This is a genomic window from Halobellus ordinarius (assembly GCF_031823395.1).
Lineage (GTDB): Archaea > Halobacteriota > Halobacteria > Halobacteriales > Haloferacaceae > Haloquadratum > Haloquadratum ordinarius.
On the sequence record NZ_JAVQKJ010000009.1, the window covers coordinates 55,719 to 167,975 of the forward strand.

Consider the following 112,257-nt stretch of genomic DNA (forward strand, 5'->3'; position numbering starts at 1 on the left):
TCCACCGCGCTGTTGCGCGTTTCCGCGTCCGAGTGTAGGTATTTCATCGTTGTGTTCAAACTGGAGTGTCGAAGTTGCTCGCGGGCGTGATGAGGGCCGACGTGATTTGCCCAATAAGTAGCGACTCCGTGCCGAATGGAGTACCACGTCACGTCCTTGTGTTCGGGTATCGGAACGTCGCCGTTCTCGATGAGCCGAGAGAGCAGGGCGTTACACGACTTCGAGCCGTACTGTGTCGCTTTCTGTGTGAGCCACAACTCATCTCGGTCGTCGTACTTGGTGAGAGACGCGCGCTCATCGAGCCACCGCTCCAAGGTCTTCGCCGTCCGACTCTTGAGCGAGCAGTTCCAGATTGCGTCGTTCTTCGTGGATTCGTCCTTCGGGATGTTCAACTCCTCATCCGCCAAGTTCACCCACGAGACTTTCGCACGTCCGACCTCAATCGGGCGAAGTCCGGTATCCAGCGTGGTCGCCATTATCGAGGGGTACTTCCACGAGTTCGCTTCTTTGAACTCCTCGGGGCCGACCTTCTCTTTCGGGATACCGAGTCGCTGTGAGACGAATATCTTGAGCCGGTCGCGCTCCTCGGGCGATACCGAGTGATAGTTCTTCACCGAGGAGTATTCGAGCGCGGCTTGATACAGCGGCTCGAACGCAGAACGTCGGAGGTAGTCGCGTTCGTCCCCGCCGTTCGACTGTGAGAGTTCTATCTCAACGTCCCACTCGTAGTCCTTCCCACGCGCGTGGTTGTAGAACTTGAACAGCCGCTTAATGTCTTTCGCGTGGTGGAGAACCGTCGAGTCAATCATCCCCTTCGACTGATTCAGCACGCGAATGAACTTGTCTGCGTGGTCGGGCGTGAACGACGTGGTGTACTGATTCTCGTGTTGCCACAGCCAGCGGAACGCAGTTTCAAGTTTGTAGTGGGTTGATTCGAGCGTCGAGTCTGCCAGTCCCTCGCGCTTCTCGGGATGCTTCCCGTAGTGAGCGAGCCACGACAGGAGTTCGTGCTTGAAGTCACGGTAATCGTCCACCATATTCATCCCGAACTCCCCGAGGTCTTCCTCGGAGCGTCGGCTCACAAGTGGGTAGGTGAACTCGTAGTCCTCGGGTGCGGGCGGAATCTCTCCGCTCATCGTGTCTCCACCGCCGAGGTTGTCGAGTGGGTCGGACGGGTTCATAGACCGACCTCCAAACTCGAATCGCTGTACGGCGTGGTGGCGGACGTTATGGTGTCCTGACAACTATGCGAATCGCAAGACGGCGTCGGGGTGCCCGTGTAGTAAAAGGGCGCGTTCTTGAGTGACATTTGTTTCTCTCATAAGAACAGCGTAAAATGGGGAGAGAAACCGTGTAACCCCTGAAAGCCTGAGGGGGGATTTGAACCCCCGGTCTCGTCCTTACCAAGGACGCGCTTTACCGCTAAGCTACCCAGGCACGATGCGGGTACGTACACCCATTTTCCGCCTTCTGCACTCGATTCTACTACACAGCCGTATAAGAATGTGATGAAACCCACCGGGCGTGTCTCACCATAACGTGCCATCAAACAAATCGAGATTGCTTAGCTCCTCTAAGCGCACCGGCTTTCTTGATGTTACCTCAACTCTCGTCCCTATTCACAAGTGAGCCAATGGATAATGAATTATCAAGTAGATGAGCCAATACTGAAGGATTCTGAGTTAGGAAATTGGTCATCTCCTCATTCAGTTCATCTCTGTTTGTTTCAGTGATATTCTGCCCACCAACATACCGAGATAAATATTCACGAATAACACTACTCAAAATGTCACAGGATTCTTCAATTAGCTCTCGACCTTCCAACTCAACCTCTTCCACACTGCCCTCTCCGACGTACTCAACAGTTCTTGAACCAACTTCTTCCCCTCGATGGACTACATCTACTCTTGCATTGTATATTGTATCAAGTAGATTATATACATAAGATGGGTTGTGAGAACCTCTAAGGAGATAGGCCGCTCTTGATGCGAATATCACTCTCTCATTACTATTCACATCCCGCCCAAGAGTGGATTCTGCTGTGATGATGCTATCTATAATTTGGTCGTCAATACGATTACGCTCATAAATCAAATTGAATCTGTGAAGCGGAATTTCAAACTTACCCTCCCTCTGTGCTGACGAAATTAATGCACTATATTCTCCCCAAAATTCCTTAAACTTCTGAGCGTCATCCTCACTAAATTCGATTTTCTCAAACAATCCTCGAATCGGCCCGCTCTTTTGACTTTGACTGTAGGCTGAGTATGTTAGTGGCTCTGGAAGAGAGCGGCAACTATAGGTCACCGTCTGGTCATAGATTCCTGTTCTGTAGAATTTCCAATCGCGTTCTAACTTGTAGCCATCATCAACCCCGAGGTTTCCTTCTGGTTGCACAAGACGTATCGCAGTAACAATACTTTGGGCGATGTCCTGTACTGCACCCGGATGAGCCCCCAACCCGGTAAGGCGAAATCTGATTTTGTGAGAAGGAAATGGGAACCAATGAGACCTCGGCTTATTACTAAAAACACCTCCCAACTCTGCTTCAGTCATTCTGGAAATTTCAAGGTCTTCTATTTTTTCTTCCTCACTGAGGAGATGGTCTGCAATATTCTCCGGCTTATGCGATTTTTTCTTGAAGAACTCGACATTTGTACTAAGCTCTACGCTGTCAAAATCTCCTTCAAAATTCAACAGGGGAATGACGATTTCCGTTTCAAGTTTTTCTTCATATCGCCAATCAAAGAATTCACTGAATGCGCTTTCAAATGCATCCCTTGGTTCACTATATTCGGTAATTGGTTTATCACAGGGGCCAATATACGCGATAACCTTGTTCACGAACTTCGCAATATCTTCAACGTATGCATCGACGATTTCGTCTCTCTTTGTACCATTATCTTCCTCTGGATACGGCAGATATGATACTTCAGAATCGCTTGGAAGGTCGTCTGTGCAAGGTCTGTATCCACGCCCCTCCTCGTATAACCAATTAGCTATGTTAATTATTTCATCTCGGTTTCTTAATTCTCCCAAATCAAATTCAGGCTTCCAGAGTCCTAACCTATCAATATTGTAGTTTGGCTCATCAGGTTCTCTTAGCTCCGAAATCCGGACTGCTCGTTTTTGACGTTGGTCAAGTTCAACAACGCCTACCAATTCCTCAGTTAAGCCTGCCAACCGCTCTCTTAGCTCCTCTTTGGAGGTGGTCATTTCAGATTATTTGACTGATAGTACTGACGACCCTAAAACTTGGCCGAAAACCCACAACAGCCCGTCTAAATAGTTATTTAGTTGTCGAAAGTAACACCCAGTATAAATTTAGAAACCCGGTGCGCAGGAACCGTGTTCTCTCAGTTTACCAGATTTGTTCTACTGCTGAAGACCGAGTCTCGGAGTCTGAGTGCAGGTACTTCATCGTCGTTGTCACACTCTTGTGACGAAGTTGCTCCTTAGCGTGGTGTGGCCCAACGTGATTTGCCCAATGAGTCGCCACTCCGTGCCGAATCGAGTACCACGTCACGTCCTTGTTCTTCGGAATAGGGATGTTCCCCTCCTCGATGAGCCGGTTCAGCAGGTAATTACACGACTTCGAGCTATACTTTGTGGCCTTCTTTGTGAGCCACAGCTCATCCCGACCTTCATACTTGTCGTAAGTCGCGCGCTCATCGAGCCACCGTTCGAGGACGTTCACCGTCCGGTTCTTCAACGTGCAATTCCAGTTCGACTCGTTCTTTGTCGATTCTTCCTTTGGGATGTTCAACTCGTGAGCCTCAATATTCACCCAATCCACCGACGCTCGCCCCACCTCGATGGGCCGAAGCCCGGTATCGAGCGTGACCGCGATTAGCGACGGAACTTTCCACGAGTTTGCTTCGCGGAACTCATCGGGGCCAATTTCTTCTTTTGGAACGCCCTCCAGCCGGGCGAGATAAGTCTTGATGCGGTCGCGCTCCTCGGGCGTCACCGAGTGGTAACTCTTGACTGACCCGTATTCGAGGGCGGCGCTGTATAACTGTTTGAACGCCCCTCGATGCAGGTAGTCACGTTCCTCGCCGGTCGCTTGACTGAGGTCGAGGTCGGGTTCCCACTCCCAATCCGTTCCCTGAGTGCGGTTGTGGTACTTGAAGTACCGCTTGATGACCTTGAGGTGGTGGAGGACGCTGGAATCAATCATCGAGTCGGACATATTCAAGACCCGGATGAATCGGTCTGCCTCCGCCGGAGTGAGTTCCGTCGTATATCGCTCCTCGTAGTCCCACAGCCATCGGAAGACCGTTTCCAGCTTGTAGTGGGTGGATTTCAGCGTGGTATCGGCCAGTCCCTCGCCCTTCTCGGGGTTCTTCCCGTAGGTGGCGAGCCACGTCAGCACCTCTTGTTTGAAATCGCGGTAGTCCTCCGCGACGTTGACACCGAACTTCTCCAAGTCCTCCTTCGTCCGTTTGCTCACGAGAGGAAATGGGAAGTCGATAGGTTCGGGTGCTGGAAGGATGCCCTCATCGTCATCAACATTCGAGGGCAGGTTATCGAGAGGGTCGTCTTGGTAGGTCATTGAAGCCCCCACACCTGAGATAGCCACTCCCCTTGGGTTACACTTGGAGCGTGTGCGCTCTGTCCCTGAGTTACACTCGAAAGCACGATACTGCGGCCTGTTCGTCGCTTAGCGTTTTCGACCATTTGCTTACACCTTTTTTCTCTTTCAGAGAAAGCGCAAAATGGGGTGTAAGGGCCTGAATCCCCCGAAAGGGAACCGCGCGTCCCTAATATCGACCAAGTCCTTACCAAGGACGCGCTTTACCGCTAAGCTACCCAGGCGCGTTTCTCCGTAGCCCGGATTCGTCTTTAGGCGTTTCGATTCACGGCGCCCCGTGTGTCGATCCGGCAGGGCCGAGATCCGGAAACTCATACTGATTACTCTCGTCTCTTCCCGCCGAACGCCGCCAACGGGGGTGGCACTCAGCGGTAAAAGTGAGAGTAATCAGTATCAGGAGTCGGTCGCCGAGGAGGGTACCCGGTCGTCGCCGCCGCCGGCCGACAGCGAGGCGAGCCGTTCCGCAGTGGCCTCCGAGAAGGCGACGTCGGCCGGCTGGAGGCGGCCGTCGACGTCGCAGTCGCGACCCAGTTCGGCCGCGTAGTCCAGAAGCGCCGCGGAGGGCGTCGCGCCGACGGCCGTCATCCCGGCGACGACGGCGAGCGCGAAGACGTCGGCCTCCAGCGTGCGGTCGAGCGAGTCGACGTCCGCGCCTTCCGCGCGGCGGAGCGTCTGGTTCCGCCCGAAGGCGCGGACGACCTCGACGGCGCGGTCCGCGGCGTCGGTCCGGGCGAGCAGATAGAACCCTCGCGAGACGAGGACGTCTGCGGCGAGGACGTCGATGTCGGCGTCGATGTCGCCAGCGACGTCGAGGTCGTCGAGTCGGTCCCACGGTTCGTCGTGGGAGAGCGAGCGGGTGAGCCGGAGGCCCTCGTAGATCAGTTGCACGCCCGCAGCGCGCTCGGCGAGTCCGTCGGTGTCCGTTTCGACGCCGGTTTCGGGTGCACGGGCGCTCACGAGCGCCAGCACGGCCGGCGTCATCGGCGCGTCCGAGAGACGGTCGACCAGCACGTCGCGGAGGCGATCGGGTTCGATGTCCTCGACCGCCTCCCGGGCGGCATCACGGACCTGCACGGCGTCGTCCATCGATGCGTCCTAGCGGCGCGAGGGGCAAAGACCTTTGGAAAACCCCGACTCTCCGACCCCAGCCGTCGGCTTGATACCCGCGGGTCACCAGGGCTACGACGATGGCGACAGACACACCCGACGCCTACGACGACCTCCTCGCGGCGTACCGCCGAGTGGCGAACGTCCGTTCGGCGAGCGGGATCCTCTCGTGGGATCAACAGGTGATGATGCCCGATGACGGAACCCCCGCCCGATCGCAGCAACTCTCGACACTTTCGTCGCTCTCGCACGAACTGCTCGTCGACGACGCGGTGGCCGACGCGCTCGAGGAACTCGACGGAGCGGATCTCACCGACGAACAGGCGGCGGTCGTCCGCGAGATCCAGCGCAAACACGAGCGTGCCGTCGCCGTCCCGGCGGACCTCATCGAAGAGATCTCCGAGACGGCCTCGGAGGCGCTGCCGACGTGGAAGCAAGCGAAGGCCGAGGACGACTTCGAGGCGTTCGCGCCCGCTCTCCGGAAGCACGTCGAACTCAAGCGCGAGTACGCCGAGCACGTCGATCCCGATCGCGACCCCTACGAGGTGCTGTTCGAGGAGTTCGAGCCGTGTCTCTCACTGGAGCGTGCGGAGGCGATTCTCGCGGACCTCCGGGAGACGCTCGTTCCGATGATCGAGAAGATCCGGACCTCGGAGGTCGACCTCGCGACGGACGCGTTCACGTCGCTCGGCGCCTATCCAGCCGACGAGCAGGAGTCGCTCTGCCGGGACGTCCTCTCGGCACTCGGCTACCCCTGGGAGCGCGGCCGCCTCGACACCGCGCCGCACCCCTTCTCGTCGGGGACGACGTTCGACGCCCGCGTGACCACGCGGTTCGACGAGTCCGACCCGCTCGGCTCGCTGCTCTCGACGGTCCACGAGTTCGGACACGCGACGTACACGCTCGGGCTCCCGGACGACGCCTACGGGACCCCGCTCGGCGAGGACCGCGACCTGTCGGTCCACGAGTCCCAGTCGCGGCTCTGGGAGAACCACGTCGGCCGCTCGCAGGCGTTCTGGGAGAGTTTCCTGCCGACGTTCGTCGAGCAGTTCCCGCAGGCTGCCGACGTGACCCCGCGTGAAGCGTACGAGGCCGCAAACCAGGTGTACGAGGACAACCTCGTCCGCGTCGAGGCCGACGAACTCACCTACCACCTGCACATCCTCGTCCGCTTCGAGATCGAGCGCGACCTGATCAGCGGCGACCTCGACGTCGCGGAGGTGCCGGCCGTCTGGAACGACAAATACGAGGAGTACCTCGGCATCCGCCCCGAGACGGACACCGAGGGCTGCCTCCAGGACATCCACTGGAGCCACGGCAACTTCGGGTACTTCCCGACCTACTCGCTGGGCTCGGCGATGGCAGCCCAGCTGTACGCCGCGGCCGACGCGGAGATCGACGACCTCGACGGCGACGTCGCCGCCGGCGAGTTCGACGCGCTGCACGAGTGGCTGACCGAGCACGTCCACCGCCACGGCGCCCGCTACGAGACCAACGAACTCGTCGAGCGGGCGACCGGGGAGCCGTTCACCGCCGACGCCTTTGTCGACTACGTCACCGAGAAGTACGGCGCGCTGTACGATCTCGATTCGGTCTGATACCGAGCGCCGAAACCCCCTCAGAGCCGGCGATTACCCGCCCCTTCGTGCCGTTCTTGCCCACCGATATTCGGCAGTAGAACTAAGTAATGGTAACGCATACCACAGCCCGTATGGCCTCAGCACCGTCCTCCGACGACGCACTGTTCGACCAGTTCCTCGACGACCGCGGACACGAGACGGAGACGGTAGACTGGGAGCGGTCGTATAACAAGAAACAGTGTCCGGAGTGCGGGGCGCTCCACGACTCCGCCGCCGCCGACTGTACCGTCTGCGGCTGGGATCCCCGAGCGTAGCGGCGCCAGTTTTCGGCCCGCTCGACGGACATCCTCGAAACACGTCCTTTATCACCCACAAGCGCGTGAAAACGTTCAATGAGCAACTCGGATGCGTCGGTCACCCGACTGTTCGGTGGCCCCGGTAGCGGGAAGACGACGGCCCTCCTCGATCGGGTCGACGAACTCCTCGAGCGCGACGACGTGACGATCCGCGACATCCTCGTGGTCTCGTACACCCGGGCTGCTGCCGCTGAAGTCCGCGAACGGCTCGCGGAGCGCCGCGACGTCTCGCCGCGCGCGCTGAAGGGTAACGTCGCCACGATGCACGCGAAAGCCTACGAACTGCTGGATCTCTCCCGCGGCGACGTCGTCGGCGAGAGCGACAAAAAGGAGTTCTGTGAGGAGTACGGCATCGAGTTCGAGGACGAGTACAGCGGCGCAGGCCGCCGAACTGCCCGCTCGACGACGATCGGCAACAAGATCATCGCCACGAGCCAGTGGCTCCAGCGGACCCGCCGGGACGTCTCCGATTGGTACGACGTCCCGTTCCAGTGGAACGTCGAGGAAGTCCGGCTCCCGCCTGAGATCGACCCGAACGCCCAGGAGGGCAACAAGTACACTCCGACGTGGCCCTCCGACGACGACCGGATCGACGTCCCGGAGGTCATCCGGGCGTGGCGGGCGTACAAGGGCGAACACGGCCTCGTCGGCTTCGCGGATATGCTCGAACGGGTGCAGGGGCGCTCGCTCGTCCCGCACGTCGACTACCTCGTCATCGACGAGTTCCAGGACATCACGACCCTGCAGTACGAGGTCTACGAGGAGTGGAAACCCCATATGGAGCGGGTCCTCATCGCGGGCGACGACGACCAGGTCGTCTACGCGTGGCAGGGCGCCGACCCCAATCTGCTGCTCGACGCCGAGCGCGACGAGGACATCGTCCTCCCGAACTCCTATCGGCTGCCCTCGAAGGTGCTCAACGTCGTCAACCGCGAAATCCGCCACATCGACAAGCGGCAGGAGAAGGACCTCCGACCGCGCAAGGAGGGCGGCACCGTCGAGGGGATCGACTCCCCGTCGATGCTTGATCTCGCGCGGAACGTCCGCTACACCATCGAGCAGGGCGACGACGACGAGACGATTATGGTCCTGTTCCGGGCCCGCTATCAGCTGTTCCAGTTCATCGACGAGTTCCTCCCGCTTGGGATGCCATTCTCGGCGCTCACCGACCAGCGGATGTGGACTGATCGCCTGACACAGTACGTCCGCGCTATCGAACAACTCGAACGCGAGGAACCGATCGACGGGCTCCAGGCGCGACGACTCGCGGATATGCTGCAGGATTCGGCGTTCGGCGCGAACGACCGCGACGAACTGTTCGACCGCATCGACGAACTCCAGGAGGCGGCGGGCGTCGACGACCTGACGGATCTGGAGGTCGACCCCGACGTGATCTCGGAGTTCGCACCGTTCGCGCCGGACGGCGACGCCGCGGGCGATATGCTCCGGAAGGTGACCTCCTTCCAGCGGAACTCCGTCGAGGCGTACTTCGACGGCGAGTACCGCGGGATGGATCCCAACCGCGTCCGCGTCGGCACCATCCACTCCGCGAAGGGTCGCGAGGCGGACCACGTCTTCGTCGCGACCGACCTCACGGAGAAGGTCGTCGAGCAGATGGCCGCCTCCGTCGAGAACGAGGACGTCCCCGGCGTCGAGGACTTTACCTCCACGACCGATCCGGTGCCGATTCTCACCGACAACGAGCGCCGGGTGTTCTACGTCGGAATGTCCCGCGCCCGCGAGCGGCTCGTCCTCCTCGAAAACCTCGTCAGCGGGGCGCCGACCCTCCCGGTGAGCGTCCTCCTGCACAACGAGATCCGCGACCAGTCGGTCGAGGAGCTGCTGGCGGAGGCCCAGGAGGGCGAAACGCCCGCGCCGGAACCCGACGCGTAACCGGACGGTGGCCCGCGAGGCCTCCGAGTCGGACACGGACTCGGATCCTGAATCGGCAACTGCCCGCGACGACTCGTCAGCCACCGCTTCGCTCCCGGGTCCTGATTCGCTTGCTACCGACCGGTCGTTTCTCGACGACGCGCTCGCGGCCGCCGACGCGGTCGGCTTCGTCGCCGTCGGCGGTCGTTTCGACGCCGACCTCCGGTATCTGACGGGCCTCGATCTGTCGGCGGGGTCGTCTGCGTACGTCCGCACCGCCGGCACCGAGGTCCTCTGTGCGCCGTCCGGACCCGCCGAGCGAGTCGCGGAACGCTTCGACGGTCGGGTCGCGACTGACCGTCTCGGTGACCCCATCGGCGTGCGCGCCGCGGCCGCACTGGACGGGCTGCTCGGCGACGGGGCTGGCGGGACGGTCCTCGTTCCGGCAACGATTCCCCACGACGCGGCCGTCTACCTCGAACGCGCGGGCTACGAGTTGCAGTCGACGACGGCGGTCGAGACCGCGCGGGCGACGAAAGCGCCCGACGAGGTCGCGGCGATCCGAGGCGTTCAGCGCGCGGCCGCCGCCGGACTCCGCCGGGCCGAGCGTGTGCTCGCAGCAGCCGAGAACAGCGAGACCGACGGACAGCGGGACCAACCCTCGCCGCTCCGCCGGGAAGACGAACCGCTCACCGTCGAGCGACTCCGCCGGGCGGTGAATGCCGAACTGGCCGACTACGGCGTTCTGAGCGGGGGGAACACCGAGGTCTCGGTCGGCACCGACGCCAGTCTCGCCGGGCTGACGAGACCCGACGGCGCGACCGGTCCAACCGTCCCCGAGCGGCCGCTCTCCCGTGGTGAACTGATTCGCGTCACTGTCGCCCCGCGCGGACCACACGGGTACCACGGCGCGCTGACGCGGACGCTCGTCGTCGACAGCGACGGCGGGTGGGAGCGCCGCGCGCACGTCGCCGTCGATTCAGCCCTCGACGCCGCGCTCTCGGTCATCGAACCCGGCGCCACGCCCGCGACGGTCGCCCGCGAGGCAGACGCGGAACTCGCGGCCTTCGGTTTCGACCCGACCTCGGGCGCGGAGGACGGCTCGGCCGCCCCGCTCACGTCCGTTTACGGCGTCGGCCTCGAACGACGCGAAGCGCCGACGCTCGACGAGAACACCGACCTCGAAGCGGGGATGGTCGTCGTCGTCGCCCCCGGCGTGTGCGACGCCGAGCGCGGCTGTATCCGACTCGGGGACCTCGTCGTTGTCACCGACGACGGCGGCGACCTGCTCGTGGACGCCTCGCGGTCGTTCGTGCCCCAGAAGTGAATCCGCGTCGGGGACGGCTACGCGTCCTCGTCGTCCTCGGGCGCCTTCACGACGCTGCCGACGACGCGCTCGCCGATCTCCGCCGGGACGTCGCCCGGGGTCGTCAGGTACTGTGGAAGCGCGACCATCCCGACCGCGACCGCCAGCAGGCCGGCCCCGAGCAGCGTCTCGCCCGCGAGTAGCCGCGAGAGCCCGAAGATCCCGACCGGCGCGGCGAAGACGAGCGTCGCGGCCAGCTGGATCGTTCCGGCGATTCCCAGTCGCATTATGCGCTCTCGGCGGCCTCGGAGTAAAAGACTCGCGGTCGGTTCGGGCCGGTTCCGGGACGCTTTTCGGAGCTGCGACCAACTCTACGGTATGTTCACCGGAATCGTCGAGACGACGGGGACGGTCGTCGAGACGACCGCAGACGAGGGGGGCCGCCGGCTCCGGATCGCGCCCGACGTCGGGAGAGCGGCCGAGCCCGGCTCCGGGGGAGCGACGGGCGCCGAAGCGGATGCTGACTCGGACGCCAACGCCTCCGGTGCCGCCGACGCGACGTACGCCGATCTGCACCACGGCCAGTCGATCAGCGTCAGCGGCGTCTGTCTGACCGTCGAGGCGTTCGAGAGGCCGCCCGACCCGTGGTTCGAGGTGTTCCTCGCGGCCGAAACCGTCGAGAAGACGTATCTCGGCTCGGTCGAATCGGGTGACTGCGTGAACCTCGAACGCGCGCTCGCGGCCGACGGCCGGTTCGACGGCCATCTCGTGCAGGGACACGTCGACACGACGACCGAGGTGACCGGAATCGAACGCGTCGGCGACGACTGGGTCTTCGAGTTCGCACTTCCGGCGGATATCGCCCAGTACGTCGTCGGCAAGGGATCGATCGCGCTCGACGGCATCAGCCTCACCGTCGCCGAGCGCGGCGCCAGCGCCTTCGGGGTCGCGATCATCCCGACGACCTACGAGTTGACGACGCTCTCGGAGAAATCAGTCGGCGATCCCGTCCACGTCGAGGTCGACGTCGTCGCGAAGTACGTCGAGCAGATGGTCGCGGGCTACCGCGACGCCGTCGGCGGGAAGTGACCCGCTCACTCGAATTCCGTCAGTTCTGATTCGAGCCGCGAGCCGTCGGCCGGCGGCGCGTGGGCCTCGTGGTAGCTGTCGCGGTACTTCTGGATCTTCCGGACGAGATACAGGCCGAAGATGCCGTCGTAGATCAGCACGTAGATCAGGAACGGTGCCAGTCCCGACAGTCCCGTCACGGCGGCGATGAGCGCCGAGCCGATGCCGACAGTCGAGTTGTACGTGGCGTGGATCAGCGCAGCGATGATGATCCCCTTCACGACGATCGGCCCGCGGTTGCCGGGATTGAACTTCGCGAGCCCCAGGTAGTAGCCGGCGATCGCCGAGTAGATCACGTGTCCCGGGCCCGCAAGCGCGCGGATGGCCGTGATGCCGCCGCCGACGCCGATGAGTTCGGGGCCGAAGCCGAGATCCATCCCGCCGTTGGGGAGCTGTCGGGTGATGTACAGGGCGTTCTCGATCACGGCGAAGCCCAGTCCGGCCATCGCACCGTAGACCGCGCCGTCCAGCACCGCGTCGAAGCGATCGTCCGTGTAGGCGTAGAGCCGCACGGCGAGGAGCTTCACCGTCTCCTCGACCGGCCCGACGACGAGAAGGAAGAAAAACACCATTCCGATCGCCCCCAGCGGCCCGAAGAACGGCCGGAGGACGCTGTTGAGCACGGCCGCGAAGTTCGCTGTCAGGACGCCGAGCAGGAACGTCGCGACGAGCAACGAGAGCGGTTCGTTCGTCGTCACGTCCGTCGAGTAGACGTACGCCGCCAGCCCGATCGCGGGGACCGCCGACAGCGCGGTGAGCAGTCCGATCTCCGGATCCGTCAGCGCCGCCAGTCCACCGATCCCGAGCAGCAAGAGGAACGCGAGAAGCACCACGGCGAGGCGTGTCGAACCGGCGAGGAGGCGCCAGGTGATCGCGGCGGCACGATCGAACCGCGTTCGGACCTCCCACGTCGCGACGTCGTAGAGGTCCATCGAGTCGTCCGCGGCCTCCTCGACCGGATCCCGTCGTTCGCTCATCTGTCGCTTCGTTCGGACCCCGGTGGCTAATGTTTTCGGGCGATACGAAGCCGATTTCCCTGGGGCCGGATCCCTCTCTCCACGACCGAACTGACGGATTAAAAAGCCGGCCGCCCGTATCGACGTCCAGAATGCACTTCGATCAGCGCACGCAGCAGGCCCTCCGGGACGTCGGCCTCTCGCGGGCGGAGATTCGGGAGGCGTCCGACCTCGTCGCAGAGGCGGTCGAGCGCGACGCAGCGCGCCTTCGGGACTTTTTCGACCGCGACGCCGTCCACTCGGATATGGAGATGGCCCACAGCAGCGGGGACATCCACGAACACGACGTCGAGTTCCTCGACCTCTTCACCCACGGGAGCGACCTCCGCGGTTACCTCCGTTTCGGAACCTGGGGCGTCCCGGTCGAGGGCGGCCGGGTGCTCTCGGAGGACGTGGTAGAACTCACGCTCGGACCGACTGTCGATGGCCGGGTCCGGTTCGCCGCCGACGCGGACGACCTCCGATGAGCGCGACGGCCGAGCAGACGCCCCGCCGGGGGGTGGCGCGACAATGAGCGACGCGGCGACTGATCCGGACGACGACCGCGCGGATGCACCCCGTGTCCGCGTCCGTGGGATCTACACGACCGCCGTGACACACCTGCTACGCGACGCCGGGTTCCCGATCGTCCAGGCCTCGGAGCCGATCCGCGAGCGGTTCGACGCGGCGTTCGGCGACGGCGGCCACGACGCGACGGTCGCGACCACGGACGACCGGCAGGGGGTCGGGATCCACGGCGACGACGACGCGGTCGCGGCGGTCGCAGCCGAACTCCGGGACGTCGGGCGCGACACCTTCGCCTGGTCGGATCCGACGCCGCCGGACGCGGTGTTCGAGGCCCGCGTGACCGAAACCCTCGGGGGCGGGGCGATCTGCGACCTCGGCGAGGCGGAGGCCTTCCTCGCGTTCGACGACGCCGAGGGCTACCTGGAGACGGGCGACGTCCGCCGCGTGCAGGTCAGAGAGAGCGCGCCGCCGTGGGCCGACCGGCGCGCGACACTCGGCACCGACATCCGTGTCGACGCCGGCCTCGCGACGCTCGTCCGCGGGCGCGATGGCGTCACGGTCGATACCCGCGACGACGCCGCGGGGCGCGAACTCGCCGGGATGACCGACCTTCTCTCCGTCGAGGTGCCCGACGGCTGGGGAATCGAGTGGTCCCACGCCGCGACGCGGGCCGGGATGGACGCGCTCGAAGCAGCCCTGGAACGGGCCGTCGAGCGCGCTGAGGGCCTCGCTGCGGCACTCGACGACGATGGCGACGTCGAGGCAGACCCCGACACCGCACCGCGTCGCCTCGCCACCCCCGCGACCGGCCGGTGGCTGTGGTTCGGCCGCGAGTCCCGCTTCGCGCTCGACGATGCCCGCCGGTCGGTGACGGCGACGATGTCCGGCCACCACCGGACGAAAGCCGCGAGCGAGGCCGCAAGCGCCGGCGTCGACCTCGCGGAAGCGCTCTGTGGCTCCCTCGGGGACGAGAAGTTCCCCTTCGCGACTGTGACGCGGCAGTTCGGTCCCGTCGAGGGCGACCGCGTCGCGATCCGGCACGGCAAGCCCGACGGGCGAGCGTTCTCGCTTGGCCGCGGCGAGGTCACTGAGTGGGACACGGACGGCACCGTCGCAGTGACGCGGACGATCTCCGGGGGCGGCACCTACGACGCGCTCGGCACCGACCAGGAACCGGGTGACACCGCGCTGACGAAGTTCCGCGAGGGCCGGTGGTGGTATCCGACCGTCTACCGGGGCGAGGGAGGCGACCACAAGGGGACCTACGTCAACATCTGCACCCCGGTCGAGTGCTTCCCCGACGAGATCAGGTACGTCGACCTCCACGTCGACGTGGTGAAGTATCCCGACGGGACGGTCGAGCGCGTCGACGACGACGAACTCGACGCGGCGGTCGAGACCGGCGACGTCCCCGAGGCGGTCGCGGAGAAGGCGCGGGCCGTCGCCACGAGCCTCGTCCGGGCGCTCTCGGAGTAGCGCCGGATCCGCCGGGGGATTCTCGGCTGCGTTCCACCGGGGCGTTCTCGGCTGCGCTCCACCGGGACGAGGTGGGCCGACTCCGCCGACGTGACCGCCGCGACGACCGGCGCTCGACCGCCTCGATTCCGGGACGCGAGCGGAGAACAGCAAGTTTATCAGTCGCTCGCGGCGAATTGCACGCAAGATTACTCTCTAGGAGGTTAATGGTGACACAACAAACACAGCAACCGGAGGTGAACATCGGACTCGTCGGACACGTCGACCACGGGAAGACGACTCTCGTGCAGGCGCTGTCCGGATCGTGGACGGACCAACACTCCGAGGAGATGAAGCGCGGCATCTCCATCCGCCTCGGCTACGCCGACGCGACGTTCCGGAAGGTCCCGGACGTCGACCCGCCGGAGTGCTACACGGTCGAAGAGACCGGTCCCGACGGCGAGGCGACCGAGCCGATCCGGACCGTGTCGTTCGTCGACGCCCCGGGTCACGAGACGCTGATGGCGACGATGCTCTCGGGGGCGGCCATTATGGACGGCGCCGTACTCGTCGTCTCGGCCACCGAGAACGTCCCGCAGGCACAGACCGAAGAACACCTGATGGCGCTGGACATCATCGGGATCGAGAACATCGTCATCGCGCAGAACAAGATCGACCTCGTCGACCGCGAGCGCGCAGTCGAGTCCTACCAGCAGATCGAGGAGTTCGTCGAGGGGACCGTCGCCGAGGACGCGCCGATCGTTCCCGTCAGCGCCCAACAGGAGGTCAACGTCGACCTCCTGATCGACGCTATCGAGCGAGAGATCCCGACGCCCGAGCGCGACGAGACGAAGTCGCCGCGGCTGTTCGCGGCGCGCTCGTTCGACATCAACCGCCCCGGCACCACCTGGGAGGAGCTCGCCGGCGGCGTCGTCGGCGGGTCGGTCGTCCAGGGGAAACTCGCCACGGGCGAGGACCTCGAGATCCGCCCCGGCCGCGAGGTCGAGGAGGGCGGCTCCTCGGAGTGGCAGCCGATCACGACCGAGATCCGCTCGCTGCAGGCCGGCGGGCGCTCCGTCGAGGAGGTCACGCCCGGCGGGCTCTGCGGCGTCGGCACGGGACTGGACCCGAGCCTCACGAAGGGCGACGCCCTCGCCGGCCAGGTCGCGGGCGAACCCGGCACGCTCCCGCCGACGCGCGAGGAGTTCACGATGGACGTCGAACTGCTCGACCGGATCGTCGGCGAGGACGAGGGCTCGGTCGAGGACATTTCGACGGGCGAACCGCTGATGCTCACCGTCGGGACCGCAACGACGGTCGGCGCAGTCACCAGCGCCCGCTCGGGCGAGGCCGAAGTGTCGCTGAAGCGCCCCGTCTGTGCCGAGTCGGGCGCGAAGATCGCGATCAACCGACGCGTCGGCGCGCGCTGGCGACTCATCGGCATCGGCACGCTGCAGTGAGCGAAGCGAGGACGGTCCCGACGCGACCACCCCGCGGTGACCCCCGGACCGGAGAACCGCGGCCCGGAGATCCGTGGACGAGACAGACGCGGAGATGACGACAGTGATACTCGATACAAACGCGCTGATGATGCCGGTCGAACTCGACGTCAGGGTCTTCGAGGAACTCGACCGGCTCCTCGGCCCGGACGTCGACTACGTCGTCCCGCGGTCGGTCGTCGCGGAGTTAGAGAAGCTCGCGGCGGCCGGCAACGGCACGGAGGCGACGGCCGCGAGCGTCGGACGCGACCTCGTCTCCCGCTGTCGGGTCGTCGAGACCGGGCAGTCCTACGCCGACGACGCGGTGGTCGAACTCGCAGAAGGGGAGGGAGGGTACGTCCTCACCAACGACAGGCCGCTCCGCGACCGGTTGCTCGAACGTGGCGTTCGCGTAATCGGTTTAAGGGGTCGAAACACATTGGAGATAACAGAACCATAACGTATGTACAAACGGGTACGACTCAAAGACACAGTTGAGGTACCGCCGCGGCACCTCGCGGACGTGACGCCACAGCGGGTCAAACGGCTCCTGCAGGACAAACTCGAGGGCCGGATGGACGAAGAGGTCGGCAGCGTCGTCTCCGTCGTCGACGTTCACGACATCGGCGAGGGAACGGTGCTGCCGGGCCGCGCCGGGGTGTACTACGAGGCGGAGTTCGACGCCATCACCTTCGACCCCTCGATGCAGGAAGTCGTCGACGGCGAGGTCGTCGAGGTCGTCGAGTTCGGCGCCTTCGTCGGCATCGGGCCGGTCGACGGCCTGCTGCACGTCTCGCAGATCTCGGACGAATACCTCGCCTACGACGGCGAGAACCAGCAGCTCGCGTCGACGGAATCGAACCGGACGCTGAGCGTCGGCGACTCCGTACGCGTCCGGGTCGTCACGAAGAGCATCGACGAGCGCAACCCGCGGGACTCGAAGATCGGCCTCACGGCCAAACAGCCCGGCCTCGGCAAGCACGGCTGGCTGGAGGCCGACCGGCAGGCCAACACCGCCACGACCGAGGCGGAGGGAGGGTAGATGGCCGAGTCCCGTCTCGCCTGCCGGGAGTGTCACTACATCAACCACGGCGACGCGCAGGCGTGTGAGAACTGCGGGTCGAGCAGCCTCACCGAGGACTGGGCGGGCTACGTGGTCATCCCCCACCCCGGGGAGTCCGAAATCGCCGAGGAGATGAACGTGACCGAACCGGGCGGCTACGCGCTGAAAGTCCGCTGAGGGATGCTCACGCTACCCGAGGAACTCCGAAGCGCGTTCAAAGAGCCGTTCGGCACGCTGTACACCGACGCCGAGTCACTGCTGTCGGACGCCGGCCGGCCCATCATCGCCGTCGGCGACGTCGTCACCTACCACCTCCGGGAGGCCGGTCACGCCCCCGCGGTCGCCGTCGTCGACGGCCGGACGAAGCGGGAGGCGGTCGACGCGGAGGTCCGCGAGGCGCTCGCCGAGCCCGAACACCGCCGCGACGTCGAGAACCCACCGGGCGCGCTCTCCGAATCGCTCCTCTCGGCGCTCGCGGCCGCGATCGACGACGACGAGCCCGTCACCATCGTCGTCGACGGCGAGGAGGACCTCGCGGCGCTCCCGGCCGTCCTCACCGCGCCGCTCGGTGCCACCGTCGTCTACGGTCAACCGGACGAGGGGATGGTCGCCATTCCGGTGACCGAGGCGGCGAAGGCCGAGATGCGGTCGCTTCTGGAGCGGATGGACGGCGACGTCGACGAGGCGTTCGACGCCCTCGGCGTCGAAAAGTGAGGCGCGCCGCCGCGATCAATACAAGCGCCCCCGCGGACTGCCTCGCCCGTCGCGCCGAAATCCCGCTTCTATCGCGTCTCACCGCCGATTTCCGCCCTTCGAAATCCTTTTACTCCTTTCGGGTGGATGGTAGGACAACTAACCCATGGAAATCGACATCATCTCCGAGGACGAGAATCCGATGTTACATCGGACCGACGTCCGGTTCGAGATCGTTCACGACGACGCAACGCCCTCGCGGCTCTCCGTGCGCGACAGCCTCGCCGCGAAACTGAACAAAGACTCCGCGGAGGTCGTCGTCCACGGCCTCGACACGAAGTTCGGGATGCGGAAGACCGTCGGCTACGCGAAAGTCTACGACTCGCCGGACTTCGCCCGGGACATCGAGCAGGACTACATGCTCGACCGGAACAAGATCGAGGCCGACGAGGACGCCGAAGCCGAGGCCGAGGCCGAAGAGGCCTGATTCGGTCGCACAGCCACGAGAACACTCTTCTCGATGCGCATCGTCGGAATCGAAGGGACCGCCTGGGCCGCGAGTGCGGCGCTGTACGACACCGACACCGGCGAGGTCGTCATCGAGTCCGACCCCTACGAACCCGACAGCGGCGGCATTCACCCCCGCGAGGCCGCCGAGCATATGGGTTCGGCCATCCCCGAGGTCGTCTCGACGATCCTCGATCGGGCCGCAGCGAGCGCAGCGGATAGCGGAGAGGGAGGGTCCGACGCTGATACTGGCGGCGACGTCGACGCAGACGCCGACCTCGACATCGACGCCGTCGCGTTCTCCCGCGGCCCCGGTCTGGGCCCTTGCCTCCGCATCGTCGGCACCGCGGCGCGGGCGCTCGCGGGGACGCTGTCGGTGCCGCTCGTGGGTGTCAACCACATGGTCGCCCACCTGGAGATCGGCCGCGACCGCTCGGGATTCGACTCGCCGGTCTGTCTGAACGCCTCGGGGGCGAACGCCCACCTGCTCGGCTACCACAACGGCCGCTACCGCGTCCTCGGGGAGACGATGGACACCGGCGTTGGGAATGCAATAGACAAGTTCACGCGGCACCTGGGGTGGTCTCACCCCGGCGGGCCGAAGGTCGAAAAGCGGGCCGCGGACGGCGAGTACTACGACCTCCCGTACGTCGTCAAGGGGATGGACTTCTCCTTCTCGGGGATCACCTCCGCGGCGAAGGAGGCCGTCGACGACGGCGTGCCGGTCGAGGACGTCTGCGCGGGCCTCCAGGAGACGATCTTCGCGATGTTGACAGAGGTCGCCGAGCGCGCGCTGTCGCTGACCGGCACGGACGAGTTGGTCCTCGGCGGCGGCGTCGGGCAGAACGACCGCCTGCGGGCGATGCTCGCGTCGATGTGCGAGCAGCGCGGCGCGGACTTCTACGCCCCCGAACCGCGTTTCCTCCGCGACAACGCCGGGATGATCGCCGTCCTCGGCGCGAAGATGTACGCCGCCGGCGACACGCTCGATATCGCAGACTCCTCTGTCGATCCGAACTTCCGCCCCGACGAGGTTCCGGTCACCTGGCGTGACGACGCGGAATCGGTCGTCAGAGAGCCGACCGCCTCGGGAACGATCCGCGGGGCGGAGGCGACGGTCACGATGGCCGACGACCGCGTGATCAAGCGGCGCGAGCCGAAAGCCTACCGCCACCCGGCGCTTGACGAGCGGCTCCGAGCCGAGCGGACGCGGGCGGAAGCGCGGCTGACGAGCGCTGCCCGCCGGATCGGCGTACCGACGCCCGTCGTCTACGACGTCGACCCCGCCGAGGGGACGCTCGTCTTCGAGCGCGTCGGGACGGCGGATCTCGCGACCGCGCTCTCGGCCGCACGGTGCCGGGCGGTCGGCGGCCACCTCGCGGCGATCCACGACGCCGGCTTCGTCCACGGCGACCCGACCACCCGGAACGTCCGCGTCGGCGCCGAGCGGACGTACCTCGTCGATTTCGGACTCGGGTACCACACCGGACACGTCGAGGACCACGCGATGGACCTCCACGTCTTCAGAGGGAGCGTCGCCGGGACCGCCGCCGACCCCGACCCGCTCCTCGATGCGTTCGAGGCGGGCTACGCCGACGCGGGCGCGGCGGACGTCCTGCGTCGACTCCGCGAGATCGAGGGGCGCGGCCGGTATCAGTGACCGGAGCGCACCCGGCGTCTGATGCCAAAACGATTTATTGCCGCCCGGCGTACCGTTCTGTATGGCAGACAAACCGAAACAGGGCGAGATCCTCGGGATTCCGTACAACTTCGAGCGGCCGTCGATGGGTCGACTGCTCTCGTCGTACTGGCAGCCCGGGAAGGGGATGCTCGTCAAGAAACCGTTCGGCATCGGCTACACGCTCAACCTCGCGAGCTGGCGCTCGTGGGTCGCCCTCGCCGTGGTCGGCGCGCTCCTCTGGCAGGAGCGTGGCGGCGACGACGGCGACGCCGAAGAAGCGGCCGACGAGGACGAGGAAGGCCCCGTCGAAGTCATCGTCGACTGATCGCTGTTCCGCGTCATCGTCGACTGATCGCTGTTCCGCGTCATCGTCGACTGATCGCCGTTCCGCGTCATCGTCGACTGATCGCTGTTCCGCGTCATCGTCGACTGATCGCCGTTCCGCGTCATCGTCGACTGATCGCCGTTCCGCGTCATCGTCGACTGGCCACCGTTCCACGAGTTGCCACGGCGACCGCGGGACAACCGACGATTCTTTCTTTCGACCCGCCCGACCTCGGGGCGAATGCTCAGATACGTCACGACGAACGACGGAAAGGTCCGGGAGGCCCGCGAGTATCTCGACGGCGTCTCACAACTCGACTACGACTACACCGAGGTGCAGGCGACCGAACTCGGCCCGATCGCGGCCCGCGGGGCCCGTGAGGCGTACCGGCACGCCGGCGAGCCGGTCCTCGTCGACGACGCCGGCCTGTTCGTCGAGGGGTTCGACGGCTTCCCCGGCCCCTATTCCTCGTACGTCGAGGAGACGCTCGGAGTCGAGACCGTCGGGCGACTCGTCGCCGCCGAGATCGACGAACCGCGCCGCGCGTCGTTCCGGTGTGTGATGGCCTACTGCGACGGCGCGGCGTTCGCCGCCTCGCCCGATCCGGTCGATCGCGCGGACCGATCAGCGGCCGCCGCAGCGGGCGCGGAGAGATCCAGTGAGGACGCGGCATCGGACGACGGGGCGGAAAGGACCGACGACGCAGAGACGACAGAGGCGGCCGCCGATCCGCTTCCGGTGAAACTCTTCGAAGGCACGGTCAGGGGACGGATCGTCGAACCGCGCGGCGACGGCGGCTTCGGCTACGACCCCATCTTCGAGCACGACGGCCGCACGCTCGCGGAGATGAGTCCCGCCGAGAAGAACGCGATCTCACACCGCGGGCGGGCCTTAGAGAAGTTCGCCGAGTGGTACCCCGAGCGCTCTGAGTGAGTTACTCAGCCCGACAACTGGATTAACCGACTTTCTCACGTCGCGGACTCCGTCACCTCGTAGATCGTCACGTCGCCCGACTGGTGGACGATCTCGATTCCCTCGCCGAACGAAATCGAGCCGTACCGCGCTCGCTCGCTCGGCCCGACCCAGATGTACCGGACCTCGTACTCCTCGAGGAGCGACTCGCGGACCGAGTCGTTGCCGGTGTACATCGCGTCGACATCGCTGACGCGCTCGCTGTAGGCGGTCCCCCCGCGGTACCCGACCTCGTGTTGCCACCCGGCGACGGTCGGCACGCCGGTCAGACTCGAGGCTGGGTTGGCCGCCCAGGAGTACATCACGCGGTCGCGCCCGTCGGTGCCGCCGGCGTAAGAGCGCGTGCCAGGCGCTTCGAGTAGGGTGGGTTGTCCCGGTCGATCGTCGACCCACTCGATCGCCGCCGCCTGCTCGGGGTGGTCGGTCTCGACGAACGCCGTCGCGTCGAGCGTCGGGCCGCCCGCTGGCCGCTGCTCGAAGTGCGATCCGAGCGCGAGCACGCCGTAGACGCTCGTTGCGGCCACCAGTCCGATCACGAGGACGACGGCGACGACCCGCCGCCAGGGGACGGTGGAGGCGGCCGACCGACGTTCGCCCTCCGCACCGGATCCCCACTCGGCGACCAGCGCCGGCAGCGCGGCGCCCATCGCCGTCCCGAGGAACACCCACACCTGCATATACGTCTTGAACACGGTGTTCATCCGACCCGGCCCCGCCTGCTCGTTCACGTAGACCAGTTCTACGAGCGTGATGAGCCCCATCCCGGCGACCACGAGCACCGTCTCGTAGCCGATCGAGCGCTCGACGCGGAGCGCCACCCAGGCGAGCACGAGCAGCGGCACCGAGACCGCGAGCGTCGCGAAGCCGGTCGTATATCCGACGTACCCGGCAGCAATCAGAGCGCCGAGGAGCAAAAGCGGCCGCCGGACGGAGACCCGCGAGAGGAGGAAACCGCCCAGCCCGACGACGAACGCGCCGTGGACAAGAAGCAGAGAGCCGAACCCGCTCCGGAGGTCCGGGCCGAGGAACTCGACCGATCGCTCGCCGCCGCCGATCGCCGCACCGAGGAGAAACGGCGCGGCCAAGAGTCCCGCGACGACTCCCGCGGCTGCGGCGACGAGAAGCGCTCCGCCCACCCGCCCGAGTTCACGCTTCACGGCGACGATAGCGGCGTCCGAGCGGCCGTCTGCCGACGTCTTTCGGTCGGCCACCTGCCCCCTCATCGAGTCCCACCGGGGACGATACCCCGCCGGAAGCAACGTCCAGGGATCGGTCGGCGCGAACGTCGCAGCCAGCCAGCCGAGCGCGAGGACGCTCGGAAAACTCCAGGTGCTCTGGATCGCTTGCCAGGCCGCGAGCAGCGGAATCACGACGAGGAGGAGAACGCGTCGCCGCCGCAGCGCCGCCGCGGGCGTCCGGTAGTACGCATACCCGACCGCGGCAGCCAGAAGAAGCGTCGGCGTCCCCATCATATGCGCGTGGAGGTCGCCGTTCAACCACGCGAAGAGTGGGAACTCGTTGATCGTCCCGGGGATGACGCGGGAGGCGCTCCAGTAGCTGAACGACTCCGCTCCCGCCAGAAGCTGTGCGACGGTGTAGTCCGTCCGCCCCGCGACGTACTCGGCGATCGGCTGCTGGAGCGGCGCGGGCAGTCCGAGTAGCACGAACCGGCCGGCCGTGACGAGGTTGCTCGCGAGGCCGACAAAGAAGACGGCGGTCGCGCCGGCAACGCGCCGGGAGCGGCCCCGCTCGGCGCCGACGGCGCCGGCGAGTTCGAACGCTGCCGAGACGAGCGCGGCATAGAAGCCCGCCAGCGCGAGGTTGTAGGCGAAACGGGGCGGCGTCCCGGTCAGCCACGAGAGGAGCGTCGTCGTCAGGTGCCCGCCGTAGTAGTACTTCACCGGCTCGTTCGCGAACCAGAAGTCATCCGGCGGCAGAACCGGCGACCGCTGGAGCGTCTGCAGGAGGCCGAAGTCGAGGAACTTCTCGCCGCCGCCCGGGTGGACCGCCGGGTCGACGGCACGGATCGCGACGAGAAACAGGAATCCCGCGAGAAACACGAGCGCGGCGTCGGTCGCGGCGTCGCGGTCGAGGTCGACGCCGAGTCGGATCTCACCCCTGCGGAGCGCGGTGAGGTCGAGGGCTGCGAGCACACTGGCTGCGAGTAGCGTCAGGACGCCGGCCGCGAGTGCGATCGGTCCCCACGTCAGCCGACCGACCCAGTAGGCGGGAAGACTGAGCGTGACCAGCGCGGCGGGGACAGCGAGCCCCGCACCCCGCCCCGTCGCCGTCGGCAGGAGGCGAGCGACGAGCGGCAGTCCGAGCGTGAAGAGGGTCGCATAGAGGACCAGCCAGCGGGCGAGGAGGGCGTACTCCATACTCCGTACCGACGGAGTGGGGCGCCCGGACATACGTTTTGTGATGCGCGGGTCGTCACCGGAGTCGTCTCCGCTGCTCCTCCCCGGCGTCGACTTCGCTGCTCGCCGGGTAGCGGTTCGCTTTTCACACAGAAGCCGGTACCTGAGGGTGATGACTCGTTTCGTCGGGATCGTCGTGCCCGCCTACCGGCCCGATCCCGAGCGCCTCGGCGCGTACCTCCGCGCGCTCGACGATCGGCTCGACCCCGCGGTGATCCGTGTCGAACTCGACGCGCCGGAGCCCGGCGTTCGAGACCGCCTCGCAGATCTTCCGGAAACCGTCGAGGTCGCGACGTCCGACGGTCGCCGGGGCAAAGGCGCGGCGATCACCGCCGGATTCGAGGCGATCGCTTCGTCCGTGGAGATCCTCGCGTTCGCCGACGCCGACGGCAGCACGCCCGCGGATTCGCTGGCTGCCGTCGTCGAGGCAGTCGAGTCGGGAACGGCCGACCTCGCCGCCGGCTCCCGCCGCCATCCCGACGCGGACGTCGCCGCCCACCAGACCTTCGCTCGCCGTCGCCTCGGTGACGGCTTCGCGTGGCTCGCGCGCCGCTTCCTCGACGAGCAACTCTACGACTACCAGTGCGGCGCGAAGGCGCTGACCGCCGAGGCGTGGAGTCGCATCCGCTCACATCTCTACGAACCGAGATTCGCGTGGGACATCGAACTCGTCGCCGTCGCCGGTGCGCTCGACTACCGGATCGTGGAGATCCCTGTCCGCTGGGAGGACCGCCCCGGCTCGACGGTCTCGACCGTCGGGACGACGCTGCGGCTCGCGCGGGCGCTCGTTACCGCCCGGCACCGCGCCAAACTGCTCCGGGAGGACCGGATCCACGAACTGCTGGCCGCCCGCCGTTCGAAGGAACCGTCGCTCGTCGAACGCCTCGCCGCCGGGGAGGCGGCAGACGCCGTCGAGGCCGACTGAATGGTTCGGGTTCGCGAGACCGTCGCCGCCCTGGCCTCCGGGGTCCGGTTCGGGAAGTTCGCCTCCGTCGGCGCGGTCGGCGCCGTCTTCGATATGGCTACTACGACCGCACTCATCGTCGGATTCGGCGTCTTAGGCGAATACGCGAAACTCGTCGGCGCGGAAGTCGCGATCGTGGTGATGTTCGCGATCAACGAGCGGTGGACGTTCTCCGAACTCGGTGCTCCCGGGAGGCTGCCGACGCTGAAGCGGTTCCTCCGCTCGAACCTCGTCCGCAGCGGCGGCCTCGCCGTGCAGTTTCTGATCGTCCGGGGGCTCCGCCAGCTCGAGCTCTCGGTCGTCGTCTTCGGGTTCGACCTCTGGCAACTGATTCCCATCCCGATCGCCATCGGCGTGTCGGTCCTCCTGAACTACGTCGCCGAGAGCCTCATCACGTGGCGCGTCACGCGGTCGTGACCCGACGTTGCGGCGGGCCTGAGTCGGGCTGGACGGCGACCGCGACTGCGGGTGAAAGTGCCACACTGCGGGCGAAACACAACCCTTAACCGTGATCCACGGTTTCCTTTCAGTAGCGGGATGGGATAGCCAGGAGATTCCGCCGGGCTCATAACCCGGAGATCGGTAGTTCAAATCTACCTCCCGCTATCCGTCGCGAGATCGACTTTTGATCTGCGCGATGATGTACCGCTGGCGACCCCGATTTTCGAACGTACTACAGACTTGGCTGGTTCTCCCAACAGTTCCGCTTCGCGGAAAAGAACCTAGTAACGAGACGTGTCGCGTCCCGAACCACTTGTTCCCGAGGCGGTTCACCTCCCGCTACTTTTCCTGGATTCACGTCGACGAGACCGACCTCTCTTTCCGCGTTCCCGCCCGTCAGAAGTCGATCCGGCTGCCCGATGAGAGATCCAGCTCCTCGGAGAGTCCCGTCTCGGCCGAGTCCCACTCCTCGTCGGTGAGATACACTCCACCGTCGACGACGGTCACCTCGAAGGTATCGAGCACCGCGCCCTCACAGGGGCCGAAATCGCAGGTACCGCTGTCTTTCGCGAACGACGCGCCGTGTTTCCCGCAGACGATCTCACCGTTCCTGACGAGCGCGCTCGATCCCTTATCGAGCCTGACGTCCCGCCAGTGAGGGCAGTAGTTGGTGTAGGCGACGATAGAGCCGTCGTCGAGGCGGGTGAGAATCCCCTCGGTCGTCTCGAAGCCCCCTTTGGCGGTGAAGACGACCGTCCCGTCGGCGGTGACCTCCTCGGCCGCGACGATGCGGCGTTCCTCGTCCATACCGCGGCTTTGGGCGACAGCGATTCAAGGTGACGGTTTCGGAACGCGGCGTCAGGTATCCGGACCGTCGTTGTCAGCTGAGTCAGCATCCCCGTCTGCGTCACTTCGGTAATACTCCCGCTCGATCCGGGCGTCGAAGACGCGCCCGAAAAGCGTGGTCACCGGCCCCCCGCCGACCGAGATTCCGTCGACCGTCTCGACGGGACGGACTTCCCAGGTGGAGTTCGTCACGAACGCTTCCTCGGCGTTCCGGAGATCGTCGGGCGTGAACGCGCCTTCCCGGACCGGAATCTCCTCCGCCTCGGCGACGTCGAGGACCGCCGCGCGGGTGATTCCCGGCAGGACGGGCCCGTCGAGACTCGGCGTACAGAGCGCGTCGCCGTCGACGAAAAAGAGGTTGCTCGTCGCCCCCTCCGCGAGGTGTCCGTCGCCGTCGAGCATCACTGCCTCGTCGGCGTCCGACACGCGAAGTTCGAGTCGCGCGAGGATCCCGTTGAGATAGTTGTGCGTCTTCGCCCGCGAGGGGAGCGCCTCGTCGGGGATCCGGCGGGTCTTCACCGTCTGGAGCGTCGCGGGCTCGTCCCAGACGGGATCGCCCTCGACGCCGCCGCGGGGGAGCGGGGATGCCTGCACGACGACCGTCGGGTCGATCTCCGGATCGGGCGTCAGTTTCCCCGGCTGAACGCCGCGGGTGATCGAGAGTTTCACCGACGCGTCCGCGAGGTCGTTCGCGGCCAGTGTCTCGTCGACGCGGCGTTTCAGTTCCGCGTTCGAGAGCCCGTGTTCCAGCGCCAGCACCTCGGCGGACCCGGCGAGTCGATCGGCGTGAGCCTCCCACCGGAACACCTCGCCGCCGTAGACCCGAAGCGTCTCGAAGACCGCGTCGCCGTACTGAAATCCCCGATCGCGGACGCTCACGGTCGCCGATGCGGCGGACACGAGTTCGCCGTCGACGTGGTACTGCAGGTCGCTCATCGACAGGTGGCTCCGCGACCTGAAGCGCCGTGACTACGACTCCTCTTGGGCACGGTCGATCCAGCCAGTGATGCGCTTCTCCGAGACGTCGATCTCCGCCGCGAGGTCCCCCGCGTCGGCCGCCGCGAGGTCAGCGACCGTCTCGATGCCGGCGTTGCCGAGCCGTTCGCCGTATGCCGGCCCGATCCCCTTGAGCGTCTCGACTGGCTCCCCGCCGGCTCCGTCCGCTTCGTCGGCTTCCGGCTCCCCGTCGGCTCCGTCCGCTTCGTCGGCTTCCGGCTCCCCCGACTCATCGGACTCGTCGGCCGTCTCTACCGTCTCTTCGTCGTCGGCCGTCTCCGTCGTCCCCGCTGTGTCGTCTGTGCCTGATTCGCCGGCGTCGACCGCTTCTTCGTCGTCCGTCCCCGTCGAGGAGACCACTTCCGCGGGCTCTTTGCCCGCCTCCTCGTCGACGAGGGTTCCCGTGGAGGCGGCGGCGTCGGTCTCGGCCGCGACGGCGTCCGCCTCCGATCCTTCCGCTTCTGCTTCCGCGACGGCGTCCGCCTCCGATCCTTCCGCTTCTGCTTCCGCGACGGCGTCCGCCTCCGATCCTTCCTCGGCGTCCGCCTCGGACTCGTCGGCTGTCGCCGTGTCCGTGCCTTTGATCGCCGACTCCGTCGACGCGTCCGCCGTTTCGCGGTCCTCCTGCGGCTCGTGCTCGACTGACACCTGTCCTTCCGTCTGCGAGGGCTCCGACGGAGCCGAGTTCGACTCCCCCCCACCGCCCAGGAGCGACCGCAACGACGACCGGATCGTCTCGAGTATGCTCATCCTACCGGTGGGTTGTTCGCGGAGTGTTAAAAATGGAACTACGGTCGTCGGGTTCTGGGGCCGCTGTGACCGTGGTCACTCGTCGTCGCTCGTCCCGTCGTCCCCGTCGGCTTCCCCGGCCTCTGTAGCCTCTTGGAGCTGATTTCGGAGTTCCGGCACCGTCCCGGTGAGGTCGCCGACGAGTTCCTCGGCCTCCGCGATCGACGATAACAGCGTTTCGACGGCCTCGATCTCCGCTTCCAGCGAGTCCGGATCGTCGAAGGCGTCGGCTCGCTGGCCGACGATGAACGTCTTTTTGGCCTGCCGGAAGTGCTCTTGGGCGTCGTCGCCGTCCAGTGCCGAGCGCAGCGCGTTGAGGACGCCGAGGACGTTGTCCGCCTCCGCGTCCCACACTGCGTCGGGGCCGGGAAGCTGGTCACGGGCGTCCGCGAGGTGACTCTCGACCTCCTCGCGCATCTCCGCGGCGGCCTCGCCGAACAGGTCGTCGTCTGCGAGCGTACTCTGGGAGCTCATACCGGCAAATTCGGCGCCGGGAAGGTTAAATACACGCCCAAAAGTGAAAGTGAAACCGGGAGTCTTAGGGAGACTCCGGCGGAATCACTCCTCGACGCCGACGAGTTTCATCAGCGGATACCCGTCTTCCATCTCCATCCGCGTCCGGACGGCCACGTCGGCGTACTCGACGCGCATCTCGACGTCGATGAACCGGCCGGTCAGTTCGGTGTAGTCGGCCGACGACGACGCCAGTTCCTCCCTGATGCGCTCGGTCCGGACGTCGACGTCGACGTCGACGCAGTGGGGCTGGTTTTCGATCGCTTCCTCCATCGCGCGAGCGAGGCTCTCCGCGCTCGCCGGGCTGACGGGCGTGCCCGCGAACTGGTGGTACAGCGATCCGAACTTGATCCCGGCCTCGAAGCACGCGTGCTCGGCGTCGGTTGGCATACTCGGATCTGGCTCCCGGACGCAAAGGGCGTATCGGCTTTCGAGCGTCGCTCTCGACGCCACGACCCCGGTCGATGCGAATCGGACGTTTCTTGCCCTCCCTGCACGGATGGCCGTGTGAATGGACGATCCGGTTCTCCTGACAGGGGCGGGCGGTCGCGTCGGGCAGGCCATCCTCCGCCACCTCGGCGACCGCTTCGCGTGGCGGCTGCTCGACCGCGAGCCGCTGCCGGAGACAAAACTCCCCGCGGGCGTCGGTACCGACGACGTGTACATCGCCGACATCACCGACCAGTCGGCGGTCCGCGAGGCGCTCGACGGCTGCCGCGCCGTGATCCATCTCGCTGGCGATCCGCGCCCGGAGGCGCCGTGGGACAGCGTCCTCGCGAACAACATCGACGGGACCCAGACGATGTTCGTCGCGGCCGTCGAAGCGGGCGTCGAGAAGTTCGCCTTCGCCTCCTCCAATCACGCTGTCGGCGCCTACGAGACCGACACCCGGACCCCGGAGCTGTACCGCCCCGAGGACGACTTCCGGCTCGACGGGACCGAACTCCCCCGACCGAGCAACCTCTACGGCGTGAGCAAGGCCGCCGGCGAGACGCTCGGCCGGTACTACCACGACCACCACGACCTCTCGGTGGTCAACGTCCGCATCGGCAACCTCACCGAGGGGCACCCGCCGATCGACTACGAGCGCGGACAGGCGATGTGGCTCTCCTACCGCGACTGTGCCCATCTCTTCGAGCGGTGTCTGCTGGCCGACTACGGCTACGAGATCGTCTACGGCATCTCCGATAACGACCGCAAGTACTACTCGATCGATCGCGCGAAGGAGGTCCTCGGCTACGACCCGCAGGACAACTCCGCGGAGTGGGACGGCGACGAGCACGTCGACGGCGACGACCGGTAAGCAGTTACAACAGTCAGTATCAGTCGTCCCCCCGGCCTCCGCTTCTCTATGAGCGCCCGAACCGGGAGTCTCGACCGGGCCATAGGCGATGGCGTCTCCGTCCTCGACGAAGAGGTGGATTTCCGCGGAGATTGCTGATTTGTACTAAATATTAACTCGAATCTAGAGCAAATCTCAAAAGATTCAAGTAGCTATGGGCCGAAGCTACAATCAAGATGAGTATGAACACAGTACTACTGGCATTCGGCCCGAAAGACGAACAGCGAACCGAGGAACTCCTCGACACGGCGACCTCGATCGTCGACCCCGACGGGACGGTCGTCCTGCTCCACGCCTTCGGTCGAAAACGGTACGAGGAGATCTCGACGAAGCTGAACATCGACGACGACTCGGAGATCACCCCCGACGACGTCGCCCGGCGGACGCGGCCGGTTCGTGAGATGGCGGACCGCCTCGACCGCGTCGGCGTCGACTACGTCGTCCGCGGGGCGCTCGGCCAGGCGAGCGACGCCATCATCCGGGAGAGCGAGACGGCGGACGCCGACCTCCTCGTCGTCGGCGGGCGCAGTCGCTCCGCCACAGGGAAGGCCCTGTTCGGATCGACGGCACAGAAGGTTCTCTTCGAGGCCGACTGCCCGGTGACGTTCGTCAAAGAGCAGTCCGAGACGACGAAGAAGGCCGCCGCTCCCGCGTAATCTCGGAGCGACAGCCCGCTCGGAGTCCGTAATCCGACCGAAAACCGCGTTCTGAACCGTTTTCCCCGGATTACTCGAAGACCCCAGAGACGTCGGCCTCCTCGCTGCGCCGCCGCTCGACGTGCCCGCGGAGCCGTTGGTAGACGATCGACCGCTGATCCCGGTCCGCGGTGAAAGAAAAGAGCATTCCGACGAAACCGCGGGAGCGGCGCTGTGGCGTCCCCTCGGGCGAGTCGGCACCGTGCAACTCCTCTCTGGCATACCGAACCGCGTCGTCGACGACGCTCTCGTCGAACGCTCCGTACGCCGCGGCCAGAAGCGTCGCCGCGCTGGCGACGTTCTCGAAGGACAGGTCCAGCGGCGTCACCGCCTCTCCGTCGTGCCGGAGTGCGAGCGGTCGACGGCGCTCGGCGAACTCCGGATCCGCGGCAAGTCGGCGGAGGTATGCACACACCGCAGCGACATTGACACCGCGGTAGTCGTCGTCGACGGCCCCGAGATACCCCCCGGCGCTCTCTGCGAGTCCGGCCGCACCGTTCCAGTTTCGGCGGCGCGCGTGATAGACTGCCGCCGTGTACTGAATGAGCCCGTGGAGTAGCTGTTCGTCGGGCGTTCCCGCGTCGAGTTCGAGCCACGGCTCCTCCCAGACGTCGTGGGCAGCGTGGTGGTCGCCGGCGTTGAAGACGGCGATGCCGATCCGGAGTGCGTCCCGCACGCCCGGTAGATGTGCCCGGGGCGGCAATACACTGTCGGAGCCGGTGATGAACTTATCCGCGTGCAGTCCGTCCACTAAGGTGAACAGCCGATGATCACACAGCCCAGCTCCCGGCGATCACGATGACCCGAACGCGCGTGACGTGTCTCGACTGCGGCACCGAGTTCGTCCGCCCGACCGGCTACGCAGGGAACTACTGTCCGGACTGCCACGAGGCGTGGGCCACCGAGGAGCGCGCCGTCGACGACGATACCGACGAGAGCGCGGGCCCCCGCCGATTTACCGGGCACACGACCCCCTCGGTTCGGCACCTCGACGACGAGGAGGCGGACGCGCCATCGCGGTACGACGAGGAGTGACGCTTCTCTCCGAAACGGCACACGTCACCCAATGAATCCGCTCCGACCAGTTCACGAGGCAACGACACGACTGACACGGATAATCGGATGAACCGCCGACGATATCTGAAACTGGCCGGGACGCTGGGTGCCTCGTTCGCGGGATGTATCGGTACCGGGTCCGAGGATGGAGGAACGACGACGGCAACGACGTCAGCGACGTCTGAACCGGCTCCGGAAACCGACGCGAAGACGCCGATACACGCGGACTACGAGACCACGGAGGTCCAGGTCCGTTCCCCGGACGGCGAGCTGCTCGGTTCGGTGACAGCCGCAATCGCCGATACCTCGGAACTCCGGTATCTCGGTTTGAGCGACACCGAATCGCTCCCGGAGGATCGCGGAATGCTCTTCATTTACGAATCGGTGGCGGATCGGACGTTCGTGATGCGTGAGATGGATTTCGCCATCGACATCGTCTACGCCGACGACCAGGGACGGATCACCCGCATCCACCACGCGCCGGCGCCCGCACCCGACGAAGACGGCGAGAACCAACGGTATCCCGGCCGCGGCCAGTACGTCCTCGAAGTGGGATACGAGTGGACGAGCGAGCGGGGGATTAGCGAGGGCGACGTGCTGGCGTTCGACCTCGATGGGTGATGACACACGCTACTCAGCCCTGTTTCGGGGCGACTGCCGGCCGGTCATCTCGGTGATGGCCAGTTCGTACCAGACCGGCGTGGTCTCCTCGACGTCCTGAAAGACGGTGAGCGTGGTGACTGTCGCGAATTCGGAGAAGATCTCTACCGCCTCGGTGATCTCGGAAATACGGTCTTCGACCGGCGTGAGTCGCCCGGTGACGACGACGCTCCGCCAGTCGTCGACGTCCTGCCACTCGTAGACGGCGAGGCTCACCGAGTCCGAATCGCCCAGCAGCGCCTGCTTTCGGCTCTCTTCGCCCATCACCAGTTGGAAGATACACCTGTTTTCGAGAAGGTCGTATCCGAACGAGACCGGTAATCCGTACGGCTCCTTACCCGCAAACGAGAGGACGCCGTGTCCCTGACCTTCCAGAAACGCGCCGATTTCCTCGTCTCCCATCCCGACACCATATTCGTCCATTGCAGGAATCAACCTCGTCGGATCCTACGTCTGCCCCAGTCTTATCGTTTTGTAATAACCCGAGTGACAGCCGCTGACGCACTGACAGCCGCGCTGCTCGCGTTCGCTCGCCGCAGTGGACTACTGTCTTCGCTCGCCGCAGTGGACTACTGTCCCGTCATCGAGGTCCGTCGGTCGACGTACAGCAGCGCCACCAGTCCCAGCGTCAGGATCCCGTAGGCAGTCGCTGCGACCAACGCCGCCTCGATGGAGTCGTACTCGCCCGTCCGGAAGATGATGATCTTCCGAACGACGGCGATCACGCCGGTGTAGATCACCAGCCGAACGATCCGTCGGGTGTCGTTCTCCTTGATGTAGGCGACGACGGTCTGGTACACCTCCACGATGATGAGCAAGAGCAGACCGACGTCGATGAACCCGATAACGACGATCGGGTCGGTGATACTCCCTCCGAGCGTCGCTTGCGCGATCTGGAGACCGAGATCGAAGACACCCACGGCGAACAGTAACGCAAAGAGCGCCCCCGCCGCGATTTCGACCACGTTGACGAACCGGTCCATCCGGTGGACGATGGCGTGGAGTCGCGGATGGGACTCCTCCGACAGTAGGTTTGTCGGCTTCTCCGGTTGATCCGTCCCCTCGTCGCTCACGATGTCATCCCCCGTTGCTGCCGCATCGTGTGAGTATTACGGCGTGAGAGTGATAAACACACGTCCGACTTCTGTCGGCTACGGCACGTTCGCTCACATTTCAGGTGGCCGCAAAACCGACGCAGGCGACTCGCTGCGCTCGTCGCGTTGCGTCTCGCAGAAACGTCCTGACGGAGTTCCACGTGAGCAGACGCGAGCGTGGAGCACGTCAGGTCGTGAACAGGGCGAGAGCGAAGCTCTCGCGTGAAACCGGCGACCTCGTCGCCGGTGACGAAGTGAACGTCCTGACGGAGATTTGAACTCACTCGCTCCCGCTGGTCGCTCGCTGCTCAAATCTCCGCGGCGTCCGTTTCCTGCAGCACAGACTCCTCGCTCCGCTCGTCGTGTTGTGCTGCAGAGAAACGTCCTGACGGAGATTTGAACTCCGGTCCCTGGCTCCGCAAGCCAAGAGGATAGTCCACTACCCTATCAGGACTCACTACTCAGTACTGCGGGTCGACTTATGAGGGTTACGATGCGGCGGAAGCACCGTGCCGAAGTAGCACGATCCCGGCCGCGTCCGCGGCCGAGGCTGTGACACAAGGACGCCTTTCACTCTCCGATACGACTTTTGGGTGGTGCGTCGTATTTGATCGTATGCGCCGCCGCACGGTCCTCGCACGTCTCGCTGCCGCCGCCCCGGTCGCACTCGCCGGCTGTACCGGTGGGTCCGGCCCGGGCGGAACGGACACAGCGACGGCGACGCCGGACGAAACCGAGACCCCGGATCGAACGACCGTCACGCCGGGGCTCATCACGGCCAGTCTCCTGCCACGTGAACGGTGTCCGGATCCGGGCGAGGCGACCGTCAGTTTCGGCGGCGACGGGCCGATCTCGCTCGTCGGTTGCGTCGTCGGGAAGAACGGGTGTACCGTGCCACGGCTGGCGGAGACCGATTACGACGCGGACACCGAGGAGATCACGGTCGTCGTCGCGGCGGTCGAAGAGCGCGAGGAGGACGAGGCCTGTACCGAGGCGCTGGTGAACCTCGGCTACGAGGTCGAAATCGAGGTCGACGACACGCCCGTGACGAGCGTCCGGGTCGTCCACGACGATCATCACGAGGATGGTCGACGGACCGTCGTCGACGTGACGAAGTAGCGCCGCCGTACCTTTTTATCGGAGACCGGATCCACATCCTCCGTGGCACGAACCGTAGCGAGAACTGACGGACGGCGACCGGGACGCACGGCCGAAAAGGGGGCCGCAGGTACCGTCGCGGGATGGCTCGACACCACCGACAAGACAACCCTTAAGCAGCGGCCTTCCCTGGCTGTGGATATGCCTGTGGCCGTATCCGCACACACTGGGGGCCCCCGTTTCGGGTCCGCCGACCGTCAACGCGATGGGGGTGTCGCGTAGATGGGTGCGATCGAAGACGTGTACGAGGATCTCGAAACCGACGTCGACTTCGAGGAGTTCGAGGCGGCCGTCGAGGACAAGGTCGAACAGATGGGGGGGCTCGCCGACGAGGAGACGGCGGCGATGCTGCTCGCCCACGAACTCCGCGACGACGAGGTCGAGGGCGTCGCCGACGTCGCGCCGGGGATGGACGAGGTGAAGTTCCTCGCGAAGGTGACGAAAATCGGCGAACTCCGGACGTTCGAGCGCGACGGCGAGGACGAAGACGGCCGGGTCGTCAACGTCGACGTCGCCGACGAGTCCGGCCGAATCCGGATCACGATGTGGGACGAGATGGCCGAGGACGCCTTAGAGCGGCTCGAAGTCGGCCAGAACCTCCGCGTGGCCGGCCGGCCGAAGGAGGGGTACAACGGCGTCGAGGTCGACGTCGACAAGGTCGAACCGGCGCCGGACGCGGAGGTCGACGTCGAGATGCGGGACTCCTACCGGGTCGAGGACCTCGCGCTCGGGCTCTCAGATGTGAACCTGCAGGGGCGCGTCCTCAGCACCGACAGCGTTCGGACGTTCGACCGCGACGACGGCTCCGAGGGCCGCGTCGCGAACCTGACTTTGGGGGACCCGACCGGTCGGATCCGCGTCACGCTCTGGGACGAGAAGGCGGATCTGGCGACGGAGTTCGCCGCCGGCGACTCGGTCGAAGTCGTCGACGGCTACGTCAGAGAGCGCGACGGAACGTTAGAACTCCACGTCGGCAACCGCGGCGCGGTCGAACCGATCGAGGCGGAGATCGAGTACGTCCCCGACACCCGCGACATCGGCTCGCTGGAACTCGGCGAGACCGTCGACATCGCGGGCGGCGTCATCGAGACCGACCCCAAGCGGACGTTCGACCGCGACGACGGCTCCGAGGGGCAGGTCCGGAACGTCCGGATCAAAGACGAGACGGGCGACATCCGGGTCGCCCTCTGGGGCGAGAAGGCCGACGACGACATCGACCTCGCGGACTACGTCGTCGTCACCGACGCCGAGATCCAAGACGGCTGGCAGGACGACCTGGAGGCCTCCGCCGGCTGGCAGTCGACGGTGAGCGTGATGGACGAGACGCCCGAGGACGCCGCCGACACCGAGACGGACGCCGCGCAGTCGACCGGGCTCGGGGCCTTCGGCGACGGCGGGGATGCTGGCGGTGGGGGTGACGCGGACAACGGCGGGACCACCGCGACGGCCGATCCGGAACCGCCCTCGGCGTCGGACGGCACCTCCGGGGGCGGTGCGGCCGCCGCCGTCACCGAGCGGCCGGACGACGAGGAGGTGGAATCCGAAACCTTCACCGGCACCGTCGTCCAGGCGGGCAGCCCGGTCGTCCTCGACGACGGCAGCGAGACGCGCAGCGTCGAGACCGACGAGTCGCTCCGCCTCGGCGAGAAGGTGACGGTCAGTGGCCCCCGCCGCGACGGCACGATCCACGCTGACGAGATCGAACGGACGAAGTAACGGGACTGCACCGAGCCGGCGCGCCCCTGCGGCCGGCAAACGACGCTACGGAAAGGATTATACGCCGGTCGGACACCATATAGCAATAATGAGTGTCGAGTTGCCGTTCGCCCCCGTGGACACTATCATCCGACGGAGAGCCGGCGACCTCCGGGTCAGCGCCGGGGCCGCCGAGGAGCTCGCTCGCCGCGTCCAGGAACACGGCGCGGCGCTCGCCGTCGACGCCGCGGAGCGGGCAGCAGCGGACGGCCGAAAGACGCTGATGGCCGATGACTTCGGCGTTCAGCAGGTCGTGAGCCGCCGGGAACTCGAACTGCCGGTCGCTCCGATCGATCGCATCGCCCGCCTCCGGATCGACGACCGGTACCGCGTCTCGATGGACGCCCGGATCGCCCTCGCGGACATCCTTGAGGACTACGCCGACAACGTCGCGAGCGCGGCCGCGACGCTGGCGCGGCACGCCGACCGGCGAACGATCCAGGCCGAAGACATCCAGACGTACTTCACCCTCTTCGAGTAGCGATGCAGTTCGGCTACAGCGAGACCTGTCTCGCACACGACACGGGCGATCGCCACCCCGAGACGGCCGACCGGCTCCGTGCGATCCGGCGGGCGCTGTCGTCGCGGCACGGCGTCTCCTACGTCGAGGCTGATCCCGTCGACGAGTCGGACGTCGCCGCCGTCCACGACCCCGATTACGTCGCGGAGATCAACGAGTTCTGCGAGGACGGCGGCGGCAACTGGGACCCCGACACGGTCGCCTCCGCGGACACCTGGGACGCCGCACTCGCCTCTGCGGGCCTCTCACAGTGGGCCGCTCGCGCGGCTGTCGAAGGAGCAGACGGCCGCGAGACGCCCTTCGCGCTCGGTCGCCCGCCGGGGCATCACGCCGTCGAGGACGACGCGATGGGCTTTTGCTTCGTCAACAACGCCGCCGTCGCCGCCCGGACGCTCTTGGACGACCCCGAGGCCGACGTCGAGCGCGCGGTCGTCTTCGACTGGGACGTCCACCACGGTAACGGCACGCAGGACATCTTCTACGACCAGGGCGACGTTCTCTACGCGTCGGTCCACGAGAAGGGACTCTACCCCGGCACGGGCGAGATCGACGAGACCGGCACCGGCGACGGCGCGGGGACGACGCTGAACGTCCCGCTCGCGGCGGGTGCCGGCGACGAGGACTACCTCCTGGTCGTCGAGGAGTTGCTCCGTCCCGTCGTCGAAGCGTACGATCCGGACCTGTTCATCGTCAGCGCCGGCTTCGACGCCCATCGGCACGACCCGATCTCCCGGATGCGGGTGTCGACGGAGGGCTATGCCCTCCTGACCGATCGGATCCGCTCGCTCACCGACGACGTCGGCGCGGCGCTCGCGTTCGTCCTCGAGGGCGGGTACGGACTCGATACGCTCTCGGAGGGTGTCGCGACCGTCCACGAGACGTTCGACGGTCGAGAGCCGATGGAGCCCGACGGCGACCCCGAGGACAAGACCGTCGAAATCGCCGAGGACGTCCGGGACGCACACGACATCGGCGGCTGAGCGACGGGGCGGCTGCTGTTCCGATAGTCACTCGATTGCGACGGGCACTCCGGAACTCACGGTTGCGGGTGGAAATACTCCGCCAGCTCCGTGCCGAACTCCTCGCACAGCGTCGCGACGCCCCGGCCGACGAGTACCTCGTAGTCCTCCGACAGTGCGGTCTCGACTCGGGCACCGAGTCCGACTGTGAAGAGTTCTTCCGAGCGGAGGAACTCGACCGCGTCGGTATGCGACCGCTTTCGCTCGACGACGTATCTGTCGCCGTCGATGAACGGGCCGTAGCTTTTGGCTCGCTCGTCGTCATCCCCGTCCTCCGCCCCGGTGGCGTCCGTTTCGCTTTCGTCGCTCATCTGGTCGGCGTACGCTTCGAAGAATCCCTCGGCGTGATCTCTGACGTGGACGGGCGGCCCCTCGTGCCGCTCGATCGCCGGGAGCGTCCGGTGGGCGAGTTCGACGAACAGCACGGCGCGGTCGTCCGCGAAGGTCGCCGCACGAATCGGCCCGAACCCGCGGCGGTCGAGTTCGTCGCGGATGCCGGAGAGCGATTTCCGGAGCTGCGGGTACAGCTGATCCTCGACGATGTCGGGGGCCTCGAAAACGACGGCGACGGGGGTGGTCGCGCGGCGCTCGACGTGAGCCCGAACCTCGGCGGGCGAAAGCGGCTCGAGCTCCCGCGGCTCGAACAACTCCTCCCGCGGGGCCGCGAGGAATTCGCGGGCGTAATGCTGGAACCGGGCCACGTTCGCGGCCGAACAGACCGCCGCGACATTCCGTGTGGGGTCCGTCGGATCGACCATCACGAGCGGATCGTCGTGGGACTTGCTCCCGTGGCCCTCGGGGTCGAATGTCTCCGTCGGGTGCCAGCCTGCGGCCGACTGGAGGAGGGCCTCGAACCCGCCCGTTTCGAGCACGAGCAGTTCGGCGAGATAGCCCGAAAAGCCCTCGGTCCGGAGGTTGCTGCCGTAGGCGCCGATCCCCTTCAGGAACGCCTTGAACACGCGCACCTCGCCGGCCAGGTCGTCGTCGATCCGTTCCCGGAGGTAGGCGTTGTGGTGCGGGGTCCGGTCCACCGCCGACTGGAGTGCTGCGCCGTCGTCGACGTCGTAGCAGGGCACCAGATCGACGTCGAAGCCCTCGAACTTCCCGGCCACGTAGGGGTGCTCGGCGTACTCCTCGTGACCGTCGGGGAGGACCGCGTTGCCGACAGCCAGCCCGTAGCGCTCCAGGGTCTCGCGGTCGAGATCAGCCGGAAACCGGACGAAGAGGTCGATGTCGCGGTCGCCCGCGAGCCACGTCCCGCGGGCGGTCGAGCCGACCTGGATCACGTCCGCCTCGACCGGCAGGTCCGCCAGCTGGGCCTCGATCCGTTCGGTGAGCGACTGGACTGCGGCCCGCATCGCGGCGCGCTCTTCCGCGTCGGGGGTGACGCGCTCGCGGATCCGCGCGATCACCTGGCGTCTCTCGTCGGCGTCGGCCATCGTTGTCACGGCTTCGCGTGGGGCCGGCGAAAGGGTGTCGATGCGTCGGGGACGGGTGCCGGGCGGCATCTCCAGTGGTTCGGCTCGTCTCCGTGCGGTGAAAACGAAAGCCCTATCATACTACCTCGGTGTAGCAACGTGTGCAGGCAGGCTAAGCCGTCGTAGCTCAGGTGGTAGAGCACCTCGCTGTTAACGAGGTGGTCCCAGGTTCGAGCCCTGGCGACGGCGTCGTTTCTTCCGGACGTCGACTCCCGAGTGGCCGGTATCCCGGATTCGCGGCGGCGATCCGGAAAACGGCAACGTCTAAAAGGGAGACCGCGGAACGGTAGAGTGTCGGGCCCTTAGCTCAGTCTGGTCAGAGCGCTCGGCTCATAACCGGGTGGTCGTGGGTTCGAACCCCACAGGGCCCATCAGTTCTGCTGCGAACGAACGTGAGCAGCGAATCGTGTACCGCTGTGGGGTTCGAATCAGAGAGTGCAGCGAACGGAGTGAGTGGAACGACCGTGGTTCGAACCCCACAGGGCCCATCGGAACGTGGGCGATTGCGGCCGAACTGCTGCCGGACCGGAGGTCGCGTCGCCTCGTGCTCGCAGACCTTTCGGGCAGGTGTGGCCGGAACCCCGTCTTTTTGTTTTCCCGAAGCTACCCTCTCGGCCGGTACGAATCTGCAACTCGCGGCAGTCCGGCCGACAGGAATTGTGAAGGCATTGATATGCCTCCGTTCCTACCCGGGAGTATGGGCAGTGATCCGACAGCGGCGGTAATTTTGGCGGCTGGTGCGGGGAGGCGACTCCACCCATTGACCAGACGGCGACCCAAGCCAATGATTCCGGTCGCGAACCGGCCGATACTGGAGTATATCGTCGAATCGGTGGCCGACGCCGGGATCGAAGAGATCGTCTTCGTCGTCGGTTACAAGCGGAATCGCGTTCAGACGTACTTCGGCGACGGCGACGACTGGGGCGTTTCCATCCAGTATGTCGTCCAGGAAAACCAGCTGGGAACAGCACACGCCGTGGCGCAGGCGGAACCACACATCGACTCGTCCTTCGTCGTCCTGAACGGCGACCGAATCATCGACTCGTCAGTCGTGGCCGCCGTCGGAAACGCAGTGGAAAGCGGCCCCGGGGAACACGCGATGGCCGTCACGCGGGTCGACAACCCGCAGTCGTACGCCGTGGTCACGACCGACAACGAACGGATACAGACGATCGTCGAGAAACCACAGCGAGATATCGAATCGGAGTTGATTAACGCCGGGGTGTACGGATTCACGCCCGCGGTCTTTGATGCGATTCGGGAGACCAATCCGTCGAGTAACGGCGAATACGAACTCCCTGATACCCTCACGCGACTGATCGCGACCGACGGCGTGCAGGCGGTTCCGTACAGCGGCCCGTGGCACGACGTCTCTTTCCCCTGGGATCTCCTCCCGATTACCGACCTCGTGCTCGATCGGATCGACAATCAGGATACGGGAACGGTCGCCGCTGGAGCGCAAATCGACGAGCGGAGCGTCCTCGCTGACACAGCGTTCGTCGGCGGGAACGCCGTCATCGGCGCCAACACCACCGTTGGCGAGAACGTCCACATCGAATCGAACGCGACCGTGAAAAACTCCGTTGTGTTCTCGGACGTGTCGATCGAGGCCGGCGCGGTACTCAAAGACTCGATCGTCGGGGAGGGCGCCACTGTCGGTGCAAACACCACCGTTCGCGGGGGGAGGTCCACGATTGCTGTGCGTGGAGAGCTCTACGAGAAGGTCCGACTTGGGGCGGTCGTCGGTGACAACACACAGATCGGCGGCGGCGCGGTGCTGTCACGTGGAACCATCATCGGAAACGAGGCGACGGTCGGAGAAGGGTGTCTGGTAAGCGGTCGAATCGGCGACGGGGAGACGGTCCGGAGGGGGTAGTATGTGTGGGATTATCGGCTACATCGGTGATCGGCCCGCGCTCCCGATTCTCTCGACAGGGCTTGCTAATCTGGAGTATCGCGGGTACGACTCGGCGGGAGTTGCGCTCACCGGCGCGGAACTCTCGGTGTTCAAGAAGTCGGGTGAAGTGAGCGAACTGCAGGGGATCCTGCCGGACACGACCGAACACCAGCAGGGAATCGGGCACACGCGGTGGTCGACACACGGTCCGCCGACGGACGAGAACGCGCACCCCCACACCGACTGCAGCGGCCGCGTGGCCGTGGTGCACAACGGCATCATCGAAAACTACGACGCCGTACGCGAGGAGCTCTCGGAGCACACCTTTGGGAGCGATACCGACACGGAGGTGATTCCGCACCTGATCGAAGCGGAACTCGACAGCGGCGCGGAACCGAGAGCGGCCGTCGAGGCAGCGCTCGACCGGCTGGAGGGCACGTACGGGCTGGTGGTGACGATCGCCGGCGTCGACGAGCTGTACGCGACCCGGCAGGACAGTCCGCTGGCCATCGGGCACGGTGACGACGAGACGTTCATCGGGAGCGACGTCACGGCGTTTCTCGAACACACGCGCGACGTCACGTATCTCGAAGACGGCGACTTCGCCGTGATCGACGATGCGGGTGTCTCGATCTATCGGGACGACGAGCTGGTCGAGCCGTCGATCGAACAGCTCACCTACGAGGCCGACGCGGCGGAAAAAAGCGGGTACGAGCACTATATGCGCAAGGAGATTCACGAGCAGCCCCGCGCGCTCAGGCAGACGATCTCCGGACGCCTCGACCCCGAGAACGGCCGTGTCGACCTCGAGATCGACCTGCCGCAGGAGTATCTCCGTTCCGTCGAGGAGATCCAGATCGTCGCCTGCGGGACGTCGAACTACGCCGGTCGGTACGCCGCCGCCCTTCTGGAATCGGTTGTCGGCGTTCGGACGACTGTCGAAGTCGCAAGCGAGTACGAATTCGTCGGCGGTCGCGATCCGTGGCGAACGCTCGTGATCGCCGTCACCCAGAGCGGCGAGACGGCCGACACGCTGTCTGCGATCCGGAAAGCGAGCCGTGCGGGGGCCAGAACGCTCGCTGTGACAAACACGCTGGGGAGTACCATCGTTCGGGAGACCGACGAGAGCGTCTTTATCCGCGCCGGCCCGGAGATCGGTGTCGCGGCGACGAAAACGTTCGCCTCACAGGTGGCGACGTTGACCATCCTGGCGGTGTATATCGGACAGACGCGTGGCACGATCCAGTACGATACGGCCGTCGAACTGGTCCGCTCGCTGCAGCGACTGCCCAGCGCCGTCCAGACCGCACTCGATCGCGAAGAGCAGGTGCAGGCGGTCGCAACCGAGTTCGCCGAGAAGGACGCCTTCTTTTTCGTCGGTCGCCAGTTCGGGCGGCCGGTTGCGCTGGAGGGCGCACTGAAACTCAAAGAGATCTCCTACGACCACGCCGAAGGGTTCGCTGCGGGTGAACTGAAACACGGGCCGCTGGCACTCGTGACTGCGGAGACGCCCGTGCTGGCGATACTGACAAACGGCGCTCGCCCGGCCGAAACGGCAAACAACGTCAAAGAGGTGCAAGCGAGGGGCGCGCCGGTCGTCGGGCTTACCTCAGAGAGCACACAGAACGCCGCCGAGTCGCTGAATCTCCACACGGAGTTTCCGGTCCCGGAGATGGGCCCGCTGGAACCGCTCGTCGGGAACGTGTACTGGCAGCTGTTTGCCTACCACGTCGCAAACAACAAGGGGCGTTCCATCGATCGGCCGCGGAACTTAGCGAAGAGCGTGACCGTCGAGTAACGGAGACCGAATCAGGAGAGCTGGTCTCGAAGAATGTGATACGACTCCTTGAGCCGCTCCCGGTATGGCGGCTGGTCCCACGGCTCCCACGTGTACTCGACGGCGTCGAGGACGGTTCCGTCGCTTCCCGGCAGCCGGTCAGTCAGGTTTGTCGGGCCATCGACGGCCACGGCGTCTCCGTCGCGGTCGTCGTCCGGCAGGAACGTTCCCGCACTGAGTGTGACGCCATCGAACGGGACTGGACCGAGGCCCTCCTCCCACTCGGTGGCGATCCGCTGTTTGCTCGAAGGATCCGCGACGTTGAGCAGTAACCAGGGCAGCCGCAGCTCAATACTGTTGCTCGCGGGATCGACGTGCACGTCGGTGAGCGAATCGTACGCTTCGGCGTCCGGGTTTCCGTTTCCGTACCGCAGCCTGCCGGTCTCGACCGCCTCGAACGGCACCTCTTCTCCGGTCGCCGGCACCGTGTAACCACGGTTGATGACTTCACGAACGGGAACGAATCCCGCCCTCCCGTCACGGTACTCCTCCAGTGGAAGTTCGGCTTCGCCGCCGAACTCGCGGGCGAACGCGTCGTAGCTCGATTCGACGAGCAACCGCGAGTCGGTCGGCCCCGCCAATCGGACGACGAAGTCCGCCCTCGCCTCTGCATCCACGCCGAACGGCAGCGCCGTCGTCCGGTCGGTCAACCCGATGGTGATGAGTGCGTTCAGTCGTGTCCAGTCCACCGGATCGGGCAGTTCCTCGAATCGGAGCCGGCAATTGAGCCCTTCGACGTCGTGTGTGACACGCAACTCCCTGAGCGTTCGCTGTGGCTCCGCATCAGTGGATTCGGCGGCTGTCACCGACTCCGCTCCGTCCCAGCCTGCCTCGGAGCCGTCGAGTAACACCTGCTCGGGCGGATCGAACGCAAGGAGGCCGAACCGCTGTTCCGGCGTCTCGACGTTGGACCAGAAGGGCCGGCGACCCGGGACGGACCGCGCGTCGAGATTCCACGTGCGTTTGAACCACTCGTTTTGCCACGCGAACATAATCCCGCCCGCGGTGTCCGCGTGGTCGATATCCGCAAACATCGCAGCGACGATCTCCCCCTGTTCCTGCTCCGTGTGGCCGCCCTGATCTCGCCCGTGGACGTTCCGGTGTGCGAGGCCGCGGGAACTCGGAACGCCAAACTCCGATACCAACACGGGCAGGTCCGTTTCGTCGACCAGATCGTTCAGATAGCCAGCGAAGTTGTTCCGCTCGCCGCGATGGTCGGTATACTGGACGTACTCCGGCGTCTCGTTCAACAGATCCGGATAGTACGGGTAGACGTGATACGACGCCAGCGTGCCGGCCTCGAATTCGGCTGTGGGATCGATTCGATCCGGATCGAGGCTGACGCGGTCCTCGTTTGCGAACGGTTCGTACGGATGGTCGAGCGGGTCCGTCGTGACCCAGTTGACGAACGCGACCGGGCGCTGGACGCCGTAGCCGTCCATCTCCCGGGTTGCGAGTCGATCCATCCGTCCGGCCAGCCAGCCTTCGAACGGCGTCCCGTCGGTCGTCTCGAAGTACGTGCCGGCGTACGGACTGCTTTCCCCGCGCTCGTTCGTCTCGGCCACCACCTCCGGCGGCCATTCGATGCCGAAGAGGAATCCGAGTGTGGCGTCGCTCACGTCGGCATCGTAGCGGCCGGCAGCGTGACCGGGACGATCGGAGAGCGTGGCGTCGCCGTGAACGACATCGACAGTCCTGTCGAGTTCGGCGTCTATCGTTTCGGAGATCACCGTCGCATCGCCCGCCGAGAGGAGTTCGGCCGTCGGGACCCACGTCCCCTGAAGCAACAGGAGCGGCTCGGCTGCCTCGTCGTTGTACGCCGCCAGTGCGCGATAGAAACTCGGCGGATGGATGGTGTACGTACGGACGACGTTGGCGAGCTCTCCGATCGACGCCAGCCACCGGTCGTACTCCGAGCGAGTGATTGCAGCCTCGCCCGGAAACCGTCCCGGTTTCGCCATCCCGAGGTTGACGCCGCGGACGGACAGCGACCGATAGCCGTCGTCGGTTCGGCGCTCGAAGCCCCCAGTGCCGACGCGGAACGACGGACGAACGCCCTGCGCTTCGGTACAGCCGGCGGCGCCGACGACCCCCACGGCGCCGAGCGTCGAAAGAAACTGGCGTCGGTCCAAACCTACCTCGGCCGGTTTGGATTCGCGATATAAAAGGGCCAGGGTCTGCCGGATTCTCGCCCAGCGGCAGCCCGAATTGACAAAACATTTTGGCTTGCAAGTGATAACTAAACTATCCTGGTGGGGTCCCCGGTTAGCGGTGGATACTCTCTCAGTTCGTGCGTACGATGTCACAGGAGATACTCACAGCAGACGACGATGAACCGATCCGGCTTTTAGTCCGCCACCGCCTCGAAAGCGCGGGGTACTCTGTTCGGACCTGTGAGGACGGCCGCGAAGCCGCCGATCTGCTTGAAGGGGGGTTCGAGCCCGATATGGCGATCTTCGACGTGATGATGCCGCGGTTGGACGGAACCCGGCTGCTTCGGATGGTTCGGAACGACGAATTTCCGGTGGATCCGGAGCTTCCGATCATTATGCTGACCTCCCGCGGGCGTGAAGAGCACGTGCTGGAAGGCCTCGAAAGCGGGGCGGACGACTACATCACGAAGCCGTTTCGGGCTGCGGAGTTGTTAGCCCGCGTCCGGAAGTGTATCGATGATTAATTATTTCTCGCTGACAGGAGCCGCAGAGGACCAACAGTATGGCTGATGTCGTGTCTGCGTTCGGCTACAGTGTCCCGCTTACCGTCGTCGTTGCGGTCCTCGCGTTGGTGATCGGCATCGCGCTCGCCGTGATGTTCTGGCTCACGACGGGCTTGTCGGTGTACCGTTCGGTGCAGGACACCCGGCGGCAACGCGTTCGGGACGACCTGCAGAGTCGTCTCCTCGACGGCGTATTCAGCCCGGATCCGGACTGGGGACCGTGGGTGGCAAGTCTGTCCAGCGTCGAACGTGACGTCGTCGAAGACCTCTTAGACGAGTATCTGCGCGAACTCGACGGCGAGAACGTGAAGCGCCTTCGAGAACTCGGCGCGGAACTGGGGATTCCCGATCGGTCGAAACGCCACCTCGAGACCCGCGGCGAGTACACGCGTCTCTACGCGTTGACGTGGCTCACCCTGTTGAGCCGACCGGACAAACTCCACGCAGCTGATTTCACCCCCGGAACACCGCGAGAGCGGGCCGCGGTCGCGCGGCTTCGCTACGAGTCCGATGATCTCGACTCGGCCGCAGAGGGGGTCTCGATTATGCTGGCCGACGCAACCTCGCAGTTCTCCGTGTTCGGACAGGACACCCTCTATCGGATCGCCATCGACGATCCCGGTGCGCTGTTTGAGGTGGCACAGGAAACCTATCGGAACTGGTCGCCGTCGCTTCTGACCCAGGTCCTGACCGTCTGCCAGCATCTCGGGACGAGCATCACGACGGAGGATCTCTCCTGGCTGATCGGCACCTTGGAACACGAAAACGAGGCCGTCCGCACGGCGGCCGCCCGGGGGCTCGGCAACGTCGGCTGGCGATCCGACATCCGGAACGACCCGCTTCTCGAACGGTTACTTCGAGATCCCTCCCCCAAGGTCCGCGGTGCAGTGTACGAGATGCTCGCTCGGTGGGGCGACCAGCAAGCGTTAGAGACCTTATCAGCCGCACTCGTCGACGAGGATAATCCCCGGGTCCGACTCGTCGGGACGAACGCATTGGTAACATACGTCGACTCGCCGCCGGCCGATGCCCCGCCGGAACTGGAGAACACGTGGGCCTGGAGCCGCGAACACGCCGAACTCGATCAGGTAGCCCGTCATCCCGGGCGGCGGAGTGTGTCCTGAGAATGCACACGGCGATCCACCTGCTCGTCCAGACGCTCGTCGGATTCGGGACGCTCGTCATCGCCTACTACCTCGTTATCAACGCGTACTACCTGGGCATCCACGTCCTCGCGCTGTTCGAACTCGACGACGACGTCCACGAGTCCAAATGGACCCCGCCGTTTCGTGATTTCGCCAGCCCCTTTTATCCGGGCATCGGGGTCGTCGTCCCCGCCTACAACGAGGCTGCCACGATCGTCGAGAGCATCCAGTCGATGCTGTCGCTCAACTATCCGGAACTGGAGATCGTCGTGGTCAACGACGGCTCGACGGACGAGACACTCGAGCGCCTCCGGGAGAATTTCGATCTGGAGGCGGTCTCGGCCGACATTCCGGTCGATATCCCGGCCGAAGAGATCTACGGCGTCTATCGGTCGACGACCTACGAGGAACTCCTCGTCGTCGACAAGGCAAACGGCGGCAAAAGCGACGCGCTCAACGCCGGCATCTGGCTGACCGGGATGCCGCTGTTCTGTGCGGTCGACTCGGACACGATCATCGACCGCGACGCCCTGCTCCAGCTCGTGAAGCCGTTCCTCGAACGCCCCGAGACCGCCGTCGCCTCGGGCGGGGTGATCCGCGTCGCAAACTCCTGTACGATCGAAGACGGGATCGTGAAATCCGTCTCCCTCCCGAAGACGGGGCTCCCGGGACTGCAGGTGATGGAGTATCTCCGCGCCTTCTACTCCGGCCGGCTCGGCCTGAACCGAATCAAGGGCCTGATCCTCATCTCCGGGGCGTTCGGTCTGTTTCAGACGGGGGCAGTGCGGGAGATCGGCGGGTACCGCCACGACACGATCACCGAGGACTTCGACATCGTCGTCCGGCTCCACCGGTATCTCGTCGACGAAGGTCGGGAGTACACCGTGGATTTCGTCCCGGAACCGGTCGCGTGGACCGAGGTCCCCGCCACGCGACGCGTCCTGGGTCGGCAGCGCCGCCGCTGGTACCGCGGGATGGTCGAGACGGTCGTCACCAACCGCCAGATGCTGTTCAACCCGAAGTACGGCCGCGTCGGGACCGTCGTCTTCCCCTTCTTCGTCGCCGCCGAGATGTTCGGCCCGCTGATCGAGGGCATCGGGTACATCGTCCTCCCGCTGGCGTGGTACTTCGACATCCTGAACGGCGGATTCTTCCTCATCTTCTTCTTTCTGACCACGGGACTCGGGGTGTTTCTGTCGTGGTTCGGCGTCTTCAGCGAGGTGTGGAGTTTCAACCGGTACGACAGCCCCTGGCAGATCCTCAGGCTTCTGTGGTACGGCATCCTGGAGAACTTCGGCTACCGGCAGTGGAAGACCGTGATCGCGTGGCAGGGCCTCGTGGAGTACCTCAGGGGTGTCGATTCCTGGGGCGCGATGGAGCGGACCGGTTTCAACACGTCAGATGAGTAGACATATGGGGCCTTCGGCGTAATCGAGTGGTATGAGTACCCCCGAAACGACGAGTTACTTCCGCGATCTCTACGAGATCGGGATCGATCGCTCGCTCTCCCTGGAGGAGAAGATCGAGCGGGCGATCACCATCGGGCGAGACCGACTGGACGTGCCCTACGGCGTGCTCTCGTACACCGGCAGCGGCGACTACGAGATCATCGACTCGACGTTTACTGATGGCGATTACGTCGCCGGGTCGGTACACGACCTCGACACCACGTGGTGTCGACACGTTGTCGGCGATCAACAGGTCCTCGCGATCTCCGATGCGGCGCATTCGGCGTACAGTGACGACGTGGCCCGCAACGCGACGAACCTCCAGTGTTACATTGGCGGCCCGATTCTCGTCGACGGCGAATCCTACGGGACGCTCTGCTACTCGGGGGAAGAGCCACGCAGCAGCGACTTCACCGAAGACGAAAAAACAGTTCGTGCGGCTGTTGAGCCAGTGGATCAGCTACGAGCTGGAACGGGAGAAACACTACGAGATCCTCGACCGACAGAACGAACGGCTCAACGAGTTCGCCGGGGTGCTCACACACGACCTGCGCAATCCGCTGACTGCGGCCCGTGGCTACACCGAACTCGTCTCGGAACTGGTCTCGGATCCCGAAGCGGGCTACCTTGAGACGGTGCTCGAATCGCTCGATCGGATGGAAGCGCTCATCACCGAAACGCTGACCCTCGCTCGGGAGGGTGGTGACGTCGGCGAGCGGGAGCCCGTCGACCTGCACGCGGTCGCCCGGACTGCGTGGGACACGGTCAATCCGAGTGGGGCTCACCTCGAACTCGCCGCCGACAGAGACTTACTCGCCGACAAATCTCGGCTCCGACAGCTCTTCGAGAACCTGTTCCGGAACGTCGGCGAACACTGTGGCGACGACGTGACGGTGGGCGTTCGCGGCACCGACGACGGGTTCGTCGTGGCCGACGACGGTCCGGGACTGCCGCAGTCGATCGCCGACTCGCTGTTCGACAGCGACGCCGAACCGGACCACGTCGGATTGGGGCTTTTGATCATCGAGCGGGTCGTGTCCGGCCACGGCTGGGACGCACGCGTCGAGGTCGACGACGGGACGCGATTCGTCTTCTCCGGCGTCGGCCGAGTCACGGAGACGATCAGCGACGAGCACCGGTATTAGGGAGCCTCGCGGTACGAGGAGGTGTATCACGATATACGGGGGGCGTCCGACCGTTTACCCGAATTATCCCGTCGATATCGGCGTTAAACGACAACAAAACACCGAGACTCGGGTTCACGGAGTCGCCGTCTTAAGCCCGTCCTCCCCAAAGGAACGACTGCAATGACCGAACTCAACAGACGGAGCTATCTGCAAGCGACAGGCGTCGCAGCGGCGGGAATGGTCGGACTGGCAGGCTGTAGTGAGAGCGCCTCGGCGACCGGGACGCTGGCCACGCAAGTCACCGACCAGCCGGGGGACATCGCGGATTTCGAGTCCTGCGTCGTCACGATCCAGGGTATCTGGATCAAGCCGGGCGAGGGCGGGGACGGCACGGAGACCACAAACACCGTCACCGAATCGACTGCCGGCACGAGCACCGACGTCGTCGAACAGGAAGAAGGCGACGTCGACGAGGGCGACGACCGGGAGTACCACGAGTTCGACGAGGCCCAGGAGGCCGACCTCGTGGAACTCCAGAACGGCAACACCGAGCTGATCGACGAGCGGGAACTCGAAGCAGGCCGCTACGAGTTCCTCCAGCTCGACGTGACGGACGTCGCGGGCGTCCTCGACGGCGGCGAGGAGGCCGACGTCGACACGCCCGGCGGGGCGCCGCTGCAGTTCAAACACCCGTTCGAGATCCGCGAGGAGCAGGTGACGACGTTCACGGGCGACTTCACGCCCGTCAAGCGCGGCCAGACGGGACGGTACCTCCTCCAGCCCGTCGCGCAGGGAACGAGCGTCGACTACGAGGACGTGACGGAGGATGGCAGCTAATCTCCCGCTGCTGTTCGACGGGGCGTTCACGTCGATTCCGGGCTTGATCGGGATGCTGCTCGTGGTGCTCTTGGTGCTCGTCGTGGGGCGCGTCCTGCTGGCGCTCGCCTGGCGGGTCGTCCTCCTCGCCCTCGCGGTGAGCGTCGGCCTGTGGGCGCTCGGGTTGGTCGGGCTGAGCCCGATCTGACTCGGGAGGGGATCGCTGGGAGCCCGCGTCTGTCCATCGAGGGTTTCATCGAACCACTCGTGAGGACTTTTTCGCGTCCGGTGGACTGAACCAGCCGTTCGAGCGAGTGGGTCGCTCGACTGAACGAACGATTAGCAGCCATTAAGTGTCAGTTAAGTGTCTAAAAGTTCGATACAATTTATTAATACTCTATTCGTTGGAGGGTCCAATGCTCGATTTCTCGACCGAGAAGGAACAGGAAGTGCTTGTCAAGTATCAAATCAAAGACCAAGAATCACTCCCGCAGGCTCTCGTGAGGAGTTTTGAGAAAATCGATACCAGCCCACACAAGCGGAAACAACCCCTTCAAGAGTGGGTAGATGTTGATAGTCTTTCCACGACCGTAGTTTCAGAAAACGTTCACTACGTATCTGCGAGGATCTGGGATCATCCGACCTACATCACCTCTAACGCTATCGTGATCTATTCATCAAACAACTAGGGACCTCCCTGTCGTGGACGATTCTCGATTCGAGTACGGAACCCATTCGATCGTATCCATCCGGAGTTGGCCGACACAGCCTCTGTCCGTCACCCCAGCGAGATATCCAGATACAGCATCACCACGATCCCGAGAATCGTCCCCAGGGTCGCGACGCGTTCGTTGCCGCCGGTGTGGGTTTCGGGGACGATCTCGTCGCTGATGACAAACAGCATCGCGCCCGCGGCGAATCCCATCGCATACGGGAGCAGCGCCGAGACGGCGCCGACGGCGTAGGCGCCGATGACGGCCAGCGGGATCTCCACGAGCCCCGAGCGGATCCCCGTGAAGACCGCGTACGCCCGGCGGTCCAGCCCGGCGTTGACGGCGGCAACGGAGACGGCGAGGCCTTCGGGGATGTTCTGGATGCCGATCGCGAGCATCAGCGGGATCGCGTTCGCGACGTCGCCGCTGCCGAAACCGACACCGACGGCGAGCCCTTCCGGCATATTGTGCAGCGTGATCGCCAGCACGAAGAGGACGACCGGCGCGAGCCTGTCGGCGTCGACGCCGATCGAATCGCCCGGATTCGCGGCATCCGCCCGCCGCCGGCCGGTCAAAAGGAAGTGGGCGTGGGGGACGAGGCTGTCCGAGCGGTCCAGAAAGAGCGCACCGAGCACGACGCCGACCAGCACCGGAATCGGATTGCCGTTGGAGTAGATCTCGATCCCGGGGATGATGAGACTCGTAAAACTGGCCGCGAGCATAATCCCCGCGGCGAACCCGAGCGCGCCGTCCAGCGAGCGCTCCGAGGGGTTCCGCCAGACGAGCACGAGCGACGCGCCGAAGAGATTCATCCCGGCGATGACGAGCCCGCCCACCAGGCCGTGGACGACCGGATTCACACCGAACCACTCGACGAACACCTCTGCGATCATCCCGGTCGAGCCCCCGCGTGTCGGGGCCGGTGCTCCCCGCCGCGTGTCTGTCGCCTCGGCGTCGCTGCGGGAATATTGGTGACTAAGCCGGGTGAACGGCCGTGCATATCTCCCGACTCAGGGCGGAGTGGGATAAGTATTGGCCGCAGGTCGGAGGGTGAGTCTCCGGATCGGCGCGAAGTAAACCCACAAAACTAATCCGAGGCGTCCGAACGGGAACGTATGGGCAACCAGCGAGGGAAACGACCGTGGCTCGCGGCGCTGCTCGGAACGCTCGCCACCGGCCTCGGGCACTTCTACCTCCGGCGCTGGAAGCGCGGTCTCGGCTGGTTTCTGGCCGCGGTCGTCGCGTCGTTTCTGTTCGTGCCGGCGGACGCCGCACAGGCGTTTCTCGCCGGCGACGGCGATCCGATGACGCTCCTCCCGGTGATCGCCGTCGGCGTCGCGAGCGTGGCAGACGCCTACGTCCTCGCGCGGGATCGACAGCGTCGGCAGTCGGCGGAGTCCGAGGCGTCGACGTCGACGGTCTCGCTCGGGACTGGCGACGGGGCGCCGATCCCCGGTGTCGACGCGCCGTCGGGAGGCTCGGACGAGGGGGCGTCGTGTCCCAACTGCGGGAAGGAGCTGGATCCGGAACTCGACTTCTGTCCGTGGTGTACGGAGCGGTTGGATGGGGACGAAAACGCCGATTGATTCGCTCCTGCGGATCTTTGTATAGGGATTATCACACAGCACAAGCAGAGCAACTTGTATGGCACTGGAATCAGTATGGGGCCGTATGGCAACTGAGCACGGTCCAGAGGAGACGAAAGTGAGCGACCGGGGGATGGTCACGATCCCGGCGAACCTCCGCCGACGTCTCGATATCGAACCAGGCGACAAACTTCGCTGGACCACGGACGACGAGGGCAATCTCTCTGTCGAGGTGGTGAAACAGCGTGAGGGTGTCTTCGATGACTTCGAGCCGGTGGATGCGGGTGCGACGAACGCCGTCGAGGCCGAGAGTGAGTTCGGAGCCGAGTGATGGCGGTCGCGCTCTTGGATACGAACGTCCTCTTTGCGAGTGCGAGCGAACGCGACGAATTTCACAGCCGTAGCCGGCAGATCATCCGTGGAATCGATCACGGAGCGCTCCCGGATGTCGTCGTGACGAACTACGTGGTCGCCGAGACACTGAACCTCACTCGCGAGAAACTGGGCCCAGACGCTGCAAACGAACTGCTGGACAGACTCCTGAGGGGTGCACACTTCGAGGTAGACCACGCACCGAAAGCCGATTTCAACGCCGCGCAGGCGATTTTCCGTCAGTACAACGAGCTTTCGTTTGTCGACTCAGCGATCGTCGCGTATATGCGGCGAACCGATATCGAATACCTGTACTCTTTCGACGATGGCTTTGACGGCGTAGGAGACATTTCGCGCTTGGAGACGGCTGACAATCCGTTCGAGTAGCGGTCTCCCTTCTGGCGTCGGGAACCGCTATTCGAACTCCCCGAACCCGCTGAAGTCGTCGACGGGCATCACGGAGTAGTCGACGCTGAGCGTGTCCTGTGTCGCGCGGATCTTCCCGACGAACGTGGAGATGTCCTCGAGGCCGCCTTCGAGGACGAACAACTCCATACAGCGGTGCTCGCCGACGTGGCTGTGGAAGTTCGAGGCGACCAGCGACTCGTACTCGTGGCGGAGGTGCATCATCCGCTCTTCGACGTTCGTGGTCTCGTACTCGAAGACGACGGTCACCACGGCCATCAGCTCGCGGTCCTCCAGTCTGGTGTCCTCGAACTCGCCGAGTAGGTTTCGGGAGGCTTCGCGGACGACTTCGCTGCGGCCGGTGTAGCCGTGTTCCTCGGCGAACGTGTCGATTCGCTCGACCAACGATTCGGGCATCGAGACGCTGACGACGGTCATATATTAAATCAAGTCTCGATCGATATTAATTATTGGTAAATCCCCGCGTTTCTCGTCAGCAGACGCAGTCGTGGGCTCGTCCAGCGAGCTTCGGGATATGATCGTGCATACATTCGGCGTACGCCAACATCGTCGTCGCTTGCTCGGCAGTTGCACGCTCCTGTTGATAGTATGTACTATTCCGGTGGTTCTTCCAGAGTTCGATCAGTTCGTCTTTCGTTGATCGAGAAAATATGCCAGCCTGTGCCCCGTAGTCGAACGTGTCCTCGTGAGATAGTAGCTCGTTGGACTCCGCCAGTCCTCGCTCAACCACGTAGAACTGCACCGTTCGTTCCAGTGCCGCAAACGACCCTTCGACTACCAACGTGTGATACCGATCGATATCTCGCAACGCCCGTATGCCATCCAAAATGCGACACGCCTTCCGCAACTGCAGGAGTGCGTCGCCCTCGACGTTGAGCCCCGGCTCCACAGTACCGCGTTGGTTGAACGCCGCGACGATAGCACTCAACTCGTCGCTGCACGGATCCTCACTGCTCATCGTCGACCTCCGCAGCGTCAGCACCGCCTAATACGACGTCCTTCACCCGCTCTAATGATTCGGAATCCTCGATCACGATGCCCTCAGCCAGTATCTCGTCAATTCCGTTGTCTGCTTTGCCGTGGTTGAGTGCTGATTCCACGGACTCGACTAACACCTCGAACTCGTATCGGTCGCCCGCTTCGCCGAATCGCGTGTCGCTCAGGTCGACAGCGATGTCTGTCGCCGTGCGTCGCGCCCGCAGGAGTTCGTCGCTGTCGTCGATCAGGATCCAGATGTCGATATCGGACTGCCGGTCGGCCTCACCACGTGCGACGCTCCCAAACACCACGAGTGCTGACAACGACGGCACCGCTGTACGAGCCCGCTCGGTGAATTCCTTCACCGGTTTGCGGAACTCATCCTGCGGAAGCGCGAACAGCGGCTCGTCCGGGATAGTCGCTCGCTCGCGGTTCAAACGCACGTTGCGACTGCGCCCGCTTTCATCCACACGGACGAGCTCTAACTGCTGGAGTAGATCGACTGCGCGCGTCGTCGTCTTCGAGCCGTTCCCCGTAATTTCGCGGAGTTGGCGGACGGTAAACTCCCTGAACGGGTTCCGGATCAGCAGTTCGAGGACGTCTTCGATTGCTTTGTACCGGAATACTTGCTCTTCCCCGAATGGGAAGGGTATTTGCAAGCCAATATATTGTTCACTCTGGGTGTCCATAGAACCCCAGAGTGTCCAATAAGCATAAAACGTTTCGCCATCGGCTCCCGTCGTTCCCGCTTGGCGACCACCTCGTGATGGACTGCCAGGGAAAGAGGATCACTACCACGACCCATTCACAGCACGCCGATACGCCTGCTCGGCTTGGGTGGCAACGACGTCCCAGTCGTAATTCTTTGCACGTTCCCGTGGATCCCGCTCAGGTCGTTCATCCGCAAGCGTGCGTCCGAGAACGTCGGTGAGGCTGTCGACGTTCGGATCGGCGAGAAAGCCGGCATCACCGATGACCTCGTCGGCCGCGGAGTCAGGGTGGTCGGCGGCGATGACGGTACAGTCGGCCGCCATCGCCTCCGCGAAGGTGAGCCCGAACCCCTCGCGTGTGCTGGGAGAGGCGAAGACGTCGGCGGCGCGCATCTGCCCGAGGACGTCCTCGTCGTCGTCGAGGAAGCCGAGGAAGTCCACGCGGTCGGCGTGTGTGAGGGTGTCGCGCTGCGATTCGAGTCGGTCGCGTTCGGGCCCGTCGCCGACGATACCGAGGGTGGCGTCGTGGTCGGCGGCGACGTCGTCGAAGGCTTCCAGGAGGAGGTCGACGTTCTTGTGTTCGATGAGTCGGCCGGCGAAGAGGACGTCGTGGCCGGAGTCGGGGAGCGGCGCGTTCCGGATCTGCTCGACGTCGATGCCGTTGGGGACGATTTGGATGTCGGTTCGGTCGGGGCCGATCGCGGCGAGTCGGTCGGCGGTTTTGCTGGAGATGGCGATCGGGTGTTGTGGGGTGCGAGCGGTGAGGTGTTCGGTGACTTTGCCGAACGGGGCGAGGTGGCCGAGGTACTCGTCCCAGTAGTCGCCCCAGACCTCGTGCCAGGTCGTGACGAGTGGCGTGTTCGTGTTGAGGCTGGCGAGTCTGGTGGCGAGAACGGGGAAGTACGGGAAGACGCTGGCGACGACGACGTCGTGTTCGTTTCGTCCGAGGTGTCGTCGGAGCGGTGGGATCGATCGGGCCGCGAAGTCCATCGCTTCCGTGATCGAGCGGCGCTCGCCGGCGTAGAGTTCTGCTTCCGGAGCGACGGCTCGAAGGGTCATTCCCTCGTGGGTCGTCTCTTCGGGGCCGTCCCAGAAATGGCGACCGTAGACAGTGACGTCGTGGCCCTGGTCGGTGAGGCGGGTGCCGATCTCGTGGATGCGCTTTTCTGCACCGCCCTTGTTAAAGGGAAAAACCACGTTACTCACGAAGGCCACGTGCATTGTCCGATGTGGCTTGGGGCAGCGACAATGCTCTTTCGATGTGTCTGACGATTATCTCTTTCCGAAGATCACCGCTTTTGGAACCAATGAGTTCTCTCTACGTCGAACTGCTTGCTTCCGAGACACGCTACTCGATTTCCTCTTCGCTCCGGCGGAGGACTTCCGCATAGAGTTCGTCATCGATCCAGAACCCGGCATCACGGAGGGCGTCGAGTTCCGACCGGATGTCGACGGTCCCGGCTCGTACTCCCCGGAGCAAGAGTCCAATAACACCGGTTACGTCGAGACCGTGTCGTCGAGCGACGCGTCGTCCCTCCTGCTCATCTAGCAGAACGAGATCTGCATCGCTTTCGAGCGCATACGTGATCGCGGCGGTTTCTCCGGCGTCCAACTCGCGGGCGATCTCGACGTACAGGGCAGAGCGGTCGACGGCGACATCGGTCAGTGTCCCCTGTTCTCGCAGCGAGTGCAGATTCGGGAAGTCATCTTCGCCAGCCGCGAGTTCCTCCCAGACTCGATTGGGGACGTGAACCGTCTCGAATTGCGTCTCGAGGAGATCCAATCGATCGATCAGTGCGAGATTCAAAAGCGGCGACGTGTCGCTGACGACACCCTCACCGGGAGGCATAATCGACGTCTTCGGCTAGTTCGGTCTCGGTGTAATGGCGTTCGACCCCGCGATCGCCGAGTAGCCGGTGGAACTCACGCTTCGAGAGGTCGGCAAGCGCTCTCGCGTTGCCGAACGAGAGGATGCCACGGCCGTATAGCGAGACGGCCAGTTCGACTTTGACCGTGGCTTCGCGCTCGTCGGCAGGCAGATCGAGCGCCTCGTAGATCTCGTCGTCGATCTCGATCTCGGCCATATACCCCGTTCGGCGCGTTCTCGCTTGAGTCTTTGGTCGACACTGTTCGGTACTGTTTCGTTGGGAGAGGAACGGTACAGAGATGACTTCGGAAGCCCCCGCGTTCTCGACTCGGGGGCCTCGCTGCGGTCCTCGTCGTTCGCTCCGCTCACTCCTGCGGTCCTTGCTTCGTCCGCCGTCATCGAGAACGCGGCCCCTTCCATTCCCGCCCGAGAGTATTCTTCGGGCCAGCAATCGCTCGACTGACGACCAGATGCTCTCGCGTCGGTCGAAAGGGGGGTACTTCGCTTCGATGCCGTTTGGTGGGCCTGTCCGACGAACGAGTCTAACTTTTTAGCGTGCTCGCTCGAACGTCCCGCTATCGATGCTTGAGACGGCACGGGGACGGATCGTGGTCGTCCTGTTCCTGCTCTGTGCACAGGCCGCGCTCTTTCCGCTCTTTGCGGTGCAACCGGTCAACGAGGAGGCGTGGGTCCTCGCCGACGAGGGGGAGTTCGTCAGCGACCCGGAGGAGTATCTCGGCGATCGCGTGGAATCCGAGGGGATCGTCCAGGAGACGGAGCCGATCGTCGTCAACGTCGAGACGACGAGTGGCACGCATCGCGTGACGGTCGTCGGGACGTCGCTTGCGCCGGAACGGGGTGATACAGTTCGCGTCTATGGGACATTGATCGAGTCGAGTACGATCGAGGCGATCGACGCCTTCGTGGTTCCCCAGCGCGGTCGGTGGTACGCGTGGGGGATCTCCTTTTTCGCCGGGCTGTGGGTGCTCTCGCGGCTGCTACGACACTGGACGGTGGATCGATCGACGCTGGGCTTTCGCCCGCGGGACGAGCCGATCTCGATGCGGGAGTTGCTTCGATCGGTCTGGCCTCCCGGAGGGTCGACGGATGCCTGATCTCCTGGCACACGTCTTCATCGCGTACAGCATCTGTCGCGTCCTGTCGTGGCGCTGGGAGTGGCTCACGACCCAGTACGTCACGGTCGGGATGGTCGGCGCGTTCATCCCGGATCTCGTGAAAATCAAGCTTCTGGTGCCCAGTGCGGTCGTCGAACGGCTGCTCGGCGTCCCGTTCGACTGGGGGAGTCTGGCGACGGGCGGCGGGACGCTCCTGAGCGTCTGTATCGGGCTCGTGCTCCTGACGTCGACAGAGCGCCGGCGGGGTGGGGTGTTGCTGGGCATCGGCGCGGGCACTCACCTGCTGGCGGATAGTCTATTGTTGACGCCGACGGGTCACTCCGTGCAGCTCTTCTGGCCGCTGTCGCAGTACAAGGTGCCGAGTCCCGGCCTGTATCTGAGCACCCAGCCCGAACCGATGCTGGTCACCGGCGGGGTGGCCGTGCTCGTGTGGGGCGTGCATCGGTATGTGGTGGACGGTGAGGGATCGACTCGCGGCGCGTGAGCGCAACACTATTGTCGCTGTGAAAATCCCGACGAAGTGACCTCCCTCGGCAACATCGAGGATACAATGACTGAACGCACTGACGACGGCTGACCCGACAAGTACCGCGACCCCCGTGATCGCCCGCATCCCAGTGTGCTTCGCATCACTGTCGAGTCTTTCGAGGAGATGCGTGAGGACACGCTCGGCGCGGTCGGGGCGATCAGCGAGGCCGAGGAGCAGCCCGCAGTCGTCTCGTTCCGCACGGTCGGTGAGTTGCGGAAAATCCTCACTGACTGCCGGATCGAACTTCTGCGAGCGCTGATCGCGACCGACGGTGCGGCCGAGAGTATCGCAGCGCTCGCAGACGACCTCGATCGGGACTACCGTTCGGTCCACGACGACGTCTCGCTACTCGCGGACTACGGGCTCCTGTTCCTCGTCGACGACGGCCGGTCGAAACGACCGTACATTCCCTACGAACGGATCCGTCTCGACGTCGAATTCGTCGGCCGGCAGCCCGACGAAGAGCCGGCGCCGGCGTGAGCGGTTCAAGATAGCCCCGGTCAGAGCGCAGAGAGCCAAATAGGCTCGGTCTCCGCCGGATCGAACGGTAACGCCTCGATGCGGGCGACTGCCGCTCGAATCTCGCCGCCGGACATATTCTGTGGCGCGACGAAGACCGGGACACCGACGTCTCGATCCGCAAAGTCCTTCACATCGGTCGACAAGATCGCTGCTCCTTCGGAGGCTGCGTACTCCGCGATCGCATCGTCGGTCGCATCCGGACCGAGTCCCGGGATCTCCCGGGTGTATGCGACGTCGTGACCGTCTCCCCGGAGTGCGGAGACGTACTCCTCGGGCACGTTCGCGTCGGCGAGAATCCGAAACACGACTACTCCGCTTCCTCGCTCGACGGCGACGCGTCCTCACCTCGGAGTTCGTCGACGAGTTCGCGCGTGTCTCGCTCACCGTCGCGGCGCGTCTGTGCCGCCTCCCGCTCACGTTCCTCGAACGTATCGCGGTGTTCGTAATAGTATGCGAGCGCGCCGAAGAGTTCCGCCATCGAAATCCCGTACTCCCCGGCAACGACGTGTGGATCCTCCTCGGCGTCGATCACGCGCCGCTTGACGTCCGAGACCGTGATCCGCGTGCCCTCCACCCGTGGCTCACCCGAGCGGATCGCGTCGTCTTGGACGATCGAACTCATACACGTCTGTAGGAACGATTTCGGCTTAGTCCTTCGGGACTTCGGAACAGTACCGTTCGGACACGGACGGGGCGAAATGAGGCGGACGAACGGATCCGACGAAACGAAGTGGATGATGGCCTCGGAAGCACCCGTGCTCTCGACGTCGGTTCTCCGAGTTGTGACCGCTTATCTGAATAGTCGCTGACGTAACATCTATACCGCTCCACTCGCTGGGTTCAGTCGATGAGCGAGTGTTGGGAGAACGTCATCTTGCTCTCCGCGGACGCGCTTCGCGCGGATCACCTCTCCTGTTACGGGTATTCTCGGGAGACCTCACCCATCCTCGACGAACTTGCGGATGAGAGCCTGCGATTCGCGAATGCCTACAGCGCGAGTTCGCACACGCGCGAGGCGGTGCCGGCGCTTCTGACCGGGCGGTATCCGGACGTCGCGGTCGATTCGGGGTATCACCTGGCGTCCGAGACGATCGCGGAGACGCTCTCGGCGGCGGGGTACGCGACGGCGGGCTTTCACTCGAATCCGTTCGTCTCGCGGGCGTACGGGTTCGACCGGGGGTTCGACCACTTCGACGACGACCTGCATCTGGGCCAGCACAAACTGATCGCGCTGGCCCAGCGGGCGCTCGACAAGGTCCGGAATCGGCACTACGCGCGAGCGGAGGAGATCAACGAGCGGTCGCTTTCGTGGGTGGATTCGCTGGCCGACGGTGAGTCGTTTTTCCTGTGGAACCACTATATGGACACCCACGGGCCGTACGAGCCGCCGGGGGAGTACGCGACGCTGTATTCTGCGGCAGGGTTGTCGGGACGGGACGCCCAGTCGCTGTATCAGCGGGCTATTGATGATCCGGAATCGATCACGGACGAGGAACGGCAGTTGCTGGTGGATCTGTACGACGGGGAGATCCGGTACAACGACGCGAAGATCGGCGCGTTCCTGGACGCGCTTCGGGAGCGTGAGTTGTTGTCGGAGTCGCTTGTGATCGTGACGGCCGATCACGGGGACGCGTTCGGCGAGCACGGCTACTACGAGCATCCGCGCTATCTGCACGAGGAACTCACGCACGTGCCGTTGCTCGTGCGGCCACCGGGTGGAGAGAGTGGGGTCGTGGAGGGGGCAGTTAGTACGCTGGACGTGGCGGCGACGGTCGGCGGCGTCGGTGACGGTGTTTCGCTGGTGGGGGATATTGATGAGGATCGGCGCGTGTTCTCGCAGGCCCGCGGGGAGGACGCGGACAGTCACCTGCGGCGGTACGCGGTTCGGAGCTCTGGGGGGGTGTGTTTCTGTGAACGCGATCGGGAGACCGGCGCGATCGAGTTTACTGATGGGTTGGATCGGTCGCTTCGGTCGGCGTTGGAGGCACACGTCGAGGCGCGGGTGCGCGTCGAGACCGGTGATTCGTCTGCGGGTGAGGCGGACGTCGACGAGGAGATCGAACGGCGGCTGAGTGCGCTGGGGTACAGGGAGTAGTATGGAGGACTCGCTACGCGTCTGTCTCATCTCGAAGCAGTTCCCGCCGGGCGTCGGCGGGGCGGAGACGTACGCGTCCGAACTCGCGAATGGATTGGCCGAACGGGGGCACGACGTCGACGTGTACACCCAGTGGATCGACAGCCCTGACGAGGAGGCGGACGTCCACGAGCACGTGACGGTGCATCGAATCTGCAAGGCGCGGCGGAAGCTCGTCACGTTCGAGACGCTGTGGTTCAGCTACCGGGCGCGGCGCGAGATCGACTTCGAGGAATACGACATCGTCCACGGGACGATGATGCCCGCCTCGACGGTCGCGGTGACGCCGTTCAACGACGTGGAGACGCCGGTGGTGTTGACGAGCCACGGGACGTCGATCGGTGAGACGAAGGCGGTCGCGCTGGAGACGCCGGCGGATTATCTGCTGAAGTTCTTCTTCCATCCGATGAACGTCGCGATGGACTACGTCGCGAGTCGGGACGCAGATCGGGTGATCGCGATTAGTGATCACGCCTACGAGCAGTTGACGACGTGGTACGGGCTTCGTGAGGACGAGGTGGAGATGATTCCGCACGGCGTCGACACGGAGTGGTTCTACCCACGCGAGGAGCAGCATCCGGCCGTCGACGAGGGGAAGACGACGCTGCTGTACGTGGGTCGGTTGGGAGCGCGAAAGGGATTGGATCTGGCGTTGCGGGCGTTGGCCGAGGTTGACGACGAGGACGTGGAGTTTCTGATTGCCGGGACGGGACGCCACGAGGAGACGCTGCGGGAGTTGGCGCGGGAGTTGGGGATCGCGGAGCAGGTGCGGTTTCTGGGGTATGTTGGGGACGAGGAGTTGCCCGTGCTGTACTCGTCAGCGGACGTGTTCGTACTGCCGTCGCGGTACGAGGGGTTCGGGCTCGTGCTGCTGGAAGCGATGGCGTGTGGGACGCCCGTGATCGGGGCGGATGCAGGGGGGATTCCGACAGCAGTTAGTGATGAGGAATATGGAGTCGTAGTAGAGCGTGACGCGAATGCAGTTTCGAAGGAGATCTCTCGATTGTTGAATGACAATGTTCGTGAACGGATGAACGCAGAAGCGTTACGCGGTAGCAAGACGATGACTTGGGAAGGGACTGTGCGAAATGTCGAGGAAATATACAGACGAAACAGATAAGTGCAGTTCTATCTCCAAATACAACAATGAAATTACTTGTTATCGGATGGGACGGTGCTTCCCACCGACATCTCGATAAATTTGACTTACCTTACTGGGATTCGTTGGATCACAACGGCAAATTACTCCCGTCTGAACTCTTTCACAGGGCGACCTATATTAGCAGCGCAAACGCTTGGACGACGATGACGACCGGAGCCTCCTTCGAGGAGCACGAAATTCTCGGGTTTGTATACGGAAAATATTCGGGTCATCCCCTTTCTGGTGCAATTCGAAAGGCAGCGATGACGGAAGCACTACCGACGTTTTTCCGACGCGTGTTAGTCAGCGAAATTCTCGGTCGATTCGCTACTGACGGTGGTCGAATGGCGAAGGATCACATTCAGAGCACTGACGTCGGATTCAAGCGCGTCTGGGAAATGCTCCCCGGTCAATCTCTCGTATTCGGGTTGCCACTCACCTATCCCGTTCCGGAGACGGACGGGATTCTCGTGTCGGGTATTCCAGCACCGACCTACGAGGAGGCAACTCAGCCGCTCGTCGCACCACAGGCACTCGAATCGACTGTATACTCTGAGGATTTCAGTGGATACTACGTCGACCTCAATTCGCCAGTACACGATTCGACGGTCTCGGAAGCGAACTATACCGATGCTCACCTGGAAAAGTCTGAACGAATCGTCGACACGTATCTGGACCTGTACAACAACGAGATGACTGAAGACCCCGAATTCGGGTTCCTTATGCTCCGGTCTATTGATGATCTACTTCACGCAACGGACGACGAGACGCATATCCAAACTACGTACGAAAAGATCGACGCACTCACAGAGCGGTTGGTTGATGAAATTGATCCGGATAACGTGTTGATCCTTTCAGATCACGGGATGCGTCCGACTTCGTTTATGCGGGTCGACTCTGATCTCCGAATGGATCACGACACGCGAGAAGGCGTTTGGGGAGGGACAACCGACTTCGGAATATCGAGACAGTCTGATGTTACTCCCTCCATTTTAGAACACTTTGGTGAGAAGAGAGCGGTCCCTGTCAACAAAGACTCTCACGAGCTAGAATCCAGCCGCTCGGTGGATGGGACAGCTGTTCACGAGAGACTTGAAGATCTGGGATACGCATAAGCACTCTTGAGCTGAATTACTATTTGGACTCGAAGAAGATTGGATATGGGATCTCCACGAAGAATGAATGCTATTCACTGGTCAGTTGGTTTCCTTCGCAAATACGCTCCAGTTATTGCATCCGTGTTCTGTCTGCTGGCGTTATATATATTCATCTCTATTGGATTTCGATCCGTCCTTGGGCCGGTATTGGGTGGTGTGATCGGAGGGATATCAGCTATAGTCGTACTGTACCTTCACGGATCCATTATTCGAGATACACAAGATCAAAAACGGGTTCCTCCCGATTATCGTTTTTCAGTCGTTATTACCTGCTTGTACGTGAGTTCTATCATTATTATGTATCGTTTTGTTTTATATGATCGCCCATTAATTCACTACGCCGTATTTGGTATTTTTGCGGGGTATATCGCATACGAGATAGCGACTGGTGCGCGACGAGTGAGAGTCGTCCCACAGATCCTTGTTCTCGCATTCTTCACTTATTGGAGTTCACAGTTCGCTTTCCCGGCCGGCGCGTATTCACCCGACGTCCAAGGGAGGGGACTTCCAGCGATCAGAGAGGGACTTGCTCAATCTCACATCTCTCTCGAATTCTCTACGTATATTGGGTACTTTATGTACGTAGCGGAAACATCTCGTCTTACTAATCTCGCCCCTGAAATGGCGTACTATGTGTTAGCAACGATCATACTTGTGGGGACACTACTAATCCTTTCAGTCCTTGACTTAGCATTACCCCAGATATCGCGAGAAATAGCCCTGTATGCTTCCTTACTTTTCGGCTGTATGAGTTGGACACTCGGACGTGGGATGTATCCGAATAAACTGAACTTTTTCTATCCGCTGATCCTCTTAGTTGGCCTTACCGCGCTTAGACTCTTTTCAGCAACGAGTGACGCAGAGTATAACAGATGGCTCATCATTGGAATTGTCGTCAGTCCCGCACTAATCTTCGGTCATCGATTTAGTTCGGGAGCTGCAATGGTTTTCCTTGGATCGATTGGAATATTCATCGTGCTGTACTACACGCTTCTAAAAAGTGAATATCAATCACGATCTCGCGGACTAACGTTGGGCTTCATCGGAGCATATATTCTGGCCATCGTTGGGAATCCCCTCCATTCAGGACCTCTACTTGGACGGTTTTCCAGTCTACTATTATCAGTATTAGCCCCCGCTAGTTCATCTGCTACAGGAGGGCCCGGGCGATATTCGGAGTTCTCTTTGGATCTGCTTTTAGCGAACACGGCAGGTCAGGCAATTCTTTTCGGATTAGCTATCTTCGGAGCAGCACTTGTCATTCGCCGCTCAGACTGGGAATACGATCTCGTGATTTTCTGGATGGGTGTATTATCCGTATTATTGATCGGAAGTCTCGTACTCAATGCCAGAGATTTTCAACCTCAACGATTCTACGCGCTCCTTGGATTATTCGGACTTAATATCTGTGCAGGAGCTACCCTAGTGGCCACCAAACGAATTGCCCCTCGGAAGGTTGGACCTCAGATTCTTGCTATCACTGTCTGTATCTTTGCTGTCGTCAGTCTCGTCTCACCAATTGCGGGTTTGGCGTTATCTCCGTTTAATGATGAAATCCCACATTTCCCAAAGTACGACACGGAGCAAAGCATAGAAGGAAATGATTGGGTAGATGAATTTGCAGAGAATTCATCGTTGATTGTCCCACCTAATAGCGAAATACCAATCAAGCGAAGTAGTCTGACTCGTGGAGAGGTTGCTCTTGATGAGGTTGAATCAGGAGAAACCTACGTGTATAGTGATTTATCCAACCGATCCGGTGTTATCATTGACGACGGTCGAAGTATTGGTGGACGAAGTTTCGTCTTTGTCGGACCTCCAGCCACAAGTTTAGATTCTGCTATATACTCTAATGGACAAACAATGACATACCTGAGAAGTTAGCCTGCTTTAATCTCTCTAACGTAGTTGAAAACTATCTACTAAATTTCGCTCATAACGTCATTAAAGGTTGATTTGAAATCCTGTTTTTTTGAGTCAGTATCAAACTTGCTTCCGAGAGTTTGAGCGGTTGTTGATAGTTTTTCACGATCTTTGAAAGAAAGGTCGAAATACCGGTTTATCCCCGAAGCAATATCAGTAGATGTTGGATCTACAACCATATTTTCACCTAACTGCCTGACTACCGTATAATTGCCAGTTGTATTAGTAACGATCGTTGGAAGACCAGCTCGGAGGGCTTCTAAAACACTTACTGGAAAATTGTTAACTCGTGATGGCTGTACGTACAGGGAAGAAGATGCCAGCACTTCTGGTAGATCTTCTACGTAGCCGTGAACCACGACACCCGGTTCATCCTCAAATGATGATGGATAATCTTTTCCAACAAGTTGCAGTTTAGCATCTGGATGTTCTCTTCTGACATCCGCCCAAGCATCAACAAGAAGATCTTGGCCTTTATATTTGGAATATGATCCGACAGTGATAGCGGTCTTATTTCTAACATCTGGAGAAACTTCTCCTAACCTTTCGAATAACTCGGGCTGGACATACGGATTTGCTACGCCAGTAGGCTTGTTCTTGATAATTTCTGTTGCATATTTGCGTGAGAAATCTGAGACGGCGATAATTCCATCAATATATCGGTTGAATGTGAATTTCAGTGCGTTCATACCAAAACGAGAGATGACCTGATTTACCAGCGTTTCAAACTCATATGACGGGGATAGTAGTTTATACAAAGACATATCTCCGACAAGATATATCAATATGGAATCGCTCCCAATTCGGGCCGTTAGCGAACCATATAGGGCACGGGTCCCTTCTGCAATATATACATCATAGGTGGGTAGAAAAGCACCATTGAGGAGTTCTTCCGGTATCGAGTGTTGCAGCGATTGCAAAGGTAAGGAATATCGATCTAGACTAAGGAGATCAGCGTCAATCGCGTCTGCAAAACCCTTATGAGCGGGATGAGGCGCGTCACCGCGATAAATCATCGCTACGTCCATATAGTGGGAAAAGAAAGGGTCGGTAAGAATCTTTTCTCTCATTCAGTTGTCGATAGTGGAGCAGTAAGTTTAGGTTCAACTCACGGGTAAGATCCCTTACCCGTTTTGCCAAGAGCACCATCAACTGCCCCTTTCCAGAGAGCAGTTATCGCCTTGACATCCCGGTCTAATACCCGTCCGAGCGTCAACTGAAATAACAACCACAAATATGGGGTCCGCCATGATCCTACACGCTGGGAGAATCGGCGCGCGAATAGCCATCGATTACGGGCAGTGTAGTAGGATTTGAGTGCCTGATTTGAACTACTGCCTGCATCGTGGATTACATTTACATCAGCAGTTGTCACAAGTCGATAACCAGCTTCTCGGGCGCGGACTGCCCATTCAACATCTTCCCAATACATAAAATATCCCTCCGGAATGGGGACATCGCGTAAGAGGGAGGCGTCAACGAGTGCCGCTGCAAGTGGCATATGATCCGTCTCAACAATTCCAGTAATTGAATGAGTAAGATTACGTGCATTGATTTTCTCCATATCTAGTTCTGACTGAGAAAACCAAATCTCACCATCTGGATGCCGAATTAGCGGTGAGACAGCGCCAACGTCATCTTCAGAAACTATCGTTATGAGCTCGTCAAGTGAAAATTCCGTTGGGATCTTAATATCATTATTTAAAATCCATATGTAATCTGCCTCTTTTGTGAGTGCCGCATCTATCCCCTTGTTCATACCCTTCGCAAATCCAAAGTTATCCTCTAAGACTATCGTCTCGTCTGGAATCGCAGACTGTCTTAACTTTGACGCTGAACCGTCCGTCGAACCGTTGTCAACGGCGTAGAGACGGAGGTTAGACGAAAGTTCCGCGAGATCAGATAAGCAATCAAGCGTCTGTGAAGCGTCGTTATAGTTGAGGACGAGTGCAGCAACAATCATTAGTTAGTTATGTGCACCAAATGATTGACGTTTCGCTACATCATACTATCGGTATCTAAAAGCCTCAAGTTGCTTAATATCGATTGTATTTTCTAACAAGTTTCGGGATATCCGGTAAGTAATCCATACTGTCGCGTGATTTGTTGTTTCACCCATAGAGTGATTCGCGTGTTTTTTGAAACTAGCGGTACTCTTTTAGAACCACTCTTGGAATATATGTCAATAAGTGTAGGAAGGGTCGTGAGGATCCGGCCTCCCGATCTTGGTCATCGCAGTGCTCAAACATTTCCCAACAATCCTCTTCAAGTCCTTTTATGGCGTCTTCCGACTGTGAGATCGGTGTGTCACCATTGAGATTCTCCATTACGGAGTTCACTAGCTCTTCGCTTTTGATCGAATCATAATCTATCGATTTGGACACTTCAATCATCTCTAGAAAGGCGTCACATTTTGGAGTATAGGAGATTGGCGTAAACGGCGTTCTTTGACTGGCAGATAGAATCATACTATGCAACCGCATTGCAATTACTGCATCCGCATTTGAAATAATGAATTCAGCGTCTGCTATATCATACTCCTGATCAAAAATCACTGCATCCGTATCCATTTCTTTTGCTACTTTCTCTGAAAAAGCCCTATCACCCTCCCTAATGCGGTGGAACGGAAAAAACAAAATCGTATTATTTGTCTGACTGTTGAGAGAATCTAACGCCGAACTAAGCCCTGCTATATCGACATTTGAAGGAAGCCCTTCTCCCGAACGGATACAAATAAGAATGTACTGTTCTGGAAGGGTATACCTCCTATTTTGTTCTGGTTCCGAAATAAAGCCCGGATCGGGAACAACATCGATGGGTTCGTCAATACCCATTGAAAATAACCGATTCTTTGAGAGAAAATCGCGTACAGCAATCGCATCAACCATTTTCAAATACCGGCGTGAGGTTTCTTTGTCAACAGGATCACCATCAGCTACACCACCTATAACATATATTTTAGTTCCCAGTAAACTCGCGATAGCCACAATCAGGCTGTGCCGTCTGGCAAACGGCGTCCCCACAATAGAACCACCGCCAAGGATGATTAAATCAACATCTTTTGCAACAGAAATCCAAGTAAAAAAACTTTTTTCAATGTTGAGGATGGCTCTGTCGACAGAGGTAGCTTTGAGGGTCGCTTGTGGGTCAATCGTTGCTGCGATAACCTCATCAACTTGGTAGTGCTTGCGGCATAATTTTGCCAATCCAGAGAGGATTTTTTCGTCGCCTAGGTTTTTCGTCCCATAGGCTCCTGTTATCAGAACTCTATCGATATTCACCATTCTATATGAATAATTCAATTGTCCTAACATATCCTTTTTGCTGGCGCTATATATTGAGAAGTATAAATTATGCTAGACAAAAGCATCAGATATATTACGATACCTACATATAAAGGGACCAAACCAAAGATAGGAGTATGAACTCGGAGATTAAGAATGTCGTATTAATCGTAGTAGATGCTCTACGTACGGACCGAGTTGGGGTCTACTCTGGCGATGATCTAACGCCTAACATTGATTCGTTGGCCAACGATGGGGAAGTATTTGATCACAGTTTTTCGTGTGTTAACGCTACAGATTCTTCAGTAACTACAATCCTCACAGGATTGTACCCGACTCGCCACGGTGTGATAAACCATGGTGAGGGAGTAACAGAGGAAGAACAGCAGTTTGCCGCAGGGACGACACCTCTCCCCGAACTAATTGATTCGTCATACGAAGCAGTTGGTATCGATACACTCGAACGATGGCACCAGCGGGGCTTCGAGACGTACATCAATCCGCGACGCGAGCAAAGCAGTTCTCTGATTCAATATGTAGGAACGATAGTAGAGCAACTTCCGTCGTCCATAGAGGCATTCATAAAAGATATATACAGCCGTTCGACAGCCGATGACGTTCAGCCAACTCAATCGGAGGCGATAACAGATAATGCATTACACACTATTGGAAATACTACCTCTCCCTTCTTTTTATTCGCGCACTATTGGGATACACACATTCCATATATTCCCATAGAAGACCATTCAGAGAAAATCCGGGAACGAAAATACGACGAGAGAGATGAACCTCTTGAAAAATCCATAAAACCTATTGAAGGTAGTCCGTGGGCGAATCGTCTTGAAGAGAACCTGACCGGCGACTCAGAGACTGTCTTAGACCTGAAACGAAAATATGATGCAGGAGTCTGGCAGGCTGATCAGGCGGTCGGACGCATTGTAGACGAATTAAAACAAGGGGGGATATACGACGAAACGGCGATAATCGTCACGGCAGATCACGGAGAGAGCTTTACCGAGCACGGAATCCTCTTCGATCACCACGGACTCTACGATCCTACGATCCACGTCCCGCTGATAATCAAGGCTCCTGGATTTGAAGGACGAGAGGATCAATTTGTCCAACACTTCGACCTCGCTCCGACGATATTGGACTTGCTCGGAGTTGAGTATCAAAAAGAGAGATTTGATGGTGTTTCTCTCGTCACAGAGGGTCCGCGAACGCTCGATCGTGACGCCGTTTTCACAGAGGAGGGACACACCGCACGGAAACGGACGATTCGAACTCAGTCCTACAAATACATCAAAAGGTTAGACGATCGTAGTGAGTGCCGATACTGCGAGATTCGACACGCCGCTGATGAGGAACTCTACGATCTGGAAAATGACCCGGAGGAAGAACACAATATTGTAGACGAGGAACCCGAGGTGAAGGCCCGACTTGACGCACGACTCAACTCGTGGATAGAGCAGTTACCGGAGCCCTCCAAAGAAGAGACAATTTTCGACACGAGCCAAGAGGTGAAAGACCATCTCGAAGAGATGGGATATCTGTGATTGCTATTATGCGACTCTGAATCGGTTCGCCATCTCGAACGCGCGCGGCCGCAAATTGGGTAGTAGTAGAGCGACAATACAGTATACGATTGCACCAACGAAAATAAAGCCGGCTAGGTCGACCAGACTGCCTACCTCGTACATAGCTTCGAGGAAAAGTAATACTCCCGTCATCACGAGTGCTGCCAAGACGCATTCACTGATCTCTCGGTGGGGAAATCGGACACGAATGAACCTGCGAAGATAAATTAGATGTAGAAAATCGTTCAACAGTGAGGACGCGACAGTAGCGAATGCAGCCCCGAGGATACCAAACTCAAGAACGAAAATGACGTTTAAGACTGCATTCGAGACAACGCTCACAACCGTGGCTCGGGCAGCCAAGCCTGGCTTGTTAATAGCTTGGAGCGATTTTCCGACGACGAGTTGAATTGCCTGAAAGACTTTATCGCCCATCAACACGATCAGAACGACCGCAGCGGTGGTATACTCTTGACCGAATACAAATTGCAGTATCTCCTGAGAGAATACGACCGTTCCGAAGAACGCAGGTATAACAAAGAACAGTGATGGAGTCATCACCACGGCTATCAGATTTTCGATACTTTTTTTGGCCCCGTCAGCATTCCACTCACTCACCTGCGGGAAAATAGTCATCGCGATAGCATTACTAAACAGAATCGAAATTGCGGTCACGCGCCACGCGACTTCGTACGCTCCAACGTGTGCCTGCGTGAGGAACAGTCCGATGATTGCGACGTCCATCCAGCTATAAAAATACCCTCCAATGGACGAAACTACGTTGTATCTACCGTAGTCGAAGAGCGAACGGACGTGAGTGACGGTTGGCCTTCCTAACGTAACCGAACTCTTGTACCACCCCCAAACCAGCATCACTCCCAGCCCAGCCAGCAGACTGTATATCATCGCTTCCGCTTTGAGCCCGTAGCCGATGAGGAGGGCTCCTCCCCCAACCCAAATAGCCTGACGAGCGACGTTCAACACGGCTGTCTCGCCAACCCGAAGTTCACCCTTCAATACGACGAGCGACAGCTGTGCCACCTCTTGCAACACGATTGCGAGCGCGAGCAACACCGCAACATTAGCACCGATATAGCTGTTAAGCCACGGACGTAACAGGAGAATTCCCAGAACGATCACAGTGATCGGAACTAACTTGAGCACGATCGCACTTGATAGAAATTGTCCGGGAGACTCCCCCTCGCTGATGCGTTTCTCGACCGCACCTCGTAATCCGAAATCTGCGGGAATCGCGAGCATACCGAGCAGCGCCTGAAACAGAAAGAAGATGCCCATCTGCGAGGCACCGAGTTCTCGGGCAAAGAACGTAATACCGAGGAACTGAAGCCCCGCGCCGACAACGTTTGCCAAGAATAGTTTGAGGCTTGACCGTGCAAGATTCATCGGTCGGCCCTCGAAGTTCTTTTTTCGATCACTATCACACTCACGTAGATGACGATTTAGTGAGAAGACTTATCGCTGACGGATAAGAGTGCGAACTGCTTGTTCGAAGGGGAAGGTTCTGGCCGTGTGAGTCAAGATACGGCGACGACCACCAACTCTAAGATGGCCGAAAGACGCGTATGTCATAGGAATGAGTGAAATCCACGATGTCGAACTCAGAGATCTCCAAGTAAACGCCGACGAACGCGGCCATCTCGTCGAAGTCTTCAGAGAAGACTGGGACGAGTACGACCCCGGTCCAAAAATGTCCTACTACTCAATGACCTATCCGGGCATCACGCGTGCCTGGCACAAACACCACCGCGGCCAGATCGACCACTTCGTCTGCCCGAAGGGACGAATCAAAGTCGCCGTCTACGACGACCGCGAGGACTCCCCCACACAAGACGAATTGGACACCTTCGTCATCGGCGAACACAACCAGAAAGTAATCAGAATCCCGGGCGACTGCTGGCACGGCTTCAAGGCAATCGGCGATGAACCCGCGTTCCTCATCAACTTCCCGACGAACCTCTACGACTACGACGATCCCGACGAGGAACGCCTCCCCTACGACACGGACAAAATACCTTTAGACTGGGACGAAGAACCAAGCGGATGACACGATGAAAGGCGTCCTCCTCTCTGGCGGCACCGGCTCCCGACTCCGTCCGATCACCCACACCGGCCCGAAACAGTTAGTCCCAGTCGCGAACAAGCCAGTCCTCGAATACGCTATCGAGGACCTCAAAGCCGCGGGCATCACCGAGATCGGCGTCATCCTCGGCAACAAGGGCCGAGACGAGATCCAGGAACTCCTCGGCGACGGCTCGCAGTACGGCGTCGAGATCACCTACATCGTCCAGGGGAACCCCCTCGGCCTCGCCCACGCCGCGGGCTGTGCCCGCGACTTCGTCGGCGACGACGACTTCGTGATGTACCTCGGGGACAATATCCTCAAATCCGGCGTCACCGACCTCGTCGAGAGCTTCCAGGCCGGCGACTACGGCGCGGGCATCGCCCTCCAGGAGGTCGACAACCCCCAGGCGTTCGGCATCGCCGACGTCGACGACGCGGGCACCGTCACCCGGCTCATCGAGAAGCCCGACGACCCACCGACGAACCTCGCACTCATCGGGATGTACGTCTTCTCGCCGGCGGTCTTCGACGCGATCGACGACCTCGAACCCTCCTGGCGCGGCGAACTCGAAATCACCGACGCGATCCAGGACCTTCTCGAAGACGGCCACGCGATCGACTCCCACGTCGTCACGGGCTGGTGGAAGGACACCGGGAAACCCGAGGACATCCTCGAAGCGAACCGACTTGTCCTCGAAGACACCGCCCTCGAAACCGAGGGGGTCGTCGAGGACGGCGCCGAGACCACCGGCCGGATCGAACTCCACGCGTCTTCGAAAATCGAGGACGGCGCGTCCGTCCGCGGCCCGGTCTCCATCGCCGAAGACACGGTCATCAAGGAAGGCACCTACGTCGGGCCGTACACCTCGATCGGCGCGAACTCGATCCTCGAAAACGTCCACATCGAGAACAGCGTCGTGATCGGCGACTCGGAGATCACCGCCTCGGGGCGCATCGTCGACAGCCTGCTCGGCCGCAACGCGAACGTCGAGAGCGCCGAGGAACTTCTCCCAGAAGGTCGCCGCCTTGTTGTCGGCGAGAACTCCCAGCTCAGGTTATAAAAATGCGAATCATCACCCACTCCTGTCCGGCCTGTGGCACCGTCGTCGCCGCCAACGAACTCGAAGCCAACCGCGTGATGAAGTGTCCCGGACTCGACTGTCAGGAGGTCCTCCGCTTCGAGGACCTGCCCGAGGAGGCACGCGAGCACTTCCTCGAACACCGCGAGCGGTACCAGATCTAGGAATGCGAGGCACCGAGCAGAGACGCGATAGCTGGCCGCTCGGTTGCTATGGATTTTCTGAATCGTCACTGTTGCAGTAACAACATCCGTCTCATCAGTATGTACATCACCAGGCGAACGCTTTTGCCGCCCCAGATGTAACACGTGTGTATGTCGGGCACGGATACAACGAACGGCGGAGAGCCGACGAAGACGAATATCAACATCCGGTTGACCGAATCGTTCCTCGAAGACATCGATGCGACGTGGCAAGCTGAGGGCTACAACAGTCGTAGCGAGTTCATCCGCGATGCTCTCCGCGACGCTGTGAAGCATCCCGAGCTCACGCGAGAGAGCTGGAAGGAGATCGCGGCCGTCGAACACGCGCGCCGGACCGGCGACAGCGAGACGTTCTCCCGCGAGGAGATTCTCGCGGACGATGAGTGAGGACGCTTGGCGGTGGCGCTTCCGTGGTCCAGCGAAGCGAACGTACGACAGTCTGGATGCACACGCACAGGACCGCATCACCGACAAACTCGATGAAATCGTCAACGCCGCTGGCGAACGCCCGACGACTATCTGGAACCGCTGACAGGCGTGCCACACTCGAAACTCCGAATTGGTCAGTTCCGACTCGGTGCTGAGTGCGACTACGACGAGAAGGTCTTGGACATCTACAGGCGGAACAGGCCGAGTGCCTCGGGGCTTGACCCCGAGGGTGAAGGCCGTAAGCTCGGCTAAACGTGTTCCGTTCGCTCGATGTACTGTTCAATCGTATCGGTCGAAACGTCACCAGCCGTCCCGACATAGTACGATTCCTCCCAGAACCCACCGCCCCACAGGTATTCCTGTAACAGAGGTTCGTGCTGTTGCCACATCTCTCGTGCTGTAATGCTCTTGACTGTCCGTACAATCTTGCTCGGGGCGTATTTGGGATGTGCCGACAGAAACAGGTGTACGTGGTCGGGTGAGATGTGCAACGACAGTATCTCGTAGTTGTAGTCGTCGCACACCTCTCGAAAACTCGATTCCAGTGAGTCTTCTATCACACCCAGTATCGGGTGTCGATACTTCGGACACCACACGAAGTGGTAGTTAACGTTGTATACCGTGTGGTTTGACCGTTTCTCACCCATACTGTCAACACGCACACCAATCAAAAGTATTCTGTGGAATGACTCATAGACTGCTACCAGTATACTTTTGACCGTGGGGCCGCAAACAGTGGATGTGACGAAACAACTCAAGGTATCCGACACTGTGTACGACGACCTTGACGAACTCAAGGAGGAAGAAGACCACACGAGCTTCGACAGCGTACTGCGAACACTCATTCTCCACTACCGTCACGTCAAACCAACCGAAGAATGACCGACGTACAGACTCTCGTGAAGACGCTGGATTTCCAACTGAACATCCAGAGTGACAACGAGAGTCTGCTGGAAGACGCCACGCTCGAATCACGGTGGGCCTACAACGAAACCATCCGTCTCGCCAAGCAGGGAGTTGACTGGGATGAAATCCCCGACCGCGTGGCCGACGACGCCGACCTCGTGAAAAACACCACACAGCGTGTCGTTGCGAAAGCACTGGGTGCGATGGAAAACTACCACGAGTACGACGACTTCGGCCTGCCGAGCCACACCAAAGACGGCGCGTACCCGCTTCGAGCCAACTACGAAGAAGGCTACAACCTCACGCTTCGAGACGACGGTACTATCGAGTTCCGTATCAGTGCCAAGCCGTACAAGCACGTCAAAGGTGTGCTGGAAGGCGACGACACCCATCTCGACATTCTGTGGGCGGCACTCGCTGGTGACGAGTGGACCATCGGAACAGCAGAAGCACTGTTCCACAATGGAACACCCGAGTTGCACGTCAACGTCACCAACACCGAGCGTACTGTCCGAGAGAAACAGGACTCTCGGACGGTCATCGGCGTGGACGTGAACGAAGACAATGTAGCACTGTCGGCACTGTCAGCAGAAGGCGTTGAGGATACGCTGGTCATCGACTTCCCCGAAATCAAGTTCGAGCGTCACCGCTACTTCACGATGCGAAAGCGGGTGCAGAACGCCGAGAAACCGAGTATGCACGATACGCTCGAAGGACGGGAAGAACGGTTCGTCCGTGACCGCCTCCACAAGGTAAGTCGTCACATCGTGGAATGGAGCCAACAGTTCGAGACACCGTGCATCGTCTTTGAAGACCTCAAAGAGATGCGCGACAGTATCGACTACGGCACGCGGATGAATCGACGCTTGCACCACCTGCCGTTCCGCGCGCTCCAATACTACACGTCGTACAAGGCCGCCTTCGAAGGCCTGCCAACGGCGTGGATTGACCCTGAATACACGAGTCAGCAGTGTCCGATGTGTGGACATACGGAACGGGCGAACCGCAACAAAAAGCGGTTCAAGTGTCGAGACTGTGGGCACCAAGACCACGCCGACCGAGGTGCGAGCATCAACATCGCCGTCAAAGGTATCAATAAGTATCAAGACTGGAATGTGCCTGCTCTCAACAACCTTCCCCAAGTGCGGAAGGTGCGACGGCAGGCATCGGGGGCCGTGGACGCCCCGACCGTGACCTCGGATACCGCGAGAGGGCATCATCCCAATGGTATCCGAGGCGTGTCCGACTAATCCACGGGAAGCCTCGGGGCTTGACCTCGAGGCGGTTCACACGATTGAACGCCGTAGTGGTGCGTACAAAGCCGGCGACGATTGAATCGTACTCACTCGCACAACCCCGTGTATTAGCCTACGAAATTACTGGACAGCGTTCCACGCCGACGCCACGTCTTCGCGCACCGTCGGCTGCGCCCGGTCGAGTACTTCCTCCACATTTCCGACGTCCAAACAACTGTACGTCGGCCGCGTCGCTGCCCGATCTACGTCGGCCATAGAACTCTCCTGTAACAGTTCCGGGTCGGCTCCCATCTCCTCAGCGATCACAGTCCCGAACTCGTAGGGCGTTACACACGAGGCACACGCCACGTGATAGAGCCCTCCTTCCTCCCGAGCAAGCAAATCGAGCAGCGTCTCCGCGGCCTGCCCGGCCCGCGTCGGTGTGACCCACTGATCCGCGAACAGTGGGACGGCCTCGCCGGATCGTAACTGATCACGCACCCAGGCTGGAAACCCCGTGAGTTCGCCAGTCCCTCGATGGATGCCCCACACGAACGAAAGTCGAGCGAGAAGCGCAGTCTCCGATTCTCTCCGAACTGCCCGTTCCCCTGCGAGCTTCGACTCCCCGTACGCCTGCACGGGGTTGGGAGTCGCTTCTTCAGTATATGGATCCCGTGCCGTCCCATCGAAGACGTAGTCCGTCGAGAGATGAACGAATTCGACCTCCTTGTCGTCACAATGAGCGGCCAATCCGTCCGCCGCATCCCCGTTGAGCAACTGCGCTCGTTCGGGATCCCGTTCGCAGCCGTCGACGTCCGTCATCGCCGCACAGTTGACCACGACGTCGGGCTCGTACTCCTCCAGAAGATTCCCGAATTCCTCGTAGTCTCCGAGATCGAACTGCGCCAGCGGCACGTCGAACGCCGGTCGCGTCGAATGATACGTCCCACAGACGTCCCACCCGCGCTGCTGCCCTGCGTCGACGACGTTGCTGCCGAGCAGTCCGTTCGCACCCACGACGAGAAGCCGCATACCGTAGTGTTCCAACAGCAACATAAATAGGTGCTGCTGACAAGGCCCTCGTATGCGGATTCTCGTTACAGGCGGTGCTGGCTTTATCGGCTCGAACTTCGTTCACTACGTTCTCGACGAACACGACGAAGACGAGATCGTCACACTCGACGCGCTGACGTACGCGGGCTCGAAGGACAACCTCGACGGCGTTCTCGATCACCCGCGACACGAGTTCGTGGAGGGCGACATCCGGGACCGGGAACTCGTCACGGAGCTCGTCGCTGACGTCGACGCAGTCGTCAACTTCGCCGCGGAATCCCACGTCGACCGCTCGATCGAGGGCGCGAAGCCGTTCGTCGAAACGAACGTCCAGGGGACACAGACGCTTCTCGATGCGGCCGCCGATGCAGACGTCGACCGGTTCCTCCAGATTTCGACCGACGAGGTGTACGGGCAGGTACTCGACGGGAAATTCTCCGAAGAGGACGCGCTCAATCCGCGGAACCCCTACGCGGCGACGAAGGCCGGCGCGGATCTGCTCGCGAGGAGCTTCCGGACCACACACGACCTCCCCGTTCTCGTCACCCGTACGTCCAACAACTTCGGCCCGCGACAACACCCGGAGAAGCTCATCCCGAAGTTCATCCAGAACGCCGCCGCCGGCGAATCGCTTCCCGTGTACGGTGACGGGTCGAACGTCCGCGAGTGGATCTACGTCGAGGACAACTGTCGCGCACTCGATCTCGTGCTCCGCGAGGGAGAACTCGGCGAGGTCTACAATATCGGCAGTCACGCCGAAAAGACGAATCTCGAAGTCACGGAAGCGATTCTCGATGTTGTCGGTGCCTCGGATGATCTCATCGAATTCGTCGAGGACCGTGCCGGCCACGATCAACGCTACGCGCTCGAAACCGAGAAGATCGAAGCGCTCGGCTGGGAACCGCAGTATTCTTTCGAAGAGGGCCTCGAACGCACTGTCGATTACTACCTCGACTGAGCTATGCCTGAAAATGACAAGCCGATTCCGCAGGCACAGTGGGAAACGATCGTCGCGAACGTCCCGCTGGTCTCTGTCGATCTCGTGGTCGAACACGACGGGGGCATACTGCTCGGAAAACGGGAGAACGAACCGGCGAAAGGCGAGTGGTTCGTTCCCGGCGGGACGGTTCTGAAGAACGAACGGCGCACCGAGGCCGTTCACCGCGTCGCCGCCGAGGAACTCGGTGCCTCGGTGGGTATCGACGAGTGCCTCGGGACGTACGAACACTTCTACGACACGTCCGAAATCGAGGATGTCGACTCGAAACACTACCTCGCGACCGGGTATCGCTGTCACTTCGAGCAGGATAACCCGGCTATAGCCGAAGATGAGCAACACAGCGCGCTGGAGTTGTTTCGCCCGCCGTTTGACCGTGAGTTCCATCCGTACGTCGAACGCTATCTCGACGTACTCTAGTTCTGTACGAGCCGTACCGCTCGTTCGACGTCGGCTGGCGTATTCACGTTCACGCGCTCGCCGAGGCGCACCGTCTCGATGTCGTATCCTGCTCGAACCAGCAGCCCGACCGCGTCGCTCAACTGGTACTCACCCTCCGCGGACGGCTGGACGAGCGCACAGGCGTGAAAGATATCCGCAGGCAACACGTAACACCCGGTCGTCACGAGCGTCGACGGTGGGTCGTCGGGCTTCTCGACGAGGCCGGTCACGCGGTCGCGGTCGTGTTCGAGGACGCCCGTCGTCTTCGCCTCCGCTTTCGACACTTCTTCGACGGCGAGCACGCCGTCGATACCCGCTTTCTCGGCTGCGGCAACCGCTGGCGCGACACTCCCGGCGAACACGTTGTCACCGTTCAGGAGCAAGAACAGGCCGTCGACGTGCGGCTCGGCCTGGAGTACGGCGTGCCCCAACCCGAGCTGCTCGCGTTGGTGGACGTACGTGATCGGCGCCCCCGCAAACGAGTCGCCGAATCGATCGACGATCTGCGCCCCTTCGTACCCGATCACGACGACGAGTCCGTCGGCTCCTGCGTCGACGGCTGTCTCGAAGACGTGTGCCAACAGCGATCGCCCAGCGACTTCGATAAGCCCCTTCGGTCGCGTTTTGGTGCGCTCGCCGAGCCGCGTCCCACGGCCGGCCGCCGGGATGAGCGCTTGCATACTCTGTCTTGCAGCCGCGACGGTCCTGAATGCATCGGCAGCTCACTGGTTCGACAGGAGAACGGAGACGACCGTCTCCCACTCGGATTCTGACCCTGTCGTCTCGACGAGTTCCACCGTCTGACACGTGATGTCGCTCGGAAGCGTCGCCATATCGATCGACTGCGCAACGTCGCGTCGGTCCGCGAGATCCATCTCGCTGTAGACGAGACTGAGATGCGGATGGTACGCTGAATTCGGTCTCCCAACCGCCTCCCGTGCCGATTGACGCAGTTCGACCAACGCCAGTGTCGGTTCCACGAGGAGGAAGACGCACTGATGCCGTGTCGTCGACCAGCGGACGCTTTCGAACGCCAGCTCCAGGGGGTCCGTCTGAGTTGCAAGCGCTCGCGTCGTCTCCTTCAGCGCCGCACGCTCGCCATTGATGCCGCCGGTCACCGTCACGTGTGGCTCGAAGACCGGTGCGTCCTCGTGTTCCGCAGCGAGCCCCGTGATCGTCGCTTGGAGCCGGCGGCGTGCCGAACTTCCCGGTGCGGGAACGAGCCAGAGGGAGTACACGCGCGTCGAACGCTCGCTCATCATCGAACACGGACCACCGACACGGAAAAGAACTACTTCGATGGGTCACCGGCCGATTCGTACGGTCTCAGTCCTTCGACTCTACGGCCGCACCACCGTCCTCGAACTCCCCCTTCAGCCGCGCCTCCGCTTCCTCGCGGTCCTCGGGATATCCGATGTCGATCCGCCACCCGTCTAAGGGGATCGCGTCAATCGTCCGCCCGCTCTGAATCAACAGATCGATCGCCTCCGAAATCTCGTACTCCCCGCGATTCGACGGCTGCACCAGGTGACACGCGTGGAAGATCGCCGGCGTGAACGTATAGAAGCCAGTCATCACCAGATTCGACGGCGGATCCTCGGGCTTCTCCACCACATCGGTTATTTCACCGTACTTGTTCGTATCACACACGCCGTACCGACTCGCTTCCTCCCAGGGAACCTCCTCGACCAGGAAGGCGGCATCGGCCCGGTCCTCGCGCTGCCGCCGCACGACGTCCGCCAGATTCGCCCGGAAGATGTTGTCGCCCAAGATCAGCATAAAGTCGTCGTCGATATGCTCCTCGACAGTCAAAAGCGCGTGCGCCAGTCCCTGCTGTTCGCGCTGGTGGGCGTAGGTGATCGGCACGCCCTCGTATGCATCTCCGTAGTGTTCGATGATCTTCTGCTTCAGATACCCCACGACCACGACGAGTTCGTCCGCGCCGAGCTCGACGAGCTGGTCGAAGCAGTGCGTCAAGATCGGCTGCCCGTCGACCTCGACCATCCCCTTGGGTTTGTCCTCCGTGAGCGGACGCAGTCGCGTCCCCTCGCCGGCCGCGAGTACGACGGCTTTCATTCGTATGCAAGTACTACCCGTACTCCCAGTTATGTCTTGTTACGACACCCGGAAACCCTCTCGCTGATGTATCTGTCCGTCATCGGCAGCGGGTACGTCGGGACGACCATCGCGGCCTGTTTCGCGGATTTCGGTCACGACGTCGCCCACGTACGACGACGTTTCTCGATTGCTCCTCTCCAGTCACGGCACCGCACTTCCCCAAATAGATAAGGTATTACGAACGGTATTACCTACTATGAGTGAATCGACGCGCGTCACAGAGAAGGGACAGGCGACGATTCCGAAGGGTCTCCGCGAGAAATACGGTCTAGAGCCCGGTGATGAGGTTATCTGGATCGACACGGACGAGGGGATCGTCGTGAAGAAACGCACTCGAAGCAGCGGCCGCGGAATGCTCGTTCCCGATGACACCTCCCGGGAGAAACGCGAAGCGATCGCCGACGAGTTGGCCGATCGAATTCGTGATCGTCGGGACCGAAACTACGAGGACGCCTGAGATGGCCACGTACACCACCGATGCGGTCTCGCTTTTGGTCTATCTCGTCGATGCACTGCCACGGGAAGCCGATCGAGTGTTCGCCGAAGCCGAGGCAGGTGAAACAGTCCTCCAGGCACCGAGTACGGCACTCGCCGAAGTGCTCTATTCCGTCTCCCGAGACAAGGATGTTCGAGGGATCACCCTCACAGGAACACCGGAAGATGCCCGACAAGCCCTCGTTGGGAATGGCCCCGTCTCGATAGCATCGGTTGCTGACGAGGAACTGATCGAGTATGCACAGGTGGGAGACCAATTCAGTATCCACGACGGCCTGATTGTCGCCAGCCATCGGGCGCGAGACACGGATGCGATTATAACGACCAATGACGTCATCAGTGACGCTGGCTACCGGACGATCTGGAAGTAAAACGCGCTTTTTTGAGGAGGAAGTTCAGCCGAAACCCGAATACGATTGGTCGCCCGTAGTGACCCACTCCCCCCTATGTCGACTGTTCAAACGCTTGCGTAGGGGTACTACCGGTTTCAAAAAGCCAACTCAGGCGTCTGGGAGCAACCATCCACGAGCAATCATCAGCACCTCCTCTTGCATCCCGGTTGTTCGCCGATATCGGAAACCACTCCGGAAGAGCCGTTTCCGGATCGACTCCTATAGTAGCGTTTGCAAGTCTTCACTCACACGATCGCACGCAGTTGTGCGATCGGATGAGCAATCAGTTGCAAACGCTACTATAGTATTGAGCTTCAGAACTCCGATCACAGCTCATTACGGAACTCCGGAACCGCCACACGACGGCTTATGGGTCCGACACGCGTCAACAGCGATATGCACAGCCCACCAACAGCCGACAACAGACAGCCCGCAGTCCCGGGGTGGTCACGATGGGAACGAGACTGACACACGTCCCGTTCGATATCGAGACGACGGGCTTCGAGACGACGGCGCGCGTGACTGTCGTCGGGTTCGCACTGCCTCTCGGGGCTCGAGTGTTTCTACAGACGGGTGATCGAACCGCAGAGCAAGCGGAACTCGAAACTGCACTCGGGGACCGATTCGATACCGAAGTCCGACTCAGCACGCACAAAAGCGAACACGCGGTACTCGCCGCAGTCGCCGCGTTCGTCGAGGAGGCAGTCGCCCCGCGGGAGTACTTGCTCGTCGCGTACAACGGGGATCGGTTCAACGGCGGATTCGACCTCCCTTTCCTCAGGACGAGGTACTCACAACAGGATCTCGCGTGGCCGTTCGACGGGCTTCCGTACGCAGATATCCTACCGCTCATCCGGAGCCGGTTCAACACGACCGTCGACGGCGACGAGCGGAACGATCTGGTGAGTGCCTACGAGGCCCTGATCGGCGGCGACCTCGGCGACGAAGATCCGTTCGCGGAGAGCCGCGAAGCCGTGACAGCGTTCGAGACCGGCGCCTTCGAGCCGTTGCTCGCACACAACCTCGCAGACATCCTCCGAACGAAAGCGCTGGCGTCGCTCGCCGAACGCTACTGCGGGAAATCGGAATTCAGTCTCAAGTCGCTCACGCCGTCGATCCGCGATCCGAGCCTGACTTCCTCACGGTGAGTTTGTCACGAGCATACGGGTTCCGAGGAAGCAAACCGACGTGCAGTTTTCACGTTCGTTGCGCAGCGACGACATCAGCGATTGTATAGAGACGGAGATCATCGCGTTCTGCGGCCGCCTCACGAACGTCGTGTGTGAAGCCGTTCCGTGAGAACAGCGCGTACTGAACTGTTCGTGTGCCGCCGTCTGGTGGCGTCCAGCGAAGTTCTTCAGTTTGTGTTTCCAGCGAAGTGAGAGCGCTGTAGTCCGTGGGTGAGTTCTGATACTTGCACTCGCCGACGACGAGTGTCTGCCCATCAGTGAGACCGACGACATCGATCTCGTGGTCTTGATACCACCACTGTCCGACATCGACGATCGGTGTCTGCTCGTACAGCGTCCACAACGCGGAACAACACAGTTGCTCGAAGGTTGGCGCGACAAAATCGGCCATTTCCGGACCGACTAGTCGGTCATATGCATCCGTACCGAACTGGTCGTAGCGCTCCGCGCTGCCGTACAGGAACCGGAACCAGAATCGGAACAGCGGATCCGTGAGCCGATACTGGCTTCGTTTGGACCGCTCGGGTGTTTCTGTGACGGGGACGCGACGCTCGATGAGACGTAGCCGCGTGAGCCGGTCCAGATACGTCGAGAGTTGATTGTACTCGATGCCGGTCGTCCCCGCGATCTCGTTCCGCGAGACCGCACCGCCAGCGATCGCTTCGAGAATTGAAAAATAGCGAGTCGGGTTCTGTAACTCCATTCGAAGGATATGTTCCGGTTCGTTATGGAGGGACCCGTGTCGTGTGAGGATCGATCGCTGGATGTTCTCACCGAGTGACCGGTCCGGGTCGAGTTCCTCAAGGTAGTAGGGAATCCCGCCGAACACACTCCAGGCACGTATGGCAGTGTCTGCTGAGATATCGTCCGGGAGGAACTCGACCGCGGCGTCGAACGGGAGTTGCCGGATATCAAGCTTCAGTGACATACGTCCGTACAACGGGCTATCGCCGAGAAGCGTCGCCTCTTCCATCATACTGATCGACGATCCGACGAGAACGAACGTCGTTTGTGACTCGTCGAACTCGTGGTCGAACAACGCCTGCAATACGGACGGGAGACTCTCGTCCTGCTCGATCAAGTATGGGAATTCGTCGAGGACGACGATCGCGTCGTGGTCGGCCAGATAGCGGAACAACCGCTCCCATTCGAGCCGGATATCCGTGATTCCTGGGAACGTCTCAGCCGCCCTCGTGACGAACTGTTCGAGCTGAAGCGACCGGGTTTTTTGCCGCGCCTGATAATAGACGGCGTTGTCACGCCCCGCAAGTGCGTTTCTCACTAATCGTGTTTTTCCCAGTCGGCGACGGCCATACACGACTCCAAGCTCAGCACTCTCAGTATCGAAGAGATCGTGAAGCCGACTGAGCTCTTCGGTTCGATCAACGAAGCCGGTCATAACTTGGAGTTGACGTGCCACCAATAAAAATATTCTGAATAATCATATTTTGAAATATCATATTCCAAGATATTGTACCACCGATCACAAACGTGAAACTGCTCGTGATTATGCGATAACCGCATCAATACCCGTATATACCGTGAAAAAGCCTTCACGGAATTCCACTTTGCCGCCAGTACGGTCACAGGAACGCTCCGCGGACGGTCGCGTACACGCTCCCGAAAACGCCGCCATACAACACGAGGCTGACCAGAGCGCCCCAGTGTAGCAACGGGATCGTTCCCCCACCGAGAACGGGAATCCCGATCACAACACCACCGAGCCAGACGACACCGCCGCCACCAGCCGCAGCTGTCCCGGCTCGAAGAGGCACACGGAGAGCCGTCTCGGGGAGGAGCCATTCGAGTCCGAGCGCCTCACAGATTCCGAAGCCGAACCCATAGAGCAAAACAAACAACCCACCGGCGAGTACGCCAGTCTCTCCGTGAAGCGCCGCAATCGCTGGCAGGAGTTGCTGGATGCTGAGACTGACTCCGAAAACGAGTGTGGCAAATCCCGCCGCGAACAGCGTCGCACCCGCACTCGCAACCACTCTGTGGTATGGCTCCTGTGCGGTGATCCCGCTATCTCGTATTCGGCCCGTCAGCCAGACGACAGCAACCGAGATGGTGAACAGGGCAATCGCAGCGAAGACACTTTCGTGGTACAACAGACGAATCATCGTGCGGTCGAGCGAATAATGGAGTGCGAACACTTCGACCCACGACGAGTTGTGGACCGCATACAGTGTGTCGCGACCGACGGGTGCGATGTGGTGGAAATCCGGGACAATCCCCCAGATGCCGCCGAGGGGAACTACCAAGAGAGTGTCCTCTCGATCGATATCGCCTCTGAGTGTGAACGGGATAGTGCCTACTAACAACAGCGATGCGCCGACAAGAAAGTGCGCGATCGCGGGAGCCATTCGACTTGACGTATGAGAGGCGCCCTGAAAAACAGTCCCAGTTGCTCACCGCCGATTGGCGACTGCGAGTCCGACGGTGAGCAGATCAACAATCCCCAACAATACTCCCACAGCAAGATACGGTCGCCACAGTGCCGGTGTGAACGGCGCTGCGCCACACTCGGAACACTGACGGCTTCACGACCGGTTGCGAACCCACGCGAACACGTACCGTACCCCCGGCATCCCGTCCAGCACCCACAGCAGCGCGATTCCCACAGCCAGCAGCGCCTGCCAGACGACCGCAGGCAACTGCCCCGCCAGCACCCCATCGACCCTCACCGACGACAGCGTCCCGATCAGTTTGTCCCAGTGCCCTGCAAAACTCTCCGTCGGGTAATCGGGCGACGGCAGGATCGGCCACAGCAGAAACGACGCCCGACTGAACCGCCCAGCCAAAAGCACGCCGTAACTATCGGCCAACAGATGCGAGGCGTACCCGACGACGAACGCCTCGCGGACGTACCGATCCTCCTGATCGACGAAATACCACACGAGCGCACACAGCGGCACCGCAAACAACACCGAGTGCGCGAGCGACCGCCCCTCGGGCAGCACAAACGAGTACGCCAGCGGCTTGTCGATCAGATCGGGCAACTGCGTCGCGATCGCGAGCGTGACCGTGGCGGCCTCACTCGGGAGTTTCCGATGGGAGAGGCGTACGAACGACGCGTACAGCAGATACCCGACAGCCGCGTGTCCCCAGGGCCACATTGGGTAGCTGTGGAGAAGCGTTCGTTATCAGGGTACCGACTCCTGCAGACCTGAATCCCGAACAGTAGTCGTCTCCGACAGCGTTTGCTTCCCGCCGGTCTCGATCCGAACTCAGTGGTGGTACCACCCAAGCGACAGTTTCGTTACCCCTGCGCCGAACCACGACGTATGGCGACGGCCCGCCGCGAACGGTTCGTCCGCGCCCAACTGGCGTGGATGCTCGGCGCGACGCTCGTACTCGTTCTGCTCGATTCCCTCTCGTATGAACTGGTCTTCGTCGTCTCGCTCATCGGCTTTCTCGTCGTCGTCGAACTCACCGCGCCCATCGCCGTGACCCCCGCCTGGCGGCGTCGGCTCCGGTGGCTCATCGGCGCCGGTCTCTTGGTCTTCAGTTACATCGTCATCAGAGAGATCCTCGCGATCCTCCCGCCGGGGGTGATCTGAGTGCGACTCGGGCCCCGGAAAATCGGCTACCCCCACCTGCTGGCCGTCGGCCTCCTCCTGGCGTTGCTCCTCGGTGTCGGCGTCGGCGCGAGCACCTCCGCGCAGCCGTACGGTACGTTCAATCCCGAGTGGGACGGCGCTTCAGGAGTCCGGGCGGTCGCCACCGACACGGGAACCGAAACCACCGTCGCCTACAGCACGACCGAATACGCCGATGTCGACCCCGGAGACTCGATCGCGATCGTCGTCTCGCCCGAGACCGCCTACACCGACGCCGAAGCGGCCCGCGTCGCGTCGTTCGTCCGCGAGGGCGGCACGCTCGTCGTCGCGGAGGACTTCAGACCCCACAGCAACGCCCTGCTCGACCGGATCGGCGCCTCGGCGCGGGTGAACGCGACGCCGCTGCGTGACGAACGGCACAACTACAGGGCAGGAGCGCTGCCGGTCGCCACTCGAACCACGACGGATCCCTACACCGAGGGCGTCGACCAACTGACGCTGAACTACCCGGGGACGGTGAGGCCGAACGGCAGCGCGGCCCTCGTTCGCTCCTCGAACTTCTCGTACCGCGACCGCAACGGGAACGGCGAACTCGACGGCAACGAGACGCTCCGGTCGTACCCGGTCGTGACCGCCGAACCGGTCGGTGCCGGCACGGTCGTCGTCCTCAGTGATCCGAGCGTGTTCATCAACTCGATGCTCGACCGCCCCGACAACCGGGCGTTCGCGACGGCGCTCCTGGGGCCTCACGAGACGGTCCTCCTGGATTACTCCCACGTCGAGGAACGACCACCCCTGCAGGTCGCGCTGTTTGCCCTCCGGGATTCGCCGGTGCTGCAGTTCCTCGTCGGTACGACGGTTCTCGGGGCGCTCGCGGTCGTTTCGCGCCGTGCGGACCTCGACCGAGAGTGACCATCCAACGACGGGATCGACCTGCGAAACTCCCACGCCGGCGCCCGTCGGAAAGGCGCACTTATATGTATCCGGTCCGTCAGGAACAGATAACGGATACTGCTAGGGGGGAAGGGGACTCCGAGCACCGTCCGATTCACTTCACGATGACGTCGAGCGAAGAGATCTACACAGCGATCCGAGACGAGGTGTCGCAGCTACTGGTCGGTAACGAGGACGCGATCGAGGCGCTCACGATCGCGCTTTTGACCGACGGTCACGTCCTCCTGGAGGGGGTTCCCGGGGTGGCCAAGACGACGATCGCGAACCTCTTTGCACAGGCGGCGAGTCTCAAATACTCGCGGATCCAGATGACGCCCGACGTGCTGCCGGCGGATATCACGGGGACGCACATCTACCGCGAGAGCGTCGGCGAGTTCGACCTCCAGCGCGGCCCCGTCTTCGCGAACGTCGTCCTCGCCGACGAGATCAACCGCGCGACGCCGAAGACCCAGTCCGCGCTCCTGGAGGCGATGGAGGAACGGCAGGCGACCATCGAGGGCGAGACGCTCGATCTGCCGGACCCGTTTCTCGTCGTCGCGACACAGAACCCCATCGAGTACGAGGGCACCTTCGCGCTCCCGGAGGCACAGCGGGACCGCTTCCAGTTCAAGGTCGTCGTCGACCTGCCGCGACGGCCGGACGAACGGGAGGTCCTGGAACGGTTCGACCGCGCGCCGTCGCTCACGCCCGCGGACATCACCGAGGTCGTCGACGTCGAGGATATCGACGTGGCGCGTCGCGAGGTCGAGGAGGTCCACGTCGACGACAAGGTCTACGAGTACATTCTGGACCTTGTCGCCGCCACACGCGAGCACGCAGCGGTCGAGTACGGCGCCTCCCCGCGTGCGTCGCTCGCGTTCCTCCACTCCGGGAAGGCCGCCGCGGCGATCCGCGGCCGTGGGTACGTGATCCCGGCCGACATCAAACGACTCGCACTCCCCGTCCTCTCGCACCGACTCGTCCTCGATACGGAGTCGGAACTCAGCGGCCGCGACCCCCGCGACCTCGTCGACGAGATCGTCGAGACCGTGCCCACGCCGGAAGCGGAACTGAGCGAGCCGACGCCGCCCTCGGCGGCAAACGACGACGATTGATCGCAGGGGAGTTGCGTCGGGAGGAGTCCGTTACACAGCAGTCTCGTCCGAAGCGCTGTCGCTCGGCCGTTCGACGTCGTTCGCTCGCTTGTCCTCTTTAGACGGTTCGACCTCGTCGGGCTCCCACCGACACGTCACCGCGAAGTCCCCATCGTCCACAGGCGTTACCTCCGTCGTGACCGGCGTATCGAGGCCGCGAGCGACGGTCACGCTCAGGAACGACGCGACCGGCGTGTCGAAGGTCGCTGCCGCGCCGAACCGACACTCGCCGACGCTGACGGTCAGCCGGCCGTCCTCGGCGTCCGTCTCCGCGGTCGCCGACTCGACGAGCTCGAAGAGTTCGACGAGTGCGTCGGTGGACTGGCGGGCCAGCGTCGCCGGCGTCTCGCCGAGCGGGCCGTCCCGGCTCCGCTCGAACTCCGCGAAGAGTCCGGCACCGCTCGGATCGAAGGCGACCCCGCGCTGCGTCTCGTCGTCGGTCACCACGAACGTCTCGCGGAGATCGACCGGTTCCGGAAGGGTGTACGCGCGATGTTCCGGGACGAACAGCCGAACCGCCTCCCGCTCGGGATCGGGAGCGTACACCGCGTTGTCCTGCAGTCCGAGTTCGTCGACGATCGCGGCGTGGTTCGCCGCGTGCGCCTCGAAGACGGTCGCCCCGACCTCGACCGGGATGAACTGCTCGGGCGTGAGGTAGCGCGTCACGACCGCGGCGAACAGCCCGATCGCACCGAGCACGACCAGGACGTCGCGGACGGGCGGAAAGAGGACGGCGCCGACGAGGCTGGCCATCCCGAGTCCAGCCAGTGCGACGGCAGTCTTCCGATACTGCCCCCGCCGGAGGCTGTCGTAGCGCCGTCTGAGGCGGGCGTTCTCGCGACGCAGTTCGTCGACCTCGCTGGGCTCGTCGCGGTCGCCGTCCGCGTCGGCCGGGAACGATCCGTCGGGGGAACGCTGCCGGCTCTCCGCGCGGTCCTCTCGGGTCTCTCCGGCCATTATCGCTCCACCTCCCCGGCGACGAGTCCGAGGGCGACGCGTTCGTACCGGTGGAGCGCGTACGCGATCGTCGCCGCCGCCACGACGAGCACCAGCGCCGACTGCCACAGCCACCGGAGGTTCGCCTGGAGGATCCACACCAGCCCGAGGGCGACGGGATATGCGAGTGCCAGTTCGCCGAGCCGACGCCATCGTGGCGGCCACCCGGCGGCGACGCTCGCAAGCAGGAAGAACGCCGCGACCTGTGTGCCGACAACCGTCCAGGTGGCGCCCGCAGGCACAAGCGAAATGACGAACAGTTGCGCGAGGACGAACGCGGCTCCGCCGGACCACACGGCTGCCGCCCCGAGTACAGCCACGCCGGCAACGAATCCCCACACGCCGTGTACGGCCAGCAGCACGGCTGTGAGAAGCACCACGCCGACGCCGTCGAGCGTCGTCAGCGTATTCGCCCGCAACGCATCGTACAGCGACGTCAATCCCGACGCCGCCATTATGGCTCACCCGCCACGGCGGCCAGTTCGGTCGTCGCTCGCTCGACGGCGTCTCGCGGGGCAATCTCGTATGCGGTGACGTTCGGCAGGTGGTCGAGTCGCTTCCGGAACTCCTCGAACTCGACGAAGTTGTCAGAGGCCCTTCCCGCGCTCTCGAACAGCACCGTCGGCGTGAGAAAGACGCTCGTCCGCCGGCTCTGTTCGGCCGCGAGGGCGGCTGCCTCGTAGGTCTCGACTTTCGCCGAGTCGTCGGTGACGAGGACCAGGTGGTGCTGGCGGTCGGCATCGCCGCACGCCGTCTTGACCGCGTCGAAGAGAGGGCGGTCGCTGACGCGGGAGACGTACGTCGCCGTTTCGGCGAAGAACGGACGGAGAACCGTCGCGAACGGCGAGTCGTCGTCGAGTCGCTGCCGGCGTGTCCGCGCCTCGGGCTGTCCGACTGGTTGTCCCGGATCCACCGATCGATCGACACCCGCTCTCGGGTCCGAATCGAGGAGCTGCTGGCGGATCTGCCGGTAGGCGTCGGTGGACGCCGAGGGCCCCAGCGCCCAGGCCGTTCCGTCGTCGACGACGAGTCGGGCAGCGACCGGGTCGCTGTACGATTCGGCCGCGTGGAGACAACTGAGTGCGATCTCACGGGCGTAGGCGTGTTTCGTCCGGCCGTCGGGGCCGACGTTCATCCCCGCCCCGGCGTCGACGACCAGCGAGAGGAGGTAGTCGGATTCGGACTCGAACTCCCGGATGTACAGGTCGTTCATCCGGGCGGTCGTCTTCCAGTCGACCTGCGCGAGGGTGTCCCCCGTGACATACTCCCGGGTCTGGTAGGGGACCAGTCCGGGCCCGGTCTGGTCCGTCGAGTGGCTCCCGAACATCGTGCCGACCGATCGCCCGCCCTGCCCGACGTGAATATCGCCGGGCGACGGTGCCGAGACGAGACACGTCGCGTCGACGTCGATGGTGATCGTCTCCGTAAAGTACCCGTGCTGGTCCTCGACCGTCACCCGGAGCGTCTCGAACGCGATCCGGCCGGCGATCGGGAACGTGACGCTCGCCGTCGTCGAGCCGGACCGTTCCCCCGGCTCGATAGTCACCGTCCGCTGGGTCCGCTCGGGACCGGAAACGCTCGGCGGCGCGACGAGTTCGATCTCGATGGGCGCTTCGAGCGGCGTCGGTAGCGACGCGGTCACCGTCACCGCGGCCCGGTCGCCGACGGACACGCTGGTGTCGCTGATCGTCGTGCTCGCCGCGAGCGATCCATCGACCGTCTGCATCGTTCGGACTGCGTTTACCTGGGCGATTACGAGCCACGCGACGAGTCCGCCGGCCGCAAAGAACGGCGTCGGCGCTCCGAGAACCACCGCGAAGACGGCGAAGAAACAGGCGGCCCCCGCGAGCAGGCCCCACCGGCGGGTCGGACGCATTGTTTGTCCGATTTGTGGCACCGAAGTTGAATGTTTGCGTTCCCGGGGGGTCGACCCGAAGCTGTCAGCCGAATGCGAAGGTCCTTTAGGATCGCCCCACTGGTTCCGCCAGTGAGCGGATATCCGGGGGGATGGGGTCGGCTACTTCTGACGCTCCTCGTAGCCGTGAGTGCTGTCGTGGCGATCCCCGCTGGGACCGTTTCGGGTGCAGCGAGCGCAGCACCACCCGCTGATTCGGTCCAACCGCAGCAGACAGCATCTCTCGGAACAGCCACCCAACCGCTCCAGGCCGACGAGGACACGGACAACAACACGACCGTCCTCCACGAGGACCCCGAGGAAGTCGACGGCGAGAACCGCCTCGACCGACTCGTCTCGTATCTCTCCGGCGACCTGAACGGGCGGATCGGAACGAGCACCGCCCAACTCAGCCAGAGCGAGTACGAGGCCGCCAAAGCCGCGTTGGGCGATGAGTACGATGACTCGCTGACCAAGTACGTCGACGTCGATGCGGAAACCGGCGGCGACGGCGCTGGCGACGAGTACCGGACCGTTGGGGAGACTCAACGCGAGTACGTCGATACCGTTCGAGAGTTCCGCGAGACGCGACGCGAGTACGAGGCGGCGGCGCAGGCCAACGACACTGAGCGCAGTCGCGAACTCGCCCGTCGTCTGGCACGGCTGGCCGAAGACGGCGAGTCGCAGTCGGGTCGACTGCTCGACGCCTACGAGGGGATCTCGAACACCACCGACGGGGACCTCGACGAAAGTAGCACCGTACTTTCGGAGATCCAGTCAGATATCTCCGAGCGGCGGGACGCGGTCGTCGCCGCCGAGTTCGTCGAGACGCGGCTCGTCGTCCGCTCGTACGACCGCGAAATCGCCTTCACGCGCCCGTTAGAGGTCTCCGGGACGCTCGAAACGGCCAACGGGACGCCGGTCGATACTACGCAAGCCCGCTTTGCCGTCGGCGAGCAAACCGTCCAGACTGCGGTCGGCCCCGATGGCGACTTCGAGTTCACGTACCGGCCGACGTCGGTGCCGGCGAACGCCTCGGAACTCACCGTCGCCTATCAGCCCGCACCGACGTCGGTCTACAGGCAGACCGAACGGACGCTTCCGGTCACGGTGTCACAGGAAACCGCGACAGTCCGTACGGCGGGACTCTCCGCGTCGGAATACGGCTACGCGGACCCGATCTCGGTTCGTGCGACCGTCGCGGTGAACGGGACGGCAGTCCCGAATTACCCGCTGACTGCTGCACTTGCCGGGCGACCGCTTTCGACGGCGACGACGAACGAAAGCGGCGCGTCGACGCTCGCCGGGACCGTTCCGGCGGATGTCTCAACAGGATCCGCCGAGGTCCGCATCGGTGCCGAGCGCGACGATCGCGCCGTCCGAGTCGCGCCAGCGACGGCGACCGTCTCGATCGCCGCCGAGGCGACGACTCTCGATGTCCGCGCACAGGAGCGCCCCGACGGATCGATCCTCGTCGAGGGGCAACTGACGACCGTCGAGGACGAACCGGTAGCTGGCCAGCCGATCACGATCACGGTCGCTAACCAGTCGCTCGGGACGGCGACGACGGGCGCCTCGGGCGCTTACCGGACGACGATCGCGCTGCCGTCGAACGTGAGCCGTGAGAACGCGTCCGTCACGGTCGCGTTCGACGGGGGCGGCACGAACCTCGAATCCGCGACGGCGTCGACGCGTCTCGATCTGCTGGAGGCGAGCGCAGAAGATGCGAGCAGCAGCGACGATGGGGACGGAGCGCCGAGCGAGGCCGAGTGGCTGCCGTTCGATCCGGCCACGCTCGTCTGGATCCTTTCCGGCGCGGCCGTTCTCGCCCTCGTCGCCGCTGGCGTCCGTTATCGGGATGGCGACGAAGCAGTTCCAGAGCCCGTCGTGGAAGAAGCGGCGGACGCTGCCGAACCCGACGAACCAGCACCGCCGGAGCCGGCGTCACCGGATGTCTCAAAGTCGGCGCTTGAGTCCGCTGCAGACGCGCTGTCGGCGGGCCGACCGAACGACGCGGTCGTAACCGCGTACGGGGGGGTCCGGGAAACGCTGGCCGAAACCGTCGACGTCGACTCCGCGGCCACTCACTGGGAGTTTTACGACCGCTCCGTCGCTCACGCAGGCGTCGATCGCGAGCCGCTCGAAGCGCTGACGAAAGGATACGAGAAGGCCGCATACAGCGGCCTCGCGGTGAGCGACGACGACGCAGAGTCGCTTCTGGCGGACGCACGGGCGCTGATAGACGCGGAAACAGGACAGTGACCGCACCACAGTATCGTCACCGGAACTCACAGCGCCGTTCCTTTCGAACAACTGATTTTTGTAGCCCGACAGGTAATCCGAGGTAGATGGCGGGACGCGAACACTGGCGGCTTTACTTTCCTGAACCGGTTCGGACGCTGCCGGCCGACCTCGCCGCGGTGCTCGCCGTTGTCGCTCTTCAGTTACTCTCTACACTCATCCCGGGACTCAGCGACACCCCGCTCAGAGTCGTCTTCGGGCTCCCGTTCGTGCTGTTCATTCCGGGCTATGCCTTCATCGCAGCGCTCTTCCCGGAAGCGGGCGCGTCACCGGAGAACGACGAGAACACCGAGGATGCGGACGCCGCCGCAGACTCCGTCACGGAGCGCGGGATCGACGGCATCGAACGTGTCGCGCTCTCGTTCGGGACGAGCATCGCGATCGTCCCGCTACTCGGCCTCGTCCTCAACTTCACGCCGTGGGGGATCCGCCTGGTCCCGATTCTCGTCACGGTGAGCGGGTTCACCGTCGTCGCCGTCGCCGTGGCGGCCGCCCGCCGGAAGCAACTCCCCGAAGACGAGCGCCTCGTGGTTCCGTATCGTCAGTGGCTCGAAACTGCGGCCGCCGAACTGTTCGAGCCGGACTCGCGGACCGACGCCGCGCTGAACGTCCTCCTCGTGGCGAGCGTCCTTCTGGCGACCGCGAGCGTCGGCTACGCCGTCGCGGTGCCGAAGACGGGCGAGTCATTCAGCGAACTGTATCTCCTCACCGACGGCGAGGACGGCGAACTCGTCGCGGACAACTACCCCGAGGAACTCGTCCGCGGCGAACCGGCGTCGCTTGTGGTCGGCGTCGGCAACCAGGAACACCAGCCCGAACAGTACTCCGTCGTCGTGTTGCTCCAGCGCGTCGAGGTCGCGAACAACTCCACGACGGTCCTCGAAGAAGACAGACTCCGGACGTTCACCCCACGACTGGAACACAACGAGACGTGGCACCGGCCGCATCGGATCGAGCCGACGATGACCGGCGAACGGCTGCGCTTGACGTATCTCCTCTACAAGGAGGCGCCGCCGTCGTCGCCGAGCGTCGAGACTGCCTACCGGGAAGTCCATCTGTGGGTCACGGTTCGGGACGGATAGGGTGAGGACGGACCGCGCCGCCTAGTGCTCCCGCAGCACGCGAATCGCGTCCAGCCGCATCAGCCGCCAGCCGGCCAGGACCCCACTCAGCAAACTCATCAGCACCGCGACCCCGACACCGAGCAGGAACACCCGCGGGGTGAGGCGGATCACGTTCTCGAAGCCGGTGAGTTCCGTCGCGACGAAGTCGAGTCCCCGGGCCGCGGGGACGGCGAGCCCCAGTCCGACGAGACAGCCGACGCCCCCCACGAATATCGACTGACACAGTACGACGCCCGTGAGCGTGGTCCCGGAGCTCCCGAGCGACTGCAGCGCCGCGTACTCTCTGAGCTGCTGGTAGACCATCGACAGCAGGACGTTCAGCGTCAGCGCCAGCCCGGCCAGCACCGCGAGCACGATGAGACTCGCCCCGCCGGCCAGGACGACCGCCTGCCGTTCCAGCGTCGCCTGGAACTGCTCTTGGTTCGTTCGGATCGTCAGGCTCGGATACTCCGCTTCCAACTGCTGTGCGACGCGCTCCGGATCCGCTCCGTCTTCGAGTGTGAGTGTGACGATCGTCGCGGGGTCGGTCCCCGTCTTGCCCGTGATCTCCTGGAGTTCGCTCAGGGGCATCGTCACCGTCGGTGTCCCCAGGAACTGGCTTCCAGTCCCGGAGATACCCACGACCTCGAACTCGTTTGCCCGCGCCGAGGCGACCGTTCCCCCGACGTGGATCGTGTCGCCCACGCCGACGTCGAGTAACTGCGCCGTGCGCTCGTCGATCAGGATCTCGTAGGTCATCGGCCCGTCGTACGACCCGCCGGCGTAGTGGCCGTCGCCCTGGAATCCCTGGCCGCGCGAGATGGCGACACCGTTGCTGCTCGGGATGCCCATCGCCGCGAGCGTCTCGAACTCCTCGCCGTTGGTGCTGACGTACACTGTCTGAAAGAGCAAGGGGCCGACCGTGCCGACCGAATCACGCCCCCGCAACTCCGCAGAGAGGTTGTGTGCGCCGTAGATCGAGTTCTGCACGCCGCCGACCTGTCCGGGCGCGAACTGCACGGCCCCGCCGGAGATCCACAGGTCCCGGCCGGCATCGCTGAACTTCTCCTGGCCGGTCTCGACGACGCCGATCCCCGTGCCAGCCAGCAACACCGTCGACAGCACTGCGAGCGTCACCCCGACGACCGCGAGGACCGTCCGGGTTCGATCGTGTCGCAACTGCGCCGCCGCGATACCGACGACCGCCCACAACCGACTGACGACGATCATCGCCGCATCACCTCGAGGGCGTCCGTTCGCCGGGACAGCCAGATCGGATACGGGGCCGAAAGGAGCCCGATGAGTAGCGCCACCGCGAAGCCGTAGCCGAGGAGTTCGGGCCGGAGTAACGCCAGGGAGGGAACGCCGAGCGTCGCGGCTACGATCCCGTTCGTCGCAACGATTCCCAGAGCGCCGAGCGCGACACCGAGCAGGCCGCCCAGTGCGGCGAGGCTGACCGTCTCAGCCACCACGAGCACCGATAGCGAGCGTTCGGAGTACCCGAGCGCGGTGAACGTCGCAAGCGCCGTCCGGTCGTTCGTCACCTCGAGGCCCATCATCGTCGCCGTGAACAGCAATCCGACGAGGAGCGCGACGACCAGCGCGGCGACGCCCATCGCGACGGGCAGACTCGAAAGCGACGTCTCCTGGGCGGCGATGCCGGCCCGGGTCACGACGACCGTGTTCGGGTACAGTCCAGTCAGTCGCTCGCGGACCGCGGGATCGTTCGTGCTCACGAGGAGTTGGTCGGCGGCGTCGTCGCCGGTCGCGCCGGTGGTCGCCTGGAGTTCACTCAGATGGACGAGCGCGACCGGCGCCGCGCCGATTCCCGTCTGGAACTCGCCGTCGGAGACAGCCTCGACGCGGAGAGGGCCCGGAGCCTCTCCGGTGGGAACGATCGCACTCCCGTTCGACGCGTTCAGCAGTTCGGCGGTCGCGGCGTTGACGACGACCTCGCCGGTCCACGTGCCGTTGTACGTCCCGTTATCGTAGTACGGATCCCCTGTCTGAAGTGACGCCGTCGAGAGCCCCGCGATCGTCGGCGTCGTGTCCTCGGGGGCGATCACGCCGACGAAGAGGATGTACTCCGGCGCGTCGCCACTGGGTGATTCGACCGGGACGACCTGCATCAATACCGGCGTCGCGTATCGAACGCGCTCGTCACGTTGCAACCGCTCGGTCAGCCCGTGAGTTGCGCCCAGTTGCGGCCCCTCTGTCGACACGGCGATCGTGTTCAGGCTCCCGCCCTCGGGGACGACCCAGTAGTCGACGTCCTCGCTTTGGACCGCGCTCTGGGAGGCCAACCCCAGGGCGACGCCCGAGACCGTGATCATCAGCATAATCGCGACGGCGACGCCGGTGAGACTTAGGAGCAGTCGCCGCGAGGAACCGCTCTTCGCTTTGCCGAGGGTCCGTCGAAATCCGAGGCCGACTAACGCAGCGATCCGGCGGAGTCGGGAGATCGGCCCCCGATCAGCCATCGTCGCCCTCGCGGCGGCCGTCCCGGAGGCGGATCACCCGCTGGACGCGGTCCAGCGCCTGCGGATCGTGTGAGGCGACGACGACCGCACAGTCGCTTGCGACGTCCGCGAGCACGTCGAGGACGCGCTCGCCGGTCGCCGTGTCCAACTCCCCTGTCGGTTCGTCGGCGATCACCAGGTCGGGGTCGGTCGAAAGCGCGCGGGCGACGGCGACGCGCTGCTGTTCGCCGCCGCTCAACTCGCCCGGGGTGTGTTCGATCCGGTCGCCGAGGCCGACCCGTTCCAGCAGGGACGTCGCCCGTTCCCGCCGCTGCTTCCGCGAGTAGCCGAGTTCGATCAGCGGCGTCGCAACGTTCGCCCGCGCCGACAGCGACGGCAGGAGATGGAAGTGCTGGAAGACGACGCCGACGTGATCTAAGCGGAGTTTCGTCCGCGCGCGTGCGGAGAGGTCGTCGGTCCGCCGGCCGGCGAGGGTGACTGTCCCCGAAGAGGGCACGTCCAGCGCCGCAAGGAGGTGAAGCAGTGTCGATTTCCCGCTTCCGCTCGGCCCGGCGAGGCCGACGAATTCGCCCCGTTGCACGGCGAGTGAAACGTCGGCGACTGCGGTGACCGTCTCCCCGCTCCCCGTCGAGCGCGAGAGCCAGCCGCTTCCGCCGCCGCGCGAAAACGCCCGCGTGACGTCCGTACACGTAACGACGTGATCGGTTTCTGCGGTCGATTGGATCGCAGTGGAGGGCGATCCGTCCGAAGATGAGACCATTAGTGGACAGGTGACACGTTATTCAGCGTTCGTATAAATGTTGCAGCGACCCGTTCAGGTTCTCAATCGCGCCGCGGCGCCACAGCACTCATAAAGAACGCCCCGAAGACGGTCTGGATCCCGATGACGACCGCGGTGAACGCCAGGACGTCGAGCGTGAGAATCGAGAGTGCGCCGAAGCCGCTTACAATCCAGGTGTAGATCCGCTGGCCCGCGTACAGCGCTCCGAGGAGACCGATAGCGTTGCCGACGAGCGCCGCCCGTTCGAGCGTCACGTTTTCGATGATGAACTCCGTTCCTCGATCGGAGGGGCGGCGGATCGGATTCCCCGCAAGCGTCGCAAACACGCCCATACTCGAGACCTGATAGCCGACGATCGAAAGCAGGCTGCCGGCGATCATCGTCCGGGGCCCGAACGTCGCCGGGCCGAGTTCGATCCCGAGGAGTGCGAGCAGCATCACCAGACTGCCGACGATTCCCATCGCCACGCCCGGTAACGAAAACAGGTAGCTAGGGGCGTTCAGGATCATAAAGCGAACGTGTCGCCACCCGTCCCGAAAGCTCTCGAGGGTCGCTTCGCCCTCGCGTTCGTGGTAGACGATCGGGACCTCCTCGATCGTCAGATCACAGACGCCCGCCTCCATCACCATCTCCGAGGCGAACTCCATCCCCGTCGTTTCGAGATCGAGAGTATCTAGGACGTCCGCACGAAACACCCGAAACCCCGAGTGAGCGTCGGACACCCCGACCTCGTAGAACAAGTTGAGGAACTTGGTCAAAAGCGGGTTCCCGACGTACTTGTGCAGTGCGGGCATCGCCCCGGGTTTGATCTCGCCGTCGAGGCGGCTCCCCATCACGATATCGGCATTGCCGCCGACGATGGGATCGAGCAACCGCGGGATCTGCTCGAAGTCGTAGGTGGTGTCGGCGTCGCCGATGACGATGTACTCGCCACGAGCGTGTTCGAAAGCGTACCGGTACGCGTACCCGTACCCTTCCTCGTCGGGATTGACCACGATTGCACCCATATCCCGGGCGATTTCGGGCGTGCGGTCGCTCGAATCGTCGCTGATAATGATCTCTCCGACGACGCCGAGTTGCTCGAGGGCGGCCGTCACGCGCTGGATGCACTCACCGATGCCCTCCTCCTCGTTCATCGTCGGCATCACGACACTGATTACCGGGTCGACAGCGCTGTCGGCCCCGACAAGCACCGAATCCCCGCCCCGTTCGAGTTTGGGCTCAGTGACCGTGAGCTCCGTTTGTACCCCGTCTGTTACCCCTATTTTTGTTGACGCCATCAGTGATCGACTGTCGGCAGTGTGGTTCGGGTACCCCCGCCAGCGGACGCATCCGCAGCGATCCCGAACGCGGTAGTCGTGCTACTGTGCTCCTCCCACCGAATGGAGACCCCTGCTCGACTAACTGATTGACGAGACGACACATATAATTGACGCTTAGGACAATCCGTGAAATAGATTCTCGGGAATACATATGGAATTGACTCTTATGGCGCCTCAAGTGGCATTTCTGCCCGAGAAGAGGATAAAAATGAATGATAGTGAACATTAGGATGCGACCCCGTCCGTGAGACGGCAAACGGTTCTGCGGGGTTACTCATTGGAGAACACTCAACCGGGCGTGCGTTTGTGTGGAAACGGATTCGTCCGAGCGGGCGGTGTGTCAGAATCGAGACCGCGTTCCCCGAACATTCATAATCGCACTACCGAAAGTTGCGGGCGATGCCCTCTACCGGTCGGTCTCTGCGGTTCCCGCGTGCTGAACTGACGGCCGCGTTGCTCGCAATCCTCGTCGTGGTCGGGACACTCACACTTGGAGGGACCGGTGTCGTCCCGACCGTCTCCGGACAGTCGTCGTTCACGATCTCAGTTGACGGCGCCGTCGACGTCCCCGAACGGACTGTCGAATTTCAGGGGAGCAGTTATCAGATCACGGCCATCGCCAAAGCGGACCCGGGTGAGACGATCGACGTCAGCGTCGACGCGCCGAGCGGGGAGGAGTACGACCTCTATATCTACAACGACGAGCAGCGGATCGAGGACAACAGACGAGGAACGGGCGAGGAGTCGTTCCAGTTCAGTTTGGACGGATACACCGCGGGTTCGTATACGATCGCGCTCCAATACGATGGCTCCTTCGAGAAAGTCCACCCGCTCGTCGTTCGCGGGTACGCCGTTTCGGTCGATGCGCCCGCTGCGGCGACGGTCGACTCGACGATCAACGTGAGCGTCGACGCCAGCAAACTCCGCGGCGACGATCTGGAGCGGATCGACGTCGCGGTCGCGAACGACGACGACAGGGTCAGCACGACCGCGGACCACCAGTCGGGGTCGACGTACACCGCCAACATCTCGCTAGACGGGCTTCCGGCGGGCGACTACGACGTCTTCGCCACCGTGCGGGGCCCCGACGACGCGTTCGGGGAGGACGAAGCCTTGGGATTGAACGACGGGTCGCCGCTGACGATCGAATCCGAGGATACCGAGACGGCAACGCCGACTGATACGGCGACAGAGAGTTCCGACGGCACTGGCGGCGGAGGCGGCGGTGGGACTGGCGGCGTCACTGATTCCGACGGGACGACTACTGAGGGGTCGACCACAACGACCCAATCCGCGAATCATACGACGGTGTCGACTGTGACAACATCCTCGTTGACACCATCGACGCCAGGTTCGCCCTCGCCTGACGAGTCGACGTCGATATCGGAATCGACAACGGACGCCGACGACGGCGCGGCGACTACAGAGGGAGGGGTGATCACGCCACGGTCGACGACGGGAATGAACACGAGCGGCGACACCACGAGCAGTTCGACTGACGGGTTCGGAATGCTCGTGGCCTTCCTTGCGAGTGTCTGTACGGTTCTCGTGTGGCGCCGGTACCAGAGCGGATAGTACCGTCTGCAGTGTGACCGGTCCGTTTGAGCTCTCACATCTATAGTAGTGTTTGCAAGTCTTTACTAACTCGATCGCACGACTGCGTGCGATCGGATATGCAATCAGTTGCAAACGCTACTATAGCCGGCTACCGGCAGCTGTTTGACTCGTAAGCGGATTCGCTTGCAACCGGTTTTGAATATTGATAATAGCACGCTATTTACATCCTGGTCGCAGATGTCTTGAATTCACTATATTTCAGTATCTGTTTGAATTTATCAATCCGAATAATTTCAACGGATAATATAGTTAGATTGACCCGAAAGTGCTATACTTCCGTTTTAGACGAACTCTCGCTGGTGATTCGAACGAGCTTTGATTCGGCTTCAGATAGCGTTACTCAGCTAATTTCCCCACTGGCTCGTCGAAATAATGCGGAGGTTTTATACCGATATGAGTGGCTTGATTGACACGAATGGGGCAACTCGCTGCAGAGGGGCATCTGAGTTTCTATCAGATTCCAGTAGTAGGATCTACCCCTACCACTGGCAGCGAGGCGACGACAAAACTCACTACAAAAAATGTTACATAACGATATGGAGACGGGAGACCGCGCGGCGGTCGCGACGCAGGGGCACCGGAGCGGTGGGGGGACTGAGAAATGACGTCCCGGTTCAAGAAGGGAGCCATCGTCTTAGCCCTCCTGATGGTCACCTCGGTGATGGTGACCGGAGGCGTCGCAGACGCGTTGGCTGACTCGACGGAAGACGATAGGGATGGATCATTTCCGCAAGCACCGTATCTGAACTTCTCCGATGCCGCGCACAACCCAGAGACTCCAACGAGGCTGGATTTCACCTACAATGCTAGCGGGGAAGTCGCTTCGCCGGACGATCTCGCGCTGTACGTGAAAAACTCCTCATCCGGCAATACGATCGCCTCTCAGACGGAGTTTTCTGCTCTCAAAGGAGAGGAGACATTCAACATCTCGGCCGATACGGCAAACAGCAACACGACGCTCAATCTGGCACTGATAAACAATAGCTCGAAAGAATCGATCGAAAACGATACCGGCCTGCTCATCGCGGATTCGGAAACGCCGGAGCTGACGAACGCGTATGCCACCGACGACAATCAGGATGGCAACGTCTCCGACGGTGACACCGTCGAGGTCCAGGTTGACGTCACCGACTCGGGCGGCAGCGGCGTCGACGCCGTCTACGTAACGAACGCGAGCACGTTCGGTGCGGAGACGACGTACGACGACGACCTCGGCGAGGTACTTCGGTTGTCACAGGTGTCAGGTACGACGACGTACAACGACACTTTCCAGGTGAACGCGTCGGAAGCGGACGCCGACGGATCGTACAATCTTTCGATCCTCGCCATCGACGAGGCGGACAACCAGAACACGACGGAGACGAACTCGTTAACGCTGAACACGAGCGGATCCAGCTCTGAATCGCCCGCGTACATCAACGGGACGGTGACGAACAACAGTTCGGACGCTGGGGTTTCGGGCACTGTTGTCGAGTTCGAGTATGCGGGTCCAGAGAATCGGGATGCTGGAAGCACAACTACCGACAGCAATGGGAACTACGCCTTCGAGGTCCCGGACGCGAGTCAGGATTACGAGGTCATCGTCAACGAAGAGGGCTACGTCTTCGAAAGTAAGGGACCGTACCCTGTATCGAGTGGGAATACGACGCGGGTCGATATACCGCTGCAGGTGGCAGATACCTTCATCAACGGGACGGTCACGAACGAAAGCGACGTTGAGCTTTCGGACGTGTACGTCGAATTCGAGTATGCCGACACAGGAGAGTTCTTCAAATCGGAGCGGACCGATCAAGACGGGAATTACTCCTTCGCAGTTCCGAACGCATCGCGGAACTACACCGCCATCGTCAACGAAGACGACTATCAGTTGGAGGTGAAAGAGGACATCTCCGTCGAGGAAGAAAGCACGAAAACGGTCGACTTCACGCTGACGAAGGGTGCTCTCCTCACCGGGACAGTGACGAACAGCTCGGGAGCGACCGTCAGCAACGTCGACGTCTACATCATCAACAGCAGCACGGATTCCTTCACCGACAGCGCCACCACGAACGCGACCGGGCAGTATTCGGCGCGCGTCGATCCGGGGACTTATCGCCTGATTATCGATGACCGCAGGTACGCGTTCAAGATCAAGCGCAACGTCTCGGTCTCAGGAGCGGAAACCACGGTCGATCTCCAGGTCAAGGAGGCACCCGATCCGGGGTATCTCAACGGGACGGTCGAGACCGCTGACGGAACGCCGGTCGGGAATGCGACGGTGCTGATTCGCGATCAGACGTACAGTTACTACGGGCGTAACATCACGTCCTCGAACGGGAACTTCTCCATCCGGACGCCCTCTGCGAACTACACGGTGCGGGTAGAACCGAGTCCGGGGAGCCCCAAGTTCCCGCCGGAGGTCATCGAGGACGTGTCCGTCCCCGAAAACGGGGTGACGCAACTGACAGTCGAAGTCGAGCAGCCGGGGTACATCAGCGGAGTCGTCGAGAACGCGGGCGGCCCCGTGTCGAACGCCTTCGTCGTCGCTGAGACCGATGAAGGCGTCTTCCCAAGTGAGACTGACCAGGAAGGGCGGTACAACATTACTGCTCCGCCAGGCACACACACTGTTTCGGTCTTCGCCCAGGGACAGGACGCTCCGTCACAGACTGTCGAGGTGACGGCCGGCCAAACGAACCAGACTGACTTCACGCTCAAGCGGACCGAGATCACCTCCGAATCGGTCGAAATCATCGACAGCAACGGGAACGAGAACGCCGAGGATATCGCGGTGCAGAGTGCCGTCAACCAGGGGCTCCTCCTGGTTCGGTTGGTGAACGAGAGTTCGCCGACCCAAGGCGAGCAGTTCGGTCCCCCGCGAGACCTCGAAAGTGCGGGTGTGAACAAGTCGACTGAGGTCCGGATCAACCTCACAGTGACCAACTACACGCCGTCGTCGCTACTGTGGGGAATCGACGACGCGGACTGGAGCAAGTCGACGAACGAGACGAACCCGAACGCGACCGACATCACGGTCACGGGCTCGCCGGTCTCGCTACAGGCGAACTTCTCCGATAACCGGACGGCTGCTCCGCTGATCGGACAGGACCCCTCCCAGGTCGACTGGCCGACCGGCCGCAACGACAGGGCGACCGACGGCCGGAACCAGACGTTCTACTTCGGGCTCTTCGACCTCTCGACACAGCCGGAGAAAGTCCGGGACAACCTCAACGGCATAAGTACGACCACGAACGCCCAGCGCTTCTCGACTCCGCGGGTGAAGAATGACTCCCTGCGGGTGTGGATCGCTGCCCCGGGACGGACCGTCGACGGAGCCGACCACACCGGGTTCTACCAGGCGACGATCCCCGACGCGCAACTGCAGGAGTGGAACGTCACGAACCCGAAGACCCAACTGAACGCGCTCTACAAGGGGTCGAACACCAACTTCACCGTCACTGAGACGAGCGACGGTGCCCGGATCCGGGTCGAGAACATCAGCTACTCGGCCGGCTACGTCGAAGTCGAGGCCACGGACGACGGCCAGCCTTCGATCTCGAACGCGAGCATCGACGCGGGCGGTGACGCGATCGTGAACGACGACGAGACAGTTACGGTGAGCGCCGAGGTGTCGGATTCAGGTGACGACATCACGACGGTCAACGTGGATGCGTCGGTTCTCGGCGCTGGCAGCAACGTCTCACTCGAGGAAGACGGTGATGGTGTCTACAGCGCGACGATCACCGCCGAACGAGAGAACGCGCCGAATGACGGGACGTACCGGCTGGATATCAGGGCAAACGACAGTGCGGGCAACGTCGAAACCGCAGAGACCGGCTCCTTCGAGCTCGACGTGTGGTACCCGCCGGAAGATCAGATTCTGACCCAGACCGAAGACGTCGAAATCTGGGAGCGGTCGGTGCTGCCGCTTCGCGCGGACACGGCCGACGCATCACTGACCGTCGACAACGCCTTCTGGTCTGTTAATCTGGAGAACGAGGGCCAGACCTCGCTGAACAAAGATCAGATCGGTGTCTACAGCACCGGATCAGATATTTCGGTCACGTTCGATGACAGCCGAGCGATCGCGGAACGCGAACTGGCTTACAGCAACGACCCGATGGACGTCAAGCTCGTCGCCGCACGACTCGAAACAAACGGATCGTCGACGGTCACCAACCTCGATTCCGTCGGGGATATCAACGAGTTACTCACGGGTCCGAACGCAAACAGTAACGCCAGTTTCCAAGCCGTTAGCTCGACCGAACTTGATCCGGACACGGGGAACGCCTCTTTCACCTTCACCCCTGACCAGTCCGGCCAGTACGTGCTCCTGTTAGCGAGCAACGAGAGCGGGAGCTTCGTCGTCGACCAGGACGGGAACGTCTCGATCGACGGGCAGACGACCCTGATCGGCGTCGATCAGGTGATGGTCCAAGACGGGCCGTCGAGCGTCTCGACTTCGTCGACCTACACCGCGGGTAACAATATCTCTGTGACCGCGGACACCGGACAAGTCATCGAGACTGACGCCGGCGAGAACGTCACCCACTTCGTCGCGGTCTACGACGAAGGGACGTTCACGAGCGAGGAGTTCGTCCTAAACGTCGAGCAACCCTTCGATAGTATTTCCGACAACGTCACGCTCGAACACAGTATCGAGACGGTGAACGGCGTGTGGGTCGTCCGAAACGACGCGAGTCTGAGCGGAATGGAGATCTCGGAGACCCGCCGCGACGGACAGTTCCCGTTCAGCGAGGCATTCGATATTCTCAACAACGGAACCGGTATCGATCTTCAGACAACCACCATCGATCCAAAGGCTACGTGGAACAGCTCCGCGACGATCGTCGAGACCGACGCGAACGGCACAGTCGTCGTCGAGACGAACCGGACCTGGCCCGACGATGAGTACCGTCTGGTCCACTTCGCGACGAACGAAAACGGCACGCAAATCGCTGCCAGCAAAACGACAGTCCAGATTCAGGAGCCGAACCCCTCGAACGTCTCCGTCGTCAACGCGTCCGTGGACCCCGACGAGGCGTTCACGAACGAATCCGTCACCGTCAACGTCACACTCGAAAACACCGGTGACCTCGAGGGAAGCAAGACGGTCAACGTGACCGTCGACGATACCGTGGTCGCGAACGCATCCGCGACGGTTCCCGGGGGAACGACGAAGACGATCTCGACGCAGGTCACGTTCGATACCCCCGGCGAGAAGGCCGTCACGGTCGTCGACACCGACACCGACGCGGAGACCACTGCCGGAACCGTCACCGTCGACCCGGCGATCGAAGTCACTGACTTCTCGCTGAACCGGACTCCCCCGACCATCGGGGAGCCGGTCAACGTGACGGCGACAGTCGAGAACGTCGGGCCGAACCCCGACAGTACTGAGGTCTCGCTCTTCGTCGAAGGCGTCGAGGAGGGCAACAAGTCGACCGGGACGCTCAAAGCGGGCGAGAACACCACCGTGAACTTCACCTACACCTTCAGTGAAGCGGGGCGTCAGGACGTCTCGGTTCGGGCTCCCGGAACGGAGCGCTTCGATGCGGTCGACGTGAGCCGCCAGAGCGTCGAGCTGAACATCACCGCGATCGATCCGACCAGCGCGACGATCAAGACCGGCGAGACCATCGAATTCAACGTCACGCGCGAGAACGACAGTCAGCCGGTCGAGAACGCCACGGTCGAAGTCGGTACAGATGCCACGACGCTCGATTCGAAGAGCACCGATCCTGACGGCACGGTCTCGTTCACGCTCGACACCAGCGGGGAGTTCACTGCCGTAGCCGACAAAGAGACGACCGATTCCGTCGAATACGCCGAGGATTCGGTCGACGTCACGGTCAATTCCGAGGCGGACATCAGCGTCGTCGACGTGAACCCGCTGTCCGATCCCGTCTACACCGGCGACACGGTCACGGTGGAGACGACCGTCGAGAACACCGGCGATCTCTCGGGCGAGATTGACCTGAACTTCACCTTCGGCGACGAGATCAGCGAGAACAAGACCCGGACCCTTGACGGCGGCGAAACCCGCGTCATCTCGTTCGAGGCGACGCCGGAGACCGTCGACGAAAGTGCGACCGTCGCGGTGAACAACGAGACTGCCTCGGTCACCGTCAAGGAAGCGGCCATCGCTTCCGGCTTCACGCCGCAGTCGGATACGGTGACGGTCGGCGAGAGTCTCGACGTCGAAGCCACGATCCGGAACCGCGGGTCGACGAACAGCACAATCGACGTGAACCTGACCGTCGCTGGGCAGGAAGTCGACAACGAGACCCGCGAACTCACCCCCGGTGAGGAAGGGACGCGGACGCTCACCTGGAACATCCCGAGCGACCAGTCCGCCGGCACGGTGAACGTCTCAATCAACGACCTCGACAACCAGACCGTCACGGTCGAGCGCCAGACCGTCCCGCTGGACATCACCGCGGAGCCGAGCCCCGCCGTCACGAACGAGACGGTGACGTTCACCGTCGAACGAACCGACGGCGACTCCCCGACGCCGGTCGAGAACGCGAACATCTCGATCGACGGCCAGACGCTCACCACCGACGCCGACGGCCAGAACACGACCGACTTCGACGCTGCCGGCAGCTACACCGCGACGGCGAGCAAGGGACAGACCCCGACGACCTCGTACGAGTCGGATTCAGTCTCGATCACGGTCAACGAACCCGGGAATCTGACCGTCACCGACACGTTCCTCGAAACCACGCAGGCGTACGCGGGCGATGACGTGAACGTGACGGCGGTCGTCGAGAACACCGGCGGCGTGGCTGGCTCGCGGACGGTCAACCTGACCAACGACAGCAGCACGACGGTGCTGGACAACGAGTCCACGGGGACGGTCTCCGCGGGCGGCCAGACGGAGGTCACCCTGACGACCACGCTGAACGAGACGTCGACGCTCGTCGCCGGGAACCTCACCGCCGGCACCGTCGAAGTCGACGAGCAGTCCGTCGTGACGGACTTCACCCTGAACGCGACGGCGGTGGAAACGGGTGGTACGGTCGAAGTCAATGCGACGGTCGAGAACCGTGGCGAGACGACTGATGATGATGGCGTGACCGTCACCTTCTACCGGAACAACAGTTCCTCCTCCGAGTCATTCACCGAAACCACTGGGTCGATCGATGCCAAGAGCACGACTACTGTCACACAGAATATCACGTTCAGTGACGACGTGACATACGACGTCAGCGTCGAGGACCTCGATCCGCAGACAGTGACTGTCTCCGACAACGTGGTCGACCTCAACATTCAGCTCCTGAACTCGACGCCGGTCCTCACTGGCACCGAACTCGTGTTCAACGTGACGCGGGCCGACGACGGGTCGACAGTTGACGCCACCGTCGACGTCGCCGGCCAGGAACTCTCCACTGGAAGTGACGGCCTCGCGTCGACGACCATCTCCGACAGTGGTACCTACACCGCGGTCGCCTCGAAGGCTGACCAGGGCGATGAAACCTACAACAGCGATTCGGTGACGCTCACCGTCGACGACCCCGCTGACATCACGGTCACTGACGCCTACCGCCAGGTCACGCAGGCGTACGTCAACGACACGGTGACCGTGGAGGCGGACGTCGAGAACCTCGGCGACAGGGAGGGCAACAGGACGATCAACCTCACGAACGCCGACGGCGAGGTGCTCGACAACGAGACCGTCAAGAACCTCGCCGGCGGCGATACGACCACGATCACCCTCTCGACGACGTTCGACGAGGACAAGACGGGCGAGCGGACCCTCTCCGTCGGCGAGGCGACCGCCGGCGACGTCCAGATCGATCCGCAGACGGTCGTGACCGACGTCGCGGTCAACGAGACCAGCGTCAACGTCGGCGACGACGTCGAAATCAACGTGACAGTCGAGAACCGCGGGACGACGCAGGACGTTGACTACCAGGCGAACGTCTCCTATGGCGGCAGCAGCGACAGTGAGCTCGTCACCGTCGACTCAGGGCCAGAGTCGACGAAGACAGTCAGCTTCGTCAAGTCCTTCGACGAGCCCGGCACGAAGACGGTCTCCTCGGACGGCGTCACCGCCCGCTCCGTCACGGTCTCCCGAAACATCGTCGACCTGAACATCACGGCATCGCCGACGACCGCCGCGACCGGTGAGGACGTGACGTTCACGGTCATCGAAGGGGAATCCGGTCCAGCCGTCGAAGGGGCGGAAATCTCCGTCGGCTCACAGACGATCACGACCGACTCGAACGGTGAGGCGACCACGAACTTCACCGAGACCGGCTCCTACACCGCACAGGCCGAAAACGAGTCGAACACGACGACGGCCTTCGACACCGACAGCACCTCGATCGAGATCCGCGAGCCGGGCAACACCCACGTCATCTCGACCGACCTGACGACCGCGACGCCCGTCTACGCGGGCCAGAACGTCACGGTGGAAGTCGAGCTACTGAACGACGGCGGAATCACCGACACCCGGACTGTCCGGCTGAACAACAGCACCAGCCAGTTGAACAGCACCGAAGTCGAGCTCGATCCCGGCGAGTCCGACACGGTCACGCTGGAGGCACAGCTCAACGCCACCGAGGAGCAGGAGCTGCTGATCAACGGCGACCGCGTCCGGAACGTCACCGTCGAAAAGGCGGCGGCGGTCACCGACTTCTCGCTGCGTTCGGACGCGTTGGAGACGGGTGACACCCTCACCGTCGAAGCGACGGTCGAGAACCGCGGCGGCATCGCCGACTCCGTCGAGGCGAACCTGACCGTTGAGGACGAGGTCGTCGAAAGCGAGTCGGTGCAGCTCGACGCGGGCACCAACACGACGGCAACCCTGACGACGAACTTCGGAACGAACGGCACGCGGACCGTCTCGGTGAACGACCTGCGGACCGAGCGGGTGTACGTCGAGCGGTCGATCGAACAACTGAGCCTGGCGGTCAACACTACCGAGGTCACAGCGGGTAACCCGGTACAGTTCACCGTCACCAACAGTAGCGGAACCCCGGTCGACGCCACCGTCGTCGTCGGCGACGACCGGATCAGCGCCGCGAACGGGACGACAAACGTCTCGGTCCGCGTTGCGGACGACTACACACCCACGGCCACGAAGGCCGCGACAGAGACCACGGCCTACGGGAGCGACTCCGTCTCGCTCAGCGTGACCGACCCGCTTGCGGTGACGGGATCGGTCGGCTTCGACGCGGTCCAGGCCTCGCCGGACGAGACAGATGCCCGGCCCAACTCAGCGACCCGGAAAAAGAACGTCACGATCACCAACGACGGCGGCCGGAGCGTCGCCCTCAGTAGCGCGGAGATCGTCGGCGACGACGCCGACCAGTTCGAGATCGACTCCTCGTTCCCGAGTTCGGTTGCGCCCGGTGAGAGCCGGACCGTGACCGTCGCCTTCGCGCCGACCGAACGCGCCGACGGCCTGAGCGCGTCGCTGCAGTTCCGGTCGGACACGCCGAGCAACCCCGATCGGTCGGTCGCACTTACCGGCGCGGGCGAGGCACCGGCGGTCGACGTGAACACGACGTCGCTGACGTTCGGCGACGTTGACGTCGACGGTTCGAGCGCGACGCAGACTGTCCGGATCAACAACACCGGCGACCGGAACCTGACGGTGGGCCTCGCGCCGATGGGCACCGGCTTCTCGCGGTCGAACAGCTCCGTGACGATCACGCCCGATGGATCGAAGAACGTCACGGTCACGTTCGATCCGACCGAACCACAGGACTACGGCGCGCCGCTGACGCTGTCCACTAACGATCCGTTCCAGGACACGGTGACCGTGCGGGCCACCGGGACCGGGCTGGGCGGCGACATCGAAGTCTCGCCGAACCCCGGCGACGGGATCGACTACGACTTCGGCGACGTCACGGTCAACGAGAACGCGACGACGCGGATCCTCGTCGAGAGCACCGGGACGCAGGCGATCAACGTGACGCCGAGTATCACCGGCACCGACAGCGCATACAGCGTCGACAACGAGGATGAAGAAATCACCCTCGCCCCCGACGAGTCACGGTACCTCACCGTGACCCTCTCGCCGGACTCGGCGTCCCCAACCGGGAACCTCACGCTCTCGACCAACACGAGCGCCGTCGAGAAACTCAACTTCTCGGCCAACGGCCTGACGCCGACGGCTGAGATCACGCCCGATCCGGACCAGGAGAACCTCACCTTCGGCGGCGTCGCGGTCGGCGGCTCGACGACGGAATCCGTCACCATCGAGAACACCGGCAACGCGACGCTCGAAGTCGACCGGCGGAACGCGATCCCGAGCGGCCAGCCGTTCACCATCGGCGCCACGAGCAACCTCACCGTCCCCGCGGGCGAGACGCGGAGCATCCCGGTCACGTACGAACCGTCCGTCCCGGAGGAGGCGAGCACCGAGCTCACGCTGGAGACGAACGATCCGAACAACGGCTCGGTCGCGATCAACCTCACCGGCGAGGGCGAACGGACCCGCCTGGCCGGCGATAACGCGTCGATCGACTTCGGGACGATCGGCAGCGACGGCACCGCCGAGGCGACAGTCGAACTCCGCAACGACGGTACGGAGAGCCTGACGAACCTCCGCGTCCGCTCGAAGTCCGGCGACGCCAGTCAGTTCGCGGTCCTGTCCAGCACGCTGAGTCGAATCGAACCGGGTGAATCGACGAACGTGACGATCCGATATGACCCGAGCGCGGCCGACAGCCACGCCGCGACGGTCACCTTCGCCGCCGACGGCGCGGTGACCGGCTCCAACACCTTCGCGGTCTCGCTGTCCGGCGAGGCGACGCCGCCGGACGTGTCCGTCGACACCGACGAGGTCCGGTTCGGCTACGTCGCGCTGGACGACACGGCCAACGACACGGTCACGATAACCAACGTCGGTAGCACGGACACCGAACTCACCGTCACCGACGTCTCCGCCGACGGGGGCTCCACGTTCACCGTGACGAACGACCCGACAGGCGAGACGATCGGCGGAGGTGGGGGTCCATCCGCTACCGTCGAAGTCGACTTCGATCCGTCGACGGAGGGGCGGCAGACCGCGACGCTGACGATCGAAACCGACGATCCCGACGAGCGCACCACCGAGGTGACGCTGACCGGCGTCG

Annotated in this window: 111 protein-coding genes and 5 tRNA genes (2 of these 116 running past the window's edge); 69 read left to right on the plus strand and 47 right to left on the minus strand. The window is 62.6% G+C overall.

Annotation, left to right across the window (positions count from 1 at the left end; translation table 11 throughout):
- From RJT48_RS14225 to RJT48_RS14245, 5 genes are all read right to left on the minus strand, one after another.
- Positions 1 to 1,181: the 5' portion of a tyrosine-type recombinase/integrase gene (locus tag RJT48_RS14225; RefSeq protein WP_311173004.1), read on the minus strand. The gene continues 13 nt to the left of window position 1, outside the view; 1,181 of the gene's 1,194 nt are visible here — the first part of the coding sequence; the start codon lies at positions 1,179 to 1,181; its stop codon lies beyond the left edge, outside the window.
- A 184-nt stretch (positions 1,182 to 1,365) separates the two neighbouring features.
- A tRNA-Thr gene (locus RJT48_RS14230) sits at positions 1,366 to 1,437 on the minus strand.
- A gap of 165 nt (positions 1,438 to 1,602) precedes the next feature.
- On the minus strand, positions 1,603 to 3,216 hold the full coding sequence (locus RJT48_RS14235) for a hypothetical protein (RefSeq protein WP_311173006.1): 1,614 nt from the start codon (positions 3,214 to 3,216) through the stop codon (positions 1,603 to 1,605).
- 145 nt (positions 3,217 to 3,361) lie between these two features.
- Positions 3,362 to 4,555 (minus strand): tyrosine-type recombinase/integrase, encoded by a 1,194-nt coding sequence (locus RJT48_RS14240; protein ID WP_311173007.1) that lies wholly within the window; start codon positions 4,553 to 4,555, stop codon positions 3,362 to 3,364.
- 432 nt (positions 4,556 to 4,987) lie between these two features.
- Complete coding sequence (locus tag RJT48_RS14245) at positions 4,988 to 5,680, minus strand: DUF7114 family protein (protein ID WP_311173008.1); 693 nt, start codon at positions 5,678 to 5,680, stop codon at positions 4,988 to 4,990.
- 101 nt (positions 5,681 to 5,781) lie between these two features.
- Between RJT48_RS14245 and RJT48_RS14250 the strand changes: the two genes are divergently transcribed.
- The 4 genes from RJT48_RS14250 (at position 5,782) to RJT48_RS14265 (ending at position 10,836) form a co-directional block, all read left to right on the plus strand.
- Positions 5,782 to 7,299, plus strand: coding sequence for a carboxypeptidase M32 (locus RJT48_RS14250; protein WP_311173009.1), 1,518 nt, complete (start codon positions 5,782 to 5,784; stop codon positions 7,297 to 7,299).
- Positions 7,300 to 7,412: 113 nt separating this feature from the next.
- On the plus strand, positions 7,413 to 7,595 hold the full coding sequence (locus tag RJT48_RS14255; RefSeq protein ID WP_311173010.1) for an HVO_0416 family zinc finger protein: 183 nt from the start codon (positions 7,413 to 7,415) through the stop codon (positions 7,593 to 7,595).
- A 78-nt stretch (positions 7,596 to 7,673) separates the two neighbouring features.
- A complete protein-coding gene (locus RJT48_RS14260; RefSeq protein ID WP_311173011.1) occupies positions 7,674 to 9,530 on the plus strand; it encodes a UvrD-helicase domain-containing protein in 1,857 nt (618 codons plus the stop codon).
- 7 nt (positions 9,531 to 9,537) lie between these two features.
- Positions 9,538 to 10,836, plus strand: a complete 1,299-nt coding sequence (locus tag RJT48_RS14265; protein ID WP_311173012.1) for a M24 family metallopeptidase — start codon at positions 9,538 to 9,540, stop codon at positions 10,834 to 10,836.
- A gap of 17 nt (positions 10,837 to 10,853) precedes the next feature.
- On the opposite strand, the gene RJT48_RS14270 is transcribed toward RJT48_RS14265, so the two are convergent.
- Positions 10,854 to 11,102, minus strand: coding sequence for a DUF7533 family protein (locus RJT48_RS14270; RefSeq protein ID WP_311173013.1), 249 nt, complete (start codon positions 11,100 to 11,102; stop codon positions 10,854 to 10,856).
- Between the two features lie 91 nt (positions 11,103 to 11,193).
- Here RJT48_RS14270 and RJT48_RS14275 point away from each other — a divergent pair, with 91 nt between their 5' ends.
- Complete coding sequence (locus RJT48_RS14275; protein ID WP_311173014.1) at positions 11,194 to 11,904, plus strand: riboflavin synthase; 711 nt, start codon at positions 11,194 to 11,196, stop codon at positions 11,902 to 11,904.
- A gap of 5 nt (positions 11,905 to 11,909) precedes the next feature.
- On the opposite strand, the gene RJT48_RS14280 is transcribed toward RJT48_RS14275, so the two are convergent.
- Complete coding sequence (locus RJT48_RS14280) at positions 11,910 to 12,920, minus strand: PrsW family intramembrane metalloprotease (RefSeq protein WP_311173015.1); 1,011 nt, start codon at positions 12,918 to 12,920, stop codon at positions 11,910 to 11,912.
- A gap of 131 nt (positions 12,921 to 13,051) precedes the next feature.
- Here RJT48_RS14280 and RJT48_RS14285 point away from each other — a divergent pair, with 131 nt between their 5' ends.
- The 11 genes from RJT48_RS14285 (at position 13,052) to RJT48_RS14335 (ending at position 21,601) form a co-directional block, all read left to right on the plus strand.
- Positions 13,052 to 13,426, plus strand: a complete 375-nt coding sequence (locus tag RJT48_RS14285; RefSeq protein ID WP_311173016.1) for a DUF7532 family protein — start codon at positions 13,052 to 13,054, stop codon at positions 13,424 to 13,426.
- Positions 13,427 to 13,469: 43 nt separating this feature from the next.
- Positions 13,470 to 14,942, plus strand: coding sequence for a ribonuclease FAU-1 family protein (locus RJT48_RS14290; protein ID WP_311173214.1), 1,473 nt, complete (start codon positions 13,470 to 13,472; stop codon positions 14,940 to 14,942).
- A 209-nt stretch (positions 14,943 to 15,151) separates the two neighbouring features.
- Complete coding sequence (locus RJT48_RS14295; protein ID WP_311173215.1) at positions 15,152 to 16,381, plus strand: translation initiation factor IF-2 subunit gamma; 1,230 nt, start codon at positions 15,152 to 15,154, stop codon at positions 16,379 to 16,381.
- A 94-nt stretch (positions 16,382 to 16,475) separates the two neighbouring features.
- Positions 16,476 to 16,859, plus strand: coding sequence for a type II toxin-antitoxin system VapC family toxin (locus tag RJT48_RS14300; RefSeq protein WP_311173216.1), 384 nt, complete (start codon positions 16,476 to 16,478; stop codon positions 16,857 to 16,859).
- Positions 16,860 to 16,862: 3 nt separating this feature from the next.
- Entirely contained in the window at positions 16,863 to 17,441 is a 579-nt protein-coding gene (locus tag RJT48_RS14305; RefSeq protein WP_311173017.1) for a DNA-directed RNA polymerase, read from the plus strand.
- A complete protein-coding gene (gene spt4 / locus RJT48_RS14310) occupies positions 17,442 to 17,639 on the plus strand; it encodes a transcription elongation factor subunit Spt4 (protein WP_311173018.1) in 198 nt (65 codons plus the stop codon).
- Positions 17,640 to 17,642: 3 nt separating this feature from the next.
- Positions 17,643 to 18,176: a GTP-dependent dephospho-CoA kinase family protein gene (locus tag RJT48_RS14315; RefSeq protein ID WP_311173019.1), complete on the plus strand. Its 534-nt coding sequence runs from the start codon at positions 17,643 to 17,645 to the stop codon at positions 18,174 to 18,176.
- A gap of 145 nt (positions 18,177 to 18,321) precedes the next feature.
- Positions 18,322 to 18,642: a 30S ribosomal protein S24e gene (locus RJT48_RS14320; protein ID WP_311173020.1), complete on the plus strand. Its 321-nt coding sequence runs from the start codon at positions 18,322 to 18,324 to the stop codon at positions 18,640 to 18,642.
- A gap of 33 nt (positions 18,643 to 18,675) precedes the next feature.
- Positions 18,676 to 20,322: a bifunctional N(6)-L-threonylcarbamoyladenine synthase/serine/threonine protein kinase gene (locus RJT48_RS14325; protein WP_311173021.1), complete on the plus strand. Its 1,647-nt coding sequence runs from the start codon at positions 18,676 to 18,678 to the stop codon at positions 20,320 to 20,322.
- 61 nt (positions 20,323 to 20,383) lie between these two features.
- On the plus strand, positions 20,384 to 20,668 hold the full coding sequence (locus RJT48_RS14330; protein WP_311173023.1) for a DUF5808 domain-containing protein: 285 nt from the start codon (positions 20,384 to 20,386) through the stop codon (positions 20,666 to 20,668).
- Between the two features lie 240 nt (positions 20,669 to 20,908).
- Complete coding sequence (locus tag RJT48_RS14335) at positions 20,909 to 21,601, plus strand: non-canonical purine NTP pyrophosphatase (RefSeq protein ID WP_311173024.1); 693 nt, start codon at positions 20,909 to 20,911, stop codon at positions 21,599 to 21,601.
- Between the two features lie 35 nt (positions 21,602 to 21,636).
- Here the strand turns inward: RJT48_RS14335 and RJT48_RS14340 are convergent, their stop codons facing one another.
- Positions 21,637 to 24,018: a DUF2298 domain-containing protein gene (locus tag RJT48_RS14340; protein WP_311173025.1), complete on the minus strand. Its 2,382-nt coding sequence runs from the start codon at positions 24,016 to 24,018 to the stop codon at positions 21,637 to 21,639.
- Positions 24,019 to 24,169: 151 nt separating this feature from the next.
- Here RJT48_RS14340 and RJT48_RS14345 point away from each other — a divergent pair, with 151 nt between their 5' ends.
- The 3 genes from RJT48_RS14345 to RJT48_RS14355 all read left to right on the plus strand — a co-directional run bounded on the left by RJT48_RS14345 (position 24,170) and on the right by RJT48_RS14355 (position 25,627).
- Positions 24,170 to 24,982 carry a glycosyltransferase gene (locus RJT48_RS14345; RefSeq protein WP_311173026.1) on the plus strand — a complete coding sequence of 271 codons (813 nt, stop codon included), beginning with the start codon at positions 24,170 to 24,172 and terminating at the stop codon, positions 24,980 to 24,982.
- Positions 24,983 to 25,438 carry a GtrA family protein gene (locus tag RJT48_RS14350; RefSeq protein WP_311173027.1) on the plus strand — a complete coding sequence of 152 codons (456 nt, stop codon included), beginning with the start codon at positions 24,983 to 24,985 and terminating at the stop codon, positions 25,436 to 25,438.
- 114 nt (positions 25,439 to 25,552) lie between these two features.
- Positions 25,553 to 25,627: transfer RNA gene (locus tag RJT48_RS14355), tRNA-Met, on the plus strand.
- 231 nt (positions 25,628 to 25,858) lie between these two features.
- Here RJT48_RS14355 and RJT48_RS14360 read toward each other — a convergent pair.
- The 5 genes from RJT48_RS14360 to RJT48_RS14380 all read right to left on the minus strand — a co-directional run bounded on the left by RJT48_RS14360 (position 25,859) and on the right by RJT48_RS14380 (position 28,996).
- Complete coding sequence (locus tag RJT48_RS14360) at positions 25,859 to 26,269, minus strand: Rieske (2Fe-2S) protein (protein ID WP_311173028.1); 411 nt, start codon at positions 26,267 to 26,269, stop codon at positions 25,859 to 25,861.
- Positions 26,270 to 26,320: 51 nt separating this feature from the next.
- Positions 26,321 to 27,244: an aminotransferase class IV gene (locus RJT48_RS14365; protein WP_311173029.1), complete on the minus strand. Its 924-nt coding sequence runs from the start codon at positions 27,242 to 27,244 to the stop codon at positions 26,321 to 26,323.
- A gap of 33 nt (positions 27,245 to 27,277) precedes the next feature.
- Complete coding sequence (locus RJT48_RS14370) at positions 27,278 to 28,054, minus strand: helix-hairpin-helix domain-containing protein (protein WP_311173030.1); 777 nt, start codon at positions 28,052 to 28,054, stop codon at positions 27,278 to 27,280.
- A 75-nt stretch (positions 28,055 to 28,129) separates the two neighbouring features.
- Positions 28,130 to 28,567 carry a DUF5790 family protein gene (locus RJT48_RS14375; protein WP_311173031.1) on the minus strand — a complete coding sequence of 146 codons (438 nt, stop codon included), beginning with the start codon at positions 28,565 to 28,567 and terminating at the stop codon, positions 28,130 to 28,132.
- Between the two features lie 84 nt (positions 28,568 to 28,651).
- Positions 28,652 to 28,996, minus strand: coding sequence for a dihydroneopterin aldolase family protein (locus tag RJT48_RS14380; protein ID WP_311173032.1), 345 nt, complete (start codon positions 28,994 to 28,996; stop codon positions 28,652 to 28,654).
- A gap of 121 nt (positions 28,997 to 29,117) precedes the next feature.
- On the opposite strand from RJT48_RS14380, the gene azf reads away from it, so the two are divergent.
- Both azf and RJT48_RS14390 read left to right on the plus strand, forming a co-directional pair.
- A complete protein-coding gene (gene azf / locus RJT48_RS14385; RefSeq protein ID WP_311173033.1) occupies positions 29,118 to 29,909 on the plus strand; it encodes an NAD-dependent glucose-6-phosphate dehydrogenase in 792 nt (263 codons plus the stop codon).
- A gap of 215 nt (positions 29,910 to 30,124) precedes the next feature.
- A complete protein-coding gene (locus RJT48_RS14390; protein ID WP_311173034.1) occupies positions 30,125 to 30,604 on the plus strand; it encodes a universal stress protein in 480 nt (159 codons plus the stop codon).
- A 70-nt stretch (positions 30,605 to 30,674) separates the two neighbouring features.
- Here the strand turns inward: RJT48_RS14390 and RJT48_RS14395 are convergent, their stop codons facing one another.
- Positions 30,675 to 31,319 carry a DUF309 domain-containing protein gene (locus RJT48_RS14395; protein WP_311173035.1) on the minus strand — a complete coding sequence of 215 codons (645 nt, stop codon included), beginning with the start codon at positions 31,317 to 31,319 and terminating at the stop codon, positions 30,675 to 30,677.
- 122 nt (positions 31,320 to 31,441) lie between these two features.
- Here RJT48_RS14395 and RJT48_RS14400 point away from each other — a divergent pair, with 122 nt between their 5' ends.
- Both RJT48_RS14400 and RJT48_RS14405 read left to right on the plus strand, forming a co-directional pair.
- Complete coding sequence (locus RJT48_RS14400; RefSeq protein ID WP_311173036.1) at positions 31,442 to 31,678, plus strand: DUF7564 family protein; 237 nt, start codon at positions 31,442 to 31,444, stop codon at positions 31,676 to 31,678.
- Between the two features lie 87 nt (positions 31,679 to 31,765).
- Complete coding sequence (locus RJT48_RS14405; RefSeq protein ID WP_311173037.1) at positions 31,766 to 32,320, plus strand: DUF192 domain-containing protein; 555 nt, start codon at positions 31,766 to 31,768, stop codon at positions 32,318 to 32,320.
- Between the two features lie 9 nt (positions 32,321 to 32,329).
- On the opposite strand, the gene RJT48_RS14410 is transcribed toward RJT48_RS14405, so the two are convergent.
- The 3 genes from RJT48_RS14410 to RJT48_RS14420 form a co-directional block, all read right to left on the minus strand.
- Positions 32,330 to 32,782 carry a pyridoxamine 5'-phosphate oxidase family protein gene (locus RJT48_RS14410; RefSeq protein ID WP_311173038.1) on the minus strand — a complete coding sequence of 151 codons (453 nt, stop codon included), beginning with the start codon at positions 32,780 to 32,782 and terminating at the stop codon, positions 32,330 to 32,332.
- 146 nt (positions 32,783 to 32,928) lie between these two features.
- Entirely contained in the window at positions 32,929 to 33,435 is a 507-nt protein-coding gene (locus RJT48_RS14415; RefSeq protein ID WP_425604723.1) for a phosphate-starvation-inducible PsiE family protein, read from the minus strand.
- A 399-nt stretch (positions 33,436 to 33,834) separates the two neighbouring features.
- Positions 33,835 to 33,907: transfer RNA gene (locus RJT48_RS14420), tRNA-Arg, on the minus strand.
- Between the two features lie 161 nt (positions 33,908 to 34,068).
- Here RJT48_RS14420 and RJT48_RS14425 point away from each other — a divergent pair.
- The 4 genes from RJT48_RS14425 to RJT48_RS14440 all read left to right on the plus strand — a co-directional run bounded on the left by RJT48_RS14425 (position 34,069) and on the right by RJT48_RS14440 (position 37,866).
- Complete coding sequence (locus RJT48_RS14425; RefSeq protein ID WP_311173039.1) at positions 34,069 to 34,572, plus strand: hypothetical protein; 504 nt, start codon at positions 34,069 to 34,071, stop codon at positions 34,570 to 34,572.
- 261 nt (positions 34,573 to 34,833) lie between these two features.
- Positions 34,834 to 36,327, plus strand: coding sequence for a single-stranded DNA binding protein (locus RJT48_RS14430; protein WP_311173040.1), 1,494 nt, complete (start codon positions 34,834 to 34,836; stop codon positions 36,325 to 36,327).
- A gap of 88 nt (positions 36,328 to 36,415) precedes the next feature.
- Complete coding sequence (locus RJT48_RS14435; protein ID WP_311173041.1) at positions 36,416 to 36,847, plus strand: histone family protein; 432 nt, start codon at positions 36,416 to 36,418, stop codon at positions 36,845 to 36,847.
- 2 nt (positions 36,848 to 36,849) lie between these two features.
- Positions 36,850 to 37,866: a histone deacetylase family protein gene (locus RJT48_RS14440; protein ID WP_311173042.1), complete on the plus strand. Its 1,017-nt coding sequence runs from the start codon at positions 36,850 to 36,852 to the stop codon at positions 37,864 to 37,866.
- Between the two features lie 56 nt (positions 37,867 to 37,922).
- On the opposite strand, the gene cca is transcribed toward RJT48_RS14440, so the two are convergent.
- Positions 37,923 to 39,344, minus strand: coding sequence for a CCA tRNA nucleotidyltransferase (gene cca / locus RJT48_RS14445; protein WP_311173043.1), 1,422 nt, complete (start codon positions 39,342 to 39,344; stop codon positions 37,923 to 37,925).
- Between the two features lie 155 nt (positions 39,345 to 39,499).
- Here cca and RJT48_RS14450 point away from each other — a divergent pair.
- The 4 genes from RJT48_RS14450 (at position 39,500) to glmS (ending at position 43,078) form a co-directional block, all read left to right on the plus strand.
- A tRNA-Asn gene (locus RJT48_RS14450) sits at positions 39,500 to 39,572 on the plus strand.
- Between the two features lie 107 nt (positions 39,573 to 39,679).
- A tRNA-Ile gene (locus tag RJT48_RS14455) sits at positions 39,680 to 39,754 on the plus strand.
- A gap of 326 nt (positions 39,755 to 40,080) precedes the next feature.
- Positions 40,081 to 41,259, plus strand: a complete 1,179-nt coding sequence (gene glmU, locus RJT48_RS14460) for a bifunctional sugar-1-phosphate nucleotidylyltransferase/acetyltransferase (RefSeq protein ID WP_311173044.1) — start codon at positions 40,081 to 40,083, stop codon at positions 41,257 to 41,259.
- Position 41,260: 1 nt separating this feature from the next.
- The gene (glmS, locus tag RJT48_RS14465; RefSeq protein WP_311173045.1) at positions 41,261 to 43,078 is read left to right on the plus strand and encodes a glutamine--fructose-6-phosphate transaminase (isomerizing); all 1,818 of its coding nucleotides are present in this window, start codon (positions 41,261 to 41,263) and stop codon (positions 43,076 to 43,078) included.
- Between the two features lie 11 nt (positions 43,079 to 43,089).
- On the opposite strand, the gene RJT48_RS14470 is transcribed toward glmS, so the two are convergent.
- A complete protein-coding gene (locus RJT48_RS14470; protein WP_311173046.1) occupies positions 43,090 to 45,249 on the minus strand; it encodes a hypothetical protein in 2,160 nt (719 codons plus the stop codon).
- Positions 45,250 to 45,416: 167 nt separating this feature from the next.
- Between RJT48_RS14470 and RJT48_RS14475 the strand changes: the two genes are divergently transcribed.
- The 8 genes from RJT48_RS14475 (at position 45,417) to RJT48_RS14510 (ending at position 51,058) form a co-directional block, all read left to right on the plus strand.
- Entirely contained in the window at positions 45,417 to 45,794 is a 378-nt protein-coding gene (locus RJT48_RS14475; protein WP_311173047.1) for a response regulator transcription factor, read from the plus strand.
- A gap of 38 nt (positions 45,795 to 45,832) precedes the next feature.
- Positions 45,833 to 46,957 (plus strand): HEAT repeat domain-containing protein, encoded by a 1,125-nt coding sequence (locus RJT48_RS14480; protein WP_311173048.1) that lies wholly within the window; start codon positions 45,833 to 45,835, stop codon positions 46,955 to 46,957.
- 2 nt (positions 46,958 to 46,959) lie between these two features.
- A complete protein-coding gene (locus RJT48_RS14485; protein WP_345784752.1) occupies positions 46,960 to 48,387 on the plus strand; it encodes a glycosyltransferase family 2 protein in 1,428 nt (475 codons plus the stop codon).
- A 31-nt stretch (positions 48,388 to 48,418) separates the two neighbouring features.
- Positions 48,419 to 49,057 carry a GAF domain-containing protein gene (locus RJT48_RS14490; RefSeq protein ID WP_311173049.1) on the plus strand — a complete coding sequence of 213 codons (639 nt, stop codon included), beginning with the start codon at positions 48,419 to 48,421 and terminating at the stop codon, positions 49,055 to 49,057.
- Positions 48,960 to 49,571 (plus strand): sensor histidine kinase, encoded by a 612-nt coding sequence (locus tag RJT48_RS14495; RefSeq protein WP_311173218.1) that lies wholly within the window; start codon positions 48,960 to 48,962, stop codon positions 49,569 to 49,571. The genes RJT48_RS14490 and RJT48_RS14495 overlap by 98 nt, the downstream gene beginning before the upstream one ends.
- Positions 49,572 to 49,733: 162 nt before the next feature.
- Positions 49,734 to 50,390 (plus strand): DUF4382 domain-containing protein, encoded by a 657-nt coding sequence (locus tag RJT48_RS14500; RefSeq protein WP_311173050.1) that lies wholly within the window; start codon positions 49,734 to 49,736, stop codon positions 50,388 to 50,390.
- Complete coding sequence (locus RJT48_RS14505) at positions 50,380 to 50,577, plus strand: DUF8029 family protein (RefSeq protein WP_311173051.1); 198 nt, start codon at positions 50,380 to 50,382, stop codon at positions 50,575 to 50,577. The genes RJT48_RS14500 and RJT48_RS14505 overlap by 11 nt, the downstream gene beginning before the upstream one ends.
- Before the next feature lie 208 nt (positions 50,578 to 50,785).
- Complete coding sequence (locus RJT48_RS14510; RefSeq protein WP_311173052.1) at positions 50,786 to 51,058, plus strand: hypothetical protein; 273 nt, start codon at positions 50,786 to 50,788, stop codon at positions 51,056 to 51,058.
- A gap of 89 nt (positions 51,059 to 51,147) precedes the next feature.
- On the opposite strand, the gene RJT48_RS14515 is transcribed toward RJT48_RS14510, so the two are convergent.
- Positions 51,148 to 51,975 carry a ZIP family metal transporter gene (locus tag RJT48_RS14515; protein ID WP_311173054.1) on the minus strand — a complete coding sequence of 276 codons (828 nt, stop codon included), beginning with the start codon at positions 51,973 to 51,975 and terminating at the stop codon, positions 51,148 to 51,150.
- A 222-nt stretch (positions 51,976 to 52,197) separates the two neighbouring features.
- Here RJT48_RS14515 and RJT48_RS14520 point away from each other — a divergent pair, with 222 nt between their 5' ends.
- From RJT48_RS14520 to RJT48_RS14530, 3 genes are all read left to right on the plus strand, one after another.
- On the plus strand, positions 52,198 to 52,668 hold the full coding sequence (locus tag RJT48_RS14520; RefSeq protein WP_311173055.1) for a DUF7575 domain-containing protein: 471 nt from the start codon (positions 52,198 to 52,200) through the stop codon (positions 52,666 to 52,668).
- 85 nt (positions 52,669 to 52,753) lie between these two features.
- The gene (locus RJT48_RS14525) at positions 52,754 to 52,999 is read left to right on the plus strand and encodes an AbrB/MazE/SpoVT family DNA-binding domain-containing protein (protein WP_311173056.1); all 246 of its coding nucleotides are present in this window, start codon (positions 52,754 to 52,756) and stop codon (positions 52,997 to 52,999) included.
- Positions 52,999 to 53,427, plus strand: coding sequence for a type II toxin-antitoxin system VapC family toxin (locus RJT48_RS14530; protein WP_311173057.1), 429 nt, complete (start codon positions 52,999 to 53,001; stop codon positions 53,425 to 53,427). Before RJT48_RS14525 ends, RJT48_RS14530 begins: the two co-directional genes overlap by 1 nt.
- A 27-nt stretch (positions 53,428 to 53,454) precedes the next feature.
- Here RJT48_RS14530 and RJT48_RS14535 read toward each other — a convergent pair whose 3' ends face one another.
- From RJT48_RS14535 to RJT48_RS14560, 6 genes are all read right to left on the minus strand, one after another.
- Positions 53,455 to 53,883, minus strand: a complete 429-nt coding sequence (locus RJT48_RS14535) for a CopG family ribbon-helix-helix protein (RefSeq protein WP_311173059.1) — start codon at positions 53,881 to 53,883, stop codon at positions 53,455 to 53,457.
- 55 nt (positions 53,884 to 53,938) lie between these two features.
- Positions 53,939 to 54,424 carry a DUF8154 family protein gene (locus tag RJT48_RS14540; RefSeq protein WP_311173060.1) on the minus strand — a complete coding sequence of 162 codons (486 nt, stop codon included), beginning with the start codon at positions 54,422 to 54,424 and terminating at the stop codon, positions 53,939 to 53,941.
- Positions 54,414 to 55,133, minus strand: coding sequence for a nucleotidyltransferase domain-containing protein (locus tag RJT48_RS14545; protein WP_311173061.1), 720 nt, complete (start codon positions 55,131 to 55,133; stop codon positions 54,414 to 54,416). Before RJT48_RS14545 ends, RJT48_RS14540 begins: the two co-directional genes overlap by 11 nt.
- 102 nt (positions 55,134 to 55,235) lie before the next feature.
- Positions 55,236 to 56,375 carry a glycosyltransferase family 4 protein gene (locus RJT48_RS14550; protein ID WP_311173062.1) on the minus strand — a complete coding sequence of 380 codons (1,140 nt, stop codon included), beginning with the start codon at positions 56,373 to 56,375 and terminating at the stop codon, positions 55,236 to 55,238.
- Positions 56,376 to 56,502: 127 nt separating this feature from the next.
- Positions 56,503 to 57,003, minus strand: coding sequence for a PIN domain-containing protein (locus RJT48_RS14555; RefSeq protein ID WP_311173063.1), 501 nt, complete (start codon positions 57,001 to 57,003; stop codon positions 56,503 to 56,505).
- A complete protein-coding gene (locus RJT48_RS14560; RefSeq protein ID WP_311173064.1) occupies positions 56,990 to 57,238 on the minus strand; it encodes a UPF0175 family protein in 249 nt (82 codons plus the stop codon). Before RJT48_RS14560 ends, RJT48_RS14555 begins: the two co-directional genes overlap by 14 nt.
- 364 nt (positions 57,239 to 57,602) lie before the next feature.
- Here RJT48_RS14560 and RJT48_RS14565 point away from each other — a divergent pair, with 364 nt between their 5' ends.
- The 3 genes from RJT48_RS14565 to RJT48_RS14575 all read left to right on the plus strand — a co-directional run bounded on the left by RJT48_RS14565 (position 57,603) and on the right by RJT48_RS14575 (position 59,166).
- Entirely contained in the window at positions 57,603 to 58,136 is a 534-nt protein-coding gene (locus tag RJT48_RS14565) for an OB-like fold-containing membrane protein (protein WP_311173065.1), read from the plus strand.
- On the plus strand, positions 58,129 to 58,641 hold the full coding sequence (locus RJT48_RS14570) for a metal-dependent hydrolase (protein WP_311173066.1): 513 nt from the start codon (positions 58,129 to 58,131) through the stop codon (positions 58,639 to 58,641). The genes RJT48_RS14565 and RJT48_RS14570 overlap by 8 nt, the downstream gene beginning before the upstream one ends.
- 168 nt (positions 58,642 to 58,809) lie before the next feature.
- Positions 58,810 to 59,166 carry an HVO_A0114 family putative DNA-binding protein gene (locus RJT48_RS14575; RefSeq protein ID WP_311173067.1) on the plus strand — a complete coding sequence of 119 codons (357 nt, stop codon included), beginning with the start codon at positions 58,810 to 58,812 and terminating at the stop codon, positions 59,164 to 59,166.
- 20 nt (positions 59,167 to 59,186) lie between these two features.
- Here the strand turns inward: RJT48_RS14575 and RJT48_RS14580 are convergent, their stop codons facing one another.
- Together RJT48_RS14580 and RJT48_RS14585 are read right to left on the minus strand one after the other, a co-directional pair.
- A complete protein-coding gene (locus RJT48_RS14580) occupies positions 59,187 to 59,513 on the minus strand; it encodes a DUF5615 family PIN-like protein (RefSeq protein ID WP_311173068.1) in 327 nt (108 codons plus the stop codon).
- Between the two features lie 2 nt (positions 59,514 to 59,515).
- Positions 59,516 to 59,830, minus strand: coding sequence for a DUF433 domain-containing protein (locus RJT48_RS14585; RefSeq protein ID WP_311173069.1), 315 nt, complete (start codon positions 59,828 to 59,830; stop codon positions 59,516 to 59,518).
- A 225-nt stretch (positions 59,831 to 60,055) separates the two neighbouring features.
- Between RJT48_RS14585 and RJT48_RS14590 the strand changes: the two genes are divergently transcribed.
- The 4 genes from RJT48_RS14590 to RJT48_RS14605 all read left to right on the plus strand — a co-directional run bounded on the left by RJT48_RS14590 (position 60,056) and on the right by RJT48_RS14605 (position 65,524).
- Positions 60,056 to 61,303, plus strand: coding sequence for a sulfatase (locus RJT48_RS14590; RefSeq protein ID WP_311173070.1), 1,248 nt, complete (start codon positions 60,056 to 60,058; stop codon positions 61,301 to 61,303).
- Position 61,304: 1 nt separating this feature from the next.
- Positions 61,305 to 62,462 carry a glycosyltransferase family 4 protein gene (locus RJT48_RS14595; protein WP_311173072.1) on the plus strand — a complete coding sequence of 386 codons (1,158 nt, stop codon included), beginning with the start codon at positions 61,305 to 61,307 and terminating at the stop codon, positions 62,460 to 62,462.
- A 26-nt stretch (positions 62,463 to 62,488) separates the two neighbouring features.
- Entirely contained in the window at positions 62,489 to 63,598 is a 1,110-nt protein-coding gene (locus RJT48_RS14600) for an alkaline phosphatase family protein (RefSeq protein WP_311173073.1), read from the plus strand.
- A 789-nt stretch (positions 63,599 to 64,387) separates the two neighbouring features.
- Positions 64,388 to 65,524: a hypothetical protein gene (locus RJT48_RS14605; RefSeq protein WP_311173074.1), complete on the plus strand. Its 1,137-nt coding sequence runs from the start codon at positions 64,388 to 64,390 to the stop codon at positions 65,522 to 65,524.
- A 38-nt stretch (positions 65,525 to 65,562) separates the two neighbouring features.
- On the opposite strand, the gene RJT48_RS14610 is transcribed toward RJT48_RS14605, so the two are convergent.
- The 3 genes from RJT48_RS14610 to RJT48_RS14620 all read right to left on the minus strand — a co-directional run bounded on the left by RJT48_RS14610 (position 65,563) and on the right by RJT48_RS14620 (position 68,847).
- Positions 65,563 to 66,591, minus strand: a complete 1,029-nt coding sequence (locus tag RJT48_RS14610) for a glycosyltransferase family 4 protein (RefSeq protein ID WP_311173075.1) — start codon at positions 66,589 to 66,591, stop codon at positions 65,563 to 65,565.
- Between the two features lie 80 nt (positions 66,592 to 66,671).
- Positions 66,672 to 67,526, minus strand: coding sequence for a glycosyltransferase family 2 protein (locus RJT48_RS14615; protein WP_311173076.1), 855 nt, complete (start codon positions 67,524 to 67,526; stop codon positions 66,672 to 66,674).
- Between the two features lie 181 nt (positions 67,527 to 67,707).
- Entirely contained in the window at positions 67,708 to 68,847 is a 1,140-nt protein-coding gene (locus RJT48_RS14620) for a polysaccharide pyruvyl transferase family protein (protein WP_311173077.1), read from the minus strand.
- Between the two features lie 137 nt (positions 68,848 to 68,984).
- Between RJT48_RS14620 and RJT48_RS14625 the strand changes: the two genes are divergently transcribed.
- Positions 68,985 to 70,403 (plus strand): sulfatase family protein, encoded by a 1,419-nt coding sequence (locus tag RJT48_RS14625; RefSeq protein WP_311173078.1) that lies wholly within the window; start codon positions 68,985 to 68,987, stop codon positions 70,401 to 70,403.
- Between the two features lie 6 nt (positions 70,404 to 70,409).
- On the opposite strand, the gene RJT48_RS14630 is transcribed toward RJT48_RS14625, so the two are convergent.
- Entirely contained in the window at positions 70,410 to 71,828 is a 1,419-nt protein-coding gene (locus RJT48_RS14630; RefSeq protein ID WP_311173079.1) for a flippase, read from the minus strand.
- Between the two features lie 190 nt (positions 71,829 to 72,018).
- On the opposite strand from RJT48_RS14630, the gene RJT48_RS14635 reads away from it, so the two are divergent.
- The 5 genes from RJT48_RS14635 (at position 72,019) to RJT48_RS20800 (ending at position 74,320) form a co-directional block, all read left to right on the plus strand.
- Complete coding sequence (locus RJT48_RS14635) at positions 72,019 to 72,489, plus strand: dTDP-4-dehydrorhamnose 3,5-epimerase family protein (protein WP_311173080.1); 471 nt, start codon at positions 72,019 to 72,021, stop codon at positions 72,487 to 72,489.
- Positions 72,490 to 72,493: 4 nt separating this feature from the next.
- Entirely contained in the window at positions 72,494 to 73,567 is a 1,074-nt protein-coding gene (locus RJT48_RS14640) for a glucose-1-phosphate thymidylyltransferase (protein WP_311173081.1), read from the plus strand.
- 2 nt (positions 73,568 to 73,569) lie between these two features.
- The gene (locus tag RJT48_RS14645; protein ID WP_311173083.1) at positions 73,570 to 73,749 is read left to right on the plus strand and encodes a hypothetical protein; all 180 of its coding nucleotides are present in this window, start codon (positions 73,570 to 73,572) and stop codon (positions 73,747 to 73,749) included.
- Positions 73,750 to 73,899: 150 nt separating this feature from the next.
- Entirely contained in the window at positions 73,900 to 74,175 is a 276-nt protein-coding gene (locus RJT48_RS14650) for a ribbon-helix-helix domain-containing protein (protein WP_311173084.1), read from the plus strand.
- Positions 74,168 to 74,320 carry a hypothetical protein gene (locus RJT48_RS20800; RefSeq protein ID WP_425604718.1) on the plus strand — a complete coding sequence of 51 codons (153 nt, stop codon included), beginning with the start codon at positions 74,168 to 74,170 and terminating at the stop codon, positions 74,318 to 74,320. Before RJT48_RS14650 ends, RJT48_RS20800 begins: the two co-directional genes overlap by 8 nt.
- A 145-nt stretch (positions 74,321 to 74,465) precedes the next feature.
- On the opposite strand, the gene tnpA is transcribed toward RJT48_RS20800, so the two are convergent.
- The gene (tnpA, locus tag RJT48_RS14660; RefSeq protein ID WP_311173085.1) at positions 74,466 to 74,864 is read right to left on the minus strand and encodes an IS200/IS605-like element ISHti1 family transposase; all 399 of its coding nucleotides are present in this window, start codon (positions 74,862 to 74,864) and stop codon (positions 74,466 to 74,468) included.
- Positions 74,865 to 74,958: 94 nt separating this feature from the next.
- On the opposite strand from tnpA, the gene RJT48_RS14665 reads away from it, so the two are divergent.
- Both RJT48_RS14665 and RJT48_RS14670 read left to right on the plus strand, forming a co-directional pair.
- Complete coding sequence (locus tag RJT48_RS14665) at positions 74,959 to 75,099, plus strand: hypothetical protein (protein ID WP_175454602.1); 141 nt, start codon at positions 74,959 to 74,961, stop codon at positions 75,097 to 75,099.
- Complete coding sequence (locus RJT48_RS14670; protein WP_311173086.1) at positions 75,096 to 76,373, plus strand: RNA-guided endonuclease InsQ/TnpB family protein; 1,278 nt, start codon at positions 75,096 to 75,098, stop codon at positions 76,371 to 76,373. Before RJT48_RS14665 ends, RJT48_RS14670 begins: the two co-directional genes overlap by 4 nt.
- A gap of 126 nt (positions 76,374 to 76,499) precedes the next feature.
- On the opposite strand, the gene rfbD is transcribed toward RJT48_RS14670, so the two are convergent.
- Positions 76,500 to 77,390 (minus strand): dTDP-4-dehydrorhamnose reductase, encoded by an 891-nt coding sequence (gene rfbD / locus RJT48_RS14675; protein WP_311173087.1) that lies wholly within the window; start codon positions 77,388 to 77,390, stop codon positions 76,500 to 76,502.
- Positions 77,391 to 77,442: 52 nt separating this feature from the next.
- Here rfbD and rfbB point away from each other — a divergent pair, with 52 nt between their 5' ends.
- Entirely contained in the window at positions 77,443 to 78,369 is a 927-nt protein-coding gene (gene rfbB / locus RJT48_RS14680; protein ID WP_311173088.1) for a dTDP-glucose 4,6-dehydratase, read from the plus strand.
- Positions 78,370 to 78,372: 3 nt separating this feature from the next.
- A complete protein-coding gene (locus tag RJT48_RS14685) occupies positions 78,373 to 78,828 on the plus strand; it encodes an NUDIX domain-containing protein (protein WP_311173089.1) in 456 nt (151 codons plus the stop codon).
- Here RJT48_RS14685 and RJT48_RS14690 read toward each other — a convergent pair.
- The 3 genes from RJT48_RS14690 to aglF form a co-directional block, all read right to left on the minus strand.
- Entirely contained in the window at positions 78,825 to 79,529 is a 705-nt protein-coding gene (locus RJT48_RS14690; RefSeq protein WP_311173090.1) for a sugar phosphate nucleotidyltransferase, read from the minus strand. The genes RJT48_RS14685 and RJT48_RS14690 overlap by 4 nt on opposite strands.
- Positions 79,530 to 79,571: 42 nt before the next feature.
- On the minus strand, positions 79,572 to 80,108 hold the full coding sequence (locus RJT48_RS14695; RefSeq protein ID WP_311173091.1) for a 2'-5' RNA ligase family protein: 537 nt from the start codon (positions 80,106 to 80,108) through the stop codon (positions 79,572 to 79,574).
- A 67-nt stretch (positions 80,109 to 80,175) separates the two neighbouring features.
- A complete protein-coding gene (gene aglF, locus RJT48_RS14700) occupies positions 80,176 to 80,925 on the minus strand; it encodes a UTP--glucose-1-phosphate uridylyltransferase AglF (protein ID WP_311173092.1) in 750 nt (249 codons plus the stop codon).
- Positions 80,926 to 81,163: 238 nt separating this feature from the next.
- Between aglF and RJT48_RS14705 the strand changes: the two genes are divergently transcribed.
- The 3 genes from RJT48_RS14705 to RJT48_RS14715 all read left to right on the plus strand — a co-directional run bounded on the left by RJT48_RS14705 (position 81,164) and on the right by RJT48_RS14715 (position 83,002).
- Positions 81,164 to 81,424, plus strand: coding sequence for an AbrB/MazE/SpoVT family DNA-binding domain-containing protein (locus RJT48_RS14705; RefSeq protein ID WP_311173093.1), 261 nt, complete (start codon positions 81,164 to 81,166; stop codon positions 81,422 to 81,424).
- Position 81,425: 1 nt separating this feature from the next.
- Positions 81,426 to 81,833, plus strand: a complete 408-nt coding sequence (locus RJT48_RS14710) for a hypothetical protein (RefSeq protein WP_311173094.1) — start codon at positions 81,426 to 81,428, stop codon at positions 81,831 to 81,833.
- 473 nt (positions 81,834 to 82,306) lie between these two features.
- The gene (locus tag RJT48_RS14715; RefSeq protein WP_311173095.1) at positions 82,307 to 83,002 is read left to right on the plus strand and encodes a hypothetical protein; all 696 of its coding nucleotides are present in this window, start codon (positions 82,307 to 82,309) and stop codon (positions 83,000 to 83,002) included.
- A gap of 49 nt (positions 83,003 to 83,051) precedes the next feature.
- Here the strand turns inward: RJT48_RS14715 and RJT48_RS14720 are convergent, their stop codons facing one another.
- The 3 genes from RJT48_RS14720 to RJT48_RS14730 all read right to left on the minus strand — a co-directional run bounded on the left by RJT48_RS14720 (position 83,052) and on the right by RJT48_RS14730 (position 86,163).
- Positions 83,052 to 84,443, minus strand: coding sequence for an ATP-binding protein (locus RJT48_RS14720; RefSeq protein WP_311173096.1), 1,392 nt, complete (start codon positions 84,441 to 84,443; stop codon positions 83,052 to 83,054).
- Positions 84,444 to 84,627: 184 nt separating this feature from the next.
- Positions 84,628 to 85,410, minus strand: coding sequence for a hypothetical protein (locus RJT48_RS14725; RefSeq protein WP_311173097.1), 783 nt, complete (start codon positions 85,408 to 85,410; stop codon positions 84,628 to 84,630).
- Positions 85,411 to 85,587: 177 nt separating this feature from the next.
- Positions 85,588 to 86,163 (minus strand): metal-dependent hydrolase, encoded by a 576-nt coding sequence (locus RJT48_RS14730; RefSeq protein WP_311173098.1) that lies wholly within the window; start codon positions 86,161 to 86,163, stop codon positions 85,588 to 85,590.
- A gap of 168 nt (positions 86,164 to 86,331) precedes the next feature.
- Between RJT48_RS14730 and RJT48_RS14735 the strand changes: the two genes are divergently transcribed.
- From RJT48_RS14735 to RJT48_RS14745, 3 genes are all read left to right on the plus strand, one after another.
- Positions 86,332 to 86,607: a DUF8044 family membrane protein gene (locus RJT48_RS14735; protein WP_311173099.1), complete on the plus strand. Its 276-nt coding sequence runs from the start codon at positions 86,332 to 86,334 to the stop codon at positions 86,605 to 86,607.
- Positions 86,608 to 87,519 carry a DUF4350 domain-containing protein gene (locus RJT48_RS14740; RefSeq protein ID WP_311173100.1) on the plus strand — a complete coding sequence of 304 codons (912 nt, stop codon included), beginning with the start codon at positions 86,608 to 86,610 and terminating at the stop codon, positions 87,517 to 87,519.
- Between the two features lie 146 nt (positions 87,520 to 87,665).
- Positions 87,666 to 88,655 (plus strand): AAA family ATPase, encoded by a 990-nt coding sequence (locus RJT48_RS14745; protein WP_311173101.1) that lies wholly within the window; start codon positions 87,666 to 87,668, stop codon positions 88,653 to 88,655.
- A 30-nt stretch (positions 88,656 to 88,685) separates the two neighbouring features.
- Here the strand turns inward: RJT48_RS14745 and RJT48_RS14750 are convergent, their stop codons facing one another.
- From RJT48_RS14750 to RJT48_RS14760, 3 genes are read right to left on the minus strand one after another with little or no spacing between them, the layout of a single operon-like run.
- Positions 88,686 to 89,651, minus strand: coding sequence for a DUF7982 domain-containing protein (locus RJT48_RS14750; RefSeq protein ID WP_311173102.1), 966 nt, complete (start codon positions 89,649 to 89,651; stop codon positions 88,686 to 88,688).
- Complete coding sequence (locus tag RJT48_RS14755; protein ID WP_311173103.1) at positions 89,651 to 90,145, minus strand: DUF8163 family membrane protein; 495 nt, start codon at positions 90,143 to 90,145, stop codon at positions 89,651 to 89,653. Before RJT48_RS14755 ends, RJT48_RS14750 begins: the two co-directional genes overlap by 1 nt.
- Complete coding sequence (locus tag RJT48_RS14760; protein ID WP_311173104.1) at positions 90,145 to 91,566, minus strand: DUF58 domain-containing protein; 1,422 nt, start codon at positions 91,564 to 91,566, stop codon at positions 90,145 to 90,147. The genes RJT48_RS14755 and RJT48_RS14760 overlap by 1 nt, the downstream gene beginning before the upstream one ends.
- A 111-nt stretch (positions 91,567 to 91,677) precedes the next feature.
- Between RJT48_RS14760 and RJT48_RS14765 the strand changes: the two genes are divergently transcribed.
- Both RJT48_RS14765 and RJT48_RS14770 read left to right on the plus strand, forming a co-directional pair.
- Positions 91,678 to 93,846 carry a DUF4129 domain-containing protein gene (locus tag RJT48_RS14765; protein WP_311173105.1) on the plus strand — a complete coding sequence of 723 codons (2,169 nt, stop codon included), beginning with the start codon at positions 91,678 to 91,680 and terminating at the stop codon, positions 93,844 to 93,846.
- 86 nt (positions 93,847 to 93,932) lie between these two features.
- Positions 93,933 to 94,967 carry a DUF1616 domain-containing protein gene (locus RJT48_RS14770; protein ID WP_311173106.1) on the plus strand — a complete coding sequence of 345 codons (1,035 nt, stop codon included), beginning with the start codon at positions 93,933 to 93,935 and terminating at the stop codon, positions 94,965 to 94,967.
- A 21-nt stretch (positions 94,968 to 94,988) separates the two neighbouring features.
- Here the strand turns inward: RJT48_RS14770 and RJT48_RS14775 are convergent, their stop codons facing one another.
- The 4 genes from RJT48_RS14775 to RJT48_RS14790 all read right to left on the minus strand — a co-directional run bounded on the left by RJT48_RS14775 (position 94,989) and on the right by RJT48_RS14790 (position 99,529).
- Positions 94,989 to 96,218: an ABC transporter permease gene (locus RJT48_RS14775; RefSeq protein WP_311173107.1), complete on the minus strand. Its 1,230-nt coding sequence runs from the start codon at positions 96,216 to 96,218 to the stop codon at positions 94,989 to 94,991.
- On the minus strand, positions 96,215 to 97,468 hold the full coding sequence (locus RJT48_RS14780; protein WP_311173108.1) for an FtsX-like permease family protein: 1,254 nt from the start codon (positions 97,466 to 97,468) through the stop codon (positions 96,215 to 96,217). Before RJT48_RS14780 ends, RJT48_RS14775 begins: the two co-directional genes overlap by 4 nt.
- Positions 97,461 to 98,228 carry an ABC transporter ATP-binding protein gene (locus tag RJT48_RS14785; protein ID WP_311173109.1) on the minus strand — a complete coding sequence of 256 codons (768 nt, stop codon included), beginning with the start codon at positions 98,226 to 98,228 and terminating at the stop codon, positions 97,461 to 97,463. Before RJT48_RS14785 ends, RJT48_RS14780 begins: the two co-directional genes overlap by 8 nt.
- Positions 98,229 to 98,290: 62 nt before the next feature.
- Positions 98,291 to 99,529, minus strand: coding sequence for a glycosyltransferase family 2 protein (locus RJT48_RS14790; RefSeq protein ID WP_311173110.1), 1,239 nt, complete (start codon positions 99,527 to 99,529; stop codon positions 98,291 to 98,293).
- Between the two features lie 441 nt (positions 99,530 to 99,970).
- Here RJT48_RS14790 and RJT48_RS14795 point away from each other — a divergent pair, with 441 nt between their 5' ends.
- Together RJT48_RS14795 and RJT48_RS14800 are read left to right on the plus strand one after the other, a co-directional pair.
- The gene (locus tag RJT48_RS14795; RefSeq protein ID WP_311173111.1) at positions 99,971 to 101,146 is read left to right on the plus strand and encodes a hypothetical protein; all 1,176 of its coding nucleotides are present in this window, start codon (positions 99,971 to 99,973) and stop codon (positions 101,144 to 101,146) included.
- Between the two features lie 643 nt (positions 101,147 to 101,789).
- Positions 101,790 to 112,257, plus strand: the 5' portion of a protein-coding gene (locus RJT48_RS14800; RefSeq protein WP_311173112.1) for a choice-of-anchor D domain-containing protein. 3,053 nt of this gene lie beyond the right edge of the window; 10,468 of the gene's 13,521 nt are visible here — the first part of the coding sequence; the start codon lies at positions 101,790 to 101,792; its stop codon lies off the right edge, out of view.

Excerpts from the sequence above, each read along its gene's own strand:
- RJT48_RS14235 (WP_311173006.1), bottom strand. The coding sequence starts at position 3,216 with ATGACCACCTCCAAAGAGGAGCTAAGAGAGCGGTTGGCAGGCTTAACT.
- RJT48_RS14240 (WP_311173007.1), bottom strand. The coding sequence starts at position 4,555 with ATGACCTACCAAGACGACCCTCTCGATAACCTGCCCTCGAATGTTGAT.
- RJT48_RS14245 (WP_311173008.1), bottom strand. The coding sequence starts at position 5,680 with ATGGACGACGCCGTGCAGGTCCGTGATGCCGCCCGGGAGGCGGTCGAG.
- RJT48_RS14250 (WP_311173009.1), top strand. The coding sequence starts at position 5,782 with ATGGCGACAGACACACCCGACGCCTACGACGACCTCCTCGCGGCGTAC.
- RJT48_RS14255 (WP_311173010.1), top strand. The coding sequence starts at position 7,413 with ATGGCCTCAGCACCGTCCTCCGACGACGCACTGTTCGACCAGTTCCTC.
- RJT48_RS14260 (WP_311173011.1), top strand. The coding sequence starts at position 7,674 with ATGAGCAACTCGGATGCGTCGGTCACCCGACTGTTCGGTGGCCCCGGT.
- RJT48_RS14270 (WP_311173013.1), bottom strand. The coding sequence starts at position 11,102 with ATGCGACTGGGAATCGCCGGAACGATCCAGCTGGCCGCGACGCTCGTC.
- RJT48_RS14275 (WP_311173014.1), top strand. The coding sequence starts at position 11,194 with ATGTTCACCGGAATCGTCGAGACGACGGGGACGGTCGTCGAGACGACC.
- RJT48_RS14280 (WP_311173015.1), bottom strand. The coding sequence starts at position 12,920 with ATGAGCGAACGACGGGATCCGGTCGAGGAGGCCGCGGACGACTCGATG.
- RJT48_RS14285 (WP_311173016.1), top strand. The coding sequence starts at position 13,052 with ATGCACTTCGATCAGCGCACGCAGCAGGCCCTCCGGGACGTCGGCCTC.
- RJT48_RS14290 (WP_311173214.1), top strand. The coding sequence starts at position 13,470 with ATGAGCGACGCGGCGACTGATCCGGACGACGACCGCGCGGATGCACCC.
- RJT48_RS14300 (WP_311173216.1), top strand. The coding sequence starts at position 16,476 with ATGACGACAGTGATACTCGATACAAACGCGCTGATGATGCCGGTCGAA.
- RJT48_RS14305 (WP_311173017.1), top strand. The coding sequence starts at position 16,863 with ATGTACAAACGGGTACGACTCAAAGACACAGTTGAGGTACCGCCGCGG.
- spt4 (WP_311173018.1), top strand. The coding sequence starts at position 17,442 with ATGGCCGAGTCCCGTCTCGCCTGCCGGGAGTGTCACTACATCAACCAC.
- RJT48_RS14315 (WP_311173019.1), top strand. The coding sequence starts at position 17,643 with ATGCTCACGCTACCCGAGGAACTCCGAAGCGCGTTCAAAGAGCCGTTC.
- RJT48_RS14320 (WP_311173020.1), top strand. The coding sequence starts at position 18,322 with ATGGAAATCGACATCATCTCCGAGGACGAGAATCCGATGTTACATCGG.
- RJT48_RS14325 (WP_311173021.1), top strand. The coding sequence starts at position 18,676 with ATGCGCATCGTCGGAATCGAAGGGACCGCCTGGGCCGCGAGTGCGGCG.
- RJT48_RS14330 (WP_311173023.1), top strand. The coding sequence starts at position 20,384 with ATGGCAGACAAACCGAAACAGGGCGAGATCCTCGGGATTCCGTACAAC.
- RJT48_RS14335 (WP_311173024.1), top strand. The coding sequence starts at position 20,909 with ATGCTCAGATACGTCACGACGAACGACGGAAAGGTCCGGGAGGCCCGC.
- RJT48_RS14340 (WP_311173025.1), bottom strand. The coding sequence starts at position 24,018 with ATGGAGTACGCCCTCCTCGCCCGCTGGCTGGTCCTCTATGCGACCCTC.
- RJT48_RS14345 (WP_311173026.1), top strand. The coding sequence starts at position 24,170 with ATGACTCGTTTCGTCGGGATCGTCGTGCCCGCCTACCGGCCCGATCCC.
- RJT48_RS14350 (WP_311173027.1), top strand. The coding sequence starts at position 24,983 with ATGGTTCGGGTTCGCGAGACCGTCGCCGCCCTGGCCTCCGGGGTCCGG.
- RJT48_RS14360 (WP_311173028.1), bottom strand. The coding sequence starts at position 26,269 with ATGGACGAGGAACGCCGCATCGTCGCGGCCGAGGAGGTCACCGCCGAC.
- RJT48_RS14365 (WP_311173029.1), bottom strand. The coding sequence starts at position 27,244 with ATGAGCGACCTGCAGTACCACGTCGACGGCGAACTCGTGTCCGCCGCA.
- RJT48_RS14370 (WP_311173030.1), bottom strand. The coding sequence starts at position 28,054 with ATGAGCATACTCGAGACGATCCGGTCGTCGTTGCGGTCGCTCCTGGGC.
- RJT48_RS14375 (WP_311173031.1), bottom strand. The coding sequence starts at position 28,567 with ATGAGCTCCCAGAGTACGCTCGCAGACGACGACCTGTTCGGCGAGGCC.
- RJT48_RS14380 (WP_311173032.1), bottom strand. The coding sequence starts at position 28,996 with ATGCCAACCGACGCCGAGCACGCGTGCTTCGAGGCCGGGATCAAGTTC.
- azf (WP_311173033.1), top strand. The coding sequence starts at position 29,118 with ATGGACGATCCGGTTCTCCTGACAGGGGCGGGCGGTCGCGTCGGGCAG.
- RJT48_RS14390 (WP_311173034.1), top strand. The coding sequence starts at position 30,125 with ATGAGTATGAACACAGTACTACTGGCATTCGGCCCGAAAGACGAACAG.
- RJT48_RS14400 (WP_311173036.1), top strand. The coding sequence starts at position 31,442 with ATGACCCGAACGCGCGTGACGTGTCTCGACTGCGGCACCGAGTTCGTC.
- RJT48_RS14405 (WP_311173037.1), top strand. The coding sequence starts at position 31,766 with ATGAACCGCCGACGATATCTGAAACTGGCCGGGACGCTGGGTGCCTCG.
- RJT48_RS14410 (WP_311173038.1), bottom strand. The coding sequence starts at position 32,782 with ATGGACGAATATGGTGTCGGGATGGGAGACGAGGAAATCGGCGCGTTT.
- RJT48_RS14425 (WP_311173039.1), top strand. The coding sequence starts at position 34,069 with ATGCGCCGCCGCACGGTCCTCGCACGTCTCGCTGCCGCCGCCCCGGTC.
- RJT48_RS14430 (WP_311173040.1), top strand. The coding sequence starts at position 34,834 with ATGGGTGCGATCGAAGACGTGTACGAGGATCTCGAAACCGACGTCGAC.
- RJT48_RS14435 (WP_311173041.1), top strand. The coding sequence starts at position 36,416 with ATGAGTGTCGAGTTGCCGTTCGCCCCCGTGGACACTATCATCCGACGG.
- RJT48_RS14440 (WP_311173042.1), top strand. The coding sequence starts at position 36,850 with ATGCAGTTCGGCTACAGCGAGACCTGTCTCGCACACGACACGGGCGAT.
- cca (WP_311173043.1), bottom strand. The coding sequence starts at position 39,344 with ATGGCCGACGCCGACGAGAGACGCCAGGTGATCGCGCGGATCCGCGAG.
- glmU (WP_311173044.1), top strand. The coding sequence starts at position 40,081 with ATGGGCAGTGATCCGACAGCGGCGGTAATTTTGGCGGCTGGTGCGGGG.
- glmS (WP_311173045.1), top strand. The coding sequence starts at position 41,261 with ATGTGTGGGATTATCGGCTACATCGGTGATCGGCCCGCGCTCCCGATT.
- RJT48_RS14475 (WP_311173047.1), top strand. The coding sequence starts at position 45,417 with ATGTCACAGGAGATACTCACAGCAGACGACGATGAACCGATCCGGCTT.
- RJT48_RS14480 (WP_311173048.1), top strand. The coding sequence starts at position 45,833 with ATGGCTGATGTCGTGTCTGCGTTCGGCTACAGTGTCCCGCTTACCGTC.
- RJT48_RS14485 (WP_345784752.1), top strand. The coding sequence starts at position 46,960 with ATGCACACGGCGATCCACCTGCTCGTCCAGACGCTCGTCGGATTCGGG.
- RJT48_RS14490 (WP_311173049.1), top strand. The coding sequence starts at position 48,419 with ATGAGTACCCCCGAAACGACGAGTTACTTCCGCGATCTCTACGAGATC.
- RJT48_RS14500 (WP_311173050.1), top strand. The coding sequence starts at position 49,734 with ATGACCGAACTCAACAGACGGAGCTATCTGCAAGCGACAGGCGTCGCA.
- RJT48_RS14505 (WP_311173051.1), top strand. The coding sequence starts at position 50,380 with ATGGCAGCTAATCTCCCGCTGCTGTTCGACGGGGCGTTCACGTCGATT.
- RJT48_RS14510 (WP_311173052.1), top strand. The coding sequence starts at position 50,786 with ATGCTCGATTTCTCGACCGAGAAGGAACAGGAAGTGCTTGTCAAGTAT.
- RJT48_RS14515 (WP_311173054.1), bottom strand. The coding sequence starts at position 51,975 with ATGATCGCAGAGGTGTTCGTCGAGTGGTTCGGTGTGAATCCGGTCGTC.
- RJT48_RS14520 (WP_311173055.1), top strand. The coding sequence starts at position 52,198 with ATGGGCAACCAGCGAGGGAAACGACCGTGGCTCGCGGCGCTGCTCGGA.
- RJT48_RS14525 (WP_311173056.1), top strand. The coding sequence starts at position 52,754 with ATGGCAACTGAGCACGGTCCAGAGGAGACGAAAGTGAGCGACCGGGGG.
- RJT48_RS14530 (WP_311173057.1), top strand. The coding sequence starts at position 52,999 with ATGGCGGTCGCGCTCTTGGATACGAACGTCCTCTTTGCGAGTGCGAGC.
- RJT48_RS14535 (WP_311173059.1), bottom strand. The coding sequence starts at position 53,883 with ATGACCGTCGTCAGCGTCTCGATGCCCGAATCGTTGGTCGAGCGAATC.
- RJT48_RS14540 (WP_311173060.1), bottom strand. The coding sequence starts at position 54,424 with ATGAGCAGTGAGGATCCGTGCAGCGACGAGTTGAGTGCTATCGTCGCG.
- RJT48_RS14545 (WP_311173061.1), bottom strand. The coding sequence starts at position 55,133 with ATGGACACCCAGAGTGAACAATATATTGGCTTGCAAATACCCTTCCCA.
- RJT48_RS14550 (WP_311173062.1), bottom strand. The coding sequence starts at position 56,375 with ATGCACGTGGCCTTCGTGAGTAACGTGGTTTTTCCCTTTAACAAGGGC.
- RJT48_RS14555 (WP_311173063.1), bottom strand. The coding sequence starts at position 57,003 with ATGCCTCCCGGTGAGGGTGTCGTCAGCGACACGTCGCCGCTTTTGAAT.
- RJT48_RS14560 (WP_311173064.1), bottom strand. The coding sequence starts at position 57,238 with ATGGCCGAGATCGAGATCGACGACGAGATCTACGAGGCGCTCGATCTG.
- RJT48_RS14565 (WP_311173065.1), top strand. The coding sequence starts at position 57,603 with ATGCTTGAGACGGCACGGGGACGGATCGTGGTCGTCCTGTTCCTGCTC.
- RJT48_RS14570 (WP_311173066.1), top strand. The coding sequence starts at position 58,129 with ATGCCTGATCTCCTGGCACACGTCTTCATCGCGTACAGCATCTGTCGC.
- RJT48_RS14575 (WP_311173067.1), top strand. The coding sequence starts at position 58,810 with ATGCGTGAGGACACGCTCGGCGCGGTCGGGGCGATCAGCGAGGCCGAG.
- RJT48_RS14585 (WP_311173069.1), bottom strand. The coding sequence starts at position 59,830 with ATGAGTTCGATCGTCCAAGACGACGCGATCCGCTCGGGTGAGCCACGG.
- RJT48_RS14590 (WP_311173070.1), top strand. The coding sequence starts at position 60,056 with ATGAGCGAGTGTTGGGAGAACGTCATCTTGCTCTCCGCGGACGCGCTT.
- RJT48_RS14595 (WP_311173072.1), top strand. The coding sequence starts at position 61,305 with ATGGAGGACTCGCTACGCGTCTGTCTCATCTCGAAGCAGTTCCCGCCG.
- RJT48_RS14600 (WP_311173073.1), top strand. The coding sequence starts at position 62,489 with ATGAAATTACTTGTTATCGGATGGGACGGTGCTTCCCACCGACATCTC.
- RJT48_RS14605 (WP_311173074.1), top strand. The coding sequence starts at position 64,388 with ATGAGTTGGACACTCGGACGTGGGATGTATCCGAATAAACTGAACTTT.
- RJT48_RS14610 (WP_311173075.1), bottom strand. The coding sequence starts at position 66,591 with ATGGACGTAGCGATGATTTATCGCGGTGACGCGCCTCATCCCGCTCAT.
- RJT48_RS14615 (WP_311173076.1), bottom strand. The coding sequence starts at position 67,526 with ATGATTGTTGCTGCACTCGTCCTCAACTATAACGACGCTTCACAGACG.
- RJT48_RS14620 (WP_311173077.1), bottom strand. The coding sequence starts at position 68,847 with ATGGTGAATATCGATAGAGTTCTGATAACAGGAGCCTATGGGACGAAA.
- RJT48_RS14625 (WP_311173078.1), top strand. The coding sequence starts at position 68,985 with ATGAACTCGGAGATTAAGAATGTCGTATTAATCGTAGTAGATGCTCTA.
- RJT48_RS14630 (WP_311173079.1), bottom strand. The coding sequence starts at position 71,828 with ATGAATCTTGCACGGTCAAGCCTCAAACTATTCTTGGCAAACGTTGTC.
- RJT48_RS14635 (WP_311173080.1), top strand. The coding sequence starts at position 72,019 with ATGAGTGAAATCCACGATGTCGAACTCAGAGATCTCCAAGTAAACGCC.
- RJT48_RS14640 (WP_311173081.1), top strand. The coding sequence starts at position 72,494 with ATGAAAGGCGTCCTCCTCTCTGGCGGCACCGGCTCCCGACTCCGTCCG.
- RJT48_RS14645 (WP_311173083.1), top strand. The coding sequence starts at position 73,570 with ATGCGAATCATCACCCACTCCTGTCCGGCCTGTGGCACCGTCGTCGCC.
- RJT48_RS14650 (WP_311173084.1), top strand. The coding sequence starts at position 73,900 with ATGTCGGGCACGGATACAACGAACGGCGGAGAGCCGACGAAGACGAAT.
- RJT48_RS20800 (WP_425604718.1), top strand. The coding sequence starts at position 74,168 with ATGAGTGAGGACGCTTGGCGGTGGCGCTTCCGTGGTCCAGCGAAGCGA.
- tnpA (WP_311173085.1), bottom strand. The coding sequence starts at position 74,864 with ATGGGTGAGAAACGGTCAAACCACACGGTATACAACGTTAACTACCAC.
- RJT48_RS14670 (WP_311173086.1), top strand. The coding sequence starts at position 75,096 with ATGACCGACGTACAGACTCTCGTGAAGACGCTGGATTTCCAACTGAAC.
- rfbD (WP_311173087.1), bottom strand. The coding sequence starts at position 77,390 with ATGCGGCTTCTCGTCGTGGGTGCGAACGGACTGCTCGGCAGCAACGTC.
- rfbB (WP_311173088.1), top strand. The coding sequence starts at position 77,443 with ATGCGGATTCTCGTTACAGGCGGTGCTGGCTTTATCGGCTCGAACTTC.
- RJT48_RS14685 (WP_311173089.1), top strand. The coding sequence starts at position 78,373 with ATGCCTGAAAATGACAAGCCGATTCCGCAGGCACAGTGGGAAACGATC.
- RJT48_RS14690 (WP_311173090.1), bottom strand. The coding sequence starts at position 79,529 with ATGCAAGCGCTCATCCCGGCGGCCGGCCGTGGGACGCGGCTCGGCGAG.
- RJT48_RS14695 (WP_311173091.1), bottom strand. The coding sequence starts at position 80,108 with ATGAGCGAGCGTTCGACGCGCGTGTACTCCCTCTGGCTCGTTCCCGCA.
- aglF (WP_311173092.1), bottom strand. The coding sequence starts at position 80,925 with ATGAAAGCCGTCGTACTCGCGGCCGGCGAGGGGACGCGACTGCGTCCG.
- RJT48_RS14705 (WP_311173093.1), top strand. The coding sequence starts at position 81,164 with ATGAGTGAATCGACGCGCGTCACAGAGAAGGGACAGGCGACGATTCCG.
- RJT48_RS14710 (WP_311173094.1), top strand. The coding sequence starts at position 81,426 with ATGGCCACGTACACCACCGATGCGGTCTCGCTTTTGGTCTATCTCGTC.
- RJT48_RS14715 (WP_311173095.1), top strand. The coding sequence starts at position 82,307 with ATGGGAACGAGACTGACACACGTCCCGTTCGATATCGAGACGACGGGC.
- RJT48_RS14720 (WP_311173096.1), bottom strand. The coding sequence starts at position 84,443 with ATGACCGGCTTCGTTGATCGAACCGAAGAGCTCAGTCGGCTTCACGAT.
- RJT48_RS14725 (WP_311173097.1), bottom strand. The coding sequence starts at position 85,410 with ATGGCTCCCGCGATCGCGCACTTTCTTGTCGGCGCATCGCTGTTGTTA.
- RJT48_RS14730 (WP_311173098.1), bottom strand. The coding sequence starts at position 86,163 with ATGTGGCCCTGGGGACACGCGGCTGTCGGGTATCTGCTGTACGCGTCG.
- RJT48_RS14735 (WP_311173099.1), top strand. The coding sequence starts at position 86,332 with ATGGCGACGGCCCGCCGCGAACGGTTCGTCCGCGCCCAACTGGCGTGG.
- RJT48_RS14745 (WP_311173101.1), top strand. The coding sequence starts at position 87,666 with ATGACGTCGAGCGAAGAGATCTACACAGCGATCCGAGACGAGGTGTCG.
- RJT48_RS14750 (WP_311173102.1), bottom strand. The coding sequence starts at position 89,651 with ATGGCCGGAGAGACCCGAGAGGACCGCGCGGAGAGCCGGCAGCGTTCC.
- RJT48_RS14755 (WP_311173103.1), bottom strand. The coding sequence starts at position 90,145 with ATGGCGGCGTCGGGATTGACGTCGCTGTACGATGCGTTGCGGGCGAAT.
- RJT48_RS14760 (WP_311173104.1), bottom strand. The coding sequence starts at position 91,566 with ATGCGTCCGACCCGCCGGTGGGGCCTGCTCGCGGGGGCCGCCTGTTTC.
- RJT48_RS14770 (WP_311173106.1), top strand. The coding sequence starts at position 93,933 with ATGGCGGGACGCGAACACTGGCGGCTTTACTTTCCTGAACCGGTTCGG.
- RJT48_RS14775 (WP_311173107.1), bottom strand. The coding sequence starts at position 96,218 with ATGATCGTCGTCAGTCGGTTGTGGGCGGTCGTCGGTATCGCGGCGGCG.
- RJT48_RS14780 (WP_311173108.1), bottom strand. The coding sequence starts at position 97,468 with ATGGCTGATCGGGGGCCGATCTCCCGACTCCGCCGGATCGCTGCGTTA.
- RJT48_RS14785 (WP_311173109.1), bottom strand. The coding sequence starts at position 98,228 with ATGGTCTCATCTTCGGACGGATCGCCCTCCACTGCGATCCAATCGACC.
- RJT48_RS14790 (WP_311173110.1), bottom strand. The coding sequence starts at position 99,529 with ATGGCGTCAACAAAAATAGGGGTAACAGACGGGGTACAAACGGAGCTC.
- RJT48_RS14795 (WP_311173111.1), top strand. The coding sequence starts at position 99,971 with ATGCCCTCTACCGGTCGGTCTCTGCGGTTCCCGCGTGCTGAACTGACG.